Raw genomic sequence first — 111,891 nt, forward strand, 5'->3', positions numbered from 1 at the left:
ACCGCTCGCGTCCGGCGTCCGGTCCGGCCGGCCGCGGCTCCCGTTCCAGCGCTTCCCGCAGGGTCAGATGCATCAGCCGGTGCACGGCCGACTGGAAGAGCTGGCGTTTGCCGGGGAAGTAATAGGAGATCAACCCCCGGGCGGTGCCCGCCCGTTGCGCGATGTCGCCGAGCGTCGTGGTCTCGAAGCCGCGCTCGCCCACCAGCTCGACGGTCGCCTGGAGCAGCCGCTCGCGGGAGCGCCGCCGCAATTGTTCATTGACCGAGGCGCTGCGGGGGGACATCCTGTACTCCTGCGTTGACTGGCTGCGAGCCAATATACTCAGGACGACTTCGGATATCTGTCCAGGCAGAAATCCGGTCAAGCTGCCCGGTTCGGGCGACGCGGGGGATCGCCCGAACCGGGCGGGGGCGAGGTGAAGGCGGCCTGCTCGACCGGCGTTGTGGCAGGTCGAGCAGGCCGCCCGAGCCAGGAGCCCGCGCCGGGGAGCCCGCCCCGCCGGATTGACGCCGAGCCTTCACCGGGCGCCTCCCGCACCCTTCCTGACGCGAAACGACCGGTGCGCCGCGCGCTCCGGCACGGGCCCCGCCCGGTACGCCTGCCGGGCCGGACCGCCCCGGGGGCTCAGCCGACCGGCACCGCCGTGGCGTTCTGCCGCTCCATGGAGCCCGACCAGACGCGGCGCGGCGGACGGCCGACGAACTTCCCGAAGAGCAGCGCCGCCGCGGTGGCCGCGAGCACCCCCGGCACCATCTCGTAGATCCCCGACCGCAGCGGCCCGAGGAGCGGGTCGATCTGCTTCCACAGCAGGACGGTGACCGCACCCGTCACGATGCCCGCCATCGCCCCGGCCCGCGTCATCCGCGGCCAGTAGAGCGACAGCAGGATCACCGGGCCGAAGGCGGCGCCGAACCCCGCCCAGGCGTACGCGACGATGTCCAGCACGGCGCCGCCGCTGAGCGCGATGACGTACGCGACCACGGCGACGGCCACCACGGTCGCGCGGGCCGTCAGCACCAGCGCCGCATCCGAGGCCTCCCGTCTGACGAACGCCCGGAAGAAGTCCTCGGTGAGCGCCATCGCCGAGACCAGCAGCTGACTGTCGGCGGTGGACTTGATCGCGGCGAGCACGCCCAGCAGCAGGAGTCCGGCGATCCAGGGGTTGACCAGCTGGGTGCAGAGCGCGATGAAGACCGTCTCGGGGTTCTCCAGCGGCTGGTCGAGCGCGGCGATCCCCACCAGGCCCACGAGCGAGGCACCGGCCAGGCATACGATCACCCAACTCACGCCGATCCGGCGGGCCTTGGGGATGTCGCGGGTGCTGCGGATGCTCATGAAGCGGACCAGGATGTGGGGCTGGCCGAAATATCCCAGGCCCCAGGCGAGCAGCGAGACCACCGCCACGATGCCGAGCGGCTGCCCGGACGTCCAACGCGTGCCGTCGTAACCGGCCTTGGCCCCCATGTCCAGCAGAGCGGCGCTCTTGTGCGTGAGCACCCCGTGGAGCGCGCCGAACCCGCCCAGCAGCCCGACGCCGATGGCCGGCAGGGCCACCGCCGCGCCGAACATCACCGTGGCCTGCACCGAGTGCGTCAGACTCACCGCCCGGAAGCCGCCCAGGACGGTGTAGACGACGATCACCACGGCGAAGACCGTGAGCGCGAATTCGAAGCCGCCGCCGAAGATGCCCTCGAACAGCACCCCGCCGGCCAGGAGTCCGCTCGCCACGTAGACGGTGAAGAACACCACGGTGACGGTCGCCGAGAGCAGGCGCAGCATCCGGCTGCCGTCCTCGAACCGCTCCTCCAGGTAGGCCGACAGCGTCTTGGCGTCCCCGGCCAGCTCGGTGTATGTGCGCAGCCGCGGGGCGACCAGCAGCCAGTTGAGGTACGTCCCGAGGGCCAGACCGACCGCTATCCACGACGCGCCGATGCCGGCCGCGTACACGGCACCCGGCAGCCCCAGGAACAGCCAGCCGGACATGTCGCTGGCCCCCGCGGACAGCGCCGCGACCGGGGCGCTCAACCGGCGCCCGCCCAGCGCGAAATCGGAGAACGTCAAGGTGTCCTGATACGTCCAGAAGCCCACGGCCACCATGGCGAGCAGGAATATCCCAAATGTGATCATGACCGGTACGATCAGGTGTGTCACCACTGCTCCCTCGAGGCAAGCGCTGCCATGTCGTGCACGGGCCCCCGATGGGGGATCCCACGAGGAAGTCCCGGGGCGGGAAGGCTCCGGCGCGAGCAGACGATACGGACCCGCCGCCGGGAGCGGCACCCCTTTGGCAGATGTCCGTGGCAATCGCCGTTTCGCCGTCCCCGCAGGCCCGGGGCGGGTGCGGGGTTCAGGACCCTACCGTGCAACGGCCTTGCGGAATGCCAACTCCTGCCGGGTGACCACTACTTGAGACCACAGGGCGAGGCGGTCAAGGGGCTTTGCCGGACCGGCAAAGAGCGGGCGCGCGCCGCGCGGCGGCCGCCGCCTCCCGCTTCAGGAGGCAGCGTCACCCGTCCGGCCATAGCGTGAAGGGACGGGCCGAAGCGTCCCCGCAATCACAAGGGGTGATGGGCAATGACCGAGTTCGCAGAGCGCCGGCCGCGGAACACCGGTGACCTGGGGCGCACGACCATCGCCGACGGCGTGGTCGAGAAGATCGCCTACCTGGCGGCCGGTGACGTGGCAGGGGTGCACGCCCTGGGCAGCGGGCTCTCGCGCTCGGTGGGCGCCCTGCGCAAACGCGTACCCGGCGGCGGGACGACCACCACTCACGGCGTCAAGGTCGAAGTGGGCGAGAAGCAGACGGCGCTGGACCTGGACATCGTCGTCGAGTACGGCGAGGTCATCCCCGAGGTGTCCAAGGCCGTGCGGGAGAACGTGATTTCCGCGGTGGAGCGGATGACCGGGCTCGAAGTCGTGGAGGTCAACATCGCGGTCAGCGATGTGCGGCTGCCCGACGAGGAAGAGGAAGCACCGGACCGGGTGCAGTAGCCGCCCGGGCAGCAGCCGTCCGGCCGGGCCGAAACCCCGCGGGGGAGCGGTCCCGTCCCGGCGGCGCCGTGCCGCGCCTGTGTCTCACGATCCTCCCGGTGCGCCGCCCGTGCCGCCCGGTACGCGGGCCACCTCGGGAGAGGCGGTGTCCAGCGGCACCGACCAGGAGCTGACCAGCCCCAGCTGAACGCCCTGCCACGGCAGCACCGCGTCCAGGAGCCAGTCGGCGGCCACCCGCACGCGGTTGTCCGGCATCGCCATCAGGTGGTAGCCGCGGGTGACCAGACCGGCGAGCGGGCCGGAGAGCGGGATGTGCAGCGGGTTGGCCGCGGCCTGGATCCCGCCCAGGTCGACCATGAAGCCCAGATCGTGGTGCCGGTAGGCGCGGGGCGTGCCCCGGCCGCAGGACGCCGCCACATTGCGCGCGACGGCCTTGCCCTGCCGCTGGGCGTGCTGGGCCGTCATCGGCGTCACCTCACCGGGCCGGGTCAGGTCCGGCACGGCCGCGGCATCGCCACAGGCGAACACCCCCGGCCGGCCGGGCACGTTCAGATACGCGTCGACGCACAGCCGCCCCTTGTCGGTGGGCAGTCCCAGCGACTCGACCAGGGGATCGGGCCGTACGCCCACGCACCACAGCAGGGAACGGGTGGCGATGAACTCGCCGTCGTCGAGCAGCACTCCGTCCGAGGTCGCCTCCTTGACCGAGGTGCCGGTGCGGATGTCGACGCCACGGGCGCGCAGCACCCGCTCGGCGGTGCGCGACAGCCGTTCGTCCAGCTCCGGCAACAGCCGGTCGGCGAGGTCCAGCAGCAGCCAGCGGGGGCGCGGACCGTGCCGCAGTCCGGTGTTCTGCCGGGCCAGTGCCTCGGTGAACCGCACGCCCTGGGCGGTGACTTCGGTACCGGTGTATCCGGCGCCCACCACCACGAAGGTGGTCCTGGCGGACCGCTCGGCCGGGTCCTCGGCCGCGCCGGCCAGCTCCGTCTGCCGGGTGAGGTGGTCGCGGAGGAACAGCGCCTCGGGCATCCCGCGGAAGCCGTGCGCGTGCTCGGCGACACCGGGCACCGGCAGCAGCTTGTTGACGCTGCCGACGGTCAGCACCAACCGGTCGTAGGACAGCGTGCCCTCACGGTCCTCGGGGTCGGTGTAGTGCACCCGACGGGCGTCGAGGTCCAGGTCATGGGCCGCTCCCAGAACGAGGCGGACGCCCGGCAGGGTGCCGGTGAGCGAGACCGAGATCCGGCGGGGCTCCAGGATCCCGGTCGCCACCTCCGGCAGCAGCGGCACATACAGAAAGTAGTCGTTCGGGTTGAGAAGCACGATCTCGGCGGCTGCCCCGGCCTGCCGGGAGAGCCTGCGGGCACACTCGTAGCCGGCGAATCCGGCTCCTACGATCACGATCCGAGGGCGACGTCGCTTCACGTGGGCTCCTGCGGTCGAGGAGGGTGCGCATGGTGCGCCGGGCGGCCGCCGGGGCCCTGCGCGCGTGGCGCCGCGCGCAGCCGCTCCGGCGGGGTCGATGCCCTGTCGGCTGTCCCGCGAGCGGCCGGGTACACATGGACGCCGCGCTTTACCTTCCGACGGGGGAGCCCCGCACCCTCCGACGGGGGAGCCCCGCCGGAGGCCGGCGGCACCCGGCCCCGCGTCCGGCCGCCCCTACCGCTCGCGGTCCCCGTCGCCCGCGTCGTCGTGCGCGATGTGCACCGCCGCCTCCTCCGCCGAGGCCGCCCCGCCGTCGATGCCCACGTCGCGGGCGGCGATGTCGTTGCTGCCGCCGCGCCAGAAGCCTTCGTCGGAGCCCACGAGCCGGCCGGCCCGTTCCTCGCCGCACTCCAGGTCCGTCGGTTCCCCCACCCCGCCCGGCAGGTCACCGATCCCGTCGCCGTCCGGTGCGCACACGTCCGGCGTCTCCACCGACAGCCGGTGGTCGAGCGTCTCGCGGTCGTGCAGCTCCCGCGCGGTGGTCCCCTCGTGATTCACCACGTAGGGCCGCTCCGGGGGCGAATAGCCGGTGTCCAGGGTCGCATCGAGGTCCGGCTCGTCCAGGGCGTCTTCCATGTCGAGTTCGTTGGGGTTGTCCCGGGGATCGGACCTGGGCGGCTGGTAGACCTCATCGCCCCTCGTCTCGTCGGACATAACCGCCCTCCCTCTTCCCGTCCACGTGCCCGGCCGCGGGGTGCGGCAGGTGCCGTACCACCGATTGTCCGCCTCCTGGCGCCGCGCGGCAGCGCCAGGAGGCGGAGCGGGGCCGGATCTCAGGAACGCTGGTGTTCCGTGTGGATCCCGACGGCCTCCGCGATGCTCTGCACATTGCCGAACCGCTCGTGCGCGGGCAGCCGCTCGGCCATCATGACCAGCCGGTCCGGGGCGTTGTTGCGCCGGAGGGTCTCGATCACCGCGTTCCGGTCGGCCGGATACAGGCTGCGCCCGAGGTGCCGGGCGAGTTCGGAGCGCAGTCCGACGTCCTCCTCGGTCATCCCGCTCGGGGTGCCGCCCCGGAAATCGCTCTCGGGGGACCACGCCGCGACCGGCTGGTCCTCGCCGGCCGGCTGGAGTTCGTGCTCCTCCTCCAGCCACAGGGAGCGCTCGGCCGTCAGCTGTCCCCGCAGCTGCCGCTTCATCACGTCGTCCCGGGCGGGGCCGGTCTTGTCCGTTCCGTGTTCCATGACCATGGGTGCCTCCGGCTCTACGGGTCGAACCGACCCGACGTGTTCCTCCCAGTTTCCCCGGTCCCCCAGCCCCAACAACCCGGCGGCCGCCGTTTCAAGAGGGCCACGGAAGGGCTCTGATCAGGCACGGAACGTGATCACGACGGCATATGCCCGCCATGCATACGCCTGTGCGGAACGGGAATTCGTAGGACGTCGGCTGCTTACCGGCACCAGTGCCTGCCGGCGGCGGCCGGGCCCGCACGGAGGCCCGTCGGCGCGATCGCGACGCGCGCCAGCGCACCCCGCGGGAAACCTCGCACCCACGGCACCCCACAGAAGAATCCGCGGAATCCGAGGAAGCCAAGGAGGCAGCGCCATGCGACTCTCGCTCCTGCAACCGGTCATCGACCGGCCCGGCCCCTGGGCGTCCGTCTACGCCGATGTCCCGCACGACACCGGGGACGACGGAAGACCACAGGAGTTGACGGCGAGCGCCACCACGGCGCAGCTGTTCGCCCTCGGCGCGGACGAGGCCACCTGCGGCGCGGTGCACGAGGCCCTGCTCACCCGCCGCGGCGACTCCGGTGCGCACGGACGGGCACTGTTCGCGGCCCACGGGGCCCTCGTCCTCGACACCCCGCTCCCCGGCCCCCCTGCCGTCCCCTTCGCGGCGTGGGGGCCGGTGCCCAGAGTCACCCCCCTGCTGGCGGCGATCGGCGACGACCCCGTCTGCCTCGTGGTCCGCCTGGGCCGGGCGGGAGCGGACTTCGCGGTACTCGGTGAACGGGCCACCGGCACCGACCCCGGCGCCCCCGGGGAGCGGCCCGCGCGGCACTTCTGCGCCGCCGCGGACCACCACGGTTCCCGGCGTGCCGAGGAGATCGCCGACGCGGTGCGCAGGGAGTTCGAGAGCTGCGGCGCCGAGGCCGTCGTCCTGGTCGGCGAGGAGGAGGAACGCCGGCTGGTGCACGGCGCACTGCCCGAGCCGCTGCGCGCCCTGACCTACGAGAGCACACACGGCGGCGCCACGCCCGACGACGGCAGCGACCTGGTGGAACGCGACATCGCCCAGGTCAGGGCCGCCCAGGAGAGCGACCGGGTGGCGCTGGTGGCGGACCGTTTCCGCGCGGGCGCCGGCCCCGGCCGCAAGGACGTCCCGCACTCGGCGGCCGGGATCCCCGCGCTGATCGAGGCGGCGCGGGAACACCGGATCGACACCCTGCTGGTCAGTCCGCACGGCGCGGACGGCGCACGGCAGGTGTGGGTGGGCTCCGACGCCGATCAACTCGCCGTCCGGGGAAGGGAGTTGCCCCAGCTGGGCGAGCTGCGCCCGGCCGCCGCCCGGGCGGATGACGCCTTGGTGCGCTCGGCGGCCGCCCACGGCGCCGACATCGTGGTGGTGCTCGACCCCGAGCGGGCCCCGGCCGGGGGACTCGGCGCCATCCTGCGCTGAACGGACGCGGCGCGGCGGCACCTCATGCGGCTGCCCGCCGACCGGACTCCGGTCGGCGGGCAGCCGCATGACGGTGGGCCGGTGGCCTCAGCTCTGCGCCTCGGCCGCCACCGGCTTCGGGATCAGGAACGACGTGGCGATGGCCGCCGCCAGGATGACCACCCCCGCGATCATGCCGGCGGTGTAGCCCCCGGACGACGCCGGGTCCGCCGGGGTGGCCGCCGTCTTGACCGCGTAGAGCACCGCGAAGCTCAGCCCCGCGCCGAGGTTGAAGGCACCGGCGTTCAGACCGGGCAGGAAGCCCGGGTTCTCGGCGGGGGAGAGGACGATGCCCAGCCCGTTGAGGACGATGTTCGCCACGCCTGCGTAGGCGATGCCCACCAGGACGGACGTCGCCAGCAGCAGGAGTTGCGAGTGGCTGTGCATGGTGCACAGCATCAGGACGACCGTGGCCGCCGAGCCGGTCAGCCCCAGCCGCAGCACCCGGCCGTAGCCGAAGGTGGCGGCGAGCCGGCCGGCCAGCGGACCCATGGCCAGTCCGGCGAGCGCGTAGGGGGACAGTGTCCACCAGGCGGACTGCTCCGCGCTCATCCCGAGGCCGGCCCGGGCGTCCTGGGCGAAGGCCGGGATCAGTCCGTTCATGACGGCGAAGACGCCGGTCATGGTGAGCACGGTGGTCAGCAGGGTCGCCCAGGTCGCCCGCTGCTTGAGGTGCCGGGTGGCGACCAGCGGGTGCCCGCTGCGGTTCTCGGTCCGCCAGAAGAGGGCGAACGAGGCCGCGGTGACCACGAGAAGGGCGGCGATCAGCGGCCAGTCGGCGGCGGCGAGCTTGCCCGCCTCGTTGAGCGCGATCAGCAGCGAGCCGACCGAGAGCACCAGGAGCGCGACACCGGGCCAGTCCATCCGGCCGGCGACGGCCGCCTTGGACTCCGGCGTGAGCGTGGCGACCAGGACGGCGGCGACGGCCGCGACCGCCGCCATCGCCCAGAAGACCGAGCCGAAACCGTGCCGGTCGGCGAGGTAGCCGCCGGCGAGCGAGTCGACACCCGCGATGCCGCCGTTGACCGCGGTGATCACGCCGAGCAGGGTGCCGTAGCGCTTGGGCTCGTGCACCTCCACCCGCAGCATGATCAGACACAGCGGGACGACCGGACCGCTGACGCCCTGGATGACGCGCCCGACGAACAGCATCGGCACGCTGGTCGCCAGCGCCGCGACGACACATCCGACGACCATCAGGCCGAGCATGCCGGCCAGCACCCGGCGGCGGCCGATGACATCGCCCAGCCGCGGCAGGAACAGGGAGAACAGCGCCGCCGAGGTGAAGAACGCGGTCTGGGTCAGGCCGATCTCCGCCGAGCTGGCGCCGAGCGAGTCCTCGATGTGCTTCAGGGCGGGGCTGAGCATGCTGGCGTTGAGCTGGAAGGCGAAGCAGGCCGCCAGCAGCGCGGTGACCAGCACGCCGATGCGGACGCCGGAGCCGCCGGCCGGTGCCCCGACGGGGCGCGGGGAAGTGGAGACGCTCATGCCGCGACGTCACCGATCCGCTCGAGCGCGTCCACGACGAGGTTCCAGAACCGCTCGTGGTCGAGGGTGACCGCGACCTGCGTGGTGCAGTCGGGCGGGGCGGGTGCGCGGAAGTCCGTCACGGTCATCCCGAGCGTGAGCGCGCCCCGCAGCTCGATGTCCACGGGGGCCTTGCGCACGGTCATCACGCCGGGATCGATGACATAGGCGACGGCGCACGGGTCGTGCACCGGCGGGTACGCGAAGCCCTGGTTCTCGCGGTATGCCTCGCGGAAGAAGTCCAGGAGCTCCCCGACGAACCGGGCCGGGCCGGTGCCGACCGCGGCGATCCGGGCGTCGACCTCGGGCGTCGCCAGCGCCTGATGGGTCAGGTCGAGCCCGACCATGGTGACCGGCCAGCGCTCGTTGAAGACGATGTGCGCGGCCTCGGGGTCGATGATGATGTTGAACTCGGCGACCGCGCTCCAGTTGCCCTCGTGGTAGCCGCCGCCCATCAGCACGACCTCGCGGACCCGCTCGGCGATGCGCGGCTCCTTGCGCACGGCCAGCGCGATGTTGGTCAGTCCGGCGGTCGGCACGATCGTGATCTCGCCGGGCTCGTGGGCCATCACCGTGTCGATGATCAGGTCCACGGCGTGCCGGCGGTCCAGCTCGAAGGCCGGCTCGGGCAGGTCGGGGCCGTCCAGCCCGGTCTCACCGTGGATGTCCGGCGCCGTCTCGATCGCCCGCACCAGCGGACGCGGACAGCCGGCGGCGAAGGGCACTCCCGTGATCCCGGCGATCCGCGCCACGGACAGCGCGTTGCGGGTCACCTTCTCCAGCGTCTGGTTCCCGACCACGGTCGTCACGGCGACCAGCTCGACATCGGGATTGCCGTGCGCAAGGAGCATGGCGATCGCGTCGTCATGCCCCGGGTCGCAGTCGAGGATGATCTTTCTGGCCACGGAAGAGCCCCTTTGCTCTGCTTGCTCGGCTGCGTGGAAAGGCAGCGCGGGGTGGTGGTGTGTGCGGGCCGACGCGGGCTCCGGCGCACAGCGCGTCCGGCGGTCGCCCCATGGCGAGCCCGGGCGGGTGGTCAGCCGGCGAGCGAGCAGCATGGGAAAACGTTCTCCGGAAACTTGACCCATGGACCTGCCGGTTGTCAATGGTTCAATCTCTGGCTTTCCTGACCTTTTCGGGACGAAAGGAGAGCCGGTTGACCAGGAGATCCCGCTTTCATGGGACAACGATTGCCAGCGGGGCAAGGGGGCGTATGCTCCCTCCGGTTCGGGCGGGCCGGACGAAGGGAGCCTGGAGACGGTGGCCGAAGTCACGTTGAGGGAGGTCGCGCTGGCCTCGGGCTGCTCCATCGCCACGGTCTCCCGCGTGCTGGCCGGCACCCGCCCGGTCGGCGCCGAGACCGCACGCACCGTCCGCGCGGCGGCCGAGCGCCTGGGCTACCGGCCCAACGAGGTGGCCCGCGCCCTGCGCAGCCGCACCACCGGCACCGTCGGACTGGTCCTGCCGCAGATCACCAACCCCTTCTTCCCCTCCCTCGTCCGGGAGCTGGAGCACGCCCTGCACGCCGAGGGCCGGGCCGTGCTCCTCGCCGACTGCGACGACGACCCGGCCACCGAGGCGGCCCGGATCGCCACCTTCCTCGGACGGCGGGTCGACGCCCTGCTCCTGATACCCGTCGACGAGCGGCGCAGCCGGGAGGCGGTGGCGAGCGCGGCCGCCCGGGTGCCCCTGGTGCTGCTCGACCGCGGCTGCGGCACCGGCGTCGCCGACTCGGTGGCCGTCGACAACGCGGCCGGCATGGCGCTGGTGCTCGACCATCTGGCGGCCACCGGGCGCAGCCGGCCCTGCTTCGTGGGGGCGGCCGGTACCGCGTCGGCGGCGGTCGAACGGCGCGCGGCCTACGAGGCGGGAGTCGCGGCCCTGGACCCGGCTGCCCCCGGGCGGGTCGAACTCGGCGACTTCTCGGTGGAGTGGGGCCGGGCCGCCGCCGACCGCCTCTGGCCCTCCCGGCCGGACGCCTTGATCTGCGCCAACGACCTGATCGCGGCCGGGGCGCTGCAACGGCTGCGGCAGCTGGGCGCGGATGTCCCCGGGGAGGTCGCCGTCACCGGCTTCGACGACATCCCGCTCGCGGGCCTCGCCGACCCGGCGCTGACCACCGTGCGCCAGCCGGTCGGCGAACTGGCCGCCGAGGCCGCCCGCCTGCTGAGCCGCCGCCCGTCCGACGGCGAGCCGGGACCGCGCCGCACGGTACGGCTCGCCCCGCAGCTGGTCGTCCGCGGCTCCAGCGTCCCGGCCGACGCCGCCGTGGGCCGCTGACGGGGAGGCCGGCCCCGGGGTCGCCCGACCGCATGCCGCCACGCCTGCCGGGACGGTCGAAGCGCTGACTTGAAAGGCTGACCTGACTGTCCGTCAAAATCATTTCGACTGCGGCGAGTTGATGATCCACGATCCTCGCCGCACCCGTGTCGGCGCGCCCCTTGACCGCGCCTGGCCACGCGGTAAAGTCTAGACCAATTGCTGCACCCTCGCGTCATCCATCCCCCCTCAACGAGGCCCCCCGTGGCGGGTGTTCGGCGTCGTCGGCGTCGCCGGGTCCGCAGCTCTCGCGTGGGCGGCCTCCCCCGCGAAAGGGTTGACATGCACAAGAAGAGAAGGCTGACCCTCGCCCTCGGCGCGGGCATCGCCCCGCTGCTCGTCGTCACCGTCCCGGCCGCCCCGGCGAACGCCCACGGCTATGTGTCGGCACCCCCCAGCCGGCAGGCGCAGTGCGCGGCCGGCACCGTCGAGTGCGGCCCGATCAAATGGGAGCCGCAGAGCGTCGAAGGGCCCAAGGGGCTGACCAGCTGCAGCGGCGGCGACAGCCGGTTCGCCGAACTCGACGACGACACCAAGGGCTGGCAGGTCACCCCGATCGGCCACTCCCAGACCTTCAGCTGGCGGCTGACCGCGCGTCATGCCACCAGCACCTGGCAGTACTTCGCCGGCGGACGGAAGGTCGCCGAGTTCAACGACGGTGGCGCGCGGCCGCCCGAGACGGTGTCGCACACCGTCGACTTCGGCGGCCTCACCGGACGGCAGAAGATCCTCGCGGTGTGGAACATCGCCGACACCACGAACGCCTTCTACGCCTGCATCGACGTCACCATCGGAGGCTGACCCCCACCGTCCCTTCCCTCCCGGTTCCCCCTCCCGTCCCCGACACCTCGTCTCCCCGCGCCGGTCACAGCCGTGCACAGCACCGGCGGCGGGGCGACGGGGCCGGTGCCGCACCCGTTACGATCGGCCCATTCATGGCCGTCGTGCGTGGCCGCTGCCGGGAGGAAGAGATGCGCCTGTTCCGCCGAGGACCGAAGCGGGATTCCCGCGACCTGGCACGCGACGGGGAGTTCAGCTTCTTCTCCGAGCGGGAGGGCGGCCTCTTCCGCTCGCAGGTCCGCCAGGCCTTCGCCGAAGCGGGCCTCGAAGTCACCGCGTACGCGGGCGTGGTCACCGACTCCGCCGGCCGGCAGTTCGGGCTCGGCAACCTCGCCGCCGTGTGCCACCGCGACCGCCGCGGGGAGCGCAGCTGGCCCGCGCTGATCCGCGACCACGTCGGCAAGGTGCTCCGGACGATGGACGGCCCGCAACCGCTGGAGATCCTCAGCGAGGACGAGATCCGGGCCTGCCTCTACCCCCGTGTCGTCGCCCAGGAGACGCTGCCCGCCTCGGACTCCTTCCGGTACGGGCGCGCCCCGGCGCCGGGGCTGCGGGAGGTGCTCGCCCTCGATCTGCCGGAGGCCGTGCAGATGCTGAGCGAGGACTCCCTGACGGACCTGGGGGAGGTGGCCGAACTCCGGATCCGGGCGATGAACAATCTGCGGGCGCTGCCGGTCGAGGGGCACGAGACGGTGCGACGCGGCGACGGTTCCGCGTTCGAGGTGCTGCTCGGCGACTCGTTCTTCACCGCGAGCCGGGTGCTGGTGCTGGACGACCTGGTGCAGCGGCTCGTGGGCACCGGGCTCACCGCGGACGGGGCGCTGGTCGCCATGCCCTTCCGGCACCAGCTGGCCTTCCACCGCATCCACGACGCCCGGGTCATTCCGGCCCTCCAGTCCATGGCGCAGTTCGCGGCGGCCGGCCACGAGGACGCGGCGGGGGCCATCAGCCCCAGGGTGTTCTGGTGGCGCCGGGGGGTGATGACCCCGCTGAGCGAGCCGGACGGCGACGGGTTGCGGGTGGTGGCGGACGCGGACTTCCACGCGATGCTGGAACGTCTGGTCCAGCGGGACGGCTGACCGGCGGGGCGCCGCACACCGGCGCCGACCGTGGCTCCCGGCACCGCGGCCGGAGATTTTTTTCGCGTATTCCGCACCGGGCGGGAACCTGAACGCGCTCCCGCCCGTTTATCCATGTGAGGCCCCACGCTCTCCCCCGTGCGTGGGGCCTCACTCTGTCTTCCGGTCCTGTCGGCACTCCGGCTTTCCGTCCCGTCGGCCCGCCGCTCCGCGCGGTTCCACCGGCCGGCCGTGCGGACCCGCCTCAGCCGTCGAGACGCGCCCGTTCCTCCTCGGTGAATAGCCGCGAACGGATCAGGAAGCGCACTCCCTCGGGGGCCTCCAGCGAGAAGCCGCTGCCCCGCCCCGGTACGACGTCCACGGTCAGATGCGTGTGCCGCCAGCGTGCGAACTGGTCCCCCGACATCCAGAATTCCACCGGCTCCGGCAGGCCCTCCACGGTCAGCCGGCCCAGCAGCACATCCGACGAGCCCGTACGGAATTCCCCGGCCGGGTAGCACATGGGGGCGCTGCCGTCACAGCAGCCGCCGGACTGGTGGAACATCAGCGGGCCGTGCTGGGCGTGCAGCAGACGCAGCAGTTCCGTCGCGGCCGCGGAGAGCGCGATCCGCGCGACCCCTGCTTCGGCCGGGGCGTCCGGAGCGGTCATCTCCCGCTCGCCGCCGCTCACCAGCAGCCGCCCGAGGTCATGGTCAGGCTGCTGACCAGCGGATTCTTGCGCCGAGTTCGGTACATGGACGGTCCCTCTCTGCCCGGCCCCCACGAAGGCCGGTGCCCTGGACGGCGGTGACCCGGCCCGGAGCCGGCCCGGACCTGCGTCCGGGCCGCCACGGGGGCACCACTGCAGTTAACGCCCCGCGAGGTTGCGAGGTGGTTGCACACGGGACCCCGGCGACTCCGGCTGCTCCCCGCGCTCACGGCACCAGGTACGGCGGCGCCGGATGCTTGAGGGGATCGGGCAGCTGGATCACGGGGATCGGCTTGTTGTGGGGCCAGCCCTGGGAGGCGTCGTCGAAGCTCAGCTCCCCGCTCGCCGCGGGAACGGTGCTCGCGTCGTGCAGGTTGGTGAGTTCGTTGTACACATCCTGCACGTCGGGCGCCACCTTGCCCGTCTGGCCGGTGACATTGCGAGTGGCCCACACCGCGGTCAACACGGCGTCGTGATGCATGATCGCGTAACCGTCGTCCATCACTGCGTCGGAGAACTTCAGGTCCCGCAGGGCCTGGAGGAACGGTGTGAACCCGGACGGGGCGTGGACGCCGCTGATCCACTGCGCGGGACTCGTCGCCGAGACGTCGAGGATGGTGATCTTGTTGGCCCGGAGCAGCCCCCGCACCGCCGATCCCTGGGTGAACGCGCCGGTGGCCCCCGTCATGATCGTGATCTGCTTGTCGTGACCGCACTGGCCGCGGGTGGACAGCGCACGGACGAGGTCGGCGAGATCGCGGTCCCGGCCGGCGTAGAAGATCACCTGCGCCTTGGTCAGGCAGATGTTGTTGACGGCGTTGTAGAACAGCTTCGGGATGCCCGCGGGTTTGTGGCCCGTCGTGCCCACGAACGAGGCCCGCCGCCGGCCGATGTAGTCGCCGAACTCCGCGTCGAACGCCTGGCGCATCGTCTTGACGTAGTTGTCGTCCCGGCTGTCGAAGACGAGGTAGCCGCGCTGCTTCGCCAGCGGGGAGCCGGCCAGGTGGCGGCGGAGCGCCTTGGCGTATTCGATGTTGGACGGGGAGACCTTGAACAGACGTGGCGCGTCGAGGTCGGTGGCCGTCAGGACCGCGCCGATCGCGGGGATCTTCAGCCGGCTCAGCTCATCGGCCGCCGCCTGGGTCTCCGGGATGCTGACGCCCATCCCCGTGACCGCGACCAGCGGATGGTCGCCCTTGACCAGCGCGGCGAGCTGTTTGACCACCGGCTGCCAATGGGTCTCGCTGCGGCCCTCGTTGGCCAGCACGAGTTCGATCTGCGGGGTCTTGCCCTGGATGCCGGTGGAGCCGGCCGGGGACAGCTGCGGGCAGCCGTTGGCCCGGCACTGCGCGATGTAGGAGCCCTCCAGGCTGGTGAGGATCTCCTCCATGGGCAGCGCGCTGGTGTCGCTGTCCGTCATGGGCGTCAGTACGGCGACCTTCACGTAGGGGGTGCGGCTCCTGCCCTTCTCGGGCTTGTCCCACTGCTGACGGACCCTGCGGTTCTCCTGCGCGATCCGGTCGGTGATCCCCTTGAGCCGCGGATCGAAGGAGTACGCCGTCTCGTCCATCAGGCCGACGCATTCGCGCTGCGCGCCCCGGCCCGCCCAGTGCAGCCCCGGAACGTCCTTCGCGCACCCGGTGTCCTTCTCGGCGGGCCAGACGTACCAGAGCCCGCCGGCTATGAGGAGAAGGGCGAGCGCCAGGGCGCCGATGCCCAGCCACCCCTTCCACCACGGGGGCAGCGCGTCAGCGGGCGGCGGGGTCAGATGCATGGTGCCAGCTCCTAGAGGAATGATGCGCCGGTGCGCTCACACGTACTTCGCGGCCTCGTGCAGCAGCCCGACCCGGGTGGGCGCCGAGCGCATGGCCAGGTACTGGAACATCGCGTTGATGGTGCGGTTCAGTTCCGGGTGTGCCCCGGGCAGCCGGTTGCGCGGATCGGAGGCCAGCCACAGCGAGACCACCAGCAGGGTCAGCGGGGTGTGCGCCGCGAACGCGCGCGGCGCCAGCTCCGCGGCCAGCTGCTCCGCCCGCAGCGTCGCGGACTGCTCCGGCAGCACCGGCTCCCGCAGCGGTGCCGCGGTGACGGCGTACAGCTCGTACAGCCAGATCTCGGTGTCGGAGAGTTCGGTCAGCCGCCGGGCGAGATGCTCGACGACCTCGTCCACGTGGTGCAGCGCCAGCGAGTGGTACAGCACGTCGAGCGGGTGGCCGTGCTCGGTGTGCCAGGTCCGCAGCCGTGCGTGGACGGCCGTCCAACGGTCCGGGACGGCGGCCAGCTCCCGCAACAGCAGCAGGCGCGGCCACGGGTGCAGCACGCAGCCGCCCCGCAGCGGGTGCGGGTGGACCCGCTCCAGATACCCCGAGCCGCGGCCGCCACGGGTCTCGGCGTCCTGCGGGACCGGGTCGGTCAGCAGTAATCGGGTCGCGACCACCCGGGCCAGCGAATCGCGGGTGTGCAGCGGGAAGCGGTCGAGGAGCCCCGCGTCGCACGCCGCGTCGAACTCGCGGGCGGCACAGCACTCGACGAGCGCGCGGCGCTGGTCGTCGGTCAGATCGCGGAGCAGATACTCCCGCGCCGCCGCCTCCAGCGACGGCCCTTCGTCGGCGTCCGCCGTGGCCGGTGTGGTGCGCGCGAGCACCCCGCGCAGCAGCGTCTCCGGTCCCTCGCGGCCCACGATGCGGGCCGAGGCGGTCAGCAACTGCCGTACGCCCCACGGATGTCCGTCGGTCAGCCGGTGCGCCAGCAGCGGCGCGTCCGGCAGCCGGGTGGCGATGTCCGTGCCGAGCTGGGCGGTCTCGCCGGCCGTCAGCCCGCGCAGCCGGACGCAGTACCAGCGCCAGGAGCGGTTGGACGGCGGGTCCGGGATCGACCGTTCCCAGTCGGCGTAGCCGGCCTGCTCGGGGGAGCGGAGCAGCACGCCCGCCGGTCCGGTCGCGAACATCCCCGGCACCCGGCCGACGTTCGCGGCCGTGGCCACGGCCAGCAGCGGATCGGGCTCGCCGGCGGCGTCCCGCAGCTCCATCAGCAGGTCGAGGAACTCCCGCCCGCCGGGGGCGTCGATGTTGTCCAGCAGCACCACGCAGTTGCGGTCGCGCTGCCGCCGGGCGTACTCGCCGCGCAGATCGGCCAGGAACGCCTCGCACAGCCGCCGGTCGACCGCGGCCCGGTCGGCGGGGTCCTCGCTCTTGCTGAGCTGGTTGAGTTCGACCAGCGCGTCCATCGCGGCCAGCGGGCCGGCGTACCAGGCGAATCCGGTGTGCCGGGTCACCCGCAGCGGCATGCTGGGCGGCTGCCGGATGAGGCTGGCCAGCAGGCTGACGCCGGGGATCCGGACGAGGTTGATGTCCTGGAGCAGCCCGGCCACCGCGACCACCCGCTCGGCCGCGGGGTGCGGGTCGCGGGGCCCGCGCAACGCCTGGCGCAGCTGCTTCTTGGCCCGCTCGGGGTCCGTCGCGTCCAGGAACAGCTCCGGGGCCACCACGAACAGGCCCAGCGTCAGCCGAGGGAAGAGCAGCGGGGTCTGCCGGGGGAGGCGGTGGGAGAGTCCGTAGGCGAGGCGGCCGGCGACCTCGTGGGGGCGGCGGGGCGCGGCGGAGTCGAAGTCGAAGTAGGCGTGGGGGCGCCGCGAGCCGAGGTGGCCGAGCCATTTCAGGGCGGCGGTCTTGCCGCTGCCGCGCGGTCCGACGAGGACGATCGCGGGGAGCCCGGGCCCCGCCGGCGCGGCCTTGTGGTCCGGTACCCGGGTGCGGCACTCCTCGTACAGGGCCTCGATCCCCTGTATGCCCAACGGACGCTCCGTCACGGCCCATCCCCCTGTCCCGGCCGGCGACATGACCGCCGGCTGATTACAGAAGGTTGGCACGCGCCTGCGCAACGTGCCAGCGGTTCACCCAAGGTGCTGACGATGTCTCACGGGACGGGGTAAAGGGGACGGACTCACGGGGCGTCGGACGGCTGCGCGGGCCGGGGCACCCCGGTGAACTCCCATGTCGCCAGCCCCCGGGTCGCCGCGCCGAGCAGCACCACCGAGGCGGCCTCCGCCACGCAGGGGGGAACGGGCGGCGCCGCGTGCCGCGCGGCTGTCCCGTCGGTGCTGGGGGCCCCGCCGTCGGCCGCCCGGGACAGCCGGCCGAGGAGCCGGTCCAGGCCGCGGCGGTGCCGTGCGAACGCGCGTCGCGGTGCCCGCCGCCCGCGGGACTCCTGGCCGGACAGGGCTTCGGCCCGGCCCACGTCCAGCAGCACCAGATGCAGGGGGCGGCCGCGGCGGCCCGCCGCCCGGGCCATCCAGCGGCGCACCCAGGGGCGGCTGCCGCAGTCGTGGACCAACAGCGGCCCGGCGCCCGGCAGTTCGCGGTGCAGCCAGCGGATGTGTTTCCACCGTGCCCAGGGCCGGTAGAGCCCGTACGGCAGCCAGGCGGGCATCACCGCCTCGCAGGCGACATGGACGGCCCGCGGGTCGATGACGGTGGTCTGCGCGGGGGCGCGGCGCAGCAGCGTGCTCTTGCCGCTGCCGGGCAGGCCGGAGACCACCACCACGGCGTTCGCCGGGTAGACCAGGGAGAACGGGGACGGCGGGACGGACCGGGCGCCGTCCCGGCCGCGCAGGTCGAGCAGTCCGCCGTGCACCGCGAGGACCGGTGGCCGCGGTGGCCCCGACGGTGCGGCACCCACGTCCGGCACACCGGAATATCCGCCTCGCACCGCTGCCTCCCCCGATTCCCCTTCGGCGTCATCGTCCCACGGCGCGACGGGCGGCGGGACCGCGCGCACACGGCGCGCGGAAGCGGCGGGCGCGGGGTGAGCCGTGTCTCACCCGCACGGCGCCCCTTGTTTATGCAACTCGTTGCATAGAAGGATCGGGGTATGGCGCTCGACCACGCGATCCTCGTCTCCCTGCTGGAGCAGCCAGGTTCCGGCTACGAGCTGGCCCGGCGGTTCGAGCGGTCCATCGGCTACTTCTGGACCGCCACCCACCAGCAGATCTACCGCGTGCTCAAGCGCATGGAGAGCGACGGCTGGATCGATGTCCGCGAGGTGCCGCAGCAGGCCCGGCCGGACAAGAAGGAGTATTCCGTCGCCGCGCCCGGCCGGGCCGCCCTCGCCGCGTGGCTGCACGAGCCGATCGAACCGGAGAGCGTCCGGCACGACCTCGCGGTGAAGATCCGCGGCGCAGCCTTCGACGACCCGGGCGCGCTGATCCGCGAGGTCGAGCGGCACCACCGCACGCACACCGACCGCCTCGCCCACTACCTCGCGGGCGAGCGGCGGGACTTCACCGGACCCGATGCCCCCGGCGAGCCCGACGCCGGGCAGGAGCTCCAGCACGTCGTGCTGCGCGGCGGCATCGCGTACGAGCGGATGACGATCGCCTGGCTGGAGGACGTGCTCGCCACCCTCCACCGGCTCGCCGCCGCGCACGGAACCCGGTGACGGTGGGCCGCCCGCCTGCCCGGGCGGCCCACCGTCACCGCCCGCACGTCTCCTGACCCTTCATCTCCCGACGAACCGGAAAGGCGAACACCATGGCCGACCCGCTGCTGTTCAACCCGCGTACCTACGACCCCGCGCACTTCGACCCCGAGACCCGCCGGCTGCTGCGCGCCACCGTCGACTGGTTCGAGGACCGCGGCAAGCGCCGGCTGATCGAGGACTACCGCTCCCGCGCCTGGCTGTCGGAGTTCCTCGCCTTCTCCACGAAGGAGGGGCTCTTCGCGACGTTCCTCACCCCGGCCACCGCGGCCGACGGGCAGCAGGACAAGCGCTGGGACACCGCCCGGATCGCCGCCCTCAACGAGATCTTCGGCTTCTACGGGCTCGACTACTGGTACGCCTGGCAGGTCACCATCCTGGGCCTCGGCCCGATCTGGCAGAGCGACAACGCCACCGTCCGCGCCCGCGCGGCCGAACTCCTCGACCAGGGCGAGGTGTTCGCCTTCGGCCTCTCCGAGAAGTCACACGGCGCCGACATCTACTCCACCGACATGCTGCTGGAGCCGGACGGGAACGGCGGCTTCCGCGCCAGCGGCTCCAAGTACTACATCGGCAACGGCAACGCCGCCGGACTCGTCTCCGTCTTCGGCCGCCGCACCGACATCGAGGGCCCCGAGGGCTACGTCTTCTTCGCCACCGACAGCCGCCACCCGGACTACCACCTGGTGAAGAACGTCGTCGACTCCTCGAAGTACGTCAGCGAGTTCCGGCTCGACAACTACCCGGTCGGCGCCGACGACATCCTGCACACCGGCAGCGCGGCCTTCGACGCCGCCCTCAACACCGTCAACGTCGGCAAGTTCAACCTCTGCACGGGCGCGATCGGCATCTGCGAGCACGCGATGTACGAGGCCGTCACCCACGCGCAGAACCGCATCCTCTACGGCCGCCCCGTCACCGCCTTCCCGCACGTGCGCCGCGAGCTGACCGACGCCTACGTCCGCCTCGTCGGAATGAAGCTGTTCAGCGACCGCGCCGTCGACTACTTCCGCTCCGCGGGCCCCGACGACCGCCGCTACCTCCTCTTCAACCCGATGACGAAGATGAAGGTGACCACCGAGGGCGAGAAGGTCATCGACCTGATGTGGGACGTCATCGCGGCCAAGGGCTTCGAGAAGGACACCTACTTCTCCCAGGCCGCCACCGAGATCCGCGGCCTGCCGAAGCTGGAGGGCACGGTCCACGTCAACCTCGCCCTGATCCTCAAGTTCATGGGCAACCACCTGCTGAACCCCGCCGAGTACGAGCCGGTGCCCACCCGCCTCGACGCGGCCGACGACGCGTTCCTCTTCCGGCAGGGACCGGCCCGCGGCCTGAGCGGGATCCGCTTCCACGACTGGCGCGAGGCCTACGACGCCTACGCGGCCGTCCCCAACGTCGCCCGTCTGCGCGAACAGGCCGACGCCCTCTGCGAGTTCATCACCACCGCCGCTCCCGACAAGGAGCAGAGCCGTGACCTCGACCTCCTCCTGGCCATCGGCCAGCTGTTCGCGCTGGTCGTCCACGGCCAGCTGATCCTGGAGCAGGCGCGGCTGACCGGGCTCGACGAGGAGGTGCTCGACGAGCTGTTCGCCGTCCTCGTCCGGGACTTCTCCGCGCACGCCGTCGAACTGCACGGCAAGGACTCCGCCACCCCGGAGCAGCAGGACTGGGCGCTGGGCGCGGTCCGCCGCCCGGTCGTCGACGAGGCCCGCTCGGCCCGCGTCTGGGAGCGCGTCGCCGCGCTCGCCGGCACGTACGAGATGGCCCCGTAACCGGCCCGCACCCGGCCCGTCCGGCGTCGCACCCACCGGCTCGGCCGGCCCCCGCCCGGGGCCGGCCGAGCGCTGTGGCGAGGGGTGCACCGCCGGGCCCGGTGCCGCGGGAGCGGGTACGCCGGCCCGTCCCGCCCCGGCGCCGAACCGGACTCCCTACCCGCCGGCGCCCGCCGCGCACCCTGCCTCGGGGCACCGGCGGAGGCAGCGGCCCCCGACGCCGCCGCCGACGGGCCGGACCGTGCCCGTGGCATGGGCCACCGGATCCCGGGCGGGCCCTGCGATGCGCCCTCTTCACCACCCCGCATTCACCACGAACGCGCCGTTCACCACCGCTCTCCGCGGGCGGCGCGGACCCTGGTTTCGCTTGCCGTTCCGGGCCTTCACACCTTCTGCTGAAGGCCCGTGGAGCCGGCCGTGACGCCGGACGGAATCGGCAGATCCTTTCTCGGGACCGGGCGCACCGGGCGCCCACGACGGAAGGACACGGCCATGCGACGCACCCTCCTCGGCACCTGCGCCGCCCTCGCGGCGCTGGGGATCGGACCGGCCGCCCCGGCCGTCGCCGCTCCCGTTCCGGTGACCGCACTCAGCTGCGACGGCGACACCTACAAGTGCACGGCCGACCTGCGCTTCGGCGACGACAATTGGAAGGCCAGGTGGGACGCGACCATCTTCCACCAGGCGGCCACCCGGTCGGCCTCGCGTGCCCCCGTACCGGCGACGAACCTCTACTGCGACGGCGACAACGGCACCTGCGTGGCCGAGCTGATGTTCGGCGACGGGCGCTGGCGGGCCCGCTGGCCCGCGACCGTGTTCCACCCGGCGCTGCGGTCCGCCGCCCGGCGTGTGGCACCCGTACCGGCGAGCAGCCTGAACTGCGACGGCGACACCGGCAGGTGCACCGTCAACCTCCGCTTCGGTGACGGAGGCTGGAAGGCCGGCTGGAGCGCCACCATCTACCACCAGCCGTAGGGTCCGCGGGAGCCCGCCCGGCCTGCGACGCCTGGCGGGGGCCCGCCCTCGTGGGCGGGCTCGGATGAGGACTCCGCGGAACAACGGCGCGCGCCGTTGCTGTCCACGGGGGTGACGCTCATCTGCCTATTGTCATTTTGATCGCCGAACGCACCATTGCTGTCACGTACGCGCCTTTTTTCCCCTCTGTCGGGAACCCTACTGTCGCAGGCATCCACCACACGACGGCAGCACCATCCGCTCCGGACACCTCCGTTCACGAATCGGTTCGTGTGCGGAATCGGAGCGGATGCTGCCCAGGGAGATGTCATGTCCGCAGTCGTACAGCAGGCAGCAATCGCGCAGCCCACGGACTCCTGGCCCGGCGGGGACTGGGGCGGGGGCGGGGGCGGGTCCAGATATCCCAGACTCTTCAACGTCACACCCAGTCAGGGTCCGACCACCGGAGGGAACACGGTTCAGCTCAGCGGGGCCAACCTGCAGGGCGCGACCCTCGTGACCTTCGGCGGTACCCCCGCCACCATCGTCTCCATCGACCCCTACGGCAACTCGATCACCGTGCTCGCACCGGCGCACGCGGCGGGCACCGTCCAGGTCGTCGTCACCACGTCCTGGGGGACCACCAGCCCCGTGTACTACACCTACGTGGTCGTCCCGCCGCCCGGCCCGACCGTCACCGCCCTGGTGCCCAACACCGGGCCCACCACCGGCGGCACCGCGTTCGCCATCACCGGCACCGGCCTCACCGGCGCGACGGTCACCTTCAACGGGGTGCCGGCCACCGGAGTGTCCGTCAACCCGGCCGGCACCCTGCTCACCGGCATCACCCCGCCCGGCGCGGCCGGCAACGTGCCCGTCGTGGTCACCACACCGGCCGGGAGCGCCATCGTTCCCGGCGGATTCACCTACACCGCACCCCCGCCGGTGGCCGTCTCGATCAACCCCACCTCGGGGAGCGCGACGGGCGGTACGGCGTTCGTGATCACGGGGACCTCGCTGACCGGGGCGTCGGTCACGTTCAACGGGGTGCCGGCGACCGGGGTCGCGGTGAATGCCGCGGGGACGTCCCTGGTGGGCTTCACCCCGGCCGGAGTCGTCGGCACGGTCCCAGTCGTGGTCACCACGCCGACGGGCTCCACCGCCGTCCCCGGCGGCTACACCTACACCGCGCCGCCCGCGCCGGTGGCGACGTCGATCACGCCGAACTCCGGGAGCACGGCGGGCGGCACCGCGTTCGTGATCTCGGGGACTTCGCTGACCGGGGCGTCGGTCACGTTCAACGGGGTGCCGGCGACCGGGGTCGCGGTGAACGCGGCGGGGACCTCGCTGGTGGGCTTCACGCCGCCCGGACTCGCCGGCAACGTGCCGGTCGTGGTCACCACGACGGGCGGCGGCGCCCTCGTCCCCGGCGGCTACACCTACGTGTGAGCGACGGCCGCACGGTCGTCCTGCGAGGGCCGGCGGCGGCCTCGTAGGGCCCGGCGCCGGGAGCCCCGGGTGGGCGGACAGGGTCGGCCCGCCCACCCGGCCGGGGCATCCCCCCGGGTGGCTGCGGCCCGTCAGACGGCGGGCCGCAGTCGCACCGGCAGATGCTGGTGCCCGTAGGTGATGAGTGAGGGCGCCAGCATCAACTCCGAAGCAGGAACGGCGAGTTCGATGTCGGGTAAGCGTGCGAAGAGAGCCCGCAGGGCGCAGGCCGCCTCAAGGCGGGCCAGCGGCGCCCCCAGGCAGTAGTGGACCCCGTGGTCGAACGCCAGATGCTCCGGCCCCGGTGCGGCGCGGGTGAGGTCGAAGACGCCGGTGCGCTCGCCGTGCCGGCCGGGATGGCGGTTGGCCGCGGCGTACGAGGCGAGGATCGCCTCGCCCGCGGCGATGACCTGTCCGTCGGGCAGGGGGATGTCGCACACCGCGAAGCGCAGCGGAAGGTGCTTGATGGCCGGCTTCAGCCGCAGGGTCTCCTCGACGACATCTGCCCAGCCGGCCCGGCCGGCACGGACGTGGGCGAGCTGGCCGGGGTGGGTCAGCAGCGCCGTGACGGCCTGGTCGATCAGATTGACAGTCGTCTCGTAGCCCGCCGAGACCATCAGCAGCAGTGTGTCGCGCAACTCCTCGTCGGACAGCGCCGATTCCCCGCCCTCCTCGTCCCGCGCGGCGATCAGCAGGGAGGTCATGTCCTCCCCGGGAGCGGCCCGCCTGGTCGCGATGAGCCGGTCGAGGACCGTGTACAGGCGCGCCGTGTTCGCGGCCGCCTCCTCGGGGGTGAGCGTGGTGGCGAACACCCCGTCGACGACGCTCCGGAAGCCCTCGCGCTGGTCCGGGGGCAGCCCCATGAGATGGCTGATGACCCGGATCGGCAGCGGGTGGGCGAAGCGTGCGCGCAGGTCGACGGGCTCGCCGGGTGCGGTGGCGGCCAGGTCGTCGAGCAGACCGGCGACCAGGGCCTCGACGGTCCCGGTGAGCGCGGCCACCCGGCGCGGGGCGAAGGCGGGCGCCACCAGACGGCGCAGCCTGCGGTGCTCGCCCCCGTAGGCCGTGAACATGTTCTTCACCGAGACCCACAGGGCCAGCGGCCAGGTTTCGCCGACCTCCGCGAAGCGCGGCCAGTGCCGCCGGGCGTCCTTGGACACGTCCGGGCTGCTCAACAGCCTTTTCAGCAGCGTGGGTTCGCTGACGGACCACGCCGTCACGCCGAGGATGTCGACGCGCGAGGCGGGCCCCCGGGCGTGCAGCGCGCGGATCTCGGCGTCCGGGTCGGCGCCGCGGGCGTCGAGGACGAGGAGTTCGGGCTCATGGGGCATGACGGGACTTCCTTGTCCTCGACGGTGCGGGGGCACATGCCTGGCGGCGCCGCCGCCGTTCGCCTCGGGGTGAGGAGACGGCCGCGACGGGCGGGGCGCCGGCGGCCGTCTCCTCACCCCGCGTTGATAGCGTCGCTCCACGGGCCGCCGCGCGGGGAACGGGAGGTCGCTCACCCCGGAGGGTGGCAAGTCATACCGGCGGCGGCACCCCGCGGGCGCCCGCGGGCCCCGGCGCCTTCTCCGCCCCGCCGGAGGCCACCGGGCCCGAACGCCGCCGCTTCCGCGCTGCGCCATCCGGATGAAGAAGGCAAGTGCGCCCTCGCCCGGTGAAAGCGGCCCTGCCTAACTGGTGAGCGACAGGCAGGGCACGGGTGTTGCCGGGGAAGGTGGCGAGAACATGCCGATCAGTCCGAACCAGGGCTCCACCGGCGGCGGTTCCGCCGTGACCCTGACCGGCACCCATCTCGCGAACGCCACCGCGGTGCGCTTCGGTGCCAAGGCGGCCACCATCACGGCCAATACGGACACCTCCATCTCGGTGGTGGCCCCCTCGGGAGCCGGCGTGGTCGACACCACGGTCAGCACGCCCGGGGGCACCAGCAACCCGGTGCCCTTCTACTACATCCCCCCGCCCGTCATCATCGGCGTGTCACCGACGTCCGGGCCCGTGGCGGGCGGCGCCACCATCACGGTCACCGGGCGCGGACTCGCCACCACCACCTCCGTGGCGTTCGGCGCGACGGTCGTGACGCCGACGGTGGTGTCCGACAGCCAGCTCACCGTCGTCAGCCCGGCCCACGCGGCGGGTGTGGTGGCCCTGGTCGTCACCGCGTACGGCGGCACCGCCACCGCGTCCGTGACCTTCACCGTCGTGGGCGCGCCGACCGTCTCGGGCTTCACCCCGCTCACCGGCCTCCCGGCGGGCGGCACCATGGTCGACATCACCGGTACGGGGCTGTCGACGACCACCGGCGTGACCTTCGGGGGCGTCGCGGCCGTCTTCGCCGCGCTCTCCAGCACCCGGGTCGCGGCCATCGCCCCCACCCACTCCCTGGGCGCCGTCTCCATCGTGGTCACCACCACGGGCGGCAGCGTCACCGCGCCCGGGGTGTTCATCTATCTGCTCGGCTGACCCGGCGGACGCCGGCCCGCGCCGCCGCCGTCGAGGACCGGCCATTCGGCGGGAGGCGTGGTGAGCGGCCCCGGCGCCGGGAAGGGATGCCCCGTACGCGGCCGTACCGAGACCAGGCAGGACGGGGAGGAGGCCGGATGACCACGCAACCGGTGGAGACGCTCGATCTGGCGGCGATGGGGGAGGACTTCGTCCGCGATCCGTACGAGGTGTACGCGTCGCTGCGCGCCCGGGGCCCGGTCCACCGGGTACGTCTCCCGGAGGGCCCGGTCGTCTGGCTGGTCGTCGGGTACGACGAGGTCCGCGCGGCGCTCAGCGACCCGCGGCTGTCCAAGGAGTGGGAGCACGCCACGTCCGCGCAGCCCATGCAGCCGGTGACCCTGGGCGTGACGATGCTGCGCTCCAACGCCCCGCACCACACCCGGCTGCGCGGCCTGGTCGCCCGGGCCTTCACGGCGCGCCGGATGGCGTCCCTCGCGCCGCGGGTCCAGGAACTGACCGACGATCTGCTGGCGTCGATGCTCGCCGCGCCCGACGGCCGCGCCGACCTCGTCGACGCGCTGTCCTTCCCGCTGCCGATCACCGTGATCTGCGAGCTGCTGGGTGTGCCGTCCCTGGACCGGGAGGCCTTCCGTGACTGGACGGAGATCCTGCTCGTCGGCGCCGCGTCGGCGGAGGCCGGGGAAGCCCTGGTGGCCATGACGGACTATCTCGACGGTCTGGTGAAGGAGAAGCGGGTCCGCCCCGGCGATGACCTGCTGAGCGCCCTGATCGCGGTGAGCGATGAGGACGGCGACCGGCTCAGCCCGCCGGAACTCCTGGGAATGGCCCAGCTGTTGCTGATCGCGGGCTATGAGACCACCGCCAATCTCATCTCCAACGGAGTCCTCGCGCTGCTCACCCACCCGGCGCAACTCGCCGCGCTGCGCGCCGATCTGTCCCTCATCGACAACGCGGTCGAGGAGATGCTGCGCTACGAGGGGCCGATCGAGACCTCCACCTTCCGCTTCACCACCGAGGACACCGAGATCGCCGGCACGGTGATCCCGGGCGGCGGTGAGGTCGTGCTCCCCGTGATCGCGGACGCCGGCCGGGACCCCGTCCGCTTCGGTGACCCCGGACGCTTCGACATCACCCGCGACGCCCGGGGCCATGTGGCCTTCGGCCATGGCATCCACTTCTGTCTCGGCGCCCCGCTGGCACGCCTGGAGGCGCGGATCGCGGTGCGCACGCTCCTGGAACGCTGCCCGGCACTGGAGTTGGACGCCCACCCGGCCGATCTGAGCTGGCGGCTGGGCGCGTTGCTCCGTGGCCCGCGGCACCTTCCGATCCGCTGGTCCCCGCCGGCGGCGTGACGACCGGACCGGTCCGCGCAGGACCTCGGGCAGGGCGTCGCCCAGGGGGCGGCAGCCCGGCCTTCCGTGCACAATCCGTGGTCACTCCACCGCTCCGTGTGCGCGGATGTCGCGTATCGAGCCCCCGTCGGCGCCCGGGTGCCCCGTGCCGCCGGGCGAAGATGCGGATGCCCCGGCAGGCACGCAGCCTGAAAGTGGCGGACCCGTCAGCACCGGGGGCGACGCGGTACGACCCGGGGCCCCGCGCGCGACGGCGGGTCCCGGGCCGAGCCGTGTCGTGGACCCGCCGCACCGCCGGGTAGCCGCTACCGCGTCGGGTGCCCGCCCGTCCGCTAGATCGTCACGGTGACCGCGTAGGCGATGAAGAAGGCCGCGCAGAGCACGACGACGATGCCGAGGATGATCATCGGGCCCTTGGCCCATCCGCGTGCCTGCTGGTCGCGAGGGCCGGTTTCGGCGCCCGTGCTGCCCTCGCCCGCGGGGGTTTCGCCGGGCGGCACGCCGCCGACAGGGCCGGGGCGGCCATGGGGGCCGGGATCCTGCGTCTGTTCGTCCATGCCGGAAAGCTCTTCCTTGTGTGCGGGGCGCGCGGGCCGGTGCGGACGGCGCTACCAGTAGTGCCGTCGCCCGAAGACCGCGTGACCCAGCGAGCCGAGGATCCAGCAGATCGCGCCGAGGACGGCGAGCACGATCCCGATGGTCCACAGGATCCCGATGCCGGTCACGAAACCGATGATGAGCAAGATGACACCGAGAATGATCATGATGCTCTCCGATCTCGTACATGTCTCCTCTCTCACTGTGATCCGCCCTCGTCGCAAGGGCAACCGCTGACCTGCGCGGTCGGGTCCGGCGGCAGGGTCGGGCGGGGGAGTCGCCGGGCACGGGCCGCGCGCGGCGCTCCGTGAAGCACCCTCCTCGATGCCGTCGCCAACTCCTCTCCTGGTCACGCCTCTTGACGTCCGAGGAGTGGATTGGTTGAGTGGCTCATCCACTGAGCCACTGCGACCGGTCCACGCCGGTGAGGAGCCGTCGGATGCAGAAATCCCCCGCGCAGGAAGGCGCCCGATGACGAAGCGCCGCACCCGCTTCACCGAGACGATGACCGGCACCGTGCGGCTGACCGGGGAGCGGGAGGCCCGGCCGGTCCGGCTGGACCTGGAGGTCCGCACCGGCACCGTGCTGCTGCCGTGGCGCACCACCCGCGCACACGCCCGCGGCCGGCTGCGGGTGCGCGGCTGGGAGGGGGACACTCCGGTGGAGGGCGAGATGGAGATCTCGCCGCTCGCCCGGCGCCGGATCCGCTACCGCCTCACCTTCCGCAGGGCCGGGCACACCTACCTGCTGGACGGCTGGAAGTCCCCTTCGCCCCGCCACCCGCTGGCCTCCATGACCGTCCTGCCCTTCACCGTCCACGACGAGGCCCAGCGGGAGGCGGGGCGCGGCACCGTGCGCTTCTCGCTCGCCGGGGCCCTGCTGCCGTTCCTGGCCGGCTTCCGCTTCCCGGCTGCGGACCCCGGCCCGGCGCAGCTCGCCCCGCGGTGGAACGGCCGGCCCGGCCGGACGGAGGTCTGGTACACCACCGTCACCGAGCCGTCGACCGGCACCGGGCTCTGGCTGCACCACGAGATCACCGCCCCCGAGGACGGCAGTGGCGCCTACGCGCACGGGTGGGTGGCCGTGTGCCCACCCGGCGGCCCGGTCTCCCACGCCCGCTTCGGGCCCGAACCGTTCACCCCCGACGCCACCGGGTTCCGGGCCACGGACGCGCTGGCCGGCCCCGGCCGGCTGCGCGGCAGCTGCGGCCCCTACAGCTGGGACCTGACGGAGCATCAAGAAGGCGCCACGCTGCACACCTTCCCCGCGTGGGCCTGGCGCCGCCCCCTGCTGCCGGCGGCGCAGATCGTCCCGGGCGGCCGGGCCCGCTACACCGGGACGGTCCGCGGCCCCGGCACCGACCTCACCCTCTCCGGCGCGCCCGGCGCCACCGGACGGATCTACGGCCACGGCAACGCCCGCCGCTGGGCCTGGTTGCACGCCGACCTCGGCGGCGGTGACGTGCTGGAGGTGGTGGCCGCGGTGGCCCGCCGACCGGGGCTGGACCGGCTGCCGCCGCTGGTGTTCCTGCGGCTGCGCCGGGCGGGCCGCGACTGGCCCCGGCGCGGCACCCGCACCGCGCTGGGCTGGTGCGGGCTCGGCCGTTTCCGCGCGGACGTCGGACTGCCCTCCTGGACCGTCACCGGGCGGGCCGGCCCGCACCGGATCCGGGTCACCGTCGACCAGCCCGAAGAGCGCACCCTCGCGCTGGAGTACACCGACCCGGACGGCAGCCGTGCGGTGTGCCGCAACAGCGTCACCGCCGATGCCCGGGTCGTCCTGGAGCGGTGGTGGGGCGGCTGGCGCCCGGAGGCCGAATGGACCCTGCGCGGCACCGCGCACGCGGAGGTGGGGGAGCGATGAACACCGCGACCGAAGGGCTGTTGGCCGCGCTGCTGGCCGAGGACGATCCGGCGGCGGTACGCGCGGTGGCCGGCCGCCTCGACGGGGCGCTCGCCGCCATGCCGGGGGCCGCCCGTGCCGCGATGGCCGCGGCCGCGCGGGCCGTCGACGTCTGCGCCCGGGCCCGGCACGGCCGCCCGCTCGCCCGCCTCACCCCCGAGGAGCGGGAGCGCACCGTCACCGCGCTGGTGAGCCGGCCGGGCACCGCCCACCTCATGGACCTCGTCAAGGTCCCGGTGCTGCTCGCGGCCGGTACGGAGTACCACGCGCGCCGCGCCACCCCGGCGCCCCGCCCGGCGGCGCCCGCCGACCCGCCGCTGGACTGCACGCCCTCCGCGGAGTGGCCCGACCGACAGGGCGCCGACGCGATCGTGGTCGGCTCCGGTGCCGGTGGCGCCGTCGCCGCCCGCACCCTGGCCCGGGCCGGACTGCGGGTGCTGGTGCTGGAGGAGGGGCGGCACCACCCCACCGCCGAGTTCGCCCGCACGACCCCGCTCGACCGGTTCGGCGCGCTCTACCGTGACGGCGGCGCGAGCGTCCTGCTGGGCGCGCCCGCCGTGCTGCTGCCGACCGGACGGGCGGTGGGCGGCACCACGATCGTCAACTCCGGCACCTGCTACCGCACTCCGGACCGGGTGCTGGCCCGCTGGCGGGACTCCTTCGGCCTGCCGCTCGCCGATGCCGCGGGGTTCGCCCGGCAGCTGGACGAGGTCGAGCGCACCCTGTCCGTGGCCCGCCAGCCCACCGACGTGCTCGGGGCCAACGGCCGCCTCGCCCTGCTCGGTGCGGAGCGGCTGGGCTGGCGGGCGGACGCGCTGCGCCGCAACGCTCCCGGGTGCCGGGGCTCTTGTGAGTGCGTCGTGGGGTGCCCGACGGGTGCCAAGCAGAGCGTGCAGCTGTCGGTGCTGCCCGACGCCTGCGCGCACGGCGCCCGCCTGATTACCTCGGCCCGGGTGGATCGCCTCCTGGTCGAGCGGGACCGCCCGGGCGGCCCCCGGGTGGCCGGGGTCGCGGCCCGGCGGCCGGACGGCACCGCCTTCGAGATCCTCGCCCCGCTGGTGGTGGTGGCCGCCGGTGCGCTCCAGTCACCGCTGCTGCTGCGCCGGTCGGGCCTCGGCGGCCACCCGATGACCGGCCGCAATCTCGCGGTCCATCCGGCCACCAGCGTCGCGGGCCGCTTCGCCGAGCCGGTCGCCGGGACGCCGTCGGTGCTGCAGAGCGCCGGTGTGGAGGAACTGCACGACCGGGGCATCCTGTTGGAGGCCACCGCCCCGCCGCCGGGACTGAGCTCCTTCGTGCTGCCCGGTGCGGGCCGGGCGCTGCGCTCCGGCCTGGAGAACGCCGGCCATCTCGGCACCCTCGGCGCCATGATCGCCGACCGGCCCGGCGGCCGGGTGACGGGCCGGGAGCGCGCGGTCTCCCTTTACCGCCTCGATCCGCGCGACGGCCGGCGGCTGCTCGAAGCCGTACGGGCCATGGGCGAGCTGCTGCTGGCGGCCGGCGCCGAGGAGGTGTTCACGGGCGTGCCGGGCGCCCCGGCGGTGCGTTCCCCCCGTGAGCTGGACGCCGCCCTGGAAACGATCACCCCGCGGCAGCTCCATCTGTCGGCGTTCCACCCGACCGGCACCGTCGCCCTGGGGGCCGACCCCCGGCGGGCACCCGCGGACCCTCTCGGCCGGCTGCGCGGCGTGCGGGGCGTGCTGATCGCGGACGGCTCCGCGCTGCCCAGCTGCCCCGAGGTCAATCCGCAGCTCACCATCATGGCGCTGGCCCTGGCCGTCTCGGAGGCCGCCTGCGGCGCGGAGGGCGGCTGAGACGCGGGTGGCGGATCCCGCGCCCGGCCCTACGCCCGAGGCGCGGTCGCGGCCTCGGCCTCGGCGGGCCTGACCACGTCACGGGCCGGCCGGGCGCCCTTGTACGGTGGGGCGCGCACGACAACGTCGGACGGCCGCCGGGCCGCATGAGGGTGGGGAGCGGTGGTGGCGCCGATGGACGATCCGATCACTCGGGACACGACGGTCGACGCCCTGGAGCGCCGGCTGCGGGACGCGATCATCGACGGCCGGCACCCGGTGGGTGCCCTGCTGCCGCCCGAACGCGAGCTGGCCGCCTCCTACGGGGTCAACCGCACCACGCTCAAGCACGCGTTCGTCCGGCTGATGCAGGCGGGCCTGGTCGAGACCCGGCACGGGGTGGGCACGCGGGTCCGGGACTTCTGGCGGCTGGGAACGGCGGAGCTGCTGCCGTCGCTGGTGCTGCGGGACGGCGCCTGGCTCGGCGAGATCTTCGAGGTGCGCCGCCAAGTGGGCACCCTGATCGGGGGGTTGGCCGCCCGCCGGGCCACCGCGCGGGACGTGGCGGCGCTGCGGAAGCAGGTCGCCGCCGTCCGGTCCGGCGACGGCGGTGATCAGGTGCAGCTCGCCGACGCCGAGTTCCACCGCACCCTGGCCCGCGCCACCGGCAACCGCGTCTATCTGCTGATGACCAACACCCTGCTCGGCGGCTACCTCCCGGTGCGCCAGGCGCTCGCCGGGCCGTTCCAGGACGCCGCTGCCGCCGCGGACCGCCTCCACCCGGTGGCGGAGGCGGTGGCCGCGGGCGACGAGGACGCCGCCCGCCGGGCCGTCGAGGCCTATATGACGGATACCGAGGCCCTCATGCGCGCCCCGGACGGGCGGGTGTCCTGACCCGGGGTGGTTCAGGAGAGGGCGGCCCCGTTGCCGCCGGGCCCGTTGTCCTGGGCCGGGATACGGGCGCCCGCCCACCCCTGCACGGTCGGTTCCTCCAGTGAGTCGACCCACCAGTCGGCCAGCGCCTGCTCCTTCTCGCCGGGCTGGGCGCCCACCCCGAGCACCCGCATGCCGGCGGCCGCCGCGGCCTGCACGCCGCAGTGCGAGTCCTCGACGGCCAGCGCGTCCCCCGGGTCGACCCCGCAGAGCCGGGCGGCGGTGACGTAGACATCGGGGTGCGGCTTGGGCCTGATGGTGGCGTCGGGCACCACGATGTGGCGGAAGCACTCCCGCAGCCCGGCCATGCCCAGGCAGGACTCGACGACCTCCAGCGGGCAGTTGCTGGCCACCGCCAGCGGGGCGAACTGCACCGCCGAATGCACCAGTTCCGGCGCGCCGGGCATGGTGGTGGGGTTGGCCGCCACCAGCTCGCGGAAGCGGTCGAGCAGGGTGTCCGTCATGGTCTTCGTCAGATCCGGGCGGTCGGCCGCCTCGGCCATCAGGCGCCCGCATTCGGTGTAGTGCACACCGCGGGCCTGTTCGGAGAATTCGGCCGAGGGGGTGCAGCCGTATTCGCGCAGCACCAGGTCGCGGGCGTCCACCCAGTGGCGCTCGGTGTCCATGAGGGTGCCGTCGCAGTCGAAGACGACGGCGGCGGGTGTCCAGGAGAAAAGACGATGTGCGGTCATCCGGGTTTCCGTTCCGACAGGCCCGGGGCGGCGAATGGCCGGTCGCGTGCGGGGCGAGGCAGCGTCGGATGACGGCCGCCGGGCACCGGGCTGGGGGGTTTCCGGCAGAGGTCGGCCACCGCGAAAGGGGGAGCCTGGTGCGCTCTGCAGCGGAAAATAACGATCGTTACGTTACGGACGGCAACTCGCCCCGGTCAATAGACTCCTAATTGTCCATATTTTATGTTCTATCGGTAACTGAGGGTCCCGTAGGCCGTCCGTGTACCGCCCTGGGTGACCCGGAAGACGCAGAGCGAGTCGTACTGCGTGCACAGCACCCGGGCGGGCGGGGCGAGTTCGGTGAAACGGACGGCCTTCATGCGGCCGGCGCGCGGGCGGCGCAGGGTGCCGCCGCTGCCGAACGAGGCGGCCTGCCGCGCGGCCTCCAGCAGCGCCATGCCCGGCACATGGTCGGTCGGGTGGTCGAAGAGGAACGGGTGCAGCGGGTCGGCGGGCGCGAGGAGCAGCCCGTCCCCGGCGACGGCCAGGACCGCGTCCTGCGGGTGGTTCACGGCCAGTGCCGCGGCCGGCGGCCGGTGCGCCCCGTCCGGGGACGGGACGGCCACCGCGACCCGGGCGGCCCTGCCGCGCAGCGTGCGGTACTGCGCCTCGCTCAGGAACCGCACGCCGCCGCCGCCCTGCCCGAAGGCCAGTCCGCGGACGGTGAAGACGGCGTCCAGGCGCAGCGCGCACACGCGGTGGTCGGCGGTGCGCCGTACGGCGCTCACCCGCGCGCGGCAGGTGACCTCGGTCGCGCCGGAGTGAGCCGGCGGCGCACTGCCGGCCGCCAGACGGAAGTAGAGGTCGGTGATGACCGCGTGGCACGCCGCGGGAACGGCGTAGAACCGCAGCGGGACGTACAGGCCGAGCTGGCGCAGCGTCTCCACGAGGATCATCGGGCTGTGCCGCTGTGACCCGTCGCGGGGGAACGTCGCATGGGCCCGGGGCCACGACGCGGCCGCGGTGAAGACGTCGGGGGCTTCCGTCCGCCGTACGTCCGTGAGGAGGACCTCCGCCACGGAGGTCCGGTGCACCAGCTCCCGCTCGACGGTGCGGGACCGGCTGAGCGGCTCACTCTTTCCGGCAGTGCCAGCAGTTGAGGAACTCATACGACCAGGGAATATCGAAATTCGAACATCCGCACCTGTTCATTCCGGGTGGCGCAGCGCGATAGATTGCGGGCCGCCGGCACGAGAACGACGTCTGAGGTGTACGTGCAGATCCGCGCGAAGACGACACGCAGGTTCCTTCTGGAGGCGGCGGCGGCCCTGTTCGACGAGCGGGGTTACGCCGGTACCAGCATCAGCGATATCAGTGCACATTCGGGCCGCACCAGCGGAGCCATCTATTTCCATTTCGCCAGCAAGGAGAAACTCGCGCTCGCCATCGTCGAGGAGCATTTCGCCACCTGGCCGCAATTGATCACCCGCAACCGGAAGCCCGGCCTGCCCGCCCTGGAGCAGCTCGTCGGCCTGAGCTTCGACGTGGCCCGCTCGTTCCGGGACGACATCGTGGTGCGGGCCGGGTCCCGCCTCTGGGCCGAGCGCAAGGCCATCGAAACCGAGCTGCCCGCCCCGTTCCTCGGCTGGATCGACGCGGTCACCGAGCTCCTCGAAGAGGCCGGCGACAACGGCGAACTCGCCGCCGGGGTGCCGCCCGCCGCGACCGCCCACAGCGTCGTCTGCGCCTTCTTCGGGCTGCACACCGTCTCCGACGCGCTGGAGGGGCGCCGGCGCATCGAGGCCCATCTGCACGACCTGTGGCTGCTGCTGCTCCGTGCCCTCCAGGCCGAACCGGACCCCGCGGGCCTGCTGGAGCGGGTCCGCCGCCGGACCTCCACCGGTACGCAGGCACCCGAGCCGGCGTAGGGCCGGGGGTGCCCACGCCGCGTCCGCGGGCGGGCTGGGCGCGGGGTGATGGGGGAGGGGCCGGGGCGGGCAGGAGCACCTCGCGAGAGGCGCCGCGCCCGGCCTCGGGGGGCCGGGCGCCGCGGGCGGTGGTGCAGTTTATTGCATGACACCGGCAGTTAGTTGCACCATGCTGCGCTTGTGTCTATCGTCTCGAAGCGGAGCCTTCGAAAGATGGCCAAAGGGGGACGACCAGTGACCGTCATAGCTTCTGCGGCCCAGCCGGACACGGCTGTTGCCGCCTGCCGAACCGCGACGGGAGACCCGCATGGCGGCTGAGCGCAGCAGTTCTCTCTCCGGCAGCCGCCGAGGGCGCATTCCCTTCCTCGCCGACCGCGAAAATCCAGCGGGCGACGCGGTATTGCACACGCTTCTCCCCACCGCCGCGCACAAAGGCGCAACGGCCGTTGAGGAGGCGCCCTTCGGTATCGGCGCGGCCTGGCAGCTCGGGGAAAGCCTCTACACACAGGTGCAGGACAATTCCACCGGGCGGCTGGCCGTATTCGCCACGCGCGGCTCCGGACACATAGAACGCGTCACCGGCTACAGCTGGCACATCGGCCCCGTCTGGCGCCTGCTCACCGGACCGGCCGCCCCGCGTGACCTGTGGTCCCAGCTGCACCACGAACACCTCCTGCGGCACTCTCCCGTGACGGGCCCCGTCCCGGCGTGCCCACTGCACCGCGGCGGACACCCCGAGGGCCGTGCGCCCGCCCCGGCCACCGCGGACGACGCCCCGCGCGAGGAGGCGCCCGCCCCGCCGTTCACCCGGGACGACGATCCGCTCGAAGGGCTCTGGGAGATCTCGTGCCCGAAGGGTTCGGCGCCCCAGCCGCTCAGGGACGGTGCGGAGTTGCTGCTCCGGCGGGTGGCGCACCTGCTGGAGGACTGCCCGGTACCGCCGCCGCACGAGCGTCCGCACGCCCAGCACTCCGACGCCGCCCTGTCCGGCCAACTCCTGTGCGCCTACGACGCGTTGCGGGGCGCGCTGGCGCTGCACTGCCCGCGGCAGAGCGGCTGGCTCGGCTCCTGGGCCTACGGCATCGCCGAGGAACTGATCTGGCGGGACCGCCTGGGCCCGGGCCGCGGCGAGGCCGAACGGGCCGCCCGGGAGGCGATGGCGGCCGAATCCGCGCTGTCGCCGTCGTGGCCCCCGCCGGTCCCGCACCTCTGCCCCGGACTGCACCTCGTCCATGACGCGACCGCGGGCGGCTGACCGGCGACCCGGCCGGGGACCGCCGCGTTCCGGCCACACCGCACACCATCCGGGGTGCCGGCCGCGGCCGGGGCCGGCAGCCCTCCCTCCGTACGCAGGTCAGCGGCGCCGCGTACCCTGCACCGGGGGCATCGTGCCGCGTGCGATCCTGTAGTGCACACGCCATGGAGGGACAAGGGTGGACCGTCACGAACTCGCCGAGGGGGCAGGCATGTCCGCCGGTCCGGACGAGGCCGCGCACGCCGCCAAGACCGCCATCGCCCGCAGGCTCCGGCACCTCCGCCAGCACCACCCCGAAGGCCCCGTCACCCTGGCCCGGCTCGCGGAACTCGCCGGGGTCTCGAAGCGCACCCTGGCCGCCGCCGAATCCGCTGACGGCACCAACCTGACCGTGGAGACCCTCGTCAAGGTGGCCCACAGCCTGGGCATCTCCCGCGTGGCCTACTTCCTCGACGAGCAGGTCTTCACCGACGTCAACTCCGAGCTGGAGCTGCTCAGCAAGCTGCGCAGCCATCGCGTGGAGAGCGTGGCCCTGCGCCAGACGGGACCCGCCGCGCCCGCCTCCTCGCTGACCGAACTGAGCCACCTCATCAGCCGGTTGGTCAGCACCGCCGAAGCCGCCCGGGCGACCCTCGAAGAGCTTCCGGGGCAGGGCGGCGACGACGCCACCGCGCAGTGACGGTGTGGCGCCGGCGGCACCGGCACGTGGACCCGCAGGCGGCGCGGCTGCGCGAGTCATGCGAACGACGCGTCGACGAGCTGGAGCTGCCCGCACGCACCGAGCTGTCCGTCGACGAGCTGTGCGCCCACCTCAGCCGGCGCTCCGGACGTCCCATCCAGCTGCTGCCCTGCCCCCTGCCGCTGGGCAGCCCCGACGGCCTGTGGGTCTCCACGGCCGGCGCGGAGTACGTCGTCTACGAGGAGCGGCTCGCACCGGTGCACCAGCAACAGGTCATCCTGCACGAGCTGGGGCACCTCATCTGCGACCACGAGGCGAGCCCGGTCCTCACCCCCGAGGCCTCCCGGCTGCTGCTGCCCTCGCTCGACCCCACGCTGATCCGCCGGACCCTGGGCCGCGAACACTCCCGGTCCTGGGCGGAGACCGAAGCCGAGTACGTCGGCTCCCTGATCGGGCGACGGATCGGCAGCTGGACCACCGGCCGGCTCCGGCCCGTCCCACCCGCCATGCAAGAGCTGGTCGCCCGGCTCGGTGCGCTGGAAAATCCCGCCTTCCGAGGAAGTCATGAATAGCGTTCTCTACCCCTTGTGCGCCGTCGTCGCCGGCCTGGCGCTGCTGTACAAACTGCGCGTGCTGCGCATCGACCGGTCCGTGACGCAGGTCGCGCTGCTCGGCAACTTCTTCTTCCTGTTCGTCACCTACACCGTCTCCACCCCCGCGGTCTGGGCGGCCCTCAGCAGCGCCGTCGGCATCGTCAACTTCTCCGGGCTGCTGTCGCAGAGCTGCGTCGTCCTGCTGACGGCGTGCCAGCAGGTCGTGCTGCTCCACCTCACCCATGACGCCCCCCTCGCCTGGCGCAAGGCACGGCCCCGGCTGATCGGGCTCGGGCTCGTACTCCTCGCCATGGTGGCGCTGTTCACCGCCGCCACCAGCCGCGGTGAGAAGCCCGACGACTTCGCCCTCGACAGCGCCCAGTACTACCCCGCCTATCTCACCCTCTATCTGCTCGCCTACGCCGCGAACCAGATCGATGTGGGCGTCCTCGGCTGGCGCTACGCCAGGATCGCTCCGCACCCCTGGATGCGCCGCGGGCTGTACCTCATCGCCGCCACCCTGCCCTTCGCCCTCGTCTACACCGGCTGCCGGGCCGCCGACATCGTCGCCGCCCAGTTCGGCGTCAGCGGGCAGGGCTGGGAGCCGGTGGCGCAGGTCGCCGTCACCATCGCCACCCTCAGCAAGACGCTGGGCTGGATCCTCCCCGACTGGGGCCGCCATCTCACCGCGCTGTGGGGGCGGTTCACCGACCACCGCGCGTTCCGGGAGCTGGGCCCGCTGCACCGCGAGGTCACCTCCCAGATCCCCGACCCGGTGCTGCACCTCGAACCCGACACGGATCTGCGCACCCGCCTCTACCGCAGGCTCGTGGAGATCCGCGACGCCCAGTGGGCACTGCGCGTCTGGACCCCGGCAGAGGTGGCCGGCGCCGCCGAGGAGCGCGCCCTCGCGGCCGGTCTGACCGGCACCGACCTGGCGGCCACCGTCGAGGCGGCACAGCTCAGGGCCGCCCTGGAGGCGCGCGCCGCACAGGTGCGGCCCGCCGTCCACCCGCAGACGCCCCGGGTGGCGGAGCCCGAGGACCTCGCCGCCGAACTCGCCTTCCAGCGCAAGCTGGCGCGCGCCTTCACCACGTCCCCGATAGCCCGGGCCGCGGCCACGCACGCCGCGGCCGCCCCGGAACCCCAGGAACGCCCATGACGCAGCCGACCACTGCCCTCAGCGCCCCCTTCGACCAGGAGTTCTTCCAGGACCCCTATCCCACCTACGCCCGGCTGCGCGAGGAAGGGCCCGTGCACCGGATCGCGCTGCCCGACGGGTCGCCCGTCTGGCTCGTCACCCGGGAGTGCGACGTCCGCGCCGGACTCACCGACGCACGGCTGTCGGTGAACAAGGCGCACTCCACGAACGGTTACCGGGGTTTCTCGCTGCCGCCCGCGCTGGACGCCAACCTCCTCAACATCGACCCGGACGATCATCTGCGGCTGCGCCGGCTGGTCTCCAAGGGCTTCACACCACGGCACGTCGAGCAACTCCGCGCGCGGGTGGCCACCGTGGCCGCGCAGCTCGCCGACCGGCTGGCCGAGGCGGGACAGGCCGACCTGGTCACGACGTTCGCCAACCCGCTGCCCCTGATCATCATCGGCGACCTGCTGGCCGTGCCCGAGGCGGACAGCCGCACGTTCTCCGGCTGGGTCGGCGCCATGTTCGCCCCCGAGTACCCGGGACACACCGCCGAGGCGATCGGACACATCCACCGCTACCTCGTGGACCTCATCGCCGCCCGCCGCGCCCGGCCCGCGGACGACCTGCTGTCCTCCCTGATCGCCACCCGCGACGACGGCGCCCGGCTCAGCGAGGACGAACTGGTCTCGCTGGCCTTCCTGATCCTCATGGCGGGCAGCGAGAACACCCAGCACCTGATCAGCGGCGGACTGCTGACCCTGCTCCGCCACCCCGACCAGCTACGCACCCTGCGCGCCCGGCCCGAGTTGATGCCGGAGGCCGTGGAGGAGCTGTTCCGCTTCGCGCATCCCAACCAGATGGCCATCCGGCGCTTCCCCACCGAGCCCGTCGACATCGGCGGCGTACGGATTCCGGCCGGCGACACCGTGCTGCTCGGCCTCGCGTCCGCCCACCGCGACCCGGCACGCTACCCCGCACCGGACCGCTTCGACCCGCACCGTGCCGACAAGGCGCATCTCGCACTCGGCCACGGCGTCCACTACTGCCTGGGCGCCGCCCTGGCGCGGCTGGAAAGCCGCACCGCCCTGACCACCCTGCTCGACCGCTTCCCGCGGCTGCGGCTCGCCGTCCCCGACGAACGGCTGGAGTGGCGCGCGTCGTTCCGGTCGCACGCGCTCAAGCGGCTGCCCGTCGCGGTCGGGTGAGCGCCCCGAGGGGCCCGCGGGTTCAGAGACGGCGGCCGAAGAGCTCCAGCAGATTGCGCCGGTGCCGCTCGTCCGCCCCGGCGTCGTACGCGGCGGTGTCGGCCTGCGTGTAGCCGTGGGGAGCGCCTTCGTACCGTTCGCTGCGGTAGGTCACGCCCGCGGCGTCCAGGGCCTGCTCCAGGGTCTCGATCCGGTCGGCCGGCATCGACTGGTCCTGGTCGGCGTGGCCGAAGTACAGCTCCGCCGTGACGCGGCCGACGAGCCGGTGCGGGCTGTCCTCGTCCTCGGTGACCAGATGGCCGGCGTGGAAGGAGCCCACCGCCGCGACCCGGTCGGGGTGGGCCGCGGCGGTGCGCAGGGCGAGGGCGCCGCCCATGCAGTAGCCGGCGGTGCCCACCGGTCCCTCGGCGACCAGCGGGGAGGCGGCCAGCCAGTCGAGGTAGGCGCCGGCGTCCCGCATGGCCTGGTCGGGGGTGAGCGACCGGACCAGGCCGAAGAGCGGCTTGAAGATCTCCGGCCGCCGGGCGGGATCGATGAAGTCCGGCAGGTCCACCACGGGGGCGCGCCCGGCCCGGTACAGGACGTTGGGCACCAGCACCGTGTAGCCGTGCCCGGCCAGCCGCCGGGCGATCTCCTCCAGCGCGGGGCGCAGCCCGAAGGCGTCCATGTAGAGCAGGACGCCGGGGTGCGGCGCACCGTCGCCGGGGTGCGCGAGGTAGGCGTCGGCGGTCCCGTCCGGGGTGGGGACGTCCAGGGAGGTTCCTTGCACGTTTGTCATGCTCGCTTTCCTTTCCTGTGGCTGTCGTCCTGCGGCTGCCGGTCATCGGGCTGCCGGCCGTGGTGCTGTCGGTCACGTGGTCACAGTGGTGTCGGTCACGGGACCCCGGGGCGCGCGACGGGGGCGGCCCGCGTCGGTGGGTCACCACGCCGGCGGATCGTCCCACAGTAGCGACGGTCCGCAGCACCTCGGCTGCGGACCGTGCCCGCCCCCGCCTGCGCCCCAGGGCAATTCTTGACCAGCGAAAAAGGATGCGATTGCCTTGGACCGAGGGAAGTTGATCCGGAACACGTCCGGATCGCGGTCCGCTCCCGGGGCGGTGGGGGAGGACCGCGGCAGCCGTGCGGGACCCAGATCCCCACACCACCGCTCACCCCCCACAAAGGATGCAGCCCGACGATGACGAAGCACACCACACAGTTCGCCGTGCGCGGCAGCCGCACTCGGATACCGGCCGCCACGGCGGCGGCGACGGCCGCGGCGCTCGCGGCGTCACTGCTCGCCGGCTGCTCGTCCGGCGACCCCGACGGTGCCAGGACCCCCGGGCCGGCGACGCCCCCGCCGCACAAGAGCACGGCTCCCGCGACCAAGAAGCCCTCCCCGCACGCCCCCTCCGCGCCCTCCCACGCGTCCGGCGGCTTCGCCCCGTACGTCGACACCTCGCTCACGCCCTCCTACGACCTCCTCAAGGGCGCCCGGGAGACCGGTGTGAAGGAGTACACCCTGGCGTTCGTCTCCCCGGGCGGCGGCTGCGCGCCCAAGTGGGGCGGCCGGCAGGAACTGGCCGACAACCCGGTGGCGGGTCAGGCGGACCAACTGCGCGCCCAGGGCGGCGAGGTGCGGATCTCCTTCGGCGGCCAGAGCGGCAACGAGCTGGCCCGCGCCTGCGGTTCGGTGGACAAGCTGGTGGACGCCTACCGCAAGGTCATCGACGCCTACCACCTGACCGGCGCCGACTTCGACATCGAGGGCCCCGCCCTGACCGACACCAAGGCCAACGACCTGCGCGCCCGGGCGATCGCCCGGCTCCAGCAGAGCCGGAAGCTGGACGTTTCCTTCACCCTGCCGGTGATGCCCTCGGGCCTGAACCGGGACTCCGTCGCCGTTCTGAAGGGCGCGAAGAAGAACGGCGTCCGGATCTCCACCGTGAACATCATGGCCATGGACTACGGCAGCTCCTACGACGGCGACATGGGCAAGTACGCCATCGACGCCGCCACCGCGACCCACCAGCAGGTCAAGTCCGCGCTGGGGCTGCGCGGTGAGGCCGCGGCGTGGAAGGCGGTCGGGGTCACGCCGATGATCGGGGTGAATGACGTCAAGGGTGAGATCTTCACGCCCGGCGACGCGGCCGAACTCAAGACCTTCGCCCGGCAGAAGGGGCTCGGCCGGCTGTCGATGTGGTCCGCCACCCGCGACAAGCCGTGCCCGGAAGGCGCCAACATCCAGGCACAGGCGACCTGTTCCAGCACCGGGAAGAACACGAACGAGTTCGTACGGGCCTTCACCGGCCGCGGCTGACGCGCCACCGGCCGCGCCCCCGTGCGGCCCCCGCCGCCCGGCCAGGACCCCGCCCGACCGGAACCCCGCCCGGCCGGGCGAACGGCGGCCCCGCGCCGTTTCGTTCGCCCCGTACGGAACGTTTCGCCCCCGCGAGGCATCTCCTCCTTCGTACGGCTTATGCCCGTTGAGAGGAGCTGTTCCGGATGGTGCGTCGCGCACGTGCGCTGCTGTTGACCGCGTTACTTCTGCTGACCGGTGTGGTGATGTCGTCCGCGCCGGCCTCCGCCGTCATCGGCGGCGCGAAGAGCACCTACGGCCCATGGGCGGTGCGCATGCTCATCGACGGCAAGCCGACGTGCACCGGCACCGCCGTCACCGACCGGTGGATCATCAGCGCCTCGCACTGCTTCTACGAGCAGGCACAGCCGGTCGCCGACAAGCGGATCTCGTTCCGGGTCGGCAACCTCGACATGCGGAAGGGCACCACGGTCCGCCCGCTCCCCGGCAAGCGCGCGGGCAGCGCGCACGCCGACATGATGCTCATCAAGGTCCAGCCGATGAAGATCCGCACGGCGCCACTGGCCACGGCCGGAGTCCACCTCGGCCAGGTCGTACGGCAATACGGGTGGGGCGCCACCTGCACCGGTGACGAGAACTCCTGCCAGTCTCCCGTGCTCAAGCAGTCCGACCTGCGCGTCGTACGGCCGGACGACCCCCGCTGCGCGGGCTTCACCGCCCCGGGCGGCCCGGACTTCTGCATGGAAAAGGTGTCCGGGATCCCCGCCGGCGGCGACTCCGGCGGCCCGGTGATGAGCATCGCCCCGAGCGGCACCGAGACCCTCCTCGGCGTCTTCAACGGCTCCGACCGGGAGACGACCGCCCAGGCCGGGGAGATCTCCCAGCAACTCGCCTGGATCCGCTCCGTCATCCGGCAATAGCCCGGCGCGCGGGCAGGATGCGGGGCCCTACGGGTGGTACTTCTCCTCGACCGTCTCGCCACCGCCGGACGTGGCGCCCATGGTGACGCGGACCGTCACGCTGCCGGTCCTGGCGGCCTTCTCCAGCTGCTCCACGGTGCACTTCCTGGTGCCGTAGCCGTCCCCGCCGATGGCCACGTCGCCGTCGGCGTCGGAGCAGATCGCGGCCGCGCCGAGGATCCGTGTGGCGTGGGAGATCAGGAATGCCTGTTCCCTGCCGCCGCCCTCGGGCGTGACGGTCAGCTTGCCGGGCGCGAGGTACGACAGCTTGCCGACGATCGTGCGGTGGTTGCCCGCATGCGCGACACCGCCCCCGGCGGAGGCGGACCCGCCGCCGGTGTCACCGCCCGCCTTGGAGCCGGCCCCGGTTGCCGACGCCTGGCCGGCGGACGAGCCCGCGGCGGACTTGCCGCCCGCCTGGCCCTGCGAGGCGGCGGCGTCCGAGGAGGAACCGCTGGAGGACTGGGGCGAGGCCGAGTGGCGCGCCGACCCGGCCGCACTCGAAGAGCCAGCTGAGCCGTCGGCGCCGGTCGCCCCCGAGTCCGGCCCGCAGGCCGTGGTCCCCAGCCCCAGCGCCGCCGCGGCGAGGACGGCGGCGGCGATGCGGCGGCCGGCGCGGCCGCGGAGGCGGTGGGTGGTGGCGTTGTTCATCGGTTCTCCCGTTGCGGTGTGCTGTGGTTTTGCTGCCGGACAACAGGAAGCTTCGAAGATCATGTTGGCGTTGCTGGACTCCCTGACACCGACCCAGATGCAGGGAGAGGTGCTGGGCGCCACCGCCGAGAAGGTGTCGACCGGGGTCAGCGCGGCTGTAGATCGCGGGGTCGGTCTCGTCATCGGAGGGCGTGGCAGCCCAGGCGAGGCCGTTGTCCCCGGTCTCCCGTGCCCCTGAGCAGCCAGCGCAAGGCATCCGTTGCCAGCGCTTCTGCCTCGCCAACTGCTGCGTTCGTCGTGTCCACCGCCGTCATGGCGCCCCACTGTGGCACGCGGCGCGACCCGCGCCCAGACGGTCGTCATCGACCGGGCCTAGAGATGCCAGCTCACCGTTCCGCCGGCCGAGGTCAGGACGACGAGCAGGACGAGGTCGAGCACGCCGAAGGCCACGCCCAGCCAGGCGCGCAGGCGGCGGATCGTGCCGCGGGCCAGTGCCAGGATGCCGAACAGGACGGCGCAGGGGCCGAAGAAGACGTTGAAGACCACGGTGCCCACCAGGCCGCAGACGAACGCGGCGACGGCCATCCGGTCGGCCTGTGGGCGGGGCCCGGTCTTCAGCGGGATCCAGGTGGAGGTCATCGCGAGGCTCCCTTCATGCCGCTCTTGCGGCGTTCCCGCCAGAAGAAGACCGTGAGCCAGGCGGTGATGGCGATCCCGCCGAGCACGGTGACGGGCACCGGGACATGACCCGCCGTCCCGAGCAACGCACCGAAGAGGAAGAGGGAGACGACCAGAAAGAGCATGCTGTGCCTTTCATGCGAAGGTCGGCCACGTGCCGCAGCCGGCCCGGGCGGGCACCTGCCGCTCCGTTGCGGCGGCTTGCGTGAACCGGGTACCCGCTTCCCGCACACCTATGGGCGCCGGAGTCATACCGTCCGCGTCTGGGCTGTCGCGCACGGTCGTCTCCCTCGCCGACCGCGGGTGCGCCGCGGCTGGGCGTCCGGTTCTCCGGCGCGGCCGGGAGCGTGCCGGACGCGCCGGCCGAGGCCGTCGACCTCATCGCCCGGGCCGGACAGCCGGTCAGCGGCGAGTGGTGAACAGGTCTGTCACGGCTGTGCGGGGGCGTCGGTCACGGGGCGGCCCGGGCCGTGTGACGGTAGTGGTCGAGCTGGGTGACGCCGTTGTAGCCGTAGCTCTCGGGGTGGAGTTCGTACAGGGCGACGCCGGCGACCGGGGGCAGTACGCCCAGGGTCTCGCGCAGCAGCGCGTACGCGCCGGTGAGGAATTGGGCCTTTTCCTCGGCGCTGTTGGTGCCCGCGGTGATGCTCGCCTCCACATGTGCGCCGGTGGCCTCGCGGACCGGGCGGCCGGCGACGAAGAAGTGGTCGGCCGGGACCGGGTGGACATGGACCGTGGTGCGGGCCGCGGACTTTCCCAGGGCGGAGACGGCCAGGTCCGTCAGGCCCCCGGCGAGGGCGCGGCGGTGGGCGGGGGTCAGGTCCGGGTCGGAGACGGTGACGCGGATGTACGGCATGGGGCGGCGCCTTTCAGGAGTCCGGGTGCATGCTCATGAGCCTCTCCGGTCAGGGAAGATGGGTCCAACGAGGAGCATCGATGGGCTCATGAGGGGGCCTCATGGGCAGCCTGGTGAGGAGTTGTGGGAAGGGCTTGGGAGAGAGGGGCCCGGCGCCGTGCCGGGGGGGACCTCACGATGCCCACGCCCTTCGCGCCCCTCATGGCTCTCATGGCGCTCATGGCGGGGAGGGAACGGCATCGTGGCGTTGAATCTGGCGCAGTTGCGGGCGTTCGTCGCGGCGGTCGACGCGGGCGGATTCGGTACCGCGGCGGTGGATCTGGGGCTGAGTCAGTCCGCGGTCTCGCATGCCGTGGCCTCGCTGGAGCGGACCCTCGGCGGGGCGTTGCTGGTGCGCTCAACTCCCGTGCGGAGTACCGACCTTGGTGAGGTGGTGTTGCCCCATGCCCGCGCGGCCCTCGCGGCGGCGGACGCGGTCCTCGACGCCGCGGCCCGGCACCGGGCGACGCCGGGTGGGACGGTACGGCTCGCCGCCACCCCGACGGTCTGCCAGGGCCTGCTGCCCTCGCTGCTGCGCGAGTGGTCCGAGCGGCTGCCCGCGCTGCGGCTCCGGGTGTTCGAGGGCAGCGGTGAGGAGACCGAGGCCTGGCTCGCCGGTGCGGCGGCGGACGCCGCCATCGTGGCCGACCCGCCGTCGGACGCCGTTCGCGGGGACGGGCATGGCGGCGCGCTCCTGGTGACCGACCCCTTTCTCGCCCTGCTCCCGCAGGACCACCCCTTGGCGGGGGAGGAGAGCGTCCATGTCGCGGACCTCGCGGACGACCCGCTGGTCCTCTCGCCGAACGGCTGCGAGCGGCACATCCGCACCATTCACCGGCTGGCGGGGGAGGAGTACACCCCGGCCCACCGCGTCCGGGACCTCGGCACGCTCCTCAGCATGGTCCAGGCCGGCCTCGGGGTCTCGATCCTGCCGGAGGTCTCCCGGTCGGTCGTCCCCGATGACCTGGTCCTGGTGCCGGTCACCCCGCACCACAGCAGGGACCTGGTGCTGTGCGGACCGCGGGACCGTCCCTGGCTGCCGGCCGTGCACGCCCTGGTCGACTCCGTGGCGCGAACGCACCCGGGGTCGCCGCGGTGACGTCCCGGCCTGCCCCGGCTTCCCGGCGTGCGGGCCCGGCGGAGGCCGGTCGGCCTCACCTCCCCCAGATCCGTAGGTACGCCGCGCGGTAGCCCGGCGGGTCCCAGGTCGTGGCGCCCCGGCTGTTGGCGGCCGTGGCGATGTGCACGGGGGCGACATAGCCGCTGGCGGGTCTGCCGGAGAAGGCGCGGTTGAACTCGTCGAGGATCTGCCAGCCCTGCTGGGCGAAGGGTTCGGGAACGGTGGCGGCCTGGAACTGCCCGCTGTTGATGCGCTGGAACGCGGACGGATCGCCGTCGCCGGCACCGATGTTGAACGGCGCGCCGCGGCCCTTCCTGCGTGCGGCGCGCAGTGCCGGGGCGGCGTCGGCGAAGTACACGTCGTTGATGGCGGCGGAGTGGGTCCAGCGCTCCCGGAAGCGGGAGAGCAGCGAGGAGACCTCCTGCGGCGTGCGGCTGCTGGTGTCCGCGATCGGGATGTTCTCCTCGGCCAGCAGCCGCACGCCGGAACAGGTGGCCAGCTCCTTCTCGATCAGCTCGGATTTGTTCCTGGCGAACGGGATCGAGTCATCGGTGAACACGACGACCCCGGCGTGGCCGTGCGAGTGCACGATGATCCAGTCCGCGCTGCTCCGTGCGACGTCCTGGACCCGGGTGGTGACGTTGCTGAACAGCGCGGGGTTCCGGCTCGGGCCGGGGGCGTCGACGGCGTGCCAGCCGACGAGCGGGATGTGCGCGGCGCCCGCCTTCGTCACCTGCTGCGACGTCAGATGCGGATCGAAGCCGCCGAGGACGATGCCTGAGGGCCGCAGGGCGAGGGCCTGGCTGAAGGCCGCCTGGATCCCCGCGGGCGTGCCCTGGCCGTCGATCACCCGGACCTGCCAGCCGATGGCCCGTGCGGCCTCCCGTACCCCGTTGGCGGCGCCCGCGACACCCGGGTTGTTCATGGTCTGCGCGACGTAGACGATCCGCTTGCCGGACACCGCCCGGGGGCCGGTGGTGGGGCCGTCCCAGGTGGAGCGGGTCGTCATGGCCCGGTCCACGGTCGTCCGGGCCCTGGCCAGGACGGCGGGGCAGCCCGTCCGTACCGGTCCGGGCGAGTAGGACCCGGCGCCGGCCGAGGTGCCGCGCTCGCACCCGGCGAGGACGGTGACGGCCACGGCCACGGCCAGGACGCCGGCGTTGCCGAGGGCCGAGGTGCGGTGCGCGGACACGGGCGCTCCTTGCGGACGGGAGGCACGGGTGAGGGTCACGGTGTGGCGTGCGGGGCGTCGTGGCGGGGCCGTGCGGGCTCCGCGCGGCCCCGCCGCAGCTGACGGCGCGCGGCGTACCCGGCCATGCCGACGGCGAGCAGCAGCGTCGCGCCGTTGAACAGCGGGGTGACCCAGAACTGGGCGCCGAGCTGACCGATGCCGGCCAGGCCGACGGCGAGGATGACGACGGCGACCAGGGTGCCCAGGGCATTGGCGCGACCGGGTCTGATCGCGGTGGAGCCGAGCAGCGCGCCGACGAACGCGGGCAGCAGGTAGTCGAGTCCGACGCTCGGGTTGCCGATCCGCTGCTGCGCGGCCAGCAGGACCCCGGCGACGCCCACGACCAGGCCCGAGCCGGTGAACGCGTAGATGACATAGCGCCGGACGGGGATGCCCACGAGTTCGGCGGCGCGGGGGTTGGAGCCGATGACGTACAGGTACCGGCCGAGGGGCAGCCGGTCCAGGAGCAGCCACAGGACGCCGGTGAGGGCGAGGACGTAGAACGCGGAGACCGGCAGGCCGAGGAACCGGGAGTCGTAGAGGTCGGTGAAGCCGGCCGGCAGGCCCTGCGGGCCGGGGACGATCCGGGACCCGTTGGTGAGCCAGCCGGTGACGGCGTAGAGGATGCTGCCGGTGCCGAGGGTGGCGATGAACGAGTCGATCCGCCCGAATTCGACGACGACGCCGTTGAAGACGCCGACGACCGCCCCGCCGAGCACCACCACGAGGCAGGCGAGCGGCCAGGGCCACCCTTCCTCGGCGATCAGCCGCATCGTCATGACGTGCGCGAGGCCCAGCCCGTAGCCGATGGACAGGTCGAACTTCGCGGTGACGATGGGGATCATCGCGCCGAGCGCGAGGACGGCGGGGATCGACTCGTTGGACAGCACCTCGGAGATGTTGTCCAGGGTGGGGAAGGTGTCCGGCAGCGCCAGCGAGAAGGTCAGGAACAGCAGCGCGGCGAGGGCCAGGAGGCCGTAGGCGCCGAGGAGGTGGCCCCACCGGCGGCCCAGCGGGGGACGGGGCAGGGGCGTCATCGTCTCCTCGTCCCGGTGAGCGCGGTCATGGCCGAGGAGGCGCGGGCGAGTGCGGCGGCGGTCAGCGCCTCGCCGCTCAGCTGCACGGTCACGTCCCCGCGGACGAAGACCAGGGCCCGGTGGCACACCTGGGCGACCTCCTCGAAGTCGGTGGACAGGAGCAGGACCGCGAGGCCGTCGGCCAGCGCCTCCTGGAGCAGGCGGTAGAGCGCGGCCTTGGCACCGACATCGACGCCGGCGGTCGGTTCCTCAAGGATCAGCAGCCGCCGCTCGCGCCCGAGCCACCGGCCGACCATGACCTTCTGCTGGTTCCCTCCGGAGAGGGTGGCGATCGGCGCCTCGGTGTCCCCGGGCGACACCGAGAACCGTTCGATCAGGGCGGCCGCCTCGGCACGCTCGCGTCGGGGGCCGATCCAGTGGACGGCCGGCCCGCCGCCCGCCCGGGGGTTGGCAAGGAAGTTCTCCCGCACCGTCAGTTCGGCGGCGCAGCCCTCCTCCTGACGGTTGCTGGTCACCAGGCCGACGCCGGCGGCGACGGCGGCGGCGACCGTGTCCGGCGCGTAGGGCCGCCCGTCGAGCAGGGCCCGCCCGCCGAGGAGGCGGCCGGCGCCGGCGAGGGCGCGGCCCAGTTCCATGTGCCCGGCGCCGGTGAGGCCCACCATGCCGAGGATCTCCCCCGCGCGCAGTTCCAGGCTGACGGGTGCGGTGTGCGCGGTCCCCACCCCGTCGAGGCCGAGGACGACCGGGCCGGCGGCGGGGACGGTCCGGTGGCCGCCCGGGGTGTGGCCGACGATGTCGTGCACGAGGCGGGCCGGATCGTAGCCGGCCAGGGGGCCCTGGCTGATCAGACGGCCGTCGCGCAGCACGGCGAAGTCGTCGGCGACCCGGTACACCTCGTCGATGCGGTGGGTGACGTGCACGAGGGCGTGGCCCTGGTCGCGCAGGGTGCGCAGCACGTCGAAGAGCCGGGCGCAGTCCGCCGCCGGGAGGCTGGCGGTCGGCTCGTCGAGGACGAGGAGCGCGGCCCGGCTGGACAGCGCGCGGGCGAGGGCCACCAGGGAGCGTTCGGCGCGCGGCAGGTCGGCCAGGGGGGTGTCCGGGTCCAGATGTGCGGCGACGAGGTCCAGCGCGGCGGCGGCCTGCCGGCGGGTGCGCCGCCACGACACCAGGCCCGCGCGGCGCGGGTATCCGGCGCCCAGGGCGATGTTCTCGGCGACCGTCATCCACCCGACCAGCCCCAGGTCCTGATGGATGAAGGACATGGCGCGGGAGGCCGCTTCGGTGCCGAGCGGGTGCCCGGCGACCGTCACCGTGCCCGTGTCGGCGTGGTGGACGCCCGCGAGCACCTTGATGAGGGTGGACTTCCCCGCGCCGTTGGGCCCGAGCAGGGCGAGGACGCGGCCGGGCCGGATGTCGAGGTCGACGCCGTCCAGGGCGCGCGTGCCGCCGAACCGCTTGCCGACGCCGCGGATGCGGACGAGCGGCTCCGGGGCGGGGTGCGGGGGAGGGCTGCGGTCGGGAGCGTCGTGCACGGACTTCTCCGGGGGTCGGCCTCGTGGTTCTTCCTGGGGCCCGACGGGCCGGGCCGCACTGCATCCTTCATGACGCTCTGTGGGATTTCGTCATGGTACGGCCCGTTATGGCGTTGCTGTCGCAGCGGCCGCTAGAGGGCCGGGATGTCGTCGAAAAACCTCTCGGCGGCGGCCTTCGCGCCGGGTGCCTCCAGCGCGCACTCGGCCCAGATGACCTTGCCGTCGGGGGTGTAGCGGGTGCCCCAGGCCTGCGCGAGCTGGGCGACGAGGAACAGCCCGCGGCCGCCCTCGTCGGTGCTGGCCGCACGGCGCAGATGCGGGGCGGTACTGCTGGCGTCGGACACCTCGCAGATCAGCGTGCGGTCGTGCAGGAGGCGGACCTGGATGGGCGCGGTGCCGTAGCGGACGGCGTTGGTGACCAGTTCGCTGAGCAGCAGTTCGGTGGCGAAGACGGCCTCCTCCAGTCCCCATGCGGCCAGTTGGCGGGTCACCGCGGCACGGATGCCGGAGACCAGCGACGGGTCGGCGGGCAGGTCCCAGGTGGCGATCCGCCGGCGGTCCAGGGCGCGGGTGCGGGCGACGAGCAGGGCGATGTCGTCGTCGGGATGCGGCGGCACCACGGTCCGCACCACCGCCTCACAGGTGTCCTCGGGGGAACGGGCCGGATGGGACAGGGCCCCGCGCAGCCGGTCCAGGGACGTGTCGACGTCGCGGTGGCGGTCGGCGAGCAGCCCGTCGGTGTAGAGCACGAGCTGTGAGCCTTCGGGGAGCGGGACGGTGGCGGTCTCGAAGGGCAGGCCGCCCAGGCCCAGCGGCGGGCCGGCGGGCAGGTCGGGGAGGTCGACGGTGCCGTCGGGGTGGACGAGTGCGGGCGGCGGGTGGCCGGAGCGGGCCATCACGCACACCTGCGAGGTGGGGTCGTAGATGGCGTACAGACAGCTGGCGCCGATGATGCCGGGGCTGTCGGCGGCCGGGTCCTCGGTGCCCTCGTCCCGGTCGAGGCGCGCCACGAGGTTGTCGAGCTGGGTGAGGACCTCGTCCGGGGGCAGGTCGAGTTCGGCGAAGTTGCGCGCGGCGGTGCGCAGTCGGCCCATGGTGGCGGCGGCGTGCAGCCCGTGACCGACGACGTCGCCGACGACGAGGGCGACGCGGGTGCCCGAGAGGGGGATCACGTCGAACCAGTCGCCGCCGACCCCGGACGCGGCCGGCAGGTAGCGGTGGGCGACCTCGACGGCGCTCTGCTCGGGGAAGCGCTGCGGCAGCAGGCTGTGCTGCAGGGCGAGGACCATGGTGTGTTCGCGGGTGAAACGCCGGGCGTTGTCGATGCAGATGGCGGCGCGGGCGGCCAGCTCCTGGGCCAGCGACCGGTCGTCGTCGCCGAACGGGTCGGGGTCCTGCGCGCGGTAGAAGCTGGCGATGCCCAGTGCGATGCCGCGGGCGAGGAGGGGGGCGGCGATCAGGGAGTGGATGCCGTGGTCGAGGAGGTGGCGGGTGTGCGCGGCGTCCTGGGCGATCCAGTCCGTGGCGGCCGTCAGATCGGCTTCGAGGACGGGCTGACGGTTGGTCAGGCAGCGGATCTGCGGCGTCGTCGGCCGGAGCGCGACCCGCTCACCCTCCGGGTAGAAGGGGCAGTCCGGGCGGATGCCGTGGACGACGGTGCGGTGCAGCCCGGTCCGCAGATGGGCCGGCTCCTCGCCGCGCAGCACCGCCTCGGGGAGGTCGATGGTGACGTAGTCGGCCAGCCGCGGGACGGCCATCTCGGCGAGTTCCCGGGCGGTGCGGCTCACGTCCAGGGTGGTGCCGATCCGGGTGCTGGCCTCGGACAGCAGCTCCAGCCGGCGCCGGGCGGCCACGGCGTACGTGCCCACCCCCGGCTCACCGATCAGCACCACCGGGCCGGCCGCGCCACCGGGTGTCGGCCCGGTGGTGCCGGCGGTGCCCGGCGGGCGGGCCGCCGCGACCGGCCGGCCGCGTGCGGTGTCGGCACCGGCTCCGGGCGGCGGAGGGGTCAGGGTGCGGGCGTCTGCCGCCGGGTCGCCGGGCGGGGCGCCCACGTCGGCGAGGACGGCGAGGTGTTCGTGCGGCGCGGGCAGTACCGCCTCGATGACGACGCCCTCCACCCCGGAGGGGCTGGTCACCGGGCGGCTCAGCAGGGTGACCCGGCGACCGCCGGGCAGCTTGACCTCGACGGCGGCGCGCTGGGCCGAGGCGATCAGATCGGCGGCCCGCTCCTTGAGCAGCAACTCGTCCCGCCAGTCCAGCCCGGTCCCGGCCGGCTCGCCGTTGCCCGTCACCCCACCGGCCGCCGCGCGACCGCGGGCATCCAAGTAGGCCTGGAGCAGGGCACGTTCACGCAGCGAACTCTGGGTCAGCAGCCGTTGCTCGATGGCGCCGGCCGCCCGGCTGATCACGGTGTTCAGGGCCGCGTTCGCGTCGGTGGGCGGATAGCCGAAGCACAGCACGCCCTCGATGCGTCCGCTGAGCGGGTCCCGGACGGGAATGGCCGCACAGGCGTTGGTCTGTGAGCGTTCGGCGAAGTGCTCGGCGCCGTAGACGGTGATCAGCTGCCGTTCCGCCAGCGCCAGCCCGATGCCGTTGGTCCCGGCGAACTGCTCGGCGAACACGAAGCCCGGCACGCTCTGGATCGCGGCCAGGTGCCTGACCAGCGAGGCCTCACCGAATCGGCGTTGCAGCACGGCCCCGTGACCGTCGGCGAGGCACACGTTCATGTTCCGGCCCGCGAACCTGGCCTGGAGGCGGTCCAGCACCGGCCCTGCGGCGCGGACCAGCCGGCCGTCCAGATCGAGGTCCTGGCGGTAGGGAAGCTCGCAGCCCTCCGGGGTGAGCCCCAGGGACCGGGAACGCTGCCAGGAATCCAGGATCGGGCCGCGCACGCCCTCCGCGACCGGGCCACCGTGCAGGAACCGCTCACGGGCACGTGCGGGGCCGAGGTCGCCTGCCACGAGCCCCATCCCGATCACCTGCCCGATCGATGCGTGCTGCCATGGCCACCCGTGCGAGGACAGCGGCACCACGCACCTAATTGTAGAGCTTTCTACATTTATCGGTCATGGCTGCGTGCGGGGGCCCAGGGGGCCTCGGGGCCGTCACAGCACCGCGAGGGGGGTGACGGGCGAGCCCGTGCCGCCGGGGATGTGCAGCGGGGCCACCATGAACAAGAACGCGTAGCGGTCCTCCGCGGCGCAGGCGACCGCGAGCGCTTCGAGGTCGAGGTTGTCCAGCAGCGGCACCCCCATCGCCGCGAGGGCGAGTGCGTGCACCGGCGAGTGCAGACCGTCGACGGGCGAGGGCCGCACGTCGCTGTCGCCGTCGCCGCCCAGCAGCGCGATCCCGCGCTCGGCCAGCAGCGGCACGGCGTCCACGTGCAGCCCGGCGCTCGCCGTGCCGGGGTCCCAGGCGCCCTCCTCCCGGCGGCGGCGCAGGCTGCCGGACCGCAGCAGCAGCGCGTCGCCCTCGCCGAGGGTCACACCGAGCGCCCGCTCGGCGGACGTCAGGCCCTCGGCGTGCACCGCCTGTCCCGGTGCCAGCCAGCGGCACCCCAGAACGGCGGGCAGATCGAGCAGCACACCCCGGGTCACCAGGGCGCCCAGCGCCGAGACCGCGCCGAAGCGGGCACCGGCCGCGTCGACGCATTCCCGCGCCGGGCGGCCGTCGTAGAGCTGCCCGCGGTAGGCGATGTGGGACAGCGCGTCCAGATGGCTGATCGCCTTGCCGTGGTAGTCGGCGCCGATGAAGTCCTTGTGGACGGCGGGCTCGCCGGGCTCCGGGCCGCCGGGGTCGGACATGTAGTGCAGGGCGGGCCGGCCGTTGTCCGGGCCGGGGGAGGTGTCCCAGGGGCGCGCCATCGGGATCACCGTCCCGGAGCGGACGAGGGCGGTGGCCCGCCGCACCCGCTCCGGGGTCACCCGGTTCCAGGCGCCGCGGTCGGCGGCGGACCAGCGGCCCCAGGCGCGGACCGCCGCGAACAGCGCGTCGAAGTCCGCGCGCGAGACGGCGGGCCCGTTGTCCGCACCGCCCGGCGGGGGTGTCGGCGCGTCGCTGGGGTGGCGGGTCATCTGATCGGTGCTCCAAGGGGGACGGGGGCGCCCGGCGGCGCTACGTGCCGGGGCCGAAGGGCTGGACGCGGGCGATGAGCAGGGCCACGTCATCGGGGTCGTCCGGCCGCCGCAGCGCCGCCAGCAGCCGGTCGCAGGTCTCCTCCAGGGAGCGGTCGGGCGCGTCCAGCAGGCCGCGCAGGGTTTCCAGGCGCTCGTCGATGGGGTGGTGGCGGGTCTCGACCAGCCCGTCGGTGTACAGGACCAGCTGGTCGCCGGGGGCGAGGCCGAAGGTGACGGTCTCGAAGGGGACACCGCCGACGCCGAGCGGGGTGCCGGTGGGCAGGTCGAGGAGGACGGGGTGGCCGCCGTGGCGTACCAGGACCGGGGGCAGGTGGCCGGCGGTGGCGATGTGGCACTCGGCGCGGTGGGGGTCGTAGACCGCGTGGACGCAGGTGGCGATGTAGTGCTCCAGCCCCGAGGTGATCTTGTCGAGGTGCTGGAGGACGTCGGCCGGGTCGAGATCGAGATCGGAGAAGGCGCTGGTGGCGGTGCGTAGCCGGCCCATCGTGGCGGCCGCGTCGATACCGCTGCCCATCACGTCGCCCACCACGAGCGCGGTCTTGTCGCCCTCCAGCGGCAGGACGTCGTACCAGTCGCCGCCGATCTCGTAGGTGGCCTGCGCGGGCCGGTAACGGGAGGCGATCTCCAGGCCGGGAAGGTGCGGCGGGTGGTCGGGGAGCAGGCTGCGCTGGAGGGTCTCGGCGGCGTTGCGCACGCTCTGGTGCGAGCGGGCGTTGTCGATGCACACGGCGGCGCGGGAGGCCAGCTCGGCGGCGAGGGCCAGGTCGTCCGCGTCGAAGGGCTGCGGGTTGCCGGCGCGGCTGAGCCCCAGGCAGCCGAGGATGTGGCCGCGGGCGATGAGCGGGGCCAGCAGGTAGGAGTGCACCCCGGCGTCGGCCAGCAGGGCCGCGGCGCGGTCGCTGCGGGCGATCCGCCCCAGGTCGTCGCGGTCCGCGTGGGAGACCAGGATCGGGCGGCCGGTGCGCACGCACTCGGTGGCCAGCCGCCCGGCCTCGTAGGCGGCGGTCCTGCCGGGCGGGTCGACCGCATGGAGGGCCTCGGTGGGGTAGGCGGCCTTCACCGCCAGGGCGCGGAAGAGCGCGGGGCCCTCGCCGCGGCTGGGGCGGTGGTCACCCAGTACGGAGTCCAGCACATCGACCGTGCCCAGGTCGGCCAGCTCGGGCACGGTGACCTCGGCCAGCTCCCGGGCGGTCTGCTCGACCTCCAGGGTGGTGCCGATGCGTGCCGAGCCGTCCGCGATCAGGGCCAGGCGCCGCCGGGCCTCGGCGGCCTCCATCGCGGACCGGTAGCGGTCGGTCACATCCACCACCAGGTCGGCCACCCCGAGCACCCGCCCCTGGGGGTCCTCCAGCCGGTACAACGAGATCGACCAGGCGTGCTTGTGCTCCGGGTCGGAAGGCGTCCGGCCGACGACGGTGGCCTGGTCGACCATCGGCACGCCGGTCTCCAGCACCTGCTGCATCGCGGCCTCGGGCACCTCGAACTTCGAGGCGGTCATGATCTCGCGGTAGTGCCGGCCGAGATGGTCCTTCGCGGGGATTCCGTGCATCCGCTCCATGGCGGGGTTGACGGCCACATAGCGCAGCTCGGTGTCGAGGATCGCCAGCCCGATGGGGGACTGGGAGATCAGCCGGGTGGACAGCGCGACATCGCGCTCCACCTCGCGGAGCGTCGGGGAGTCGGTGGCCAGCCCGAGCGCGTAGAACTCGCCGTGGTCGTCCGTCAGCCGCATGGTGCGCAGCTCCACCAGCCGCGCTGCCCCGTCCTTGTGCCGGACGGGGAAGGTGCCGCCCCAGCTGATGCCGGTCTCCATGACGTCGGCGAACTTCTTGATCACCAGGTCCCAGTGCTCCTGGTGGATGAGCAGCGGCGCCGCGTACTCCCCGAGCGCCTCTTCCGGGGAGTAGCCGTACAGCTCCTCGGCCTGCGGGCTCCACAGCACGATCCGGCCCTCGTCGTCCACCAGCACCGCGGCGACGGCGAGGAGGTCCATCAGCCCGCTGGGCTGCGACGACCCGCCCTCCGGCCCGCCGGCGGCAGCGGGCGGCACCTCGGCTGCGCTCACCCCGGCACTCCTTCCGTCCGCCGGACCTCGGGCCCCTCCCGTCCACCCGACCACGGGCTCCTCCCGTCCACCCGACCACGAGGCCTCCGGGTCCGCCCGATGACAGGCCTTCCCCGCTCCGTCCGGCGCCCGTTCCCGCCCTCCGGCCCGTGGCCCGCCCCTGCCCGGCGGCGACCCCGGCTTCCATGGTCCCCTGGATCGCCCGACCGCACCTCCGTCCGGCCGGGACCAGCACTTTCACCCCCGACAAGAGCCCCGACAAGGGCCCTGGCCAGGGGGCGGGCCCTCCCGCCGAACGCCGGCAATGGTGAACGGAGCAAGCCCGCCGGTCGCTGCGACGTCCGGTCGGCCCCCGGTGTCACAATCGCGGCAGATGCCCCGCACGGTGCGTCTGCCGCATCCGGTGCATGCCGCGCATCCGGTGCGTGGGGCCGTTGAGGGAGAGGCGCTGAGGCATGGCGACATTCGTCCTTGTGCACGGGGCGATGCACGGGGGCTGGGCCTGGCGTGAGGTGCGTGCGCGGCTCCAGCGGGCGGGGCACCTCGTGTTCACCCCGACGCTCACCGGGCAGGGGGAGCGCCGCCAATCGCTCACCCCTGACGTCGGGGTCGAGACGCACCTCACCGATCTCACCGAGCTGCTCTGGTTCGAGGACCTGCGCGAGGTGCAGCTCGTGCTGCACAGCTACGCCGGCATCCTCGCCGGGCCGCTGGCGCAGCGGGCCGGTGACCGACTGGCCGGGGTGGTGTTCCTCGGTAGCTTCCTCGCCGGTCCCGGCCAGTCGCTGCTGGACGTGGAGCCCGCCGAAACAGCCGCCCGCTACCGCCGGGAGGTCACCGCCGGGGACGGCTGGCGCCTCCCGGCGAGCCCGGCGTTCCTCGACCAGTGGGGGGTCACCGATCCCGGGCTCCGCGCCTGGGCCGGGCCGCGGCTGACCGACTTCCCGTTCCGCTGCCTGACGGACCCGGTCGCCTACGACCCCGGGGCCCTCCACCGGATCCGCACGGTCTATGTGCGGCACACCGACCCGCCCCTGGCGAGCCTGACGCGCTTCCACGCGCAGGCGCTGGCCGCCGGGTGGGAGACGTACGACCTGCCCTGCGGCCACGACATGATGCTCGCCGCCCCGCAGGCCACGGCGGACCTCCTGGTGCGCCTCGCCGAGGACCCGCCGGCCGGGCCCCATCGGGACGGGCGGCCGGTCACGTAGGGGAATGCCCGTGGTGACAGGGCCGGGGAGGCGGGAGAACCCCTCGGGGACGGGGCGAAGTGCCCCGGGGAGGGGTACATGGTCCCGGCCCGCGACCGGGACCGCTCGCCCTCCGGGTCGGGCCGATCGGACGTGGTCCGGGGCGGCCGGGTGCGCTCTACTGAAAGTGACGGGGAGCACAGTGGCGGCGCGGAACAGCGGCGAGACCGTGCACCGCGCAGCCCGGCCCGCGAAGCAGCGGGCCGCCTCCCCGCCACTTTCAGGCCGTCGTTTCTCGGCGTGAGGGTGCACCGCGCTCCGCCCCCCTGGGGCCGGCGCGCGGAGCCCTCCGGCTCCGGTGCACAGGGCGCTCACCACCCCTGTGCCCCGACATCCGCGGCACGTCCGAGGAGGGGAGAGAGACGGCACGGCCGACACACCGGCGAGCCGGGAGAACCGGCGCGCCCTGATGCGGAGGTGACCATGAACGGCAGGACCGAGGGGAACGAGTGCATCGTCGTCGGGGTCGACGGCTCGGAATCGTCCAAGGAAGCGCTCCACTGGGCGGTACGCCAGGCGGAGCGGGAACACACCACGGTCAACGCGGTGATGGCCTGGGAGTACCCGGCGATGTACGGCTCGATCGGCTGGATCGACGCACCGCAACACCTCGCGACCGACATGAAGGTGTGGGCGGGGGAGACGCTGGACGGCGCCGTCAGCGAGGTCGTGAGCGCATATGACGCCCCGCCGGTCGCGGCCACGGTGGCGTACGGCACGCCGTCCGGAGTGCTCCAAGAGGCGGCGCGGGACGCGTCGTTGCTGGTGGTGGGCAGCCGCCGGCGCGGGGTCCTCGGCGGGCTCCGCAGCTCCCTGAGCCGTCGCTTCGCCCGGCATGCACCGTGTCCGGTCGTCGTGGTGAGCGAGGAGAGCCGGCGCGGGTAGGGCGGCGGGGGGCTGCCGGGTGCCCCGTCGTCGGCAACCACCGGTCGCGGACCAGAGGGTTCCGGATGCGGGGACGGCGGGGCGATAATCCCCGATATGTCTTTCTCGTACCTCTCCGCCGCGCTGTTCGACGTCGACAGTGGACAGGGGCTGCGCCAATTCACCGAACTGGCCCTGGCCCTGCTGCTGTCGTCCCTGATCGGTCTGGAACGCCAGGCCCGGCAGCAGAGCGCGGGACTGCGGACCCACACCCTCGTCGGCGTGGGCAGCGCGCTGTTCATGGAGGTGTCGATCCACGGGTTCGGGTCGGTGCTGGGCATGCACGGGGTGGTGCTCGATCCGTCCCGGGTGGCCGCGCAGGTCGTCTCGGGCATCGGCTTCATCGGCGGCGGCTTGATCTTCGTCAGAAAGGACGCGGTCCGCGGCCTGACGACGGCCGCCACCATCTGGCTGACCTGCGCCATCGGCATGGCCTGCGGTGGCGGCCTGCCCCTGCTGGCGATCGGCGCGACGGCCGTGCACTTCCTCGTCATCCGCGGCTTCTCCAAGCTCACGGCGATGACTTCGGCGTGGCCGTCCTTCGCCCGCGTCGAGCTGCGCATCAGCTACCTCTCGCGGCACGGGGTGCTCGGGCGGCTGCTGGAGACCTGCACCGGCAGCGGCTTCCGGGTCACCACGGTCCAGGTGACGGGCGGCACGGACGCGCAGGAGGGCCCGGCCGAGGTGCTGCTCCGTCTGGAGGGCGCCTCCTCCCCGTACCTCCTGGTCGAGAAGGTCTCCGAACTGTCGGGGGTGCAGGGGGTGGCGCTGGGACGGCAGGGCGACAGCCCGGAATGAGCATGCCGGTCGCGCCGGTGTCCCATGGGCGGCTATCGGGATCGGGCGTCAACTACGGCTGTTGATATGGAAGTTCACGACACCCACTTCGCGTTCGTCACGCCCGAGCAGGCCGCCGAACTGCACCAGGAACTCGGCCTGGAGCTGCGCGGAGGGACCGGGGCGGGGCGCCACGACCACCACCGCGGCGACGGGGTCTCCGACGCCCGGTCGTCAGGACTCCGCCTCCCTCTCGGCGCCCTCCTCGGCGGCCACCCGCTTGAGGGTGCGCCCGCTGCGGACCGACCGGGCCCGCCAGGGGTCGGGGGTGCCGCCGCGCCCGGCCCGTTCGTCCTTCTCCTTCACCAGCAGCCAGGCCTCCCGTTCCCCGGAGTCCTTGCCGCCGCGGAACCGGGTGAGGGCATAGCCGCCGCGGAGCTTGTGGCCGTCCAGCCAGAAGGAGGCGTGGCCTTCCGCCAGGGACTGGAGGAAGGAGAGGGCGCGGCCCTTCTTCTTCCGGGGCAGCGGCCGGTAGGTGCCCTGGTCCCAGACGATGACGGTGCCCCCGCCGTATTCGCCCCGCGGGATGACGCCCTCGAAGGTGCGGTACTCCAGCGGATGATCCTCCGTCGGCATCGCGAGCCGCTTGTCGTGCGGATCGGCGGACGGACCTTTGGGGACGGACCAGGATTTCAGCACCCCGTCGACCTCCAGCCGGAAGTCGAAGTGCAGGGTGCTGGCCTCGTGGATCTGCACGACGAAGCAGGGGACGTCGCCGGCGGCCGCCTGCTCGCCCCGCGGCTCGGCCGTGCGGTCGAAGTGCCGCTTGCCGCGGTACGTCGTCAGCCCGTCGTCGCCGCCCATGCGACCGCCCGCCTTCCGTTCGATGGCCACGCCTCTCACTGTGGCCCGCGACGGGCGCGGCTGCATGCGCACCGGCCCGCTCGCGACGCGCCCCACCACGCAGCACGGGACCCGCCGCTGCCACCCGCAGGCGTAGCGGAGATCGTTCGCCGGGCGCACCCAGCAGCCACGAAGATCAGCCGACAGGCTGACGGCAGCCTCCTGCGGCCCTCCTAGTGTGTCCCTCACGCCACTGACCGGCACCTCGTCCACAGCGGCGAGCCGACCGGTACGGGCGCCGACACGCCCCGGCTGGGCAACTCCCATGCCCGTCCGTTAGCGAGCAACTGGCGGACGCACAGAGCGCGGTGTCCGACCGTTCGCCCGGCGCCGGGCTCGGCGCTGCCGTGGCCGCCCACGTCCCGGGCTCCGAGGGCCGGCGGCGCACGCAGCCCGGGACGGCGACGGCGGATGAGCCGGGACGACGGAGAAGAGCGGGAGAGCGGAGAGGGTGGGGAGAGCGCATGAGGTTGTGGACGGCGCAGCACCGTGACGTCGTGGGGGTGCTGGATCGGACCGGGCGGCTGGTCGGTGACTGGGACCTCGTGCCCTCGTCATGGCGCCCCGCCTACCGGGTGATGGCCGCCGAGATGGCGCGCCGGGGCCTCGACTGTGCGGGCCGGCCACCGGTGTGGGCCTGGCCCGAACCGGACACCCGGGACAGCCGGGTGGAGCTGACCGCCCGACTGCTGCTCAGCGACCTGCAGTTCGCGGCCGGCGTCGTCATCCTGGATCTGGAGGTGCCGGACGCGTATGTGCTGCGCAGCTCGTACTCCGCCTGGAACGACCTGCTGTGCGAGTACCTCGACGGGGCGCGGTCACCGGCCATGGACTGGGCCATCGCACCCGAGGAGGAGAACGACCCGGACCGGGTCCGCGTGCAGGCGTGCCTGCCGCTGCTGCGGCACTCCTGGGTACGCGGCATCCGCCCGATCGAGCCGCCGGAGCCCCTCGACGAATGAACCGGCCGCGCGCGGCCCGCCGCTCACCGCCTCGCCCGACACCGCAGCGACGTCACCGCGCCGAGCAGCTACGCCCGTGGCCGGCGCCCCGTCCCCGGTGCCCGGAGGGCGTCGACGGCGATGCGGGCCGCGGTGCCGATGACCGCGTCGGCCGCGGGGAGGGTGGCGGCGGTGTTGGCCGCCCGGGTGAAGACGGCGACCGCGTAGCGCCCGCCGTCGGGGTATTCGACGACGCCGACCTCGTTGCGCAGGGTGGGGAGGCTGCCCGTCTTGCCCGCGACGTGCACATCGTCGAACGGGAAGCCGGAGGCGAGGCGGTGCGGCCAGACCTGGAGGCCGAGGAGCCGGCGGATGGCCGCGCCGTGCTCGGGGGTGCCGGCCTCGTCCCGCCAGATGTGCGCCAGCAGCCGGGTCATGTCCCGCGGGGTGCTGCGGTTGGTGCGGGCGGGGTCGAGGGCGGTGAGCCGGGTGAGGGTGTGCGGATCGCTCAGCGCCCGGGGGCCGCTGGGCCCGGCATCCTTCTTGAGGGTGTCGAGGAGCTGGCGGAAGGTGTGGATGGCCAGGGTGTGGGAGAGGCCGAGCTGCGCGGTGGTGCGGTTGACGGCGTCGAGGCCGACGCGTTCCAGCAGGAGGTCGGCGGCGATGTTGTCGCTGACGCTCATCATCAGATAGGCGGCGTCGCGCAGCGACATCCGCACGGGATCGAGCATGGCCCCCAGCCCCGTGAGCCCGAAGGTGCGGCCGGTGGGCGGTACCTCGATCTGCTCGGTGAGGTCGAAGTCGCCCTGTGCGGCGCGCCGGTGGAGGGCGACGAGCAGACAGAGCTTGTGGACGCTGGCCGTGACCACCGGACGGTCGGGGTGCAGACCGACCTCCGCGCCGGAGTCGATGTCGCAGGCGTGCAGCCAGCCCGTGACGGCCGCGTCCGCGAAGGCGGTTCGGATCTGCTGCTGGGTGCGGGTCATAGCCAGTACTCCGCTGTGGGGCGTAGGTGGAGAGGGGGCAGGGGCTGGTCCGGGCCCACTGTGCCAGTGCCCCCCAGGGCTCGGGCGACCGCTTCGGCGAAGGCGTCCACCGCGGCGTCACGCTGTCCCTGGCGCCAGGCGACCGAGTGCCGCCAGGCCAGCGGGGCGCCGGCCAGATGACGCCAGATGATCTGCGGGTGCGGCGGCGCGGGCTGGGTGTCCCACGGGCTGAAGGAGACGGCCTGCGAGGAGAGGATCAGGCCGCGGATGAAGCTGGGGCTCCGGCCGTGGCGGACGGCGGGCGGGGTGTAGCCGTTGCGGGCGCAGGTGGTCAGCAGCTCGTCGTGCAGCGCCGGGGCGTCGCCGCGCGGGAAGAGGACCAGGTCGTGGCCGGCCAGGGCGGCCAGCGGCACGTCGGTCAGCCGGGCGGCGGGGTGGTCGTGCCGCAGGAGTACGCCGAGTTCGCGCCGCAGCAGCGGGCCGATCTCCAGCCCGGACACATCGCAGGGATGGTGCACGAGCCCCACGTCGAGCCGCCCCGCCCCGAAGCGTTCGAGCTGCTGGGCGGTGGTCAGCTCGTGCAGCTCCAGCTCCGTGCCGGCCTGCCGCTCGCCGAAGTCCGCCAGCAGCGCGGCGATGGTCTCGCCGGAGATGTCCGGCGGAAGTGCGGCGCGCAGCAGTCCGCTCTCCCCGTCGCGAATCCGCCGCGCGGTGGCCAGCAGCGTTTCCGAGCGGCTGAGGATCTCGCGGGCCTCCGCCAGGAGCAGAGCGCCGCCGTGGGTGATCGTCACCTGCCGGCTGGAGCGCTCGAAGAGCCGGATGCCCAGTTCGCGCTCCAGCCGCTGGATGCGCTGCGACAGCGGCGGCTGGCCCATGCCCAGGCGGGCCGCCGCGCGGCCGAAATGTGACTCTTCAGCAACAGCCACAAAGCAGCGGAGATGCCCGAGGAGGTCCATGAACAGCAAGAATATCAAAAGCGAATGAATACGTGCACGATCTGCATCTTGGACATGAACGGCTTTCCGGTGCTGTTCTCGGGGCATGTCCGCATCTTCCGATTCGCCCCGCGACCCCGCCCCGGCGCGGCCCTCACCGCCCCGGCGGCCGTGGCCCCGGCGCAGACGAAGCGCACGACGGCAGCGGCCCACGGCGGCCAAGCCGCGCGCCGGCATGAACAAACCGCTGCGCCGGGTCGCGGTCTGCTTCCTGGCCCTGGTCCTCGCCGTGATGGGGCGCGCCACCTGGATCCAGTTCTTCCAGGCGGACACCTACGCGTCCGACCCGCACAACGCCCGCGTGGCCATCGCCCGCTACGCCCAGCCGCTGGGCAACATCCTCGTCGACGGCACCCCGGTGACCGGCTCCGCGAAGACCGGCGGGAATCTGGCGTACAAGCGCACCTACACCGACGGGCCGCTCTACGCCCCCCTCACCGGGTTCTCCTCCCAGATCTACGGGAGCACCCAGCTGGAGGGCGTCTACAGCAAGGTCCTGGACGGCAGCGACCCCCGCCTGGCCGGGCCCGCGGACACCCTCACGAAGAAGCGGCCCAGGTCGGGCGACGTCAGCACCACCGTCGACGCCCGGGTGCAGAAGGCCGGGTACGCCGCGCTGAAGGGGAAGTCCGGCGCCGCCGTCGCCCTCGACCCCGACACCGGCAAGGTGCTCTCCATGGTCTCGACGCCGTCCTACGACCCGGGGGCGTTCGCCGGCTCGACCCCCGCCGACCAGGCCGCCTGGGACAAGCTGGCCAAGGACAAGAGCAAGCCCAACGTCAACCGCGCCCTGCGACAGTCCCTGGCCCCCGGCTCCCCGTTCAAGCTGGTCGTCGCCGCCGCGGCTTTGACCGACGCGCCCGACACCTACCCCGACATCGACACCCGCACGGACGCCGACAGCCCCTATCCGCTGCCCGGCACCAAGATCTCGCTGCCGAACGAGGACCCCTCGGCCCCTTGCAAGGACGCCACGCTGCGGGTGGCTCTCCAGTACTCCTGCAACAACGTCTTCGGGAAGGTCGCCAACACCGTCGGCCAGGACAAGATCCAGCAGATGGCGGAGAAGTTCGGCTTCAACACCGACAAGCTGGACATCCCCGTGCGCGCCGGGAAGAGCGTCTATCCCACCGGCATGGACCGGGCCAGCGAAGCCATGTCGGGCATCGGGCAGTACGACGACCTGGCCACCCCGCTGCAGATGGCCATGGTCACCTCCGCCATCGCCAATGACGGCACCCTGATGAAGCCGATGATGGTCGACAAGCTGACCGACGGCAGCGGCAACAGCATCCAGGATTTCCAGCCCACGCAGTACGGCAAGCCCGTCACTCCCACCGTCGCGCGCTCGCTGCAGTCCGCCATGCGGACCGTCGTCAGCTCCGGAACGGGTACCGGCGCGCAGATACCCGGGCTCACGGTCGGCGCGAAGACGGGCACCGCGCAAAACGGCGTGAACAACAGCGGCACCCCGTACGCCTGGTTCGTCTCCTGGGCGAAGAACTCCGAAGGCCACAAGGTCGCGGTCGCGTCCATCGTCCAGCAGGCCGACGCGGCGCGCGCGGAGGTCTCCGGCAGCAGCCTGGCCGGCCCTGTCGCCAAGGCGATGATGAAGGCGGCGCTCCAGTGACGCGACGCCGGTGGAGGTGCCGGGATCCACCCGCACGCACCGGAACAGCCCGCCGGTACCGTCCCGTTCAGCGGGAAGCACCGGCCGGCCACCTCGTCCTGGCAGGTTTGTGAAGCGAAGTACCTTGATTTCAGGAGGACATGACTGTGCTCGCCACAGGATCGAACACCTCGCGGCGTACCGTGCTCGCCCTGGGGGCCGGAGCCGCCCTGGCCGTCGCCACGCCCCTGAGCGCCGGCGCGCAGGCGGCGACGCCGCGGACGGACCGGCTCGCGCGCCGTCTGGCGGACCTCGAACGGCAGCACTCCGCGCGGCTGGGGGTGTTCGCGCACGACACCGCCACCGGCCGCAGCGTGCGCTACCGCGCCGACGAACGCTTCCCCATGTGTTCGCTCTTCAAGACGCTCGCCGCCGCGGCCGTCCTGCGGGACCTCGACCGGCACGGCGAGTTCCTGGCCAAGCGCCTGCGGTACACCGCGAAGGACGTCAGCGACGCGGGCTACACACCGATCACCGGCAAGCCCGAGAACCTCGCGCACGGCATGACGGTCGCGGCCCTGTGCTCCGCCGCGGTCTCCTACAGCGACAACGCGGCCGGCAACCTCCTCCTCCGTGAGCTGGGCGGACCGCACGCGATCACCCGGTTCTGCCGCTCGACCGGGGACCGCGTCACTCGGCTCGACCGCTACGAGCCCGACCTGAACTCCGCCGAACCGTGGCGCCTGACCGACCTCACCAGCCCCCGCGCCATCGGCCAGACCTACCAGCGCCTGACCCTCGGCACCGCGCTGGCCCCCCACGACCGCAAGCAGCTCACCGCGTGGATGCTGGCGACGACCACCGGCGGAGAGAAGTTCCGGGCCGGGCTGCCGGCCGACTGGACCGTCGCGGACAAGACGGCGGGCGGCGAGTACGGCACCAACCACGACGCGGGCCTGGTCCGGCCGCCCGGCCGCTCGCCGATCGTGATGGCCGTCCTGACGACGAAACGCACGTCCGACGCGGCCGCCGACAACCCCCTGGTCGCCAAGACAGCCGCACTGCTGGCCTCGGCACTGACCTGATTCCGGGAGGACGCACCTTCGCCAACACCAGCCCGACCGGCCCCTGTTGGTGAGGGCCGCGCCCTCCACCGGGTCGGTCGGCCCGCTTACGATGCCGTATGGATCGAGCCGGGCTCCTCCCCACGGACCGTGGGGAGGAGCCCGGCGTCCCCCACCGACCAGGACGGACGGCGGCACTCCATGGCAGATCACGACCTGACCGGATTCGACCGCGGCACCTTCACCCATGACGGCACCACACGCCGCCTCCTGCGCCGCGGCACGGGACCCGCCGTGATCGTGATGGCGGAGATACCGGGGATCACCCCCAAGGTGCTGGAGTTCGCGGCGCGCGTGGCCGACCTCGGCTGCACCGCGGTCCTCCCGGTGCTCTTCGGCACCCCCGGCCGCGACGCCCACCCCGCGGCCCACGGCCGGCTGCGCTCCGCGCTCTACACGGCCGCGTCGATGGGGAAGGTGTGCGTCAGCCGGGAGTTCACCGTGCTGGCCACCGGGCGGACCTCCCCCGTGGTGAGCTGGCTGCGGGCCCTGGCCGCGGCCGAGCACGAGCGCTGCGGGGGCCCCGGCGTCGGGGCCGTCGGCATGTGTCTGACCGGCGGTTTCGCCCTGGCCATGGCGGCCGACGACCGGCTGCTCGCCCCCGTCCTGTCCCAGCCGTCCCTGCCGCTGGCCCTCACCCGACGGCGGGGCGCCGGCATCGACCTCTCCGCCGAGGACCTCGCCGCCGTCCGGGGCCGCTGCGAGCGGGGCGGGCTTCAGGTCATGGGGCTGCGGTTCCGCGGCGACCGGCTGGTGCCGGGTGACCGCTTCGCCTTTCTGCGCGGCACACTCGGCGCGGCCTTCACCGCCGTGGAACTGGACGACTCCGCCGCGCACCCCGACGCCGTCCTGCCGCCGCACTCCGTACTGACCGAACACCTCATCGACGCACCCGGCCAGCCGACCCGCGCCGCCCTGGACGCGGTGCTCGACCTCCTCCGCACCCGCCTGCTCGACCGGCGGCACGGCACGACAGCGACGAAGGACGCCTGACGGGGGAGCCGCCCCCTCCGGGACACCCGGCGCCCCGCTCAACACCTCCACGCGCGAATCGGGCTATTCCGGGGCAGAAGATCCTAGAGTGGCGTGGTGAGCGACGTCCGGAGAGTGCGGGACGACGAGGGGAGCGCGGCCCGGCTCCTCGCGTTGTCCGACGGCGTGTTCGCCATCGCGATGACACTGCTGGCGCTGGACATCAGCGTGCCCGACGGGCTGAACTCCGCCGCCTTCGCGCACGCGCTGGGCGAGGTGATGCCCAAGGTGTGGGCGTACGCCCTCAGCCTCCTGGTCATCGCCGCGTTCTGGCGCGGCCAGTACCAGCTCTTCCACTCCGTGCGGGACGTGGACGGGACGGTCATCAGACTCGTGCTGCTGAGCCTGGGGCTGGTCGCACTGATGCCGTTCCCCACCACCCTGCTGGCCGAGTACCCGGACCTGCCGCAGGCCGTGGCCATCTACTCCGGTGCCGTCGCGGCCATGGGCGGCGTGCAGCTCGCCCTGGCCGTGGTGCTGTGGAAGCGCCCCTGGCTGGCGACAGACCCGCTGCCCGACGCCCTCGCCCGCAATGATGTGGCCGACCTCGGCGCGACGGTGCTGGTCTTCGCCACCGCCGTCCCGCTCGCCTTCGTCTCACCCACGGGCGCCAAGCTCTGGTGGCTGGTGCTGGTCCCGGTCAGATCGGTCACCGGCAAGCGCGGCAAGCGGCTGCGCGAGGCCGCCCGGCGGTTCACAGCCTGAGCGCCGCCCGCGAAGTGCCCCGGCACGCCGCCACCCGGCCCGGCGGGGCGCGCCGTTCGGGCGAACGGCGGGTGTCGGAGCGGGGGGCCCGGGGCCACGGCTCGTACGTTCGGTCGCTATGACCTCCGCATCGGGTGATCCCGCGTCAGGCCCCACTCGCCGCAGCACGCTCGCCGGGCTCATCGGCGGCGCGGGGGCCGTGCTGGCCACCGGGTGCACCGCGTCCGGCGACGCGCCCACGCCGGATCCCACTCCCACGAGCCGGGCGTGGGCCTCCGCGGCGATGGGCAACCCCACGCCCGGTGCGATGACGCTCTTCAAGGACCCCGGATTCAACTTCAACGGGCTCCTCGCGCTCGGCTCGGCCGGCTACGGCGCCGGCGAGGTGGGCGAGGTGCTCACCGCCGTGAACACGATCAACAAGGCGGGCCTCTCCGCGCAGACCTACACCGAGACGTTCAAGAACCTCGGCGAGCAGCTGAGCGCACCGCCCGGCAACGGCAAGCCCGGGACGCAGACCACACGCTTCCGTGCGCTGCGGGCCGCCCAGTACTACGCCCAGGCCCTGTTCTTCGTCCTGGGCTCCGAGGCCCCCGGCAGCGAGCAACAGCTGTATCAGGCGGGGCGTGACGCCTGGGACACGTTCTGCGGGCTGTGCGACCCGCCACCGGTCACCGCCCACGTCCCGTACGGCGGGCGCACCCCGCTGCCCGTCTGGTTCTTCCGCCCGGACACCTCCGGCAAGCGCCGCCCCACCGTGATCCTCACGAACGGCAGCGACGGGCAGAACGTCGACATGTGGACCTACGGCGTCCCGGCCGCCCTCCAGCGTGGCTGGAACGCCCTGGTCTACGACGGACCCGGTCAGGGCCAGCTGCTCTTCGTCGACCAGGTGGTCTTCACCCCGCGTTGGGAGACCGTCGTCACCCCGCTCGTCGACTGGCTCTCGGCCCGTCCGGACGTGGACACCGGCAAGATCGCCCTGACCGGACTGAGCATGGCCGGCGACCTGGCACCCCGGGCCGCGGCCTTCGAGAACCGGATCGCCGCGCTGGTGGCGATGCCCGGCGTGCTCTCGCCCTGGCTGGGCTTCCCCCCGGAGATCCGGAAGATCCTCACCCCGGACAAGGAGAAGACCAACGCCCTCTGGAACAACGAGGTCGTCCCCCAACTGCCGCCGCCCGCGGCCGCGACCATGAAGAAGCGCTTCGAGCCCTTCTCCGTCCCGGCGATGCTCGCCGCCCGCCAGGGAAAGATGTTCACCGACTTCTACACCCCCGCGATGCTCATCAAGTCGCTGGACATCACCGACGTCGTGCCCCGCATCAAGATGCCCACCCTGGTCCTCGACTACGAGGACGAACAGTTCTACCCGGGCCAGCCACGCCAGATGTACGACAGACTCACCTCCCCCAAGGACTACGTAAAACTCACCGCCGCCACCGGCGCGCAACTCCACTGCTCCCCGATGGCCCCCCAACAACACTGCGAGGTCGTCTTCGACTGGCTCCAGGAGAAGCTGCCGACGGGGTGAGGGGGGACGACAGCAGACGGGCTCGGCCGGCTTGGTGACCCGCCCATGCCCGTGCCGAGCCTGCTCGGGGTCTTCGCCCACCCGGATGACGAGTCGCTGTCGGCGGGTGGCGTGCTCGCCCGGCACGCGGCCGCGGGCGCCCGTACCCCGGTGGTCACGGCGACCTGGGCCCCGGACACGCCCCGGGCCGCGGAGTTGGCCGAGGCGCTGCGCATCCTCGGGGCCGACAGGCCGAGGATGCTCGGCTACGGGGACGCCGGCGCTGCACGCTCGGCCCCGGGACGGGCGCGGTTCTGCGAGGCGATCGCGGGTCTCCCGGAGTCCGACCGGGAGCGTTGCTCGCCACCGAGTGGTACATCCGCCACGACGTCGTCTCCGCGGCGGCCGCGCAAACGGAGTTGACCGTCTGAGGGGAGGGCGGCCGGCCGGGAGGCAGGCGTTCCCGTCCCCGCCGACACCCTCAGATATGCCCCTCCCGCAGCGCATAGGCGACGGCGTGGGCGCGGTTGCGGAGGTGGAGGCGGGTGGTCATGCCGTGGAGGACGTTTTTGACGGTGCGTTCGGAGTAGGAGAGCTTGGCGGCGATCTCGGCGGTGTCCAGGCCTTCGGCGACCAGGCGGATGACGTCGATCTCGCGCGGGGCGAGACCGGCCGGTGTGCCGGGCCGGTCGTCGGCGCTGCGCTGGAGTTGCCCGACCTGCTGGAGCAGTCGGGCGAGCAGGTCCGCGGGCAGGTCCCCTTCGCCGCGGAAGGCCGCCTGTACGGCCTGGAACAGGCGGCGCGGAGTGGCCTGGCGGCGCCAGAGGATCGCGCCGACGCCGCACTCGATGACGGCGAGCAGTTCGGCCTCCCGGATCCGGTCGGCGATCAGTACGACCCGCGCCCGGTCGATCCGGACGAGGCGGCGCAGCTCCGGGATCATGGAGTCGTCCGTCGCCGCCGCGACCACCACGGTCACCGCTGCCGGGCGTTCGCCTCCGCTCTCCGTCAGCCGCACGCCCCGGTGCTGGCTGAGCTGGCTGGTCACGCCCGCCAGGGAGATCGGGTCCGGTGCGCGGATCACGACGGGTATCGGCGGCTCGGTGGTCTGAACCTCGGTGGTGTGCATAGGGGTTTCCTCGTCTTCTGGAGCCCGGGACTCCGGCCCGTGACCGCCGGAGCGGTCAGCGCTGCCGCCCGTCACAGGGGGTGGCGGCAGCCGACTAGCGGGCGGTCCGGAACGCGTCGGTCCGGCGGGGGACGTCACCGGAGGTCCCGCGAGGAGAGGGGTGGTGGCCCGGCTGTGGGCAGGGGGAGGTGCGGGTGCGGTGCATGGAGGTGCGTCTTCCCGTGGGCATGGTGTCGGTGGAGCAGGCGGCGGGCGGGTCAGCACGGCGGGGTGGTCGGTGGCGCCACGGTTGCGGCGACCGCGAGGGCGCGCACGCCGCCGCTGTGGAAGCGGGTGCGGCGTGCGCCGTGCTGTGTGCTCCGGCCCGGCTCTGTCGACAGCTTGCGGGGCGGGAGCGCCGAACGGCAACGAATCCGGGTCGAAGAAGAACACCGGAATGCTGGGAGGGGTGTTGACCTGCGGAAATGTCGTTGCCTGGAATGCCTGCCTGGAATGCCCGCCGGCCGGGGAGCGCCGCCGGGGCCCGGCCGCGACGGTGGTTCGGCCCGGCCGTGGGCCGGTGCGCGGGTCCTCCCGTAGGTGTCCCCTTTCTCCCATAGCCGGTCAGAAATTCACCTCGTGCGCCGGAGCGCCGCCGACGACTGTGGAGGGGCAGCCGGCGGACACCGGGTCCGCCGCTCCGGCCTTATGGGACGCACCTCATGAACAACAAGGATCTGGTCCTCGCAGCGGTGGGCGAACTGTTCGGCGACCGCGACGCCGCCGCGGTGGACCGCTGGGTCTCCCCGACGTTCACGCAGCACAGCGCGCTCGCCGCCGACGGCCCCGAGGGGCTGCGCGCACTGCTCTCCTCGCTGCCCGCCGACTTCCGCTACGAGGGCGCCCGCGCGCTCGCCGACGGAGACCTGGTGGCGCTGCACGGCACCTACCACGGCCTCGGCCCCGTGCCGATGGTCGCCTTCGACCTCTTCCGGGTGGCGGACGGCAGGCTCGCCGAGCACTGGGACGCGCTGGTGCCCGTCGTCGAGGAGACCGTCAGCGGCCGTTCCCAGACCGACGGCCCCACGCGGATCGGCGACCTGGGGAGGACCGGGGCGAATCGTGAACTCGTCGCCGAGTACGCCGAAAAGGTCCTCAAGGGCGCCGACTACGCGGCGTCGACCGACTACACCTCCGCCGTCACCTACCTCCAGCACAACCCGGAGGCCGGTGACGGTCTCGACGGCTTCGGGGCGGCTGCCGCCACATGGGCCGCGCAGGGCAAGAACGTCGTCTACCGCACGATCCACCAGGTCATGGCGGAGGGCGACTTCGCCCTCGTACAGGCCGAGGGCGAGTTCGGCGGGCCGGTCGCGTACTACGACCTGTTCCGCCTCGCGGACGGGAAGATCGTCGAGCACTGGGACGTCATCGCGCCGATCCCCGCCGAACTCCCGCACGGCAACGGCCTGTTCTGAGTCCGCCCGCTGCGTGAGAGAGCCGATATCCATGGCCACACCCATGACCGACGCCGCATGGCGCGCCTTCGTCAGCGAGGGCACCCGCACGGCGAAGATCGCCACCACCCGCGCTGACGGGCGGCCGCACCTCGCACCCGTGTGGTTCCTGCTGGACGGCGACAGCATCGTTTTCCACACGGACAAGCACACCGTCAAGGGCCGCACCCTGCTCCGCGACGGACGGGTCGCCCTCTGCGTCGACGACGACCGGCCGCCGTTCTCCTTCGTCGTCCTCCACGGCCGCGCGGAGCTGAGCGAGGACGCGGCGCGGATTCGCGGCTGGGCGGCCCGGATCGCGGCCCGCTACGTGGGGGAGGAGCGCGCGCCCGAGTACGCCGCCCGCAACGGCGTGCCCGGCATGCTCCTGGTGCGGGTGCCGATCGACAAGGTCGTGGCGCTCAGCGGCGTGACCGACTGAGCGAGCCGCCGAGCCGGTCCCGCTCACCACCCCCTGCGGACGACACCCCCTGACCGGACGCCGGAGCGGAGCCGCCTCCCGGCATTCGTCCCCGGGCCACCTCGCGGAACCGCAGCGGTGTTCCCCCGTCGCGCTTGCGGAAGAACTTCGTGAAGTCGCCGGGGTCGCCGAAGCCCAGCCGGCGGGAGATCTCCGCCGAGGTGGCCTCGGTGTGGACCAGGAGCCGTCGGGCCTCCAGCAGGACGCGGGCGTCGAGGTACTGCTTGGCGGTGGAGCCGGTCGCCGCCCGGGTGGCACGGGACAGCGTGCGGACGCTGTAGCCGAGCGCGGCGGCGTAGTCGTTGACGTGATGGGAGTCGGCGAAGTCGCGCTCGACGGCGGCACGGAAGCTCTGGAACGCCGCGCTGTCGGACCCCGGTGACGCCGGGGCGGGGCAGGCGTGCGCCAGCCGCAGCAGGAGGACGGCGAGCAGGTGGCGCAGCGTCTCCAGATGGGCGTCGAGGGGGAGGGAAGCCAGGTCGCCGTACTCGTCGAGGAGGTGGCGCAGCGCGAGGCCGGCGGCGCGGGCGTGCCGGCCGGTGGGCAGCATCGGCGCGCCGTTCAGGTCGGGCTCGGCGGTCACGAAGCCGGGCTGCCAGATGACGAGGGTGCCCCGCGCCGCGAGGTGGTCGCGGGGAACGTACTGGTGGACCTGGCCGGCCCGCACCCAGAGCCAGGAGCCCGAGTCCAGCGTGCAGTCCTGGAAGTCCACGGTGTGCCGCACCGGTCCCTGCCGGACGTGGATCAGGTGGTGGAAGGACGGCCGCAGTGGTGCCGACAGGTCCAGGCCCCGCCGGTCCACCCGCGCGGACAGTTCGGCGAAACCGAGGACGTCCATCCCGATGGGCGCGCTCAGCGAGGGCCGGTAGGACACCTCGGCGACGGAGAGCTGTCGGTTTTTTCCCATGACTGGTCCCCAGGATACCCGCCCCCGCCGCCGGACGGCTCCTAGCGTCGGGAGCGCGGGAGCACGAGCGCAAGGAGTTGATCGACGTGCGACTGATCGTGGGAATGACCGGCGCCACGGGTGCCGTCCTCGGGATCCGGCTGCTGCAGCAACTGGCCGAACTGCCCGGGGTGGAGACGCATCTGATCCTCAGCCGCTGGGCGCGGACCACCATCGCGCTGGAGACCGGCCACAGCGCCCGCGAGGTCGAGGAGTACGCCGATGTCGTGCACCACCCCGGCGACCAGGGCGCCACCATCGCCTCCGGCTCGTTCCGCACCGACGGCATGGTGATCGTGCCGTGCTCCATGAAGACCCTGGCCGGCATCCGCGCGGGCTGGGCGGACGGTCTGATCGGGCGCGCCGCGGACGTGATGCTCAAGGAACGGCACCCCCTGGTGCTCGTCCCGCGGGAGACGCCGCTGAGCGAGATCCATCTGGAGAACATGCTCGACCTGGCCCGCAAGGGGGTGCGGATCGTGCCGCCGATGCCTGCCTTCTACCACCGCCCCGCCGCGGTCGACGACCTCGTCGATCACCTCACCGCCCGCGTCCTGGACCAGTTCGCGCTGCCCGCCCCCGCCGCGCGCCGCTGGGCGGGCATGCGTGCCGCCCGAACCGCACCCGTCCACCCCGCCTCCTGACCGGTCCACCCCGCCTCCTGAGAAGAAGGGATCCGCCCATGGCCTACGACGACCTCCGCAGCTTTCTGCACACGCTGCGACAGGAGGGCCAACTCCTCGCGATCCACGACGAAGTCCTGCCGGAACCCGACCTGGCCGCGGCCGCCAACGCGGCCGGCCGGATCGGCGAAGGGGCCCCCGCCCTGTACTTCGACCATGTGAAGGGATTCCGCGACGCCCGGATCGCGATGAACGTCCACGGGTCCTGGCGCAACCACGCGCTCGCGCTGGGACTGCCCGCGGCCACTCCGGTCAGGGAGCAGATCGAGGAGTTCGCGCGCCGCTGGGACGCCTTCCCGGTCGCACCCGAGTGGCGAGCGGATCCGCCGTGGCGGGAGAACACCCTGGAGGGCGCGGAGGCCGACCTCTTCGGCGTCCTTCCGCTGTTCCGCCTGAACGACGGCGACGGCGGCTTCTATATCGACAAGGCCGCCGTGGTCTCCCGCGACCCGCGGGACCCGGACGACTTCGGCAAGCAGAACGTCGGGACGTACCGCCTCCAGGTCCTCGGCCCCGACCGGCTCGCCATCCAGCCGGTCCCGATGCACGACCTGGCCCGTCATCTGCACACGGCCGAGCGCCTCGGTGCGGATCTGCCCCTCGCGATCGCCCTGGGCAACGACCCGGTGATAGCCATGGTGGCGGGCATGCCGATGGCCTACGACCGGTCCGAGTACGAGATGGCCGGCGCCCTGCGCGGCGCGCCCGCGCCCCTGGCGACGGCGCCGCTGACCGGATGCGACGTGCCGTGGGGCTCCGAGGTCGTCATCGAGGGGGCGATCGAGAGCCGCACGCGTCAGATCGAGGGCCCCTTCGGCGAGTTCACCGGCCACTACTCCGGCGGCCGTCGGATGCCGGTGATCCGCGTAGACCGGGTGTCCTTCCGCACGCACCCGATCTTCGAATCGCTCTACCTGGGCACACCGTGGACGGAGGTGGACTACCTGGTCGGGCCGAACACCTGCGTCCCGCTGCTGAAGCAGCTGCGCGCCGAGTTCCCCGAGGTGCAGGCGGTCAACGCCCTGTACACCCACGGCCTGGCCGTGATCATCTCCACCGCGAAGCGCTACGGAGGCTTCGCCAAGGCGGTGGCCCTGCGCGCGATGACCACGCCGCACGGCCTCGGCTATGTGAGCCAGGTGATCGTCGTCGACGAGGACATCGACCCCTTCGACCTGCCGCAGGTGATGTGGGCGATGTCGTGCAAGGTCAATCCCGTCGACGACGTGGTGGTCATCCCGAACCTGTCCGTCATGGAACTGGCCCCGGCCGCCTCCCCGGTGGGCATCACCAGCAAGATGATCATCGATGCCACGACCCCCGTTCCGCCGGACGATCGCGGCAACTTCAGCACACCGGTCCGTGATCTGCCGGAGACCGGGCAGTGGACCGCCCGCCTGCGCTCTCTGCTCGCCGCCCGCTGACCACGATGGAGGAAGCGCTGATGGACACACCGATGGACAACGCGAGGAACAGCCCGGCGCATGCCCCGCTGCCCTCCGCTTCGGACCCCTTCTCGGAGCCCGCCTCGGAGCCCGCCTCGGAACCCGCCTTGGGCTTCTCCACGGACTCCCGTGCGGGCTCGTCGTCGAACTCCCCCTGGATATGCCCCCGTTGTGCGTGCGACGCCATCGCGACGGTCGCCACCTCCCCGGTCCCCGGCGTGTGGGATGTGCTCCGGTGCGATCGCTGCTGCTACCTGTGGCGTAGCACCGAACCCGCCCGCCGCACCCGTCGGGAGGCGTATCCCGTGGAGTTCCGGATGTCCGGGGCGGACCTCGACAACGCCCCGGAAGTCCCCGCCGTCCCGCCGCTGGAAGCGCGCTGATTCTGCCGTGCGCGCCGGGCGGCAGCCGTTCACGCCGGGGCGCACGCGGGCAGCAGCAGCCGGAATCGTTCAAATTTTGACATTCTGCTCGCCGGTGACCCGGGCCTTCTACGGTTTCGGCCATGGAAGAAGCCGGTCGTCTCACGCTGGCGGTACGCACCGTCGGCCCCGCGGGCCGCCCCCCGTCCGATCCCGCCGTATGGCTCGCCGCCCTGCACGGCGCGACCTCGAAGGCGGCCCGCTCCCGCACCGCCCGGGAGCTGCTCGCCGGCGTCCTCGACGCGGCCGCGCCGCTGCTGGGCGACCTGGGCGGCGCCCTCCTGCTGCTGGACGCCTCCGGCCGCTACCTGTTCCTGGTGGCCTCCCAGGGGCTGCCGGCCGAAGTGGCCCTCCCCATGGAGGCCATCGGCATCGACGAGGACCTCTCGGCCACCGACGCGGTCCGCAAGGCGCAGCCGATCTGGCTGAACACCTTCGCCCAGCGGCAGAAGCGCTATCCGGGCCTGATCGAGCGACTGCCGGTCGACCTGGTGACAGGGGCCCTTCCCCTGATCGACAACGACACCGTCATCGGCGTGCTGACCGTCCTGCGGCAGCGCGAGAGCGGATTCACCCCCGTGGAACGGGCCTTCCTCCAGTGCCTGGCCGACCACGCGGGACCGGCGCTCGCCGCACTGACGGGGCGTCAACTCGACCACGGCGGGCCGGAGGACGGTGAGGTGGCCGCGGACGCCAGCGGCACCATGGAGCTGGGCACCTTCGTCTGGCACCTGGACACCGGTGTCGTCGACGGCGATGACGCGCTGGCCCGTCTCCACGGCCTGGCGCCGCGGTCCGATCCGCCGCTGACCCTGGACGACTTCCTGTCCCAGGTGCCGGCCACGGACCTGCCCGCCCTGCGGCAGAGCCTCGGGCACATCGCCCAGCGGTGCGCGGACTATCAGGTCCGCTACCGCGCGTACGACGCCACGGGCCGGCTGCGCATCCTGGAGGCCCGTGGCCGGGCCCACCCGGACGCCGACGGCCACCCGATGATGATGGACGGCCTGGTCGCCGACATCACGGTGGCCTGCGACCGCCAGCAGCTCAACCAGCGCCTGCTGTCGTCCCAGGCCGAGCAGTCGGGCCGGCTGCGGGATCTGGCGACGCATCTGGTGAGCGCGGCCAGCATGGACGAGGTGGCCGGCGCGACGGGGACCGCCCTGCAGGCGTTCGGTGCCGACGGGCTGCTCGTGGTGGACACCGAACGCGACCGGCTGCGGGTCATCGCCTCCTGGGGGTACGGCCCGGCGGAGGAGGCGGCAGCGGAAGGCTTCCCGCTGCACGCCCCGACCCCCTTCCGTGACGCGCTGCTCGGGGGCACGCCCACCTTCGCCGGCTCCCTGCGCGACGGCCTGGCCACCTACCCCTCCCTGGTCGACTTCGCCCACGCCACCAAGCGCCAGTCCTGGGCGGTCCTGCCCCTGCCCACCGCCCAGGACGGCACCGCCGCCTGTCTGATCGGCTTCTCCGCGCCACACGAATTCGCCCCCGCCGAACGGTCGTTGCTCACCGTCGTGGCGGCCCTGCTGGCCCAGGCCATGGAACGGGCCCGCATCCACGACCGGGAGCACCGGCGGGCCGTCGAACTCCAGCAGGGCATGCTTCCGCAGGCCCTTCCGGAGCTGCGCAACACCACGGTGCACACCCACTACCGGCCCGCGGCGGAGGGCGCCGCCGTCGGCGGGGACTGGTATGACGCCTGGTACACACCCTCGGGTGAACTCGCCCTGGTCGTGGGCGATGTGCAGGGCCACAGCACCGCGGCCGCGGCCCTGATGGGGCGGCTGCGCACGGCCGTGCGGGCCTACAGCGCCGAGGGCCACTCACCCGCCGACGTCCTGCACCGCACCAACACACTGCTCACCCAGTTCTCCACCGATCCGGACTCCGACCTCTTCGCCACCTGCGTCATAGCCCACCTCGACACCGCCACCGGGCACCTCTCGCTGTGCCGCGCCGGCCACCCGCAGCCCCTCCACGCCGCCCCGGGGAAGCAGCCCGAGATCCTCCCCGTCGAGGGCGGGCTGCCGCTCGGCATCGACCCGGACGCGGAGTTCCCCACCACCACGGTGACCCTCGCCCCGGGCTCGCACCTGATGTTCTACACCGACGGTCTCGTCGAGCGCCCGGGTCGCGACCTGGACGCCGGAACCCGTCAACTCCTCTCCGTCTTCGGCTCCGGACTGTGCGCGGTCCCGGAGCGCGAACTCCTGGCCCACATCGAGCAGGTCTGCCTCCCGGCGCCCGTCCCCGCCGACGCCGACGACATCGCCGCCCTGTACCTGCGCTGGCAGGGCCCCTGACGCGCCCGGACGGCACCCTCCGCCCCGCCCCGACGCCGTACGCGCTCGCCGGAAACGGACCCTGACACTCCCGGACACTCCGGGACGCATTCCGGCCATTGGCCGGCAGGGCCGTCCCGCACGGTCATCCGCGCGCGGTAGGAAAGGGGCCGTTCCGCGGAACTTCCCCAACGGGTGCGGAGGGAGTGGAGGAAGGACGGCACCGGGACGCGCGCGTGCCTGCGTACCGGCCGGCCACAGCGGCAGCGCGAGGGGAGTGCGCTCCCGCCGCTGCGCCGGAGCACCGCACCGCGGCCCGCACGGCACCGGCCGGGCCTTTCCCTGAGCTTCCTCGCCCCGCGGAGCCTCCCGGCGAGGCACGGAAAGTCCGCTCGGGCGCCACCCGGGTCCATGAAGTCCGCTGCCGACCAGCGAAGTTGGGGACCTCGCCCATCCCATCCCATCCCATCCCGACGCCGACGCGGGTTCCCGCGTCGTTCGGAAACGGAGACCACCATGCGAAGACATATCCGTGCCGCAGTGACCGTTGTCGCGACCGCGCTGTTCGCGCCGCTGCTGACGGCGAGCCCCGCGCCCGCCGCCGGCACCCACAAGCCCGCCGACTGCCGGCCGGCCCTCCAGGTCCTGGCCTCCCTGCCCGGCTCAGGAGACAGCCGGGTCAAGGGACTTGGACCGAACGGCCTGGCGGTGGGAGGGTCGCACGGCCTGCCCGTGTACTGGACCGGCGCCCGGGTGCACCGCGTTCCGCTGCCCGCCGGATTCACCGGTGGTGAGGTCGCCGCGGTCAACGCGAAGGGGCTGATGGCCGGGTCCCTGAACGGCGCGGGCCGCAGCGCCGCCTTCAGCTTCCGTGTCGGGGCCCACAAGGTGACCCTGCTGCCGGAGGGGGCACACGCGGCGGACGTCAATGACCGGGGCCTGATCGTCGGCGACGGGGGCACCTCGGGGGCCCTGGTCGGTCTCGAATGGGACGGGGCGCGGATCGCCCGCCGGCTCAAGCCGCCGGCCGGGTACTCGCTCGTCTCGGTGACCGCCCTCAACAACGCCGGGCAGATCGCCGGTTCCGGCGAGGCCGTCAAGGACGACGAGTCGTGGTCGGCGGGCCTGACCTGGCCCGCGAAGCGGGGCGCCGCGGCCGTCCCGCTGCAGCGCTTCTGGCCCGCGGGTGTGCCCTACGACTACTGGTACCCCCGGGACATCGACCGCGCCGGGCGGATCGTGGGCACCTATGACGACGTCCGCCTGGACACCCTGACGCCCACCCAGTGGCTCCCGCCGTACACCACCGAGAACCAGGTCGGGTATCTCGGCGAGCGCACCAGCGGCACCTTCGAGGCGATCAGCCCCACCACCAACGTCAGCGTGGGCACCGCCCGCGACAGCCACATGGTCGGCCCGTTCCCGCCGGAGACCGCGCCGCCGATCCAGGCCCAGATCTGGCCGGGCACCGGCCCGCTGCTGGCCCTTCCCCGGCTCTCCCCGGAAGGCCCCTCCGAGGCGTTCGCGGTCAGTGACGACCAGCGCGTCGGCGGCGCCGCGGCCGACGCCACCGCGACGTCCCGCGCCGTGATCTGGACCTGCGCCCTCCGCCAGGCCTACCGCCCCTGACCCGGGGCCCGGCCACCGTGCCGTTCCTCCAGCGGCCGTGACGTCCCGGCCGTGACCTCCCGGCCGTGAGACCCGGCCGGCCGTGAGACCCCGGGGCGCCCGGGCGGGCAGGCCCACGCCCGGACGCCCCGGGGTCTCACCCGTCGTGCCGGAACATGCGCACCCACGATTGCGCAACCGCGGATGCGTATCTATATTAGCACCCATGGTTGCGCATCTCTCCGACGGTAGTGGGGCGCCGGCGCTCGGCCCGCAGCTCCTGCGTTCCTGGATCGGCTACCGACGCCGGGTCGAGCAGAAGTTGGCCTCGTCCGGCTTCACCGACAGACGTCTCCCCGACGGCATGCTCCTGCGGCTGTGCGTGGCGCACGAGGGGCTCACGCTCACCCGGATCGGCCGCGAGATGCAGATCAGCCGCCAGGGCGCGAGCAAGCTGGTGGCCGACCTGTGCGAGCGCGGTTTCCTCTCGCTGGAGAAGTCGCCCGGCGACGGCCGCGAGAAGCTCGTGCGCCCCACCCCGGAGGCCCGCGCGTTCCTCCAGGCGTTCCGTGCGGCCCGTAGAGAGGTGGACGAGGAGATCCGTGAGCAGCTCGGCGCCGAGGCCGTCCGGGCGCTGACGGCCCTGACCGAGCTGCTCGGCGAGCCGTCCGGCGCCTGGCGCAGCGGGGACATCTGGCGCGAGGTCCGGTCCCGGTCCTCCCTCCTGGACCTCGGCGACCTCTGACGCCCCGGGGCACGGCCTCGTTCCGGCGACCCCGCTGCCCCACCCGCGAGCCGCCGAATGCCGGCTCCGCCCGACGCCGGAGCCGAGCCGATCAAGCCAAGGAAAGGTGACTCAGTGCACGAATCGATCCGACTGGGCCTGTACGCGATACCCGCGTTCCTGCTGCTGATGGCCGTCGAGTTCATCAGCTATCGCCGCGAGAAGGAACCCAGGACCGACCGCGCCGGGGTCTCCGCCCGCGATACGGCCACCAGTCTGTCCATCTACGCCCTCGGCCAACTCACCAACCCGCTCAACCACTTCATCCAGCTACCGGTCGTGGTGCTCGCGGCGGCCTGCGCGCCGCACACGCTCTCCTCCTCGGACTGGCGGGTGTGGGTGGCGGCTCTCGTCCTCGCCGACCTCGCCTATTACGCCCAGCACCGGATGGGGCACCGCATCCGACTGCTCTGGGCCGGCCACAGCGTCCACCACTCCAGCCGGCACTTCAATCTGTCCACGGCGGTGCGTCTGCCCTGGCTGATCCCGGGATCGTTCCTCACCGCGGTCGCGGACATCCCGCTGGCGCTGATCGGCATCCCCGCCTGGATGATTTTCCTGGCGCACTCCCTCGTGCTGCTCTTCCAGTACCCGATCCACACCGAGCGCATCGACCGTCTTCCCCGGCCGATCGAGTGCGTGTTCAACACCCCCTCGCACCACCGGGTCCACCACGGCGCCAACAACCCGTACCTGGACAAGAATTACGGCGGCATCCTCATCGTGTGGGACCGGCTGTTCGGCAGCTACGCGGAGGAGAGCGAGCCCGTCAGGTACGGCCTGACCACGAACATCGACACCCATAATCCCCTCAAGGCCAACTACCACGAGTTCACCGGGATGCTCCGCGACATCCGCCGCGCCCGTACCTGGCGCGGCCGGGCCGGCTACCTGTTCGGCCCACCGGGATGGCGCGAGTCGCCTCGTTCCACCCCCGAAACCGCCATCCCGGCACCCGTCCCCGACGGAGCCTCCCCGACCGACCACGAGGACAAGGAAGCGGTACCGGCCTGACGCCCGAATCCCGTGGCGCCCGGACCCCATGGCGGGGTCCGGGCGCCACGCGTTTCCCGGCGGCGAACGGACGCCCTCCCGCGGCCGACCGCGCCGGTCCGGCCGGAGCCGCCCGGCACCGATGACCGGGTCCGGGAGCCGCGTCGCCGAAGCCCCCGGGCCAGGTGCCGCTGCTGAGCGTCCGTCAGGTCACCCGGCGCCCTGGGGTCCCGCTCCCCGCGGGCCGTCCAGTGTTGTGAGCCACTGTGTGACCGTCGTGTCGATGAACTCGTCGGACACCGGGCTGCGGTCCAGGAAGAGCCGGGCGAGGACGGGGCCGTAGAGGAGGGTGTACTCGGCGCCGCTGAGCTGGATGCCGGAGGGTGCCAGCAGGGTGTTGAGGGCCGCGAGGCGGTCCTGGCCGATGCGGGTCAGGGCCTGGGCGCTGTCGGGGTCGTGGTCGGCCTGGGCGGTGACGGCCAGGACGGCGGTGCGGATGGCCGGTTCGCTGATGCCGGTGCGCAGGCTCTTGAGCCACTCGGTGGCGACGGTACGGACGTCGCTGCCCGGCTCGGGGTAATTGCCGAAGTCGGGGCCCTCCAGGATCAGGTCGAAGAGCAGCGCGGCCCGGCTGGGCCAGTGGCGGTAGAGGGTCTGGCGGGTGACGTCGGCGCGCTCCGCCAGCAGCGCGTACGTCAGCCCGGTCGGTCCGACCTGGGGCAGCAGTTCACGGGCGACGGTCAGGACGCGGCTGCGGGTGCGCTGGACGCGGGGGTTGCTCGCGGTGGGCGGGCGGCGGTGAAGGGGCTGCTGCATGGGCCCCACCCTACCGTCGAATCATGCGAGACGTGTGATTCAGGCCACACCATGAATCATACGAGGTGTGTGATAGAAAGAATCACACGCATTGGATGATTCGCTTCCGTGCGGTCCGTCCGTCCCTTCCGTCAGGAGTGCCCGATGTCCACTGCCATGTCGTTCGCCGCGTACGGCGGGCCCGAGGTCCTCACCGTGTCCCGGGTCGCCACCCCCGAACCCGGCCCGGGGCAGGTGCGTATCCGCGTGCGGGCGGCCGCCGTCAACCCGATCGACGTGCGGATCCGCGCCGGGGCGATGCAGGGCCTCTTCCCCGTCGAGTTCCCGATGGTCCCGGGCTGGGACGTGGCCGGTGTCGTCGACAAGGCCGGAGAGGGCGCCGCCGCCTCGGTCGGTGACGAGGTCTTCGGTGTCGCCACGGTCGGCGGCTACAGCGAATACGCGGTGCTCGACCAGCCCTTCGCCAAGCCCGCGGAGGTGTCGTTCGAGACCGCGGCCGCGGTGGTCACGGTCGGCGAGGCCGCCTGCCGGGCGCTCCAGCACCTCGGCGTGCGGCCGGGGCAGACGCTGCTCCTGCACGGCGCCGGCGGCGGCGTGGGCGGCATCGCCGTGCAGGTGGCCGCCGCCCGTGGCATCACTGTGGTCGGCACGGCCGCCGAGCAGGACATCGAGCGCGTCAACGGGCTCGGCGCCCGCACCGTGCCCTACGGCGAGGGCTGGGTGGCGCGGATCGGGGCCGTCGCCCCGGACGGTGTGGACTTCGTGCTCGACGCGTCGGGTGCGGGGGTCCTCGCCGACTCCGTCGCCCTGGTCGGGGACGCGGACAAGGTCATCACCCTCGCCGACCCGTCCTTCGCCCAACACGGCGTGCGGTTCACCGGCATGGACCCGGCCGACCGCTTTCCCGAGGCCCTGCCGCAGCTGGCCGGGCTGATCGCCGCCGGCAAGCTCGACGTGCCCGTCTGGCGCGCCTACCCGCTCGCCGAGGCCGCCCGGGCGCACGCCGACCTCGAAGCCCACCGCAACCGGGGCAAGGTCGTCCTTCTTCCCTGACCGAACTGCCGCCTAACGCAAGCTCGTTGGGCGGCGAGGCAAGCACACGACACCGTACGGCGCCGCCCCCCACCGACCGCCGATCAGCACACCACGAAGGAGAAATCGCCATGAAGGCCGCTCAGATCACCGGCTTCGGCACACCAGATGTCCTGCGCGTCCACGAGGTTGACCGCCCCACCCCCGGTGCGGGGGAGGTGCTGGTGTCGGTCGAGGCGTCGAGCGTGAACGGACTCGACACCCTCGTGCGCTCAGGGGGACTGCGGATCGTGACCGGACGCCGCTTCCCGATCGGGGTGGGACTGGACTTCGCCGGGGTCGTCGCCGCGACCGGCGACGGCGTCCCCCGACACCAGGTCGGCGACCGGGTGTGGGGCACGGTGCACCCGCTCAAGCGGCACACGCTCGGCGGCGCGTCCGCATACGTCGTGGTCCCCGCGGACCGCGTCGGGCCCGCACCCGCGGACCTCTCGCCGGTCGAGGCGGCCTCCCTGGTCGTCGCCGGAACGACGGCGCTCAGCGCACTGCGGGACACGCTGCACCTCACGAGCGGCGAACGCGTCCTGATACGTGGCGCCGCCGGCGGAGTCGGCACGGCCGCCGTGCAACTCGCCCACGCGAGCGGCGGACACGTCACCGCGCTGTGCCGCGAACGCCACGCGGACGCGCTGCGTGAGCTGGGGGCGGACGAGGCCTTCGACTACGGCACCACCACGGCCGATCGGATCGGACCGTTCGATGTCATCCTCGATACGGTCGGATCGGACCTCCACCGCTTCCGGGGACGGCTGACCCGCGCAGGCCGGATGGCCACCATCTCCCTGTCGGCCTCGTCCGTCGCCGCGATCGCCGCGTCGAGCGTGCACGGCTCCCGCCGCATCCGCACCTTGAGTTCCAACCCGGACACCGACACGCTGCGTGCCCTGGCCGACCACGTGACATCCGGCCGGCTGCGCCCCGTGGTGGACAGCGTGTATCCGCTGGCGGACATCGCCTCGGCGCATCGGGCGTTCGAGCGAGGCGGCGTGGTGGGCAAGCAGGTGGTGAAGATGACGCCAGGAGAGTAACTACCCGTTCTCCGGGGGGGCGTTGCGCGGCTGCCGGTACGCGGTTCACGCGCCGGGGCGAAGGCCGGTGAGCGGGCGGAAGCGTTCCAGGACGACCGGCGTCCCGTCGTGCACGGTGAATGCGGGGTCGTCCAGCGCCGCACGCACGTCCTCGCCGCGCCACCGAACGGCTGCCGACGTGCGACAGGGGCTCGCCCTCGTGCGCGTAGCCGACGACGAGGCCCCGCCCTGGCGGCAGCACCACTACCGCCCCCGTTCGACGCCTTCCCAGATCCGGCGGGAGTGCTCCAGCGGGTAGGGAACGTCGGCTGTGGGGAGGTCCCACAGCCGGGTGGTCCGGTTCACGGGGTCGAAGCGCGGCCAGCCCGGGTCGCCGTCGGTGGCGAAGGACGTCCATGCCGCGCGCATGTGCTCCGACAGGGTGCGGAAATCCGGGGGTGGCGGAGTGCCGAGGAACCGCATGGCCAGGGGGCTCGTGGCGTTGCCGAAGACGAGTGGCACGTCGAGGATGTGGCTTGCGCCCAGGAGGGGGCTCCGCCAGGTGAGGTCGTACAGCCAGGTGCGGCCGCCCGCCCCGGCATGGGCCTCGGCGACCCGCGTCGTCGGCATCCGGAACAGCGCGTCCGAGAGCAGCACCGTGACCAGTTCGGCGTCGGTGCTGCCGGGATAGGCGGTGCGGTAGTCCGCGACCACGCTCGCCGGGAGCCGCAGTGAGTCGGCCACGGCGGTGAGGGGGATGGCGGTGACGTCCATGGCGCTGGTGAACCACCGGGCCTCCTCGTGGGTGAATCCGCAGATCAGGTCCACCTCACTCCCGGCGCCGCGGCCGATCGTCTCCCAGGGCGGGCCGGTGACCAAGTCCCCGTCGATGACCGGGCCGAAGGCGCTGAAGCCCGCCCCGGGCCCCTGGAGCGGGGTGTCCTGGACGCGGAGGATCGCCTCGGGCGGCAGGGCGGCGAAGCCCTCCCAGGTCGCCGCCACCCCGGCTTCCGCGGCCAGGACGGCGGTGACCCGGTCCGCCCGTGCGGTGGGGAGGAAGGCGTCCGGGATGCTCTGGGTGACCGCTCGGCGGAACAGGCCCCGCGCGGCGGGAGCGGCCAGGAGCAGGGCGGCCGAGGCCGCGCCCGCCGACTGGCCGAAGACCGTCACCTCGGCGGGGTCGCCACCGAAGGCGCCGATGTTGCGCCGCACCCATTCCAGTGCCGCGATCTGGTCGCGCAGCCCGCGGTTGTCCGGGACGCCGGGGAGACGGCCGAAACCCTCGAAGCCGAAACGGTAGTTGAAGGTGACCACGACCACGCCGGCGGCCGCCAGGCGCGTGGCGTCGAAGTCGGGCCTGCCGGCGGAACCGTGCTTGAATCCGCCACCGTGGATCCACACCATGACGGGCAGCCCGGCCCCGCCGAGGTCCGGGGTCCAGACGTTCACCGACAGGCAGTCCAGCCCGTCACCGGCCCGCCAGGCCGCGGCGGCTCCCGGCGCCGGTGACACCTGTGGTGGCGCGGTACCGAACGCGGTGGCGTCGCGCACCCCGTCCCAACGGGCCGCGGGCGCGGGCGGCCGGAAGCGCAGCGGGCCCTCCGGCGCCGCCGCGAACGGAATGCCGCGGAAGGCGGCGATGCCGGCCGCGGACGCGCCCCGGACCGCCCCCTCCGAAACCACTGCCACCGCGTCCATCCGCTTCCCGTTCCTCGCCCTCGGCACCCCGCACGGTCGGCTTCGAGCCTACGGCCCGGCCGCCACCGCGCGGGGAGCCCCACCCGGCGAGACCCGTACGGGAGGGAGCCGTCAGGCGTCTTCCGCAGGACGGCGGCCCCATGCGGAGAAGGTGATCTGGGGGATGTCGATGAACGCGGGGTCCTTCAGCAGGAGGGCGAACTCCGCCAGGTCGGCTTCCGAGACGAGACCGTCGGCGACCAGGGCGGGGGCCGCCTGGGTGAGGAGGGGGAGCCAGCGGTCCTTGTCGAGCCCGCCCATGAGGCCGGGGTTTCCGGCGAACGCCACGTCCTTCAGCGACTGGCGGGCCAGCAGCGCCGGCAGCCCGCGGGCCCAGGTCATGTCGGCGCCGTGCTGCCGGTACATGCGCTGATACCCGTCGAGGATGCGCCGGATCACGGGGAAGGGGGAGGTCTCGGCCGGCAGGTGGTAGGGCTCCTCGACGAGGAGCCAGCCCCCGGGGGAGAGCCAGCGGGCGGCCCGCGCGATCATCTCGTCGCGATCGGCGAGGTGGCAGAAGAGATAGCGGGCGTGGATGAGGTCGAAGCTGCCCGGCGCGTAGTCGTCGCGGGTGATGTCCGCTTCCTGGATCTCCAGGTTCGCCGCGCGGCCCGCGTCGAGGTGGCGGGTGTCGAGGTCGACGGCGACCACCCGGCCGTCGGGGCAGCGTTCCGCGAGCCAGTAGGCGACGGAGCCGGCTCCGGCGCCCAACTCCAGGCAGTTCCAGGAGGTTTCGAGGGGGAGCCCGTCGAGGAGACCGGTGGTGAACGCGTCGACGTTGCGCTGGATGGACTCCAGGCGGGCGCTCTCGTCGGCGGCGTCATTGCTCAGCATGCCGCTGTTGTACGGGGTGGTGGTGGGGTGCTGCGTCATGGATGCGCCTATCTCGTGTGGGGTGCCGGGGTGTGGTGGTCGTCCCGGTCCGGGGTGGCAGGGCGGGTGGCTTCCGGCAGGTGGGTGAAGGCGCGCACGGCGGGGAGCGTGCGGGCCCTGCGGACGGCGAGCAGGAACTCGGTCTCGCTGCGGAGGCCGTCGTGGGTGGGGCTCCCGGGGGCCAGCTGGTTCGGCTGTGGGGTGGCCGTGGTCTTCTCGGCCCGGAGCGCGACGCGCAACCAGCACGCGGTGATCGCCGGCTCGCTCTGTTCGCCGGGCAGGTTCCGGGCCGCGATGTGACGACGGGCGGCTTCGGTCGCCTCGGGAGTCACATAGTCCTGGAGGACGAGCAGGACATCGCGGATCTCGATGACCTGGCGGTAGAGCCGGAGGTGGATCGCGCGCGGGCCGCCGAGCACCGCGCGGAACCGGCCGAGCGGCTTGTCCAGGGTGACATGGGGAACGGCTTCGGTGAGGTCGCGCCACAGGGGGTGCAAGCGCCACAGCGCGAGCATGTCGCGGGCCGTGTGGCGGGCGGCGAGCGCGAGCGGCAGACACACCCCGGCGGTCATCAGCCAGGCCGTGACGGCGATGTTGAGCGGGAACAGCGCGCCCAGCCAGGTGGGGCGGGCCAGCAGGAAGGCCAGGACGACGCACCAGAAGAGCGAGGAAGAGGTGAAGCCGGCCGCGAGCAGGAGGAGTCCGGTGCGCAGCGGACGGTCGTCGTGGGCCCGGCGGCCGTAGCGCACACACAGCACGGCGCACGGGACGGTGCCGATCAGATGTGCCGCGACCAGCAGCCACCAGAACGGGCTGTACCAGGGGACGACTTCCGAGGTGACACAGCCGGCGTGCGGCGCGATCGTGTAGTTGAGCACGATCAGAGCCGCGATCGTGACGACCATCGGGCCGTAGACGAGCCAGGGGCGGCGCCGGGACATGGCGGCGAGGACGAAATCGAGGATGAGGGCCGAGCTGAGGACGCCCCAGGTGTTCATGAACAGGCCGCAGCTCTGGGCGAAGGTGAACGTCTGATTCAGTGCCGCGGTGACGGGGTCGAGATACACGGTGATCGACCCGGCGATCCCGACGACGGCGATCAGCAGCATCTTCTGCTGGCGCGACCGGCGGGCCGACGGCAGCCGCAGGAGGATCACCACCCACAGCGCCAGCGCGCCCAGGAGTTCGGCACGGCTGCCCAGTTCATTCAGCGAACGTATGCTCATGGCTTCTACCTGCGGATTCCGAGCGCGATTTCGAGTGCGCCGCGCACCCCGGTGGACGACGAGGGAGGAAGCATCCCGGCGGCGGAGTGGATGAGACTGGCGACGAGCTCGGCTTCCTGCTCCTGCTCGGTGGTGTAGTTGTTGCGGGCCAGCAGCCGGCTGATCATATGGGGGCTGATGCTCGGCAGCAGCGTGGTGAGCGCGCTGTGGGTCTCTTCGTCGGAGATGCCGTGATCCCACAGGATGTGCCCGATCTCGTGGAGCACGATGTGTTCCTGATGGAACTTGGTGGTCTTCTCCTCGACATAGATGTGGTCGACGGTGTCGGTGGCGATCCACAGCCCGCAGGCGTTGAGGGCGGAGCCGATGGGCAAGGTGTGGATCCGGATCGGCCGTCCCCGCCGCAAAGACACCTCGTGGACCAGGGCGTCGACGGAAAAGGGGCTGGGGAGAGCGAGTTCGCTGACGAGCGTCTGGCACCGTTTGCGGACCTGCCGTGTGGTCATGGTGTCACCTTGCTGGTCGGTCGGACACCGGTGGAAACCGACGTCGTGTGCGTGGCGCATCGCCCCGCCTCGGGCCGGGTGCGGAACGGTTGCGGGGCGCGGCTGCCCTGCGTCGCCCGGCCGGCCCGTGCTCGGGCGCAGCCAAGGATGCGGCATCGGTGTCACTCGGTGGTGGCGGGGGGTCGGGAACCGGAAGCGTGCTGTTCCTCATCGGCCGTCGGTGGCGCACCGCGCACCGCGTCGCGCGCCTGCGCCGCGGCATGCACGTCCCGATCCGGACTGTGCCGCCACATCGGGCGGTCGGACGCCTCGAGTTGGCCGGACATCGCTCCCCACCTTCCTGGTGCCATACGGTGCCCCATCGGCGCACCGTGGTGCAACGAAGTGTGACGGGGGCCATCGTCCTCGGTATGGGGAGGGACCTCAAGGGGCGCTCCTGCGCGCCGAATTGAGGTCGGTATCGAGGTCGGTATCGGCCGCGCGGAGGCAGCGGGGCCGTCCCGCACCGGAGGGCGGCTCAGGCCGGGAACACGACGGGCAGCCGCACGCCGGGCAGGCGCCCATCAGGGCTCGGCCACCGAAGGACGCCGTAGGACGACCCCCGAGACGAGGGCGCCCCCGTGGGGATCCGCACTGCCCGCCCCGCGCCCGTCTGCCAGAATCGGCGGATGGCTGAGAACGAGACCGACCGCGGCTATCTGCTGGACAACCGGCAGTCGGAGGCGGGCATCCGCTTCGGCGCCCTCGCCGAGCTGTTCGACCCGGTGACGTTCCGGCACGTCGACCGCCTCGGCATCGGTGCCGGCATGCGGTGCTGGGAGGTCGGCGCCGGCGGTCCCTCCGTGCCCCTCGGGCTGGCCGAACGGGTGGCCCCGACGGGCACGGTCCTCGCCACCGACCTCGATGTGTCCTGGACCCGGGACATCGCCGGCGGCGCGATCGAGGTGCTGTCCCACGACGTGGCGGCCGATCCGCCGCCGCCCGGTGGATTCGACCTCGTGCACGCCCGGCTGGTCCTGGTGCATGTCGCGGACCGGGCCGAGGCCCTGCGCCGGATGGTGCAGGCACTGCGGCCCGGCGGCCTGCTGCTCCTGGAGGACGCCGACCCCATGCTGCAGCCGCTGCTGTGCCCGGACGAGTCGGGCCCCGAGCAGCGGCTCGCCAACCGGCTGCGGTCCGGCTTCCGGACCCTGATGGCGGGGCGCGGCGCGGACCTCGCGTACGGGCGGACCCTGCCCAGGGCGCTGCGCGAAGCCGGCCTGGAGGAGGTGCAGGCCGACGCGTACTTCCCGATCACCTCGCCGGCCTGTGCCGTGCTGGAGGACGCGACGGTGCGGCAGATCCGCCACCATCTGACCGGGCAAGGGATCGCCACCGACGAGGAGATCGACCGTCACCTGGCGAACGTCGCCACCGGCCGGCTCGACCTGGCCACCGCGCCGATGATCTCCGCGTGGGGGCGCCGCCCGTAGCCCGGGGGCGGCTCCGGGCTCGACAGCGGCACCGGCCGCCCCCGGCCTCCCCAGGGGTGTCCTGGATCACAGCCCGGTAGTGCGGAGGGACGGAATGCCGTCGGCGCCGAGGAGCGTTGACGCCATCACGCATTCAGTGCGTGTACACATACCGTCTGGTACCTCCGAGGAGCACCCCCGTGACCGTCACCGCGTCCGCCGCCTCCCGCGCGGCCGAGATCCTCTCCCGGCCCGTCGAGCTGAACGGCCTGACCGTCCCGAACCGCATCGCGATGGCGCCGATGACGCGCATGTTCTCCCCGGGCGGCGTCCCCGGCGAGGACGTGCGGTCGTACTACGCACGCCGTGCCGCCGCCGGGGTGGGCCTGATCGTCACCGAGGGGACCTACGTCGGCCACGACTCGGCCGGCCAGAGCGATCGGGTGCCGCGCTTCCACGGCGAGGAGCAGCTGGCGGGCTGGGCGAAGGTCGCCGAGGCCGTGCACGAGGCGGGCGGCACGATCGTGCCGCAGCTCTGGCACATCGGCATGGTGCGCAAGCAGGGCGAGCCGCCCTTCGCCGACGCCCCCGCCGTCGGCCCCTCCGGCATCCGCGTCGACGGCACCGAGGGCACCGGCAGGGCCATGACCCGGCGCGACCTGGACGAGGTCATCGGCGCCTTCGCCGAGGCCGCCGCGGCCGCCGTGCGCATCGGCTTCGACGGCGTCGAGCTGCACGGCGCCCACGGCTACCTCCTCGATCAGTTCCTCTGGGCGGGGACGAACCGCCGCACCGACGCCTACGGCGGCGATGCCGTGGCCCGGGTGACCTTCGCCGCCGAGATCGTGGCCGCGGTCCGCGAGGCCGTCCCGTCCGACTTCCCGGTGATCTTCCGCTACTCGCAGTGGAAGCAGGAGGCCTACGACGCCAGGCTCGCCGAGACCCCGGAGGAACTGGACGCGATCCTCGCCCCGCTGGCAGCGGCCGGTGTCGACGCCTTCCACGCCTCCACCCGCCGCTACTGGCTCCCGGAGTTCGAGGGCTCGGACCTGAACCTGGCGGGCTGGACCAAGAAGCTCACCGGCCGGCCCACGATCACCGTCGGCTCGGTCGGCCTCGACGGTGACTTCCTTCGCGGCTTCGTGGGCGAGGGCGCCCCGGTCCGGGGCATCGACAACCTTCTCGACCGTATGGAGCGCGACGAGTTCGACATGGTCGCCGTCGGCCGCGCCCTGCTCCAGGACCCCGAGTGGGCGGCCAAGGTCCTCGGTGACCGGTTCGCGGAGCTGACGCCGTACGACGCGGCGGCGCTGAAGACGCTGCACTAGGCAGTGCGTCTCGGCCGGCCGTTCACCGGCGCGGGACCCTCCGGGCGCGGGCGCGCACGCTGCCCGCGCCCGGCCGGGCGGACCGGCCGCGGCAGTCCCCGGCCGGCATCCCCCGAAGCACCCTGACGCCGCACCTCACCTCACCCGGTGAGCGCGCAGACGTGAGGTAGAACTATGGGCGACATGACCGTTTCGTTCCTGCGGATGGGCATTTCCTCATGTGTACGCGGATTCTCTGGAACACCAACGACCTCGCGGTTCTGGTCGGCCGGACGATGGACTGGCCCGAATCGACCGAGCCCGTTCTCACGGTTTTCCCGCAAGGTCTGAAGCGCGACGGCGGAAAGCTCGCCGGCCATACCGTGGCCGGCGACAATCCCCTCAAGTGGACGAGCCGGTTCGGTAGTCTCGTGACGACCCTCTACGGCGGCGGCACGGTGGACGGACTGAACGAGCGCGGCCTCGGGGCGCACATGCTCTATCTGGACGAGACCGACCTCGGCCCCGGTGACCCGAACAAACCGCAGCTGCAGCTCGCCCTGTGGATCCAGTATCTGCTGGACACCGCCGAGACCGTCGAGGAAGCCCTGAGTCTCCTCGACACCTTCCAGCTGGTGATGGTCGAGATGCGGGGATTCCAGGCCACCGTGCACGTGGCGCTGGAGGACGCGTCCGGCGATTCGGCGATCATCGAATACGTCAACGGTGAACGGCGGGTGCACCACCACCGCAAGTACACGGTCATGACGAACGAACCCGCCTTCGACGAGCAACTCCGCCTGCTGGAGCAGCAGGTGCAAAAGGTGCGGAACCTGGGCCATGACGAGCCCAGCAGCGAGGTTCCGCTGCCGGGAAACGTCAATGCGGTCGACCGCTTCCAGCGTGCCGCCTACTTCAGCGCGCTCTTGCCGAAGCCGGCGAACGAGCGGCAGGCCGTCGCCGGAATCCTGGCCGTCACCCGGAATGCCTCCGTGCCCTTCGGCGCTCCCTATCGCTCGGGCAGGTTCGAGGTCTACAACACCGAATACCGCACCGTCTGCGACCTCACCGACAAGCGGTACTACTTCGAACTGGCCACCAGCCCGAATCTGCTGTGGGCCGAGCTGGACCGCTTCGACCTGTCACCCGGCGCCCCGGTCATGGCCCTGAATCCCGACTCGCTCGATCTGGCCGGCGACGTCTCCGGGCAGTTCGCCCAGGTCCCCGCACCCTTCTGACCCGCCCCCGGCAGCCGCTGACCCGAGCCCCCGGGCGCTGCCGGAGCCTGCGCCTGGGGCTCCACCCCTTGACAAAGGGGCCACCTCGGTAGTTTCCTGACTGACTAGTTAGTCAGGGTCTCAAGGGTGCGAGGCGCCTTGTCGTGCACGGGTCGCCGGGAGTGGAGAGTCCAAGTGAATGCGTTGCCGGCAACTTTGCCTGGTCCCGACTATCACGACCCCGCGGTCTACTCGCTCGACCGGGAGGCGATATTTTTCCGGTCGTGGATATGCGTCGGACGTACCGAGGACGTACGGGACGCGGGCCAATGGATCACCGCCGACGTCGCGGGCGAGAGCATTCTGGTCACCCGCAACCAGGAAAACTCACTGCGCGCCTTCTACAACGTGTGCCGGCACCGTGGCTCGCGGCTGTGCGACGAGGATTCCGGCCAGGTGAAATCCGCCTTCAGGTGCCCGTATCACGCCTGGACCTACACGCTTGACGGCACACTCCGCGGAACTCCGCACGTCGGCCGCGAGGAAGTCTCCCGCGAGGCACACGGACTCTGGACCGTCGCCGTCGACGAATGGCAGGGCTTCGTCTTCGTCAATCTCCAGCGCGACGACCCGCCCGCCCTGCGCGACGCCCTGGCGGACAGCGAAGGGGTCCTGGACCTCGAACGATTCGACCTCAGCGGACTGCGGCGCGGCTTCCGCTCCGTCCACGAGGTACAGGCCAACTGGAAAATCATCGTCGCCAACTACAACGAATGCCTCCACTGTCCGACGGTGCACCCCGAACTCGTCGACATCGTGCCGGCGTTCCGGTCGGGCGTGGTCTTCGAGGACGGCAGGTCCGACGGGGGAGTGTCGCTGGCCGAAGGACGCATGAGCGTCGCCGACGACCGCGAATCGCGCCACCTCCTCATACCGGGAATGGCCGGGGAGGAGGCAAGTTCCTACTTCGGATCCCTGCTCTTCCCCGCAATGTTCCTCGACATCAGCGGATGCGAGGCAATCGCCACCCTGGTACAGCCCACCGGCCCGACCAGCTGCCGACTCGTCACCGACTACCTCTTCCACCCTGACAGCGTCTCCCGCGCCGACTTCGACCCCAGCGCGGTCGTCGAATTCAACGAACGGGTCGCGGAGCAGGACAACGCGGTGTGCGAGCGCGCCCAAAAGGGCGTGATGTCACGAGCGTTCACACACGGCGTCTACCCGGAGAAGGACGCAGAGGTCTACAAGTTCGACCTCCACTACAAAAGGCTGCGCGACGACTTCCAGGCGCGTGCACAGGAGGCCGACGCAGCTCGCCGTAACGGGTGAGGACCGGACGCGGGGCGCTCCTCGTCCCTGACCTGCTCCATGAACACGGTGACCGGCACGACGTCCTCACCCGGCATCCGGCCGGTGACTACGAACCGGGGCAGCTCCACTGAACTGCATCAGCGACTTGGCGTCGTGCGCAGCACGGTCTCAGTCCTGCGCGGCGTCGACGGATGGATGGACGTGCAGGGTGAGTCCCGTGATCCGGCCGGATTGGATGACGGGGCCGTGCTGGACCCCGCCGCTGATGTCGTTGTGCACGGTGAGCCGTCGCCTTTCCGGAGCGTGTGCGAGCTGCTGCAGGGAGGCGAGCAAGTCGCGCAGGGTGTCTGCGGTGACGGAGCCGGACTGCAGAACTCCTTGCAGATAGGTGTGCCACTGGTCGGTGAGGTCGTCGGTGGTGTGTGTGCCGGCGGCAGCCCGGGCGGCGAGCAGGCGGGCCCGGACGGAGTCCAGGTCGGCGAGTGTGGCACCGTCCGCCTGGGGACGGGAGAGAAACCGTCCGACCAGTTCGCGGGCGTGCGTCCACGAATCGGTGACCATGAGTGAGATCAAGGTTGCCGCTCCAGATGTGGCGAGAGCGGCCAGCTCGCTGTCCATCGTGTGTCTCCTCCGAAGGGTCAGAGTCCGGGCGTCTCGTCGGTCGGGTCGTCGACCGGTGTGTAACTCGCCGGCGGGTCGAACCTGCGCAGCAGTTCCTCGGCCGTCTCGTTCCGGTCCTGCGTTTTGATGATGTCGGCGATCTGCTTGGCCAACATCACCCGCCGGACATCGCCGTCCGCGAAGCCCATACCGGCGAGGAAGCCTTCGAAGTGGTCGGCGGCGGTCGGCTCTCGTTCGAACGAAGCGGTCGGCGCGTCCACGGCGTGCAGGTCGGGCCGCTCGCTGCGCGGCTGGGGCAGGAGGTCCCGCAGCCGGTCGGGCACGTCGGTGTCGTTGGCCGCGGAGGTGAGCTGGGCGAGCAGACCGAGGTCCGCCACGGCTTTCTCCACCTGCTCGTCGTTCTTCGCGAGCCACCAGACCACCGCGCTGCCGGTGTCCTTGAGCACGTCATCGCCGAGGTACTCACGCTTGCTCTGCTCGTACTTCCGCTGGTGTTCCCAGACCGCCTTGTCCTTGCGCACCTCGGAGAGCTTGTCCAACCGCTCCTGGTCGTGCTCGTGCAAGGTGAGCGTGATGTCCTCCGCCATGACCTGGAGGTGTCCGGCGCGGTCCGGGCGCATCCTGCTGAGCGCACCGCTCAGCTCGTGCTGGACGAGTGAGGCCCGGCCGGGCTCCCGCAGTTCGGTGATGGCACGGGCGCAGTCCAGTACCGTCTCGATGGCGAGACCCACCGGGCTGACGACGGTGCCGTTCCCGTCCGCTTCGAGCAGGAACCACCGTACGGTGGCGGAGAACAGGAAGTCATAGTCGGCCCATTGGCTGGGAAGCGCAACGGAAGTGACGCGGTGTTCGCTGCGTTCGATCGGCACCGCGGTGCGTTGCTCCTCGAAGTCGACCGGTACGGAGCCGCGCCGCGAGGCGGCGATTCTGAAGGCTGCCGTGGGCACTCCGAAGAGGAGAACGACGAGGGCGGCCCAGGCCCATGTGGGCCACTGTTGCGTCAGGCCGAGGATCGTCATCAGCAGTGCGCACAGGACGGTGAGGAAGACAGTCGTCGTCTTGCAGCCGGTGGTCATGGTGTGGTCCCCCTGGGTGGAGCCGGTCGAGACGAGGCGGCCGTCGGGCGGAGGCCCTGCGCCGCGGAGATCTTCTGGAGCAGTCGGTCGGTGGTGGTGACGCCGTGCGCCGAACCACTCGAGGTGGTGGGTTCCGCGGCGCGGGCCACGGCGTACAGCGTCGCGAGAGAGGTGCCGTCGCGGTCGGCGGCGTCGACCAGGAGGTCGAGCAGCAGGTCACGATGGTCGCCGGCGTCGGAAGCGGTGTGCAGCCAGCGCTTCGCGTACGGATGCCAGTGCGCCCGCGGCAGATGGACGAGCACCGCCCGCCAGCCGGTGGTCACACAGCCCTGCACGTAGCTCTCGTCCAGCAGCGCGCGGGGCGAGCCGCCCGGGTCCGTGAGTGGCACCGGGTCGCAGATCCGCAGAAAGAGACGGGCATCGGTGGCGGGGGCGGACGAATGCCGGGTGAGTCGGTCCAGCATGCGGCGCCGCAGTCGGCTGCTCGTCGCCACCAGATCGCACAGCGCGTCCAGCGCGGGCGTGGCACCACCGTGCTCACGGCGGGCGAGGTGGCGAAGCCGGACCATTGCCTGGTCGGGATGGGTGGGTGCCATCACCTCGGTGCAGACGCGGAGCAGGACGTAGGCAAGGTCTCCCGCGAGTTGCTTGTCCCTGCACCACGTGTAGACCAGTTCCCGGAAGTTCGCTCCGTACTGCTTGCTCTCCAGGCCGCAGCTGAGTGCGTGGATGGCTGCGTCCGGACGTACCGGATGCGCAGGGCCGGTGCCCCACTTGTCCGCCAGTGCCGCCAGCTCTCTCCACTTCCCGGTCCGCAGATACTGGTCGGCGAGCCGTCTCACCAGCTCTCTGCGGAGGTCCTCGGTGAGGTGCCGATCGACCAGCTCAGCGGTCCGGTCCGCCCAGGCGCTGAGGAGGGGCCTGAGGTCGGGCATGTGGTCCCAGAAGTGGACGCGCACGGCGGCGTCGAAGCCCAGCCTGTCGAAGCGTACGTGGCCATCCGGTCCGGCTGATGCCGAGATCTCCGTCAGTCGCTCGGCCAGGTCCTTGCCCTCCAGCAGGTGAACGGTGTCACGAGGAGTCTTGAGGGTGCGGAGCAGAAGGGCTGAGGCGCGGTGGATGACGTCCGCGTGCGCGCCGTGCAGCATGGCCGTGGTGCACAGCAGTGCCCGCTGCGGTGCCGTACACCGTTCGGCGACGAGACCGGCGACCTCGTGTTTCCACGTCTTTCGTGCGTCGCGAGCCTGTTCGCACCAGCCGGCGAAATCGTCGGGTGTTCGATGCGCGCCACGGGCCCGCCGCACGCGGTCGGCAAAGTCCGCGATCTCCTCCATCGAACGCGGCGCGTCGAGGAACTCGGCTGAGGCGGGTGCGGATTGCAGGTATTCCTCGTGCGGTATCTGGTGGAATCGTAGGTGCCGCCGGAGCACTTCCTGAGCCGGAGGGCACGAGATCTCGGCACGGTAGGGCTGGAGGTCGGATTCCAGCGTGCCGTCCGGCGGCATGACGACCACCAGGTGGGCGTGCTGCTCCTGTGCGGCCTTGCGGAGCGCCGACAGATCCCTGCGGTACTTCCACCATCCCGCCATGTCGGCCTCGCCGAGGTCCAGCAGCAGGCGATCCCCGGGGCCCACCAGTCCGGCGTCCGTGAGAGCGACTTCCTCCTTGTCGCCGGGCAGCAGTTCGCGAAAGATGCCGGTGCTCTGGTGCAGTTCATAGAGGAGGACACGGGCGGCGGCGGACCTGCCGCTGCCCGGTGGGCCGTCCAGAATCACGGTGCTGTGCTCTACCAGGAGGCGGCGTGCCTCGCCCATACCCGTGGGGTCGACGAAGCGCTGCCTGAGCAGCCGGAGCTGGTCATCTGCGATGCGACGGGGACTTCGCCCGGCCGGCTGCTGCGCGGAGGAGCTGGTGGTGCAGCTGTGGAAGTTGTAGATGTGGCCTTGGCCGGCATGCACCGAGCCGCCGGGACTGCTGACCCGTGTGAAGGTGTCGTTCACCGTTCGTCGTCCCCGCGCCGCTCCGGCCCGCCGAACCGGTGCCGGATGTCACCACGATGGTTGCCTTCGATGTTCGTCATGCCGTCGCCCGAATAGTGCCGGCCGCCCGACACATGGCGGGAGTTCTGATAGATGTTGCCGTTGCCGGAATGCACGGGGCCGGTCGATCCCTTGATGACGGTGCCACCGACGTCTCCGGTGAAGTCCCGGCTCTGTACGGCCGTTCCGTGGACGTCGCCGACGGAGTTGGACACCGAACCGGGGTCGGGTGCCGGCGCCTCGGCGTGCTCGAGGTCATGCAGCTCGGGAACCATGTCGGCGACCAGATCACCGAGGCGTTTCAGATCGGCTTCGGCGTTTTGCGTGTCCAGCCGTACGGACTGCAGCTCGGCCAGCCGCGCCAGCTCGTCCGGCAGATCGCCCTTCTTCAGGCGCTCGGTCGTCCTGCCCGCCAGGACGGGGACCACCGGCAGTCCGCAGGCGAACGCCTCCAGGATCTCTTTCCGTACCCAGTCCTCCGGATTGCACAGCTTGGAACGGAAGTTGATCCAGTCCTCACCGATCACTGCCAGCAGCAGCGCGCTGCGGCGCAAGCTCGTCAGCAGTGCGTCGGGGTAAGCGGTGCCGGGGGAGATGGACTTCGAGGCGCGGAAGGCGCGGTCCTTGCCGAAGCGATTGGAGAGCTCGTTGTCGATCAGAGCGGCGGTCTCATTGCCGTCGCCCGTCCGGTAGTTGATGAACACATCAGCCATGGGATTCCTTCTTCAATGGGTGAATCGGGATAACGTCCCCAGTCGCGGGGAGAGTTGGCGCACCGAAGCGTGGTCCGAATGACGGGCCAGGACGCGGGTGAGCCGCCGGAGATCGATCGTCACGGTCGCGGAACGCACGGCCGCCACTCCGTCGAGAAGGGGCTCGGTCAGGGTGCAGGCATGGTCGATCTCGCCGTCCGCCGCGTAAGCGAGCGCCCGTCGTACGCCGTAACGCACCTGCGTCCGCACCGCGTTGGGGGAGACCCACGCGAGCTGCCGGTTCAGCTCCTCCGCTGCCTCCCGCGGGCGGCCCAGGTCGAACAGACACCAGCCGGTGACCATGCCGACCGAGTCGGGCAGGTGCATGGGGCCGATCACCGGTGCGTCGGCGTCGTCAACCTGTCTGGCGAGCAGCACCCGGGCCCGGTCCAGGGCACGCTGACAGGAATCGCGGTCGCCCGCGAGCGCATGGCCCTGTGCCTCGCGTTGCGCGGCGAGTCCGCGGATGCGGGACGGGAGCGTGTCGCTCTGCGCCCGCTGCGCCAGGGCGACCGTCTGTTCGGCGTCGTCCTGGTACAGCGTGATCAAGGCCCGCCGGACCAGCGCATATCCGGCCAGGGCCCGGTCACCGCCGGCGGCGGCAAGGTCCACCGCGCGCTGTGTCCACCACAGCGCCGCCTGTTCGTCTCCGGTCTCCTGCACCAGCCACCCGACGTATTCGGCGTACCTGGATCCGAGTGCGAGCAGCTCCCGGCGGGTGCGGGAGTCGGCGTGCGTCGAAAGCTCCCGCAGTGTGTGGGTCTGCGCGATCAGGCCGGGGAGGAGAAAGCCGGGTTCGACGGTCTGGCCGAGCCGCCGATAGTGCGTGAACAGAGCGCGGGACGCTTCCAGCATTCCGGCGCCCGTCGACGGTGAGACCGAGCCCGCACCGCCGGTCTGCCACCTCATTAACGAGGCGGCGCCGGCGCCCACGACCTGGCGTCGGCCCATGGGCCGGAACCAGCCCGAGCCGTCCGGTGACAGCTGCATCGTCCACTCCTCCTCGTCGATTCCGCCTGGTGCCGGCTCATCCGCTGTGCCGGAAGCGGATGCGGCGACCAGGGCGATCAGTGCTCCGCCGGCCCGGAGGGCGGCGTCGCACAGCCGGGCGAGATCACGGCTGGGCGCCTTGATGCCTCGTTCGACTTTGCTCAGCTGCGCTTTGCTGTAGTGCACGGCGGCAGACAGAGCGGTGAGGCTGAGTCCGGCGTTCAAACGACGCCTCCTCAGTTCCTCGCCGAACGCGGTGGACGGCTGCGGCACGGGAACCTCCATGACCATCCATCCAGGCGAACGGGGTTGCCGCAGGAAAGAATGTGGCAACCCGGCCGGACGGACAAGGCGAATGGTGCTGTTTCCCGTTTCCTTCTCCGTGGAGGAGACGCGGTATTCCCCGGAGCGGCGAGTTGTGCAGTGGTGAAGCCCGCCCGCGCCGTTCTGCGGGCCGACGGCACGGCAAGGAAATCCCCGGCAAGCACGACGAGATGCGCGGGTGAGCGACCGCGCAGCAGCGGCATCGGCAGCTCAAGTTATTGACAGGAGGGGAGGACAACGGCAATGACAATCAGTTGCCTGCAGCGTGGCGATGATGGCGTGCTCGTGATCGTCCCCCGCATCGCCGGCGCACAACTCGCCGAGCTGATCGACGAGTTCGAGATCGGCGCCGGGATGCAGCCCGCAGGCGACGCCTACGGTGGTCTGATCCCGGCGTTCCACCGGTCCGGTCCGATGCAGGACCACTTCCCCGGACGGTCCACTCACGCGACGGGGCCGAGGACAGCCGTTCTCGGTTGTGCGTGCGGCGAGTGGGGGTGCTGGTCGCTCATGGCTCGTATCACCGCGACGGCAGAATGCGTGACCTGGGACGCTTTCGAGCAACCGCACCGCAAGACCCGTGACTATGGGGCATTCGGTCCGTTCCGGTTCGGCCGTCGCCCCTACGATGACGCCCTGCGGGCCCTGGGCGCGGTGAGGGGCTCCGACGCCGGGGACACGCGCGCATGAGCGCTACCGGGCGCGGCTTGCCTGGGCAGGGATGGGGGAGCGATCCAGCGGTTCTCCCGGACCGCGAAGAGCCGTGACCAGCTAATCGGGCTCTTTCCTGACCGCCCAGCCAAGCCCGCCGCCGTCCCATCCGCCCCCGGCTCAACCGCTCAGACCGTAGCCATCCGGCGGTCGTCGTCCGTCGAAGCGGCCGGTGTCGCCTCGGTCCCGTCCAGGGACGGGTCGCCGGTGAGGCCGCGTTCGTGGGCGCGGACTCCGGAACGTACGGCCCAGAAGTAGAAGGCCGGGGCGGTGACCGCGATCAGGGCGGTGCCCAGTACGCCGGGGAGCAGGCCGCGGCCGCCGAACTCCTCGCCGCCCAGCGCGGAGACCAGGGCCGTCCAGAGCAGGAAGGCGACCATCCACCAGGCGGGGGCGAACTGCCGGAGCAGTCGCCGCTCGCCCCGGCGCCACAGCACCAGCGCCGCGATCGGTACGGCCACCAGGGTCAGCACGGTGATCTTTCCGGTCTCCGGCCACTTCGACCAGTACAGGGCGCAGGCGGCGAAGGCGAAGGTGACCGGGCACAGCACCCCGGCGGCCGGCAGGCGGAAGGGGCGGGGCAGTGCCGGGCGGGTCCGCCGCAGCACTCCCACGGCGATCGGGCCGATCAGGTACGAGATGACCATGGCCGCCGACACCACACCGGCCAGCGCCTGCCAGCTGCGGCCGACGGTGAGCAGCAGTACGACGGAGAAGGCGAGGTTGAGCCACATAGCGGGGCGGGCGGTGCCGTAGCGGGGGTGCACGGCGGCCAGCTTGCGGGGGAAGAAACCGGTCTCGGCGAGGTTGGTGACCATGTACGCGGCCGAGGCGACATTGGCGATGTTGGAGCCGGCCGGCGAGATGAACGCGCCGAACTGCAGCATGGTGACGACCCAGTGCAGCATCAGCAGCCCCGCCAGATCGGCGAACGGCGAGTTGAGGTTCACGCCCTGCCAGCCGCCGGACCGCGCCAGCAGCTCGGGCGGCACCGACCCCAGGTAGGCGGCCTGCAGCGCCAGGTAGATCACCAGGCCCAGGGCGAGCGCGCCGACCAGGGCGATCGGGATGGCCCGGCCGGGGTTCTTCGCCGCACCGCCGAGGTTGACCACCGCCTGGAAGCCGTTGAACGCGAAGACCACACCGCAAGTGGTGACGGCGGTGAGCACGGCCGGCCAGCCGTACGGGGCGAAGCCGCCGTGGGCGGTGAAGTTCGAGGGGTGGAACCCGGACCCGACCAGGGCGAGCACCGCCAGCACCGGAATGGCGAACTTGACCAGGGTGAGCACGGTGTTGGCGCGGGCCAGCAGCTGCACCGACCAGAAGCAGGTGAGCCAGAGCGCGAGAGTCAGGAGCAGCGCCATCACCGTGCCGGAGAGGGTCAGCTGGTGGGTGGCCGGATCGACCAGCCCCTTCGCCCAGCCGAAGCTCCAGGACGTCATGTACTGGGTGGCGGCGATCGATTCGATCGGCACCAGCGAGGCGGTGGCGATCCACACCGCCCAGCCGGTGAGGAAGCCGAGCACCGGGCCGTGCGAGAGATGCCCGTAGCGGGCCATGCCGCCGGGTATCGGGTAGGCCGAGCCGACCTCGGCGTACGACATCGCGATCAGGCCGATGAAGACGACACCGATCACCCAGGCGACCAACGCCGCGGGGCCCGCCACCTGGGCGGCGGAGCCGGCCCCGAAGAGCCATCCGGAGCCGAAGATCGAACCGATGCCGATCATGATGAGGGCGAAGAGGCTGAGCCCCTTGCGCTCGCCGGCGCTCATATCCATGGGAAGTGTCGTCCATCCTGGTATCGCGCACCCCGCACTGCCGGAGGGGCCGCTGCCATCTGCCGCCGACCACCCTATTTCCGGCCACCTGCCGGGAACGCCGCCGCCCTGCCGCGACACCGCGCGGACCGGCCCCGTCAGGCCGTGCGCCCGAGGCCAACGGCCGCGGCCCCGGGGCCTGTTCGCGCCGAATTCGCCGCTCGGCCGACGGCCCGGGAGATCACCGCATGAGACACGTCACAGCGGCGGGCCGAGCGGGCGCTTTTCCGTGCGGGGAGAGGTGTCCGTACCGGGAGGGTGTGAACCGGCGGGAGTAACTGGCCGGGAAGGTGCGGAACGCGGTGCGGTGCCCCCTGCGGGAGTGGGCACCGGACGGGTCACCTGCGGACGAACCGGGCAGCGTTCGGGGTCGTGTCGTGCGGCTCGGCGGGGGCCTCGGCCGGGACGCGGGCGGCGCGGCGGCCGTGCAGCCAGGCCGCGACGGCGACGAGGGCGGCCAGCGCGATCAGAGCGCACACGCCTCCCCAGCCCAGCTGGGCGTAGGCCCGGGTGCCGAGCCACGAGCCGGCGCCCGCGCCGAGGAAGCCGCACGTCATGTAGCCGGTGTTCAGCCGGCTGCGGATCTCGGGGCGCAGGGCGAAAATGCGGGCCTGGTTGGCGACCTGGCCGCACTGCACCGCCACGTCGAGCAGCAGCAGCCCGATCGCGAGGCCGACGAGCCCCACCGCGCCGCCGATCAGTCCCGTCAGCAGTACGGCACCGGAGGCGAGGCCGAGCAGGAGGCACCACAGGTTGACGCGGTCCGCGCCGTAGCGGTCGACCCAGCGCCCGGCGGCGGGGGCCAGGAACACGCTGGCCGCGCCGATCAGCGCGAGCAGGCCGACGGCCTGGGTGCCCATGTCGTAGCGCGGGCCGGTGATCAGCAGGGTGACGGCGGTCCAGGCCGCGCTGAAGCCGCCGAAGAGGGTGACCTGGAAGGAGATCGAGCGGCGCAGGGCGCTCTCGTCGCGCAGCAGTCGCAGGGTGTCGGCCAGCAGTGTGGGGTAGCCGACGCGGACCGCCGGGACGCTGCGTGGCAGGGCGAAGCCCAGCGTCACGGCGAGCAGCGCGGTCAGGGCGGCGGCGACGAGGTAGGGGGCGCGCCACCCCAGCTGCTCGCCGAGCACGCCGCCGAAGGTGCGGGCCAGCAGGATCCCGCCGACCAGTCCGGCCTGGAGGGTGCCGGTGACGGCGCCCTGCCGCTCGGGGGCGACCATGCCGGCGGCCATCGGCAGCATGATCTGCGGGACGACGGTGGCCAGGCCGACGACGACCGCGGCGGCGAGCAGCGGGCCGGTGGCCGGGGCGAGGCCGGCGGCGAGCAGGGCCAGCGCGGCCACGCCCAGCAGCACGGTGATCAGCGGACGGCGGGAGAGGCGGTCGCCGAGCGGGACGAGGAGGAAGAGTCCGGCGGCATAGCCGAGCTGGGTGATGGTCGCCAGGGTGGTCGCGGTGGCCTCGCCGATATGGAAGCCGTGGGCGATCAGCGGGGTGATCGCCTGCGGAAAGTAGGCGTTGGCCACGGCGACACCGCAGGCCAGCGCCATGATCAGCAGCAGACCGCGGGACACCCCCGCCGGGGCCGCAGTGGTGGAGGGATCAGTGGTGGACATAACCGGGTCCAATCGAACGAACTAGATGGTTCGCTTTGTACGGTGGCACGCGCCGCCCCCGGTGTCAAACGAACTGGTTAGTTACGATGCGGCCATGGCATACGACTCCGCAGCGACCAGGGAACGCATCCTCGCGGCGGCGACCGAGGAGTTCGCCGCGCACGGCGTATCGGGCGCCCGCGTGGACCGCATCGCCGCTTCCGCCAGCGCCAACAAGCGTGCGATCTATGACTACTTCGGCGACAAGGGCAAGCTGTTCGCCGTGGTCCTGGAACGGGCCATGGCCGACCTCGCCCGGGCCGTCCCGCCCTCCGAGGACCTGCCCGACTACGCCGAGCAGCTCTTCGACTACCACCGGAAGCATCCGGAAGCCCTGCGCCTGGTGATGTGGGAGGCCCTGGAGGTGGGTGACGGCCCCGTTCCCGGGGAAGTGGAGCGCACCCGGCACTACGGCGACAAGATCCTTGCCGCACAGGCCGGCGGCGCCCCCGGCGACAGCGCCCGTACCCAGGTGTTCTTCACTCTCGCCCTGGCCAGCTGGAGCGCCGGCATGCCCCAGCTGCGAAGGATGGTGCTCGGCGAGGACTGTGACCTCGACCGGCTGCGGGAGGACGTCGGTCGGACGGTCAGGGCGATCCAGGCGGGCGACGGGGGCTGAGGCGCGACGGGAGCTCAGGCGCGAGGGGCGAGCCCGACGCCGCTCCGCGGTCCAGCCGGTCCGCGCCCACTCCCGGCCCGGCATGCCCCTCTTTCCTTCTCATCCATCTCCCCTCACGATCAATGCCATGAAATCTATGTGTTGGACTCATGGTTCGAACGGAGGAATGCTTCAGTAAGAGTCCCCTTCATCAGGTTTTGGAGAGTTTCATGCCGTTCGCATCCATATGTTCCGCCGAGGTGGAGTACGCGGTCGAAGGAGAGGGACCGGGGCTGATGCTCGTCCATGGCACGGGCGGCAGCGCCGACTCGCTCTTCAGCCCGTTCGTGCCGTACTTCAGCGGCGACCGGACCGTGATCCGGCCGAACTTCAGCGGGAGCGGCCGCACCACCGACGGGGGCGACAGGCTGACCACGCAGATGATCGTCGAACAACTCGCCACGGTCGCCCGGGAGGCCGCCGACGGCCCGGTGGACCTGCTCGGTTTCTCCCTCGGTGCGGCCGTGGCCACCGCGTTCGCCGCCACGCACCCGGAGCTCGTGCGCCGACTGGTCCTCGTCGGCGGCTGGGTGCACTCCACCGGGGCGCGGGACCAGTTCTACTTCTCGACGCTTGCCAAGCTGTTCTCCGGTGACCGCGATCTCTTCAAGCGGTTCGCGCAGCTGACCGCCTACAGCCCGGCCGCGGTGGAGAGCGCCGGCCCGCAGGGCCTGGCGGACCATCTGCGACAGGACCAGTGGCCGCCGCTGGGAATGGGCCGGCAGATCGACCTGTGCGCCCGGATCGACAACCGGTCCCGGCTCGCCGACGTGACCGCGCCGACGCTCGTGATCGGGCTGGTCGAGGACCAGATGGTGCCGGTCGACGGATCCCGGCAACTGCATGCCGGAATCGCCGGCAGCCAACTGATCGAACTTCCCGGCCAGGGCCACATGGACTGGGTCGCCGCACCCACCCCCGTCATGGAACTCACCCGCGCTTTCCTCCACGTCAAGTAGGCGGCGGTAAAACGGACGTTGTCGTTGTCCCGCTCAGGGTCTCGTTGATGAGCGTCCGTTTCCCAGGGCATTCCTTCCCCTTTCTTCGGGTCTCCGGACGTAGATCCAACGCCCGATACCGGCCCGGGTCTTGAGAAAGTAGCTTTCCTTCTGGTTCCCGCGAAGTGGAACCGGCCAGGGGTGAAATCCGCTGGGTCCCCGCGCATTCCGACGGCTTCTACCGCCCGTCGACGGCGCGTCCCCCCCCCACACCAGCACGCACCTTGTTCACCCCTGCTTTCATTTACCGATTCGAGGTATGGGTATGACCACGCAAGTCCCTGCCAGTGCGTCCGTCGAGGGCGGGAGACGCTCCGGGACCTCCGGGACCGGTGAACCCGCATTCCCGTTGGCGGCGCTGCTCGCGCTGGCCACGGCGGTGTTCATCACCAGCCTGACCGAGACCCTGCCGGCAGGTGTGCTGCCCGCGATGAGTTCTTCGCTCGGGGTCAGCGAGTCCGCGATGGGGCAGTCGGTGACCATCTACGCGGTCGGGACCTTCCTCACGGCTATCCCGCTGGCGGCGGCCACCGCGACATGGTCACGCAAGCGGCTGCTGCTGACGTCGATGGTGGTCTTCGTCGTGGCGAACACCGTCACCGCGCTCTCACCGGACTACACGCTGACCCTTGTCGCCCGGTTCGTCGCCGGGGTGGCGGCGGGGCTGGCCTGGGCCACGCTGTCCGGATACGCGCGCCGCATGGTCGCCGTGCCCCTTCAGGGCAGGGCGATGGCGATCGCCATGGCCGGCATCCCGGTGGCGCTGTCGCTCGGGGTGCCCGCGGGGACCTTCGTCGGCCGGGTGCTCGGCTGGGGTGCGGCCTTCCTGGCCATGTCCGTCCTCGCCGTCCTCGTGATCGTGTGGATCCTCGTGACGGTTCCGGACTATCCGGGGCAGCAGGAGCGCCGCAGCCCGATCCTGCGTGCGCTGTCGGTCCCGGGCGTGAGCCCCGTCCTGTTCGTCACCTTGGTCTTCGTCCTCGCGCACACCATCCTCTACGCCTATGTCGCCACCTTCCTCGCCGAACTCGGCATGGGGCGCTCCACCGATCTGGTGCTGCTGGTCTTCGGCGTCGCCTCGCTGGTGAGCATCTGGTTCGTGGGGGCGCAGGTCCACCGCCGGCTGCGGGTCATGATGGTCGCCTGCACCCTCCTGGTCGCCGTGGCGGCGGCCACACTCGCCACGTTGTCCCACGTCACGGCTCTGGTCTACGTCGCGGCGGCACTGTGGGGCCTGGGATGGGGAGGTGTCCCCACGCTCCTGCAGACCGCTGTGGGCGACGCGGGCGGCGACCAGGCGGACGCCGCGCAGGTCATGCTGGTCACGCTGTGGAACGTGGCGATGGCCGGCGGCGGCGTCGTCGGCGGGGTGCTCCTCGACCTGTTCGGTCCCTCCTCCTTGCCATGGAGCATTCTGCTGCTCATGGCTCCGGTGCTGATCGTCGTCATGGCCGCCCGGGGACACGGCTTCCCCGCCACGCGCCGGACGTGAGGGCCCGGCCGTTCCCGCCGGCCCCTCGGAATCACCGTGGGGCCGGGTCAGGCCATCCAGAAGAAGACCGCCGTCATCCGCTTCTCCTCCATGGTGGTGCCCCAGTAGGCGGTGGCCGTGTGGATCAGGTTCGCGGAGTAGAGCAGCAGCCGGTTGGCGCGGTGCGGGACGCGGAGGTCCTCGACGAAGGAGTCCGGTGCGACGAAGCGGGTGCCGAGGGCGTCGACCAGGTTGTTGTGCGGGGCGGCCACCTGATTGCCGCCGAGCGCGCCGCCCGGCAGGCGCTGCCGGTAGAAGCTGGTGCCGAAGTCCTTGGGGACCAGCGGGTTGAGGTACAGCACGGCGGCGTAGCGGCACAGGGTGCGGGAGTCGGTGTGCGGGCGGGGCTCGCACTCGCCCTTGCCGACGATCTGGACGCAGTTGTGGTTCACGGTGCCGCCGCCCGTGGGGCGTTCGGCCCAGATCTTCGGCGCACCGGTCGCCTTGCGCACCAGCCTCTCGACGCGGGCCAGTTCGTCGGGCTCCAGTGCCGGCATGGTGCGCAGGCCCGGCCAGCTCTCGGGTTTGTGGGGATAGCCCTCGGTCCAGTCGTCGCGGGCCAGACAGCGTTCCCGCACGGCGGCCGGGTCCGGCAATACGTCGTCGAGCACCCAGTAATCCCGGCCACGCGTCGGTTTGCGGTAAGGGAGAACAGGGAGAGTGGCAGGGTTTAGGGGCATGACAGGGAACGTAGTTCGGCCTTTTGCGTAGCTCGCCACTCAAGCGGTCAACCTTCAGTCAAGGGTTGTCCATTCCTCCCTGTGAATTTGCTGTGTATTTGCCGTGCCTCCCCCGTCATGACCCTTTCTTTCTCCCTTCTTGACGGTGAAGTTGTGGCGCGACGGCGGGCGGGAGGTGGCCCATTCCAGGGAGCGGCCGTAGCCCCAGGGGTCGTCACAGCACGGGAAACATGAGGTGGAAGCCGAATACAAGGATCCAGAAGGTGACTTTTCCCAGCCATTCGTCGAGCAATGTCCCGGTGAACTTGGGCCACCGGAAAGGGAATCCGGCGAACATCGCGTAGATCACCGTGCCGACCCGCGCATCTCGCCCGCGCCTCCTGGTACCTGATCGAGAATCTGCACCGCCGGGCCGAGGCGGCCGCCATCTTCCGGCAATTCGGGCACGACCATCGCAAGCTCGGGGTGCGTCCGGCGCACTACGAGGCGTTCGAGGTGGCACCGCGCGCGGCCCTGCGGCGCACCGCCGGTCCGCGGTGGATCGAGGCGGTGGAGGCGGCATGGGTGCGGACGCTGCGGTGCGCCGTCGCGTCGATGGTGGAGGGCGCCGAGGCCGCACTCGCCGAACCCCCGTGCCGGCAGGGCACGGTGACCGCCCATGAGCGCCGCCGCCCGGATCTCGCGGTGCTGCGGATCCGTCCGCACGAGCCGTAGCGTACCGGGCCGGCCGGAACGCGGCCGTCGAATCCCCGCTGCTGCCCCAGGCGTGGCGAGACCCCTCCCCACCGTCGGCACCGGCGCCGGACGGCGAGCTGGCATCCCACATCCGGCGCACCGGCCCCGGCGGGGTCAGCGACGACACGAACAACTCACCACGATCGCCGGGAAGTTCGGGGGCCACCGTCGGCGAGAAGTCTCTCGGCCCACTGCCCGATGATGTGCTCCACCGCGAACGTCGTCCGGCGGGAACGTGCCTGGTCGAGCGTGAGCCAGACGGGCGCCTCACCCTCCTCCTGCACGGTCACCTCCCCACCCCCGCCCGCCTCCCGGGACTCGTCGACCTCCAGCAGATAGGCGTGCCAGCGATGCGCGTCGGAGCCCCGCCTGCACACGTCCCCGCGCAATTCCTCGTCCGTAACCAGTCGGAGAGACCCCTTCGCGGCGCGGATTCCCACTTCCTCCCACAGCTCCCGCGCTGCCGCGCACTCGGGATCCTCCCCGCGTTCGACATGGCCCGCGGGGACGGTCAGTGAGTAGGGAAAGGCGGTCCGCTGGAAGAAGAGGAACCTCGCTCGCCGGTCGCGCACGAAGACACCGGCACTCTCATGCCAGTACTCGCCGTCCGCATCGGTCCACCAGGAGACGCAGGGGTCCACGACGATGGCTCGCTGCGCCTCACGGCCGCACGCGGCGCAGGCGCAGCACTTGCGTCCGTCCGCGATCCTCCAGGTGACCGCCTCGGCGTGGCAGTACAGACAGAACTCGCCATGAGGATCGTCCCGCAACCGAAGGAAGTCGATGTTCATGCTGCCCTCTCCGAGGTGAAGGACTGCCGTCAGCGCGTACAGCAGCCGGGAACGCCGTACTCCGTGGCGCATCGGTCACGGTCCCGTGCAGTGGGGCTGCTGACGCCCGTCACCGTCCCCCAGGAGTTCCGGTCCGCCCAGCGGCTCCCCATCCTCCGGCGCGTCGAACGCCCCGAGCACGGCGGCTGCCGCACCCCTTGCGGACGTGCGCGCGGTCGTCAGCAGCAGGATCGTGCCCAGTCCGCCGAAGAACAGCGTGGCGGCTGCGACGGCCCCGAATCCCGCGGTCGCGATGAGCAGTCCGAAAAGCGGTGGTCCCAGCAGCGTCCCCACACTGCCGAGCTGGTTGAGAATCCCATTGGCGATATCGACCTGCTCAGGACGGCTCACCGAGGCGGGGAGAGCGGCGAAGACGGCGGAGATCAGCAGTCCGTCGACGACCAGCACGAGAGTGGCCGCTCCGCCGCTGACCGCGAGCGGGAACTCGGCCGAGAACGCGGGAAGGCAGGCCACCGGCATCACGACGCCCAAGGGGGCGAGCGCGGCGACGGCCAGGCCGCGCCGCAACAGCCAGCTGGCGGCGAGCCCGCCGAACGCGCTCCCCAGACAGACGACGGCCATCACCGTGCCGGCCACCGCCGGCGTGGCCTGCCGGAACTCGGTGAGGAACGGCGGGAGCACCATCACCACCGCGACGCCGACCAGGCACAGGCTTCCGTACGCCACGCCGAGCCGCAGCGCCCCGTTCCAGGCGCCGGCCGCGCGCTGCGCACACGGGACCGCCGTCCTCGGCAGCCGGGGCAGCACGGCGAGGAGTACGCCGGCCATGACCAGCGGACCCAGGGCGGTGACGGTCAGCCATTGGTGCCAGGTGCACCAGGACGCCAGGGCTCCGCCGACGGCCGCGGCGACGGCGAGCCCCGTCGGGACGCAGGTGCCCCACAAGGCGAGCGCCGCCGATCGAATGCCGCCTTCCGTCACGCGGGTGAGAACGACCGGGCCCGCCACGAACACCAGCAGATAGCCGACCCCTTCAGCGAGACGTGAGCCCAGCAGCAGCCCGAATGATCCGGCGGCCGCATTGCCGGCGGCGGCCACCGACATCACCAAAAGCCCGCAGGACAGGGCCCGTTCGGCCCCGAAGCGGCTGACCCACCAACCCGCCGGGATGCTCAGCAGGGCACCCACGGCCGTGATACTCGATGTGGCCCAGGCGAGCGCACCGGCCGACAGACCCAGTGACAGTCGCAGGGCGGAACCCGCCGCCGAGACGGCACCCAGACCGACCGCCGCCAGCACACCGGCGAGCCATGTGACCAGAACGTACTTCCAGGGCGACTTGGAAGTACGACCGTGCCTGCCTCTCTCCTTCTCGCCCACGGAATCTCCGTCAGATATCGGGCGGCCCGACCGGGCCGCATACGGCTCATGAGTGGTTCTCGTCGATGCGCCGAATCTCGCCTGTCTCGTTCGCGTCGGCGCTCTTGCCGACGCGAGAAGGGCGGCGGCGAGACAGCTGCGAGCGCATAGTGGGTCACGGTGTGGGCCGCGTGACGGGAGGGTCGATGACTGAACCCACCTCCCGCCACGCGAGTCCGGATCAGTCGTCCAAGCCGAACCTGGCCATCAACTCCTGATCGCCCGCGACATAGGAGGTGTCGGTGGTCACGGTCTGGTCGGAGGGGCCACGGCTGCACATGCACAGGTGGCGACTACGGGAGGTGACTCGTACGGCTTGTGCGCCGCCGGAGGACATGATCTCTTCAGCGATGTCCTTGACGAGGTACTCCTGGATCTGGAAGCGCCGGCTGAACGCTTGCACCAGACGAGGAAATTTCCCGAGCCCCAGAATGCGGTCGCCCGGCACGTAGGAGATGTTGACCTTCCCGAAAAACGGAAGGAAGTGGTGGGCGCAGATCGAGAAGAAGTTGTTCTCCTGGATGCGCACCACACCGGTGTGCTCGCCGTTCACCAGACAGGTGGTCTTGAGGATCTTCGAGGTGTCGATCTCATAGCCACTCAGCAGTTCGCGATAGGCCCGCACGATGCGATCCTCGCACTCCGGGCCGCTATACCACCCGAGCGCTCTCGTGTCGGTGGTGACATTGGTCTTGAGCCATTCTTCAATGGTCACTTGTTGCCTCCATTCCTGCTCGCACCAAAGGATCCGAAACCCGGTGGAGGGTTGTCACTATCCACCCGCTCGCGGGCATTGAGAATATGCATTCATTACCCCGCACCCGATCAGACCAATGTGCAGGTGATGAGCTAATGGCTAAGTATTCAAATACGCACGGAAAATCGCCGTTTCTCTGACGATTGAACCGACTGGAAGACGGGAATGCGGGGCGCGAACCGGAGCGTCCCACCTGCCTCCCGAGCGCCGGAGCACACCCGCTCACCCGCCAACCCGCACCACGCGAGGGCGACGCGCCCCCGATGGGTCCGGCTGAATGCGCCCGCTGCGCCGGCAGGAACATCCAGGTTCTGTGGCTTCGTCGGGCCAGCCCTGAAATTCGGCCCGGAAATTCTCCGGAGAGAATCCCGG

100 protein-coding genes and 2 pseudogenes (1 of these 102 only partly in view) are annotated in these 111,891 nt (G+C 72.4%); 53 read left to right on the forward strand and 49 right to left on the reverse strand.

What is annotated here, in order from left to right:
- Positions 1–283 carry the 5' portion of a TetR/AcrR family transcriptional regulator gene (locus ACQP17_RS30925; RefSeq protein WP_433859241.1) on the reverse strand. The gene continues 365 nt to the left of window position 1, outside the view, so the window shows 283 of its 648 coding nt (coding positions 1–283); it begins with the start codon at positions 281–283; the stop codon falls past the left edge of the window.
- Between the two features lie 341 nt (positions 284–624).
- A complete protein-coding gene (gene putP / locus ACQP17_RS30930; RefSeq protein ID WP_433859242.1) occupies positions 625–2,127 on the reverse strand; it encodes a sodium/proline symporter PutP in 1,503 nt (500 codons plus the stop codon).
- 447 nt (positions 2,128–2,574) lie between these two features.
- Here putP and ACQP17_RS30935 point away from each other — a divergent pair, with 447 nt between their 5' ends.
- Positions 2,575–2,991, forward strand: a complete 417-nt coding sequence (locus ACQP17_RS30935) for an Asp23/Gls24 family envelope stress response protein (protein ID WP_364876200.1) — start codon at positions 2,575–2,577, stop codon at positions 2,989–2,991.
- Positions 2,992–3,075: 84 nt separating this feature from the next.
- Here ACQP17_RS30935 and ACQP17_RS30940 read toward each other — a convergent pair whose 3' ends face one another.
- From ACQP17_RS30940 to ACQP17_RS30950, 3 genes are all read right to left on the reverse strand, one after another.
- Positions 3,076–4,392: an NAD(P)/FAD-dependent oxidoreductase gene (locus ACQP17_RS30940; protein ID WP_433859243.1), complete on the reverse strand. Its 1,317-nt coding sequence runs from the start codon at positions 4,390–4,392 to the stop codon at positions 3,076–3,078.
- Positions 4,393–4,650: 258 nt separating this feature from the next.
- Positions 4,651–5,130 (reverse strand): DUF5709 domain-containing protein, encoded by a 480-nt coding sequence (locus ACQP17_RS30945; protein WP_433859244.1) that lies wholly within the window; start codon positions 5,128–5,130, stop codon positions 4,651–4,653.
- A 119-nt stretch (positions 5,131–5,249) separates the two neighbouring features.
- Entirely contained in the window at positions 5,250–5,660 is a 411-nt protein-coding gene (locus ACQP17_RS30950; RefSeq protein WP_433859245.1) for a DUF2795 domain-containing protein, read from the reverse strand.
- 361 nt (positions 5,661–6,021) lie between these two features.
- On the opposite strand from ACQP17_RS30950, the gene ACQP17_RS30955 reads away from it, so the two are divergent.
- A complete protein-coding gene (locus tag ACQP17_RS30955) occupies positions 6,022–7,098 on the forward strand; it encodes a hypothetical protein (protein WP_433859246.1) in 1,077 nt (358 codons plus the stop codon).
- An 87-nt stretch (positions 7,099–7,185) separates the two neighbouring features.
- Here ACQP17_RS30955 and ACQP17_RS30960 read toward each other — a convergent pair whose 3' ends face one another.
- Together ACQP17_RS30960 and ACQP17_RS30965 are read right to left on the reverse strand one after the other, a co-directional pair.
- Positions 7,186–8,625, reverse strand: a complete 1,440-nt coding sequence (locus ACQP17_RS30960) for an MFS transporter (RefSeq protein WP_433859247.1) — start codon at positions 8,623–8,625, stop codon at positions 7,186–7,188.
- Positions 8,622–9,569: a nucleoside hydrolase gene (locus ACQP17_RS30965; protein ID WP_433859248.1), complete on the reverse strand. Its 948-nt coding sequence runs from the start codon at positions 9,567–9,569 to the stop codon at positions 8,622–8,624. The genes ACQP17_RS30960 and ACQP17_RS30965 overlap by 4 nt, the downstream gene beginning before the upstream one ends.
- Before the next feature lie 355 nt (positions 9,570–9,924).
- Between ACQP17_RS30965 and ACQP17_RS30970 the strand changes: the two genes are divergently transcribed.
- The 3 genes from ACQP17_RS30970 to ACQP17_RS30980 all read left to right on the forward strand — a co-directional run bounded on the left by ACQP17_RS30970 (position 9,925) and on the right by ACQP17_RS30980 (position 12,902).
- Positions 9,925–10,944: a LacI family DNA-binding transcriptional regulator gene (locus tag ACQP17_RS30970; protein WP_433859249.1), complete on the forward strand. Its 1,020-nt coding sequence runs from the start codon at positions 9,925–9,927 to the stop codon at positions 10,942–10,944.
- A 321-nt stretch (positions 10,945–11,265) separates the two neighbouring features.
- On the forward strand, positions 11,266–11,784 hold the full coding sequence (locus ACQP17_RS30975; protein ID WP_433859250.1) for a lytic polysaccharide monooxygenase auxiliary activity family 9 protein: 519 nt from the start codon (positions 11,266–11,268) through the stop codon (positions 11,782–11,784).
- 170 nt (positions 11,785–11,954) lie between these two features.
- A complete protein-coding gene (locus tag ACQP17_RS30980; protein ID WP_433860053.1) occupies positions 11,955–12,902 on the forward strand; it encodes a hypothetical protein in 948 nt (315 codons plus the stop codon).
- 244 nt (positions 12,903–13,146) lie between these two features.
- Here ACQP17_RS30980 and ACQP17_RS30985 read toward each other — a convergent pair whose 3' ends face one another.
- The 4 genes from ACQP17_RS30985 to ACQP17_RS31000 form a co-directional block, all read right to left on the reverse strand.
- A complete protein-coding gene (locus tag ACQP17_RS30985) occupies positions 13,147–13,551 on the reverse strand; it encodes a DUF779 domain-containing protein (RefSeq protein WP_433859251.1) in 405 nt (134 codons plus the stop codon).
- A 265-nt stretch (positions 13,552–13,816) separates the two neighbouring features.
- A complete protein-coding gene (locus ACQP17_RS30990; protein ID WP_433859252.1) occupies positions 13,817–15,364 on the reverse strand; it encodes an ABC transporter substrate-binding protein in 1,548 nt (515 codons plus the stop codon).
- A gap of 36 nt (positions 15,365–15,400) precedes the next feature.
- Entirely contained in the window at positions 15,401–17,383 is a 1,983-nt protein-coding gene (locus ACQP17_RS30995) for a hypothetical protein (protein WP_433859253.1), read from the reverse strand.
- A gap of 149 nt (positions 17,384–17,532) precedes the next feature.
- The gene (locus tag ACQP17_RS31000; RefSeq protein ID WP_433859254.1) at positions 17,533–18,297 is read right to left on the reverse strand and encodes an AAA family ATPase; all 765 of its coding nucleotides are present in this window, start codon (positions 18,295–18,297) and stop codon (positions 17,533–17,535) included.
- Between the two features lie 162 nt (positions 18,298–18,459).
- Here ACQP17_RS31000 and ACQP17_RS31005 point away from each other — a divergent pair, with 162 nt between their 5' ends.
- The 4 genes from ACQP17_RS31005 to ACQP17_RS31020 all read left to right on the forward strand — a co-directional run bounded on the left by ACQP17_RS31005 (position 18,460) and on the right by ACQP17_RS31020 (position 23,243).
- Positions 18,460–19,026 carry a PadR family transcriptional regulator gene (locus tag ACQP17_RS31005; RefSeq protein ID WP_364876224.1) on the forward strand — a complete coding sequence of 189 codons (567 nt, stop codon included), beginning with the start codon at positions 18,460–18,462 and terminating at the stop codon, positions 19,024–19,026.
- A 92-nt stretch (positions 19,027–19,118) separates the two neighbouring features.
- Complete coding sequence (locus tag ACQP17_RS31010) at positions 19,119–20,840, forward strand: acyl-CoA dehydrogenase family protein (RefSeq protein WP_433859255.1); 1,722 nt, start codon at positions 19,119–19,121, stop codon at positions 20,838–20,840.
- A 492-nt stretch (positions 20,841–21,332) separates the two neighbouring features.
- Complete coding sequence (locus ACQP17_RS31015) at positions 21,333–21,815, forward strand: hypothetical protein (protein ID WP_433859256.1); 483 nt, start codon at positions 21,333–21,335, stop codon at positions 21,813–21,815.
- Between the two features lie 309 nt (positions 21,816–22,124).
- On the forward strand, positions 22,125–23,243 hold the full coding sequence (locus tag ACQP17_RS31020) for an IPT/TIG domain-containing protein (RefSeq protein WP_433859257.1): 1,119 nt from the start codon (positions 22,125–22,127) through the stop codon (positions 23,241–23,243).
- A gap of 131 nt (positions 23,244–23,374) precedes the next feature.
- Here the strand turns inward: ACQP17_RS31020 and ACQP17_RS31025 are convergent, their stop codons facing one another.
- On the reverse strand, positions 23,375–24,613 hold the full coding sequence (locus ACQP17_RS31025) for a cytochrome P450 family protein (RefSeq protein ID WP_433859258.1): 1,239 nt from the start codon (positions 24,611–24,613) through the stop codon (positions 23,375–23,377).
- A gap of 397 nt (positions 24,614–25,010) precedes the next feature.
- Here ACQP17_RS31025 and ACQP17_RS31030 point away from each other — a divergent pair, with 397 nt between their 5' ends.
- Both ACQP17_RS31030 and ACQP17_RS31035 read left to right on the forward strand, forming a co-directional pair.
- On the forward strand, positions 25,011–25,745 hold the full coding sequence (locus ACQP17_RS31030) for an IPT/TIG domain-containing protein (protein WP_433859259.1): 735 nt from the start codon (positions 25,011–25,013) through the stop codon (positions 25,743–25,745).
- A 137-nt stretch (positions 25,746–25,882) separates the two neighbouring features.
- Entirely contained in the window at positions 25,883–27,100 is a 1,218-nt protein-coding gene (locus ACQP17_RS31035) for a cytochrome P450 family protein (protein WP_433859260.1), read from the forward strand.
- A gap of 332 nt (positions 27,101–27,432) precedes the next feature.
- On the opposite strand, the gene ACQP17_RS31040 is transcribed toward ACQP17_RS31035, so the two are convergent.
- Both ACQP17_RS31040 and ACQP17_RS31045 read right to left on the reverse strand, forming a co-directional pair.
- Positions 27,433–27,657 carry a DUF6480 family protein gene (locus ACQP17_RS31040; protein WP_433859261.1) on the reverse strand — a complete coding sequence of 75 codons (225 nt, stop codon included), beginning with the start codon at positions 27,655–27,657 and terminating at the stop codon, positions 27,433–27,435.
- Between the two features lie 51 nt (positions 27,658–27,708).
- A complete protein-coding gene (locus ACQP17_RS31045; protein ID WP_329143856.1) occupies positions 27,709–27,864 on the reverse strand; it encodes a hypothetical protein in 156 nt (51 codons plus the stop codon).
- Between the two features lie 304 nt (positions 27,865–28,168).
- Between ACQP17_RS31045 and ACQP17_RS31050 the strand changes: the two genes are divergently transcribed.
- The 3 genes from ACQP17_RS31050 to ACQP17_RS31060 all read left to right on the forward strand — a co-directional run bounded on the left by ACQP17_RS31050 (position 28,169) and on the right by ACQP17_RS31060 (position 32,286).
- Complete coding sequence (locus ACQP17_RS31050; RefSeq protein WP_433859262.1) at positions 28,169–29,560, forward strand: hypothetical protein; 1,392 nt, start codon at positions 28,169–28,171, stop codon at positions 29,558–29,560.
- Positions 29,557–31,413: a GMC family oxidoreductase N-terminal domain-containing protein gene (locus ACQP17_RS31055; RefSeq protein WP_433859263.1), complete on the forward strand. Its 1,857-nt coding sequence runs from the start codon at positions 29,557–29,559 to the stop codon at positions 31,411–31,413. The genes ACQP17_RS31050 and ACQP17_RS31055 overlap by 4 nt, the downstream gene beginning before the upstream one ends.
- Before the next feature lie 174 nt (positions 31,414–31,587).
- Entirely contained in the window at positions 31,588–32,286 is a 699-nt protein-coding gene (locus ACQP17_RS31060; protein WP_433859264.1) for a FadR/GntR family transcriptional regulator, read from the forward strand.
- A gap of 11 nt (positions 32,287–32,297) precedes the next feature.
- On the opposite strand, the gene ACQP17_RS31065 is transcribed toward ACQP17_RS31060, so the two are convergent.
- Together ACQP17_RS31065 and ACQP17_RS31070 are read right to left on the reverse strand one after the other, a co-directional pair.
- The gene (locus ACQP17_RS31065) at positions 32,298–33,017 is read right to left on the reverse strand and encodes an HAD family hydrolase (protein ID WP_433859265.1); all 720 of its coding nucleotides are present in this window, start codon (positions 33,015–33,017) and stop codon (positions 32,298–32,300) included.
- 227 nt (positions 33,018–33,244) lie between these two features.
- Positions 33,245–34,165: a ScbA/BarX family gamma-butyrolactone biosynthesis protein gene (locus tag ACQP17_RS31070; protein ID WP_433859266.1), complete on the reverse strand. Its 921-nt coding sequence runs from the start codon at positions 34,163–34,165 to the stop codon at positions 33,245–33,247.
- Between the two features lie 99 nt (positions 34,166–34,264).
- On the opposite strand from ACQP17_RS31070, the gene ACQP17_RS31075 reads away from it, so the two are divergent.
- The 6 genes from ACQP17_RS31075 (at position 34,265) to ACQP17_RS31100 (ending at position 39,803) form a co-directional block, all read left to right on the forward strand.
- Positions 34,265–34,924 carry a ScbR family autoregulator-binding transcription factor gene (locus tag ACQP17_RS31075; protein WP_433859267.1) on the forward strand — a complete coding sequence of 220 codons (660 nt, stop codon included), beginning with the start codon at positions 34,265–34,267 and terminating at the stop codon, positions 34,922–34,924.
- 307 nt (positions 34,925–35,231) lie between these two features.
- Entirely contained in the window at positions 35,232–36,179 is a 948-nt protein-coding gene (locus ACQP17_RS31080; protein WP_433859268.1) for a hypothetical protein, read from the forward strand.
- A gap of 178 nt (positions 36,180–36,357) precedes the next feature.
- Positions 36,358–36,858 carry a helix-turn-helix domain-containing protein gene (locus ACQP17_RS31085; RefSeq protein ID WP_433859269.1) on the forward strand — a complete coding sequence of 167 codons (501 nt, stop codon included), beginning with the start codon at positions 36,358–36,360 and terminating at the stop codon, positions 36,856–36,858.
- 26 nt (positions 36,859–36,884) lie between these two features.
- Complete coding sequence (locus ACQP17_RS31090; protein WP_433859270.1) at positions 36,885–37,430, forward strand: ImmA/IrrE family metallo-endopeptidase; 546 nt, start codon at positions 36,885–36,887, stop codon at positions 37,428–37,430.
- Positions 37,423–38,613 carry an MAB_1171c family putative transporter gene (locus tag ACQP17_RS31095; protein WP_433859271.1) on the forward strand — a complete coding sequence of 397 codons (1,191 nt, stop codon included), beginning with the start codon at positions 37,423–37,425 and terminating at the stop codon, positions 38,611–38,613. The genes ACQP17_RS31090 and ACQP17_RS31095 overlap by 8 nt, the downstream gene beginning before the upstream one ends.
- Positions 38,610–39,803 carry a cytochrome P450 family protein gene (locus tag ACQP17_RS31100; protein ID WP_433859272.1) on the forward strand — a complete coding sequence of 398 codons (1,194 nt, stop codon included), beginning with the start codon at positions 38,610–38,612 and terminating at the stop codon, positions 39,801–39,803. Before ACQP17_RS31095 ends, ACQP17_RS31100 begins: the two co-directional genes overlap by 4 nt.
- Before the next feature lie 22 nt (positions 39,804–39,825).
- Here the strand turns inward: ACQP17_RS31100 and ACQP17_RS31105 are convergent, their stop codons facing one another.
- Entirely contained in the window at positions 39,826–40,581 is a 756-nt protein-coding gene (locus tag ACQP17_RS31105) for a dienelactone hydrolase family protein (RefSeq protein ID WP_433859273.1), read from the reverse strand.
- Between the two features lie 399 nt (positions 40,582–40,980).
- Between ACQP17_RS31105 and ACQP17_RS31110 the strand changes: the two genes are divergently transcribed.
- The gene (locus ACQP17_RS31110) at positions 40,981–42,102 is read left to right on the forward strand and encodes a chitinase (protein ID WP_433859274.1); all 1,122 of its coding nucleotides are present in this window, start codon (positions 40,981–40,983) and stop codon (positions 42,100–42,102) included.
- Between the two features lie 185 nt (positions 42,103–42,287).
- Entirely contained in the window at positions 42,288–43,022 is a 735-nt protein-coding gene (locus ACQP17_RS31115; protein WP_433859275.1) for a S1 family peptidase, read from the forward strand.
- Between the two features lie 27 nt (positions 43,023–43,049).
- On the opposite strand, the gene ACQP17_RS31120 is transcribed toward ACQP17_RS31115, so the two are convergent.
- From ACQP17_RS31120 to ACQP17_RS31135, 4 genes are all read right to left on the reverse strand, one after another.
- Positions 43,050–43,712: a hypothetical protein gene (locus ACQP17_RS31120; protein WP_433859276.1), complete on the reverse strand. Its 663-nt coding sequence runs from the start codon at positions 43,710–43,712 to the stop codon at positions 43,050–43,052.
- A gap of 372 nt (positions 43,713–44,084) precedes the next feature.
- Positions 44,085–44,351 carry a DUF4190 domain-containing protein gene (locus ACQP17_RS31125; RefSeq protein WP_433859277.1) on the reverse strand — a complete coding sequence of 89 codons (267 nt, stop codon included), beginning with the start codon at positions 44,349–44,351 and terminating at the stop codon, positions 44,085–44,087.
- Complete coding sequence (locus ACQP17_RS31130) at positions 44,348–44,515, reverse strand: hypothetical protein (RefSeq protein WP_329143823.1); 168 nt, start codon at positions 44,513–44,515, stop codon at positions 44,348–44,350. The genes ACQP17_RS31125 and ACQP17_RS31130 overlap by 4 nt, the downstream gene beginning before the upstream one ends.
- Positions 44,516–44,841: 326 nt before the next feature.
- A complete protein-coding gene (locus tag ACQP17_RS31135; protein WP_433859278.1) occupies positions 44,842–45,246 on the reverse strand; it encodes a tautomerase family protein in 405 nt (134 codons plus the stop codon).
- Positions 45,247–45,487: 241 nt separating this feature from the next.
- Here ACQP17_RS31135 and ACQP17_RS31140 point away from each other — a divergent pair, with 241 nt between their 5' ends.
- Positions 45,488–46,384 (forward strand): LysR family transcriptional regulator, encoded by an 897-nt coding sequence (locus ACQP17_RS31140; RefSeq protein ID WP_433859279.1) that lies wholly within the window; start codon positions 45,488–45,490, stop codon positions 46,382–46,384.
- A 55-nt stretch (positions 46,385–46,439) separates the two neighbouring features.
- On the opposite strand, the gene ACQP17_RS31145 is transcribed toward ACQP17_RS31140, so the two are convergent.
- The 6 genes from ACQP17_RS31145 to ACQP17_RS31170 all read right to left on the reverse strand — a co-directional run bounded on the left by ACQP17_RS31145 (position 46,440) and on the right by ACQP17_RS31170 (position 56,337).
- A complete protein-coding gene (locus tag ACQP17_RS31145; RefSeq protein WP_433859280.1) occupies positions 46,440–47,597 on the reverse strand; it encodes a substrate-binding domain-containing protein in 1,158 nt (385 codons plus the stop codon).
- Between the two features lie 35 nt (positions 47,598–47,632).
- Positions 47,633–48,673: an ABC transporter permease gene (locus ACQP17_RS31150; protein WP_433859281.1), complete on the reverse strand. Its 1,041-nt coding sequence runs from the start codon at positions 48,671–48,673 to the stop codon at positions 47,633–47,635.
- A complete protein-coding gene (locus ACQP17_RS31155) occupies positions 48,670–50,205 on the reverse strand; it encodes a sugar ABC transporter ATP-binding protein (protein WP_433859282.1) in 1,536 nt (511 codons plus the stop codon). The genes ACQP17_RS31150 and ACQP17_RS31155 overlap by 4 nt, the downstream gene beginning before the upstream one ends.
- Positions 50,206–50,336: 131 nt before the next feature.
- The gene (locus ACQP17_RS31160) at positions 50,337–53,177 is read right to left on the reverse strand and encodes a SpoIIE family protein phosphatase (protein WP_433859283.1); all 2,841 of its coding nucleotides are present in this window, start codon (positions 53,175–53,177) and stop codon (positions 50,337–50,339) included.
- A gap of 135 nt (positions 53,178–53,312) precedes the next feature.
- Entirely contained in the window at positions 53,313–54,281 is a 969-nt protein-coding gene (locus tag ACQP17_RS31165) for a cyclase family protein (protein WP_433859284.1), read from the reverse strand.
- Positions 54,282–54,321: 40 nt separating this feature from the next.
- Positions 54,322–56,337 (reverse strand): SpoIIE family protein phosphatase, encoded by a 2,016-nt coding sequence (locus tag ACQP17_RS31170; RefSeq protein WP_433860054.1) that lies wholly within the window; start codon positions 56,335–56,337, stop codon positions 54,322–54,324.
- 527 nt (positions 56,338–56,864) lie between these two features.
- On the opposite strand from ACQP17_RS31170, the gene ACQP17_RS31175 reads away from it, so the two are divergent.
- The 3 genes from ACQP17_RS31175 (at position 56,865) to ACQP17_RS31185 (ending at position 59,381) form a co-directional block, all read left to right on the forward strand.
- Positions 56,865–57,620 carry an alpha/beta fold hydrolase gene (locus ACQP17_RS31175; RefSeq protein WP_433859285.1) on the forward strand — a complete coding sequence of 252 codons (756 nt, stop codon included), beginning with the start codon at positions 56,865–56,867 and terminating at the stop codon, positions 57,618–57,620.
- Positions 57,621–58,082: 462 nt separating this feature from the next.
- Entirely contained in the window at positions 58,083–58,544 is a 462-nt protein-coding gene (locus ACQP17_RS31180) for a universal stress protein (RefSeq protein WP_364883514.1), read from the forward strand.
- Positions 58,545–58,640: 96 nt separating this feature from the next.
- Complete coding sequence (locus ACQP17_RS31185; RefSeq protein WP_433859286.1) at positions 58,641–59,381, forward strand: MgtC/SapB family protein; 741 nt, start codon at positions 58,641–58,643, stop codon at positions 59,379–59,381.
- A gap of 213 nt (positions 59,382–59,594) precedes the next feature.
- Here ACQP17_RS31185 and ACQP17_RS31190 read toward each other — a convergent pair whose 3' ends face one another.
- On the reverse strand, positions 59,595–60,224 hold the full coding sequence (locus ACQP17_RS31190) for a DNA polymerase ligase N-terminal domain-containing protein (RefSeq protein ID WP_433860055.1): 630 nt from the start codon (positions 60,222–60,224) through the stop codon (positions 59,595–59,597).
- 503 nt (positions 60,225–60,727) lie between these two features.
- On the opposite strand from ACQP17_RS31190, the gene ACQP17_RS31195 reads away from it, so the two are divergent.
- Complete coding sequence (locus tag ACQP17_RS31195; RefSeq protein WP_433859287.1) at positions 60,728–61,225, forward strand: DUF3841 domain-containing protein; 498 nt, start codon at positions 60,728–60,730, stop codon at positions 61,223–61,225.
- Positions 61,226–61,293: 68 nt separating this feature from the next.
- Here the strand turns inward: ACQP17_RS31195 and ACQP17_RS31200 are convergent, their stop codons facing one another.
- Positions 61,294–62,190 carry a serine hydrolase gene (locus tag ACQP17_RS31200; RefSeq protein ID WP_433859288.1) on the reverse strand — a complete coding sequence of 299 codons (897 nt, stop codon included), beginning with the start codon at positions 62,188–62,190 and terminating at the stop codon, positions 61,294–61,296.
- Complete coding sequence (locus ACQP17_RS31205; protein ID WP_433859289.1) at positions 62,187–63,146, reverse strand: LysR family transcriptional regulator; 960 nt, start codon at positions 63,144–63,146, stop codon at positions 62,187–62,189. The genes ACQP17_RS31200 and ACQP17_RS31205 overlap by 4 nt, the downstream gene beginning before the upstream one ends.
- A gap of 214 nt (positions 63,147–63,360) precedes the next feature.
- Between ACQP17_RS31205 and ACQP17_RS31210 the strand changes: the two genes are divergently transcribed.
- The 6 genes and pseudogenes from ACQP17_RS31210 to ACQP17_RS31235 all read left to right on the forward strand — a co-directional run.
- Positions 63,361–64,815, forward strand: coding sequence for a penicillin-binding transpeptidase domain-containing protein (locus ACQP17_RS31210; protein WP_433859290.1), 1,455 nt, complete (start codon positions 63,361–63,363; stop codon positions 64,813–64,815).
- Between the two features lie 140 nt (positions 64,816–64,955).
- On the forward strand, positions 64,956–65,879 hold the full coding sequence (bla, locus tag ACQP17_RS31215) for a class A beta-lactamase (protein WP_433859291.1): 924 nt from the start codon (positions 64,956–64,958) through the stop codon (positions 65,877–65,879).
- 180 nt (positions 65,880–66,059) lie between these two features.
- Entirely contained in the window at positions 66,060–66,911 is an 852-nt protein-coding gene (locus ACQP17_RS31220; protein ID WP_433859292.1) for a dienelactone hydrolase family protein, read from the forward strand.
- A 93-nt stretch (positions 66,912–67,004) separates the two neighbouring features.
- On the forward strand, positions 67,005–67,655 hold the full coding sequence (locus ACQP17_RS31225) for a TMEM175 family protein (RefSeq protein ID WP_433859293.1): 651 nt from the start codon (positions 67,005–67,007) through the stop codon (positions 67,653–67,655).
- 118 nt (positions 67,656–67,773) lie between these two features.
- Positions 67,774–69,189 (forward strand): alpha/beta hydrolase family protein, encoded by a 1,416-nt coding sequence (locus ACQP17_RS31230; protein ID WP_433859294.1) that lies wholly within the window; start codon positions 67,774–67,776, stop codon positions 69,187–69,189.
- A 45-nt stretch (positions 69,190–69,234) separates the two neighbouring features.
- Positions 69,235–69,492 (forward strand): annotated as a pseudogene (locus ACQP17_RS31235) (PIG-L deacetylase family protein); the annotation flags it as partial.
- A 157-nt stretch (positions 69,493–69,649) separates the two neighbouring features.
- Here ACQP17_RS31235 and ACQP17_RS31240 read toward each other — a convergent pair.
- Complete coding sequence (locus ACQP17_RS31240; protein ID WP_433859295.1) at positions 69,650–70,297, reverse strand: helix-turn-helix transcriptional regulator; 648 nt, start codon at positions 70,295–70,297, stop codon at positions 69,650–69,652.
- Between the two features lie 701 nt (positions 70,298–70,998).
- On the opposite strand from ACQP17_RS31240, the gene ACQP17_RS31245 reads away from it, so the two are divergent.
- Together ACQP17_RS31245 and ACQP17_RS31250 are read left to right on the forward strand one after the other, a co-directional pair.
- A complete protein-coding gene (locus ACQP17_RS31245) occupies positions 70,999–71,754 on the forward strand; it encodes a nuclear transport factor 2 family protein (protein WP_433859296.1) in 756 nt (251 codons plus the stop codon).
- Positions 71,755–71,785: 31 nt separating this feature from the next.
- Positions 71,786–72,214: a PPOX class F420-dependent oxidoreductase gene (locus ACQP17_RS31250; RefSeq protein WP_433859297.1), complete on the forward strand. Its 429-nt coding sequence runs from the start codon at positions 71,786–71,788 to the stop codon at positions 72,212–72,214.
- Here ACQP17_RS31250 and ACQP17_RS31255 read toward each other — a convergent pair.
- Complete coding sequence (locus tag ACQP17_RS31255; RefSeq protein ID WP_433859298.1) at positions 72,195–73,160, reverse strand: helix-turn-helix domain-containing protein; 966 nt, start codon at positions 73,158–73,160, stop codon at positions 72,195–72,197. The genes ACQP17_RS31250 and ACQP17_RS31255 overlap by 20 nt on opposite strands.
- Before the next feature lie 86 nt (positions 73,161–73,246).
- On the opposite strand from ACQP17_RS31255, the gene ACQP17_RS31260 reads away from it, so the two are divergent.
- The 7 genes from ACQP17_RS31260 (at position 73,247) to ACQP17_RS31290 (ending at position 81,440) form a co-directional block, all read left to right on the forward strand.
- Positions 73,247–73,843 (forward strand): UbiX family flavin prenyltransferase, encoded by a 597-nt coding sequence (locus ACQP17_RS31260; protein ID WP_433859299.1) that lies wholly within the window; start codon positions 73,247–73,249, stop codon positions 73,841–73,843.
- Positions 73,844–73,881: 38 nt separating this feature from the next.
- Entirely contained in the window at positions 73,882–75,306 is a 1,425-nt protein-coding gene (locus ACQP17_RS31265; RefSeq protein WP_433859300.1) for a non-oxidative hydroxyarylic acid decarboxylases subunit C, read from the forward strand.
- Positions 75,307–75,326: 20 nt separating this feature from the next.
- Entirely contained in the window at positions 75,327–75,710 is a 384-nt protein-coding gene (locus ACQP17_RS31270) for a non-oxidative hydroxyarylic acid decarboxylases subunit D (protein WP_433859301.1), read from the forward strand.
- Between the two features lie 122 nt (positions 75,711–75,832).
- Positions 75,833–78,055 (forward strand): SpoIIE family protein phosphatase, encoded by a 2,223-nt coding sequence (locus ACQP17_RS31275; protein WP_433859302.1) that lies wholly within the window; start codon positions 75,833–75,835, stop codon positions 78,053–78,055.
- A 519-nt stretch (positions 78,056–78,574) separates the two neighbouring features.
- Entirely contained in the window at positions 78,575–79,663 is a 1,089-nt protein-coding gene (locus tag ACQP17_RS31280; protein WP_433859303.1) for a hypothetical protein, read from the forward strand.
- 205 nt (positions 79,664–79,868) lie between these two features.
- Entirely contained in the window at positions 79,869–80,387 is a 519-nt protein-coding gene (locus ACQP17_RS31285; protein WP_433859304.1) for a MarR family winged helix-turn-helix transcriptional regulator, read from the forward strand.
- Between the two features lie 114 nt (positions 80,388–80,501).
- Positions 80,502–81,440: a sterol desaturase family protein gene (locus tag ACQP17_RS31290; protein ID WP_433859305.1), complete on the forward strand. Its 939-nt coding sequence runs from the start codon at positions 80,502–80,504 to the stop codon at positions 81,438–81,440.
- A gap of 189 nt (positions 81,441–81,629) precedes the next feature.
- Here the strand turns inward: ACQP17_RS31290 and ACQP17_RS31295 are convergent, their stop codons facing one another.
- Positions 81,630–82,235, reverse strand: a complete 606-nt coding sequence (locus ACQP17_RS31295) for a TetR/AcrR family transcriptional regulator (protein ID WP_433859306.1) — start codon at positions 82,233–82,235, stop codon at positions 81,630–81,632.
- 144 nt (positions 82,236–82,379) lie between these two features.
- Here ACQP17_RS31295 and ACQP17_RS31300 point away from each other — a divergent pair, with 144 nt between their 5' ends.
- Together ACQP17_RS31300 and ACQP17_RS31305 are read left to right on the forward strand one after the other, a co-directional pair.
- Positions 82,380–83,288: an NADP-dependent oxidoreductase gene (locus ACQP17_RS31300; protein ID WP_433859307.1), complete on the forward strand. Its 909-nt coding sequence runs from the start codon at positions 82,380–82,382 to the stop codon at positions 83,286–83,288.
- A 110-nt stretch (positions 83,289–83,398) separates the two neighbouring features.
- Positions 83,399–84,355, forward strand: coding sequence for an NAD(P)-dependent alcohol dehydrogenase (locus ACQP17_RS31305; RefSeq protein ID WP_433859308.1), 957 nt, complete (start codon positions 83,399–83,401; stop codon positions 84,353–84,355).
- A gap of 243 nt (positions 84,356–84,598) precedes the next feature.
- Here ACQP17_RS31305 and ACQP17_RS31310 read toward each other — a convergent pair whose 3' ends face one another.
- The 4 genes from ACQP17_RS31310 to ACQP17_RS31325 all read right to left on the reverse strand — a co-directional run bounded on the left by ACQP17_RS31310 (position 84,599) and on the right by ACQP17_RS31325 (position 88,676).
- A complete protein-coding gene (locus ACQP17_RS31310) occupies positions 84,599–86,032 on the reverse strand; it encodes a carboxylesterase/lipase family protein (protein ID WP_433859309.1) in 1,434 nt (477 codons plus the stop codon).
- A 111-nt stretch (positions 86,033–86,143) separates the two neighbouring features.
- Positions 86,144–86,944 carry a class I SAM-dependent methyltransferase gene (locus tag ACQP17_RS31315; RefSeq protein ID WP_364883436.1) on the reverse strand — a complete coding sequence of 267 codons (801 nt, stop codon included), beginning with the start codon at positions 86,942–86,944 and terminating at the stop codon, positions 86,144–86,146.
- A gap of 8 nt (positions 86,945–86,952) precedes the next feature.
- Complete coding sequence (locus ACQP17_RS31320; RefSeq protein WP_433859310.1) at positions 86,953–88,170, reverse strand: MAB_1171c family putative transporter; 1,218 nt, start codon at positions 88,168–88,170, stop codon at positions 86,953–86,955.
- Positions 88,171–88,175: 5 nt separating this feature from the next.
- A complete protein-coding gene (locus ACQP17_RS31325) occupies positions 88,176–88,676 on the reverse strand; it encodes a hypothetical protein (RefSeq protein ID WP_433859311.1) in 501 nt (166 codons plus the stop codon).
- A 668-nt stretch (positions 88,677–89,344) separates the two neighbouring features.
- Here ACQP17_RS31325 and ACQP17_RS31330 point away from each other — a divergent pair.
- The 4 genes from ACQP17_RS31330 to ACQP17_RS31345 all read left to right on the forward strand — a co-directional run bounded on the left by ACQP17_RS31330 (position 89,345) and on the right by ACQP17_RS31345 (position 93,983).
- Positions 89,345–90,148, forward strand: coding sequence for a class I SAM-dependent methyltransferase (locus tag ACQP17_RS31330; protein WP_433859312.1), 804 nt, complete (start codon positions 89,345–89,347; stop codon positions 90,146–90,148).
- Positions 90,149–90,327: 179 nt separating this feature from the next.
- Complete coding sequence (locus tag ACQP17_RS31335) at positions 90,328–91,455, forward strand: NADH:flavin oxidoreductase (RefSeq protein WP_433859313.1); 1,128 nt, start codon at positions 90,328–90,330, stop codon at positions 91,453–91,455.
- Between the two features lie 218 nt (positions 91,456–91,673).
- Entirely contained in the window at positions 91,674–92,672 is a 999-nt protein-coding gene (locus ACQP17_RS31340) for a linear amide C-N hydrolase (RefSeq protein WP_433859314.1), read from the forward strand.
- 174 nt (positions 92,673–92,846) lie between these two features.
- Positions 92,847–93,983 carry an aromatic ring-hydroxylating oxygenase subunit alpha gene (locus ACQP17_RS31345; protein WP_433859315.1) on the forward strand — a complete coding sequence of 379 codons (1,137 nt, stop codon included), beginning with the start codon at positions 92,847–92,849 and terminating at the stop codon, positions 93,981–93,983.
- 150 nt (positions 93,984–94,133) lie between these two features.
- Here the strand turns inward: ACQP17_RS31345 and ACQP17_RS31350 are convergent, their stop codons facing one another.
- The 5 genes from ACQP17_RS31350 to ACQP17_RS31370 are packed head-to-tail and all read right to left on the reverse strand — an operon-like array spanning position 94,134 to position 99,716.
- On the reverse strand, positions 94,134–94,583 hold the full coding sequence (locus ACQP17_RS31350) for a hypothetical protein (RefSeq protein ID WP_433859316.1): 450 nt from the start codon (positions 94,581–94,583) through the stop codon (positions 94,134–94,136).
- A 20-nt stretch (positions 94,584–94,603) separates the two neighbouring features.
- The gene (locus tag ACQP17_RS31355; RefSeq protein WP_433859317.1) at positions 94,604–95,662 is read right to left on the reverse strand and encodes a hypothetical protein; all 1,059 of its coding nucleotides are present in this window, start codon (positions 95,660–95,662) and stop codon (positions 94,604–94,606) included.
- Complete coding sequence (locus tag ACQP17_RS31360; protein WP_433859318.1) at positions 95,659–97,662, reverse strand: hypothetical protein; 2,004 nt, start codon at positions 97,660–97,662, stop codon at positions 95,659–95,661. The genes ACQP17_RS31355 and ACQP17_RS31360 overlap by 4 nt, the downstream gene beginning before the upstream one ends.
- Complete coding sequence (locus ACQP17_RS31365; RefSeq protein WP_433859319.1) at positions 97,659–98,414, reverse strand: toll/interleukin-1 receptor domain-containing protein; 756 nt, start codon at positions 98,412–98,414, stop codon at positions 97,659–97,661. Before ACQP17_RS31365 ends, ACQP17_RS31360 begins: the two co-directional genes overlap by 4 nt.
- A 12-nt stretch (positions 98,415–98,426) precedes the next feature.
- The gene (locus ACQP17_RS31370; RefSeq protein WP_433859320.1) at positions 98,427–99,716 is read right to left on the reverse strand and encodes a helix-turn-helix domain-containing protein; all 1,290 of its coding nucleotides are present in this window, start codon (positions 99,714–99,716) and stop codon (positions 98,427–98,429) included.
- Positions 99,717–100,010: 294 nt separating this feature from the next.
- On the opposite strand from ACQP17_RS31370, the gene ACQP17_RS31375 reads away from it, so the two are divergent.
- Positions 100,011–100,457 carry a hypothetical protein gene (locus ACQP17_RS31375; protein WP_433859321.1) on the forward strand — a complete coding sequence of 149 codons (447 nt, stop codon included), beginning with the start codon at positions 100,011–100,013 and terminating at the stop codon, positions 100,455–100,457.
- 149 nt (positions 100,458–100,606) lie between these two features.
- On the opposite strand, the gene ACQP17_RS31380 is transcribed toward ACQP17_RS31375, so the two are convergent.
- Both ACQP17_RS31380 and ACQP17_RS31385 read right to left on the reverse strand, forming a co-directional pair.
- On the reverse strand, positions 100,607–102,259 hold the full coding sequence (locus ACQP17_RS31380) for an APC family permease (protein WP_433859322.1): 1,653 nt from the start codon (positions 102,257–102,259) through the stop codon (positions 100,607–100,609).
- A gap of 377 nt (positions 102,260–102,636) precedes the next feature.
- The gene (locus ACQP17_RS31385; protein WP_433859323.1) at positions 102,637–103,911 is read right to left on the reverse strand and encodes an MFS transporter; all 1,275 of its coding nucleotides are present in this window, start codon (positions 103,909–103,911) and stop codon (positions 102,637–102,639) included.
- Positions 103,912–104,005: 94 nt separating this feature from the next.
- On the opposite strand from ACQP17_RS31385, the gene ACQP17_RS31390 reads away from it, so the two are divergent.
- The 3 genes from ACQP17_RS31390 to ACQP17_RS31400 all read left to right on the forward strand — a co-directional run bounded on the left by ACQP17_RS31390 (position 104,006) and on the right by ACQP17_RS31400 (position 107,098).
- Positions 104,006–104,569: a TetR family transcriptional regulator gene (locus tag ACQP17_RS31390; RefSeq protein ID WP_433859324.1), complete on the forward strand. Its 564-nt coding sequence runs from the start codon at positions 104,006–104,008 to the stop codon at positions 104,567–104,569.
- Positions 104,570–104,778: 209 nt separating this feature from the next.
- On the forward strand, positions 104,779–105,567 hold the full coding sequence (locus ACQP17_RS31395; RefSeq protein ID WP_433859325.1) for an alpha/beta fold hydrolase: 789 nt from the start codon (positions 104,779–104,781) through the stop codon (positions 105,565–105,567).
- Between the two features lie 304 nt (positions 105,568–105,871).
- Positions 105,872–107,098, forward strand: coding sequence for an MFS transporter (locus ACQP17_RS31400; protein WP_433859326.1), 1,227 nt, complete (start codon positions 105,872–105,874; stop codon positions 107,096–107,098).
- A gap of 47 nt (positions 107,099–107,145) precedes the next feature.
- On the opposite strand, the gene ACQP17_RS31405 is transcribed toward ACQP17_RS31400, so the two are convergent.
- A complete protein-coding gene (locus ACQP17_RS31405; protein WP_433859327.1) occupies positions 107,146–107,817 on the reverse strand; it encodes a DUF6445 family protein in 672 nt (223 codons plus the stop codon).
- A gap of 54 nt (positions 107,818–107,871) precedes the next feature.
- Positions 107,872–108,172: pseudogene (locus tag ACQP17_RS31410) on the reverse strand (hypothetical protein); the annotation flags it as partial.
- Between the two features lie 71 nt (positions 108,173–108,243).
- Here ACQP17_RS31410 and ACQP17_RS31415 point away from each other — a divergent pair.
- Positions 108,244–108,531 (forward strand): globin domain-containing protein, encoded by a 288-nt coding sequence (locus tag ACQP17_RS31415; RefSeq protein WP_433860056.1) that lies wholly within the window; start codon positions 108,244–108,246, stop codon positions 108,529–108,531.
- A gap of 155 nt (positions 108,532–108,686) precedes the next feature.
- Here the strand turns inward: ACQP17_RS31415 and ACQP17_RS31420 are convergent, their stop codons facing one another.
- The 3 genes from ACQP17_RS31420 to folE form a co-directional block, all read right to left on the reverse strand.
- Positions 108,687–109,343, reverse strand: coding sequence for an NUDIX hydrolase (locus tag ACQP17_RS31420; RefSeq protein ID WP_433859328.1), 657 nt, complete (start codon positions 109,341–109,343; stop codon positions 108,687–108,689).
- A 75-nt stretch (positions 109,344–109,418) separates the two neighbouring features.
- On the reverse strand, positions 109,419–110,723 hold the full coding sequence (locus ACQP17_RS31425; protein WP_433859329.1) for an MFS transporter: 1,305 nt from the start codon (positions 110,721–110,723) through the stop codon (positions 109,419–109,421).
- Positions 110,724–110,943: 220 nt separating this feature from the next.
- Complete coding sequence (folE, locus tag ACQP17_RS31430) at positions 110,944–111,477, reverse strand: GTP cyclohydrolase I (RefSeq protein ID WP_285502672.1); 534 nt, start codon at positions 111,475–111,477, stop codon at positions 110,944–110,946.
- Positions 111,478–111,891: the final 414 nt, after the last annotated feature.

It is taken from the genome of Streptomyces kronopolitis, from assembly GCF_050953795.1.
In the GTDB taxonomy this organism is placed as follows: Bacteria; Actinomycetota; Actinomycetes; order Streptomycetales; family Streptomycetaceae; genus Streptomyces; species Streptomyces kronopolitis_A.

Excerpts from the sequence above, each read along its gene's own strand:
- putP (WP_433859242.1), bottom strand. The coding sequence starts at position 2,127 with ATGATCACATTTGGGATATTCCTGCTCGCCATGGTGGCCGTGGGCTTC.
- ACQP17_RS30935 (WP_364876200.1), top strand. The coding sequence starts at position 2,575 with ATGACCGAGTTCGCAGAGCGCCGGCCGCGGAACACCGGTGACCTGGGG.
- ACQP17_RS30945 (WP_433859244.1), bottom strand. The coding sequence starts at position 5,130 with ATGTCCGACGAGACGAGGGGCGATGAGGTCTACCAGCCGCCCAGGTCC.
- ACQP17_RS30950 (WP_433859245.1), bottom strand. The coding sequence starts at position 5,660 with ATGGAACACGGAACGGACAAGACCGGCCCCGCCCGGGACGACGTGATG.
- ACQP17_RS30955 (WP_433859246.1), top strand. The coding sequence starts at position 6,022 with ATGCGACTCTCGCTCCTGCAACCGGTCATCGACCGGCCCGGCCCCTGG.
- ACQP17_RS30960 (WP_433859247.1), bottom strand. The coding sequence starts at position 8,625 with ATGAGCGTCTCCACTTCCCCGCGCCCCGTCGGGGCACCGGCCGGCGGC.
- ACQP17_RS30975 (WP_433859250.1), top strand. The coding sequence starts at position 11,266 with ATGCACAAGAAGAGAAGGCTGACCCTCGCCCTCGGCGCGGGCATCGCC.
- ACQP17_RS30980 (WP_433860053.1), top strand. The coding sequence starts at position 11,955 with ATGCGCCTGTTCCGCCGAGGACCGAAGCGGGATTCCCGCGACCTGGCA.
- ACQP17_RS30985 (WP_433859251.1), bottom strand. The coding sequence starts at position 13,551 with ATGACCGCTCCGGACGCCCCGGCCGAAGCAGGGGTCGCGCGGATCGCG.
- ACQP17_RS30990 (WP_433859252.1), bottom strand. The coding sequence starts at position 15,364 with ATGCATCTGACCCCGCCGCCCGCTGACGCGCTGCCCCCGTGGTGGAAG.
- ACQP17_RS31005 (WP_364876224.1), top strand. The coding sequence starts at position 18,460 with ATGGCGCTCGACCACGCGATCCTCGTCTCCCTGCTGGAGCAGCCAGGT.
- ACQP17_RS31010 (WP_433859255.1), top strand. The coding sequence starts at position 19,119 with ATGGCCGACCCGCTGCTGTTCAACCCGCGTACCTACGACCCCGCGCAC.
- ACQP17_RS31015 (WP_433859256.1), top strand. The coding sequence starts at position 21,333 with ATGCGACGCACCCTCCTCGGCACCTGCGCCGCCCTCGCGGCGCTGGGG.
- ACQP17_RS31020 (WP_433859257.1), top strand. The coding sequence starts at position 22,125 with ATGTCCGCAGTCGTACAGCAGGCAGCAATCGCGCAGCCCACGGACTCC.
- ACQP17_RS31025 (WP_433859258.1), bottom strand. The coding sequence starts at position 24,613 with ATGCCCCATGAGCCCGAACTCCTCGTCCTCGACGCCCGCGGCGCCGAC.
- ACQP17_RS31030 (WP_433859259.1), top strand. The coding sequence starts at position 25,011 with ATGCCGATCAGTCCGAACCAGGGCTCCACCGGCGGCGGTTCCGCCGTG.
- ACQP17_RS31035 (WP_433859260.1), top strand. The coding sequence starts at position 25,883 with ATGACCACGCAACCGGTGGAGACGCTCGATCTGGCGGCGATGGGGGAG.
- ACQP17_RS31040 (WP_433859261.1), bottom strand. The coding sequence starts at position 27,657 with ATGGACGAACAGACGCAGGATCCCGGCCCCCATGGCCGCCCCGGCCCT.
- ACQP17_RS31045 (WP_329143856.1), bottom strand. The coding sequence starts at position 27,864 with ATGATCATTCTCGGTGTCATCTTGCTCATCATCGGTTTCGTGACCGGC.
- ACQP17_RS31050 (WP_433859262.1), top strand. The coding sequence starts at position 28,169 with ATGACGAAGCGCCGCACCCGCTTCACCGAGACGATGACCGGCACCGTG.
- ACQP17_RS31055 (WP_433859263.1), top strand. The coding sequence starts at position 29,557 with ATGAACACCGCGACCGAAGGGCTGTTGGCCGCGCTGCTGGCCGAGGAC.
- ACQP17_RS31060 (WP_433859264.1), top strand. The coding sequence starts at position 31,588 with ATGGACGATCCGATCACTCGGGACACGACGGTCGACGCCCTGGAGCGC.
- ACQP17_RS31065 (WP_433859265.1), bottom strand. The coding sequence starts at position 33,017 with ATGACCGCACATCGTCTTTTCTCCTGGACACCCGCCGCCGTCGTCTTC.
- ACQP17_RS31070 (WP_433859266.1), bottom strand. The coding sequence starts at position 34,165 with ATGAGTTCCTCAACTGCTGGCACTGCCGGAAAGAGTGAGCCGCTCAGC.
- ACQP17_RS31080 (WP_433859268.1), top strand. The coding sequence starts at position 35,232 with ATGGCGGCTGAGCGCAGCAGTTCTCTCTCCGGCAGCCGCCGAGGGCGC.
- ACQP17_RS31095 (WP_433859271.1), top strand. The coding sequence starts at position 37,423 with ATGAATAGCGTTCTCTACCCCTTGTGCGCCGTCGTCGCCGGCCTGGCG.
- ACQP17_RS31100 (WP_433859272.1), top strand. The coding sequence starts at position 38,610 with ATGACGCAGCCGACCACTGCCCTCAGCGCCCCCTTCGACCAGGAGTTC.
- ACQP17_RS31105 (WP_433859273.1), bottom strand. The coding sequence starts at position 40,581 with ATGACAAACGTGCAAGGAACCTCCCTGGACGTCCCCACCCCGGACGGG.
- ACQP17_RS31110 (WP_433859274.1), top strand. The coding sequence starts at position 40,981 with ATGACGAAGCACACCACACAGTTCGCCGTGCGCGGCAGCCGCACTCGG.
- ACQP17_RS31115 (WP_433859275.1), top strand. The coding sequence starts at position 42,288 with ATGGTGCGTCGCGCACGTGCGCTGCTGTTGACCGCGTTACTTCTGCTG.
- ACQP17_RS31120 (WP_433859276.1), bottom strand. The coding sequence starts at position 43,712 with ATGAACAACGCCACCACCCACCGCCTCCGCGGCCGCGCCGGCCGCCGC.
- ACQP17_RS31125 (WP_433859277.1), bottom strand. The coding sequence starts at position 44,351 with ATGACCTCCACCTGGATCCCGCTGAAGACCGGGCCCCGCCCACAGGCC.
- ACQP17_RS31130 (WP_329143823.1), bottom strand. The coding sequence starts at position 44,515 with ATGCTCTTTCTGGTCGTCTCCCTCTTCCTCTTCGGTGCGTTGCTCGGG.
- ACQP17_RS31135 (WP_433859278.1), bottom strand. The coding sequence starts at position 45,246 with ATGCCGTACATCCGCGTCACCGTCTCCGACCCGGACCTGACCCCCGCC.
- ACQP17_RS31150 (WP_433859281.1), bottom strand. The coding sequence starts at position 48,673 with ATGACGCCCCTGCCCCGTCCCCCGCTGGGCCGCCGGTGGGGCCACCTC.
- ACQP17_RS31160 (WP_433859283.1), bottom strand. The coding sequence starts at position 53,177 with ATGGGGCTCGTGGCAGGCGACCTCGGCCCCGCACGTGCCCGTGAGCGG.
- ACQP17_RS31165 (WP_433859284.1), bottom strand. The coding sequence starts at position 54,281 with ATGACCCGCCACCCCAGCGACGCGCCGACACCCCCGCCGGGCGGTGCG.
- ACQP17_RS31170 (WP_433860054.1), bottom strand. The coding sequence starts at position 56,337 with ATGGACCTCCTCGCCGTCGCCGCGGTGCTGGTGGACGACGAGGGCCGG.
- ACQP17_RS31175 (WP_433859285.1), top strand. The coding sequence starts at position 56,865 with ATGGCGACATTCGTCCTTGTGCACGGGGCGATGCACGGGGGCTGGGCC.
- ACQP17_RS31180 (WP_364883514.1), top strand. The coding sequence starts at position 58,083 with ATGAACGGCAGGACCGAGGGGAACGAGTGCATCGTCGTCGGGGTCGAC.
- ACQP17_RS31185 (WP_433859286.1), top strand. The coding sequence starts at position 58,641 with ATGTCTTTCTCGTACCTCTCCGCCGCGCTGTTCGACGTCGACAGTGGA.
- ACQP17_RS31190 (WP_433860055.1), bottom strand. The coding sequence starts at position 60,224 with ATGGGCGGCGACGACGGGCTGACGACGTACCGCGGCAAGCGGCACTTC.
- ACQP17_RS31195 (WP_433859287.1), top strand. The coding sequence starts at position 60,728 with ATGAGGTTGTGGACGGCGCAGCACCGTGACGTCGTGGGGGTGCTGGAT.
- ACQP17_RS31200 (WP_433859288.1), bottom strand. The coding sequence starts at position 62,190 with ATGACCCGCACCCAGCAGCAGATCCGAACCGCCTTCGCGGACGCGGCC.
- ACQP17_RS31205 (WP_433859289.1), bottom strand. The coding sequence starts at position 63,146 with ATGGACCTCCTCGGGCATCTCCGCTGCTTTGTGGCTGTTGCTGAAGAG.
- ACQP17_RS31210 (WP_433859290.1), top strand. The coding sequence starts at position 63,361 with ATGAACAAACCGCTGCGCCGGGTCGCGGTCTGCTTCCTGGCCCTGGTC.
- bla (WP_433859291.1), top strand. The coding sequence starts at position 64,956 with ATGACTGTGCTCGCCACAGGATCGAACACCTCGCGGCGTACCGTGCTC.
- ACQP17_RS31220 (WP_433859292.1), top strand. The coding sequence starts at position 66,060 with ATGGCAGATCACGACCTGACCGGATTCGACCGCGGCACCTTCACCCAT.
- ACQP17_RS31230 (WP_433859294.1), top strand. The coding sequence starts at position 67,774 with ATGACCTCCGCATCGGGTGATCCCGCGTCAGGCCCCACTCGCCGCAGC.
- ACQP17_RS31240 (WP_433859295.1), bottom strand. The coding sequence starts at position 70,297 with ATGCACACCACCGAGGTTCAGACCACCGAGCCGCCGATACCCGTCGTG.
- ACQP17_RS31245 (WP_433859296.1), top strand. The coding sequence starts at position 70,999 with ATGAACAACAAGGATCTGGTCCTCGCAGCGGTGGGCGAACTGTTCGGC.
- ACQP17_RS31250 (WP_433859297.1), top strand. The coding sequence starts at position 71,786 with ATGGCCACACCCATGACCGACGCCGCATGGCGCGCCTTCGTCAGCGAG.
- ACQP17_RS31255 (WP_433859298.1), bottom strand. The coding sequence starts at position 73,160 with ATGGGAAAAAACCGACAGCTCTCCGTCGCCGAGGTGTCCTACCGGCCC.
- ACQP17_RS31265 (WP_433859300.1), top strand. The coding sequence starts at position 73,882 with ATGGCCTACGACGACCTCCGCAGCTTTCTGCACACGCTGCGACAGGAG.
- ACQP17_RS31270 (WP_433859301.1), top strand. The coding sequence starts at position 75,327 with ATGGACACACCGATGGACAACGCGAGGAACAGCCCGGCGCATGCCCCG.
- ACQP17_RS31275 (WP_433859302.1), top strand. The coding sequence starts at position 75,833 with ATGGAAGAAGCCGGTCGTCTCACGCTGGCGGTACGCACCGTCGGCCCC.
- ACQP17_RS31285 (WP_433859304.1), top strand. The coding sequence starts at position 79,869 with ATGGTTGCGCATCTCTCCGACGGTAGTGGGGCGCCGGCGCTCGGCCCG.
- ACQP17_RS31295 (WP_433859306.1), bottom strand. The coding sequence starts at position 82,235 with ATGCAGCAGCCCCTTCACCGCCGCCCGCCCACCGCGAGCAACCCCCGC.
- ACQP17_RS31300 (WP_433859307.1), top strand. The coding sequence starts at position 82,380 with ATGTCCACTGCCATGTCGTTCGCCGCGTACGGCGGGCCCGAGGTCCTC.
- ACQP17_RS31305 (WP_433859308.1), top strand. The coding sequence starts at position 83,399 with ATGAAGGCCGCTCAGATCACCGGCTTCGGCACACCAGATGTCCTGCGC.
- ACQP17_RS31310 (WP_433859309.1), bottom strand. The coding sequence starts at position 86,032 with ATGGACGCGGTGGCAGTGGTTTCGGAGGGGGCGGTCCGGGGCGCGTCC.
- ACQP17_RS31315 (WP_364883436.1), bottom strand. The coding sequence starts at position 86,944 with ATGACGCAGCACCCCACCACCACCCCGTACAACAGCGGCATGCTGAGC.
- ACQP17_RS31320 (WP_433859310.1), bottom strand. The coding sequence starts at position 88,170 with ATGAGCATACGTTCGCTGAATGAACTGGGCAGCCGTGCCGAACTCCTG.
- ACQP17_RS31325 (WP_433859311.1), bottom strand. The coding sequence starts at position 88,676 with ATGACCACACGGCAGGTCCGCAAACGGTGCCAGACGCTCGTCAGCGAA.
- ACQP17_RS31330 (WP_433859312.1), top strand. The coding sequence starts at position 89,345 with ATGGCTGAGAACGAGACCGACCGCGGCTATCTGCTGGACAACCGGCAG.
- ACQP17_RS31340 (WP_433859314.1), top strand. The coding sequence starts at position 91,674 with ATGTGTACGCGGATTCTCTGGAACACCAACGACCTCGCGGTTCTGGTC.
- ACQP17_RS31350 (WP_433859316.1), bottom strand. The coding sequence starts at position 94,583 with ATGGACAGCGAGCTGGCCGCTCTCGCCACATCTGGAGCGGCAACCTTG.
- ACQP17_RS31355 (WP_433859317.1), bottom strand. The coding sequence starts at position 95,662 with ATGACCACCGGCTGCAAGACGACGACTGTCTTCCTCACCGTCCTGTGC.
- ACQP17_RS31365 (WP_433859319.1), bottom strand. The coding sequence starts at position 98,414 with ATGGCTGATGTGTTCATCAACTACCGGACGGGCGACGGCAATGAGACC.
- ACQP17_RS31375 (WP_433859321.1), top strand. The coding sequence starts at position 100,011 with ATGACAATCAGTTGCCTGCAGCGTGGCGATGATGGCGTGCTCGTGATC.
- ACQP17_RS31380 (WP_433859322.1), bottom strand. The coding sequence starts at position 102,259 with ATGGATATGAGCGCCGGCGAGCGCAAGGGGCTCAGCCTCTTCGCCCTC.
- ACQP17_RS31385 (WP_433859323.1), bottom strand. The coding sequence starts at position 103,911 with ATGTCCACCACTGATCCCTCCACCACTGCGGCCCCGGCGGGGGTGTCC.
- ACQP17_RS31390 (WP_433859324.1), top strand. The coding sequence starts at position 104,006 with ATGGCATACGACTCCGCAGCGACCAGGGAACGCATCCTCGCGGCGGCG.
- ACQP17_RS31395 (WP_433859325.1), top strand. The coding sequence starts at position 104,779 with ATGCCGTTCGCATCCATATGTTCCGCCGAGGTGGAGTACGCGGTCGAA.
- ACQP17_RS31400 (WP_433859326.1), top strand. The coding sequence starts at position 105,872 with ATGACCACGCAAGTCCCTGCCAGTGCGTCCGTCGAGGGCGGGAGACGC.
- ACQP17_RS31405 (WP_433859327.1), bottom strand. The coding sequence starts at position 107,817 with ATGCCCCTAAACCCTGCCACTCTCCCTGTTCTCCCTTACCGCAAACCG.
- ACQP17_RS31420 (WP_433859328.1), bottom strand. The coding sequence starts at position 109,343 with ATGAACATCGACTTCCTTCGGTTGCGGGACGATCCTCATGGCGAGTTC.